The following is a 108,855-nucleotide window of genomic DNA, read 5'->3' on the forward strand; positions in this document are numbered from 1 at the left end:
TTGTTGTGTTCACAAAAACGGGGGGGGGGGGGGGGGGGGGGCGGCCGCCCCCCCCCGCCGCCCGCCGGCCCCCCCCCCCCCCCCCGGGGGGGGCCCCACGTCGTGCCTGGTCAGCGCGCCGGCGTCAGACGCGGCGGACGGTCAGGCGGGTCAGGCGGTCGGCGTGGTGCCGACCTCCTCGATCGGGTCCACGGCCGGCCGCGTGACGGCCGGGCCGTCGCTGCCGCCGGCGCCCGACCCGGTCGTGGTCTTGCCGTCGCCCGCGATCGCCGTGGCGACCGCGTCGGTGACGTCGGCGTGGAAGACGCTGGGGATGATGTAGCTGCGGTTGAGCTCCTCGTCGGTGACGACGCCGGCGATGGCGTCGGCCGCGCGGATGAGCATCTCGATCGTCACGTCCTCGGCGCCCGCGTCGAGCAGACCGCGGAAGACGCCCGGGAAGGCGAGGACGTTGTTGATCTGGTTCGGGTAGTCCGAGCGGCCCGAGGCGACGACCGCCGCGTACTGGGCGGCCTCGGCGGGGTCGATCTCCGGGTCGGGGTTGGCCAGCGCGAAGACGATCGGGTCGCTCGCCATGTGGTCGCGGATCCACTCGGCCTTGAGGATGCCGGGCGCGCTCACGCCGATGAAGACGTCGGCGCCCTCGAGGCCGGCGGTGAGGTCGCCGCGGACCCGACGCGGGTTCGTCCGCTGCGCGAGCTCGAGCTTGGCCGGCGGCAGCGAGTCGTCGTCGGCGGACAGGCAGCCCTCGCGGTCGTACATGACGACGTCCGTGGCGCCCGCGGCCATGAGCAGGGTGACGATGGCGCTGCCCGCGGCGCCCGCGCCGGAGACGACGAGACGAGCGGTGTCGAGCTCCTTGCCGAGGACGCGCAGCGCGTTGCGCAGCGCGGCGAGCACGACGATCGCGGTGCCGTGCTGGTCGTCGTGGAAGACGGGGATGTCGAGGCTCTCGCGCAGCCGACGCTCGATCTCGAAGCACTGCGGCGCGGCGATGTCCTCGAGGTTGATGCCGCCGAAGCCGGGGGCGATCATCTCGACGGCCCGCACGATCTCGTCGGGGTCCTGGCTGGCCAGGCAGATCGGCCAGGCGTCGATGTCGGCGAAGCGCTTGAAGAGCGCGGCCTTGCCCTCCATGACCGGCATCGCGGCCTCGGGCCCGATGTTGCCCAGGCCGAGCACGGCCGATCCGTCGGTGACGACGGCGACCGTGTTGCCCTTGATCGTCAGGCGGCGGGCGTCCTCGGGCTGCTTTGCGATCGCCATGCTCACGCGGCCGACACCGGGGGTGTAGGCCATCGAGAGGTCGTCACGGGTGCGAAGGGGGACCTTCGACTTGACCTCGATCTTGCCGCCGAGGTGGAGCAGGAAGGTGCGGTCGGAGACCTTGTGGACCTTGACCCCTTCGACCTCCTCGACGGCGGCGACGAGCTGGTCGGTGTGCGAGGCGTCGATGCCGGAGCACGTGACGTCGACGACCAGGCGGTCGTGCCGGGAGTCCGCGACGTCGATCGCGGTGACGATGCCGCCCTGCTGGGCGATGACGGTGGCGACCTGGCCGACGACGGCGTGGTCGGGCGCAGTGTGCAGGCGGACGGTGATCGAGTACGACGAGGGAGTAGCGGCGGCCATGTGAGTAGGGTCTCACCACCGGGGGCTCGGGGCGTAGTCGGTCTCATGTCTCACGCGGTCTCGCGGCCCTGTCGAGCCGCCGGCCGAGCCCCCACCTCGCTCACCGGTCGGGCGCCTCGCGCGCCTCGTGCATCGCCCCACCTCCCTGACACCGCGTCTGGGCGACGATGGGGCGGTGATCCCCCTCTCGGCCCAGCGCGTGCGGACGCGCCACTTCACGCCCGACGACGCCGACTTCGTCCTCGCGGTGCACCAGCACCCCGGGCTGCGCCGCTTCATCCCGCGCCAGGTCATCGAGGACGCCGACGCGGCCGAGGCCGTGCCCGCACGGATCGAGCGCTTCCGCAGGTACGACGCGGATCCTGTGCTCGGCGTGGTTCTCGTCGAGACGACGCCCGCCGACGACGCACCGGCCGTGCCGGTCGCCCTCATCATGCTGCAGCCCATCCCGGCCTCGACGGGCGTCGACCTGCAGGACGTCGAGATCGGCTGGCGCGCCCACCCCGAGCACACCGGTCACGGCTACGTCGCCGAGGCTGCCCGTGCCGTCCTCGACCACGTCCTCGCCTCCGGGCTCCCGCGCGTCGTGGCCGTCACCGACCCCGCGAACTCTGCCTCTCAGGCCGTCTGCGAGCGCATCGGCATGACCCGCGTCGGCCTCAGCCGCGACTACTACGACGAGGAGACGATGCTCTTCGTCGCCGACCGCCCGGGTGGCTGACCACCCGAGTCGATGACGCCGTCTCCACTCGTATGTCCTGACCGCTAGACGGCGTCATAAGGGCTCATCGACCGTCTCAGGTAGCCCGGCCCCCGCGGGTCAGCGTCGGACCGGGCTCATCGCGGCAACCCCTGGGTGAGGCGGGGGAGCGCTCGCTCCACCGGCCCGGGCAGACCGTCCTCGTCGAAGACGACAACATCGACCGTCGTGGCCTTGCCCTTGGGCCGGGTCCACGTGCCGAGCGCGCGCCCGGCCTGGACGACGGTGGGGCGGAAGACGCCGTTCTTGCCCGGGACGACGTGCACGCGCTCCTGCTCGTCGGTCATCACCGGCGAGCGGTCGCCGTAGCCGAGCACGACCTCGTCGAAGCCGGGCAGCAGCAGGGGCGCTGCGGTCGCACGCTTGCGCGAGCCGTACGTGTCGAGCACCTCGGGATCGACCCAGTGCCTCGTGCCCTCGACCTCGATCGACGTCAGCGGGGCCGGCGGATCCGCGACGACGGGGGAGAGGTCGCGGCGCAGCAGCTTGCTCCACCACATGAAGTCGGCCTCGCTCACCGGCCCGTGCCCGAGGACGTACCGCGTGAACCACCGGGCGACGGCCTCCTCGCGCGTCAGCCGGTCCGTCGCCGGCAGCCAGTCCTCGCTGAGCACGAAGAGCTGCTCGACCGCTCGCCCCTCGGTGCGACGGGTCGGTCCCAGGCAGATGACCTGGCTCAGGGCGAGGTGAGCGATCTGGTGGTACCCCCGGCCGCCGTCGACCGGCACCCCGGCCCGGGTCCATGCCTCGAGCAGCTCGGACCGGCTGAGCCCCTCGGCCGGGATCGACTCGCGGGCCACCTGCTCGGAGCGCTGGATGACCTCGTCCGGCAGCCCCAGCTCGAGACGACGGCGCTGCGTCGAGCGCAGCGTCGGCTCGCCCATGACGTCGAGCATCCAGCCGAGGTCCTCGGCCGCCACGGCGAAGAGGGTGCCGCGCATCGGCCACGACCGCACGACCTGACCCGCGTCGTACGCGTCGTAGACCTCGGTCAACGACCGCCCCGACGTCCGGAGCGCGATCGACATGGTCGACCCGGGGAAGTCCTGCGCCTGCGTGCACGTCAGGTGCCGCACCACCTCCGTCGGCGACCCCATCGGGTCGACGAGCCGCTGCGACAGCAGCCTCATCCGGGCGACGTCCTCGACCGTCCAGCGCGTCATGGCACGAACCTAGGCCTCTGCGGTCCCGCCGTCACGACCTCGGTCATGCGGACCCCTCCTGTCTCCTGGTCGAGCATCTGGTCCACCTCCTACGTCCGACGTCGCGCGAGCTCGACGACGACACGTCTGCCCTCGCGGACCAGGTGGTGCTCGAAGCCCCGGTCGAGCATGCGGTGGTGCCTGCCGCACAGGGGGATGCCGTTGCTCAGGTCGGTGCGGCCGCCCAGCTTCCACGGGTGCGCGTGATGGACCTCCGTCCAGGCGAAGGGGATGTCGCACCCTCGTGCCGCGCACGTGTCGTAGATCGTCGCGAGCGCCACGCGCTGCGTCGACGAGTAGAAGCGGGTCTGCCGGCCGAGGTCGATCGGGACGGAGTCTCCGTCGAGGACCGCGGGGACGATGCCGGCCTGGCACGCGACCCGGCGGACCTCGCCCGGGCTGAGCGTGTCGCCCGTGTCGGTGGACCCGACGCGCAGCGTCTCCCCGACGAGGTCGCTGAGGCGCGTGGTGACGACGACGGTGGCCGCGGTCTTCTCGTGGAGGTGGTCGGTCGGCAGGTGCCCGAGGAGGACGGAGAGGTCCTGCCCCTGCCGCTGCTGCCGCGCGAGCTGCCTCTCCCTCGGGCCGAGCTCGGGGTCGCACCACGCCGGCAGTGCCGACGCACCACTGCCCGACCCACCGGTGTCAGACGCACCAGCCGCGGCGTCGGCCCCGGCCCCACCGCCACCCGCGGCATCACGCCGTCGGGGCGAGGACATCGCGTCGAGGATCTTCTTGAGCGTCTGCCCGGCGAGGGTGGGCACGGTGAACTGGCCGTGCATCGTCCCGTCGCCGTTGTCGCGGATCCAGAAGGAGGCTCGCTCCCAGGCGAGGTCCTCGGCGCTGCGCACCTGCTGCTCCTCGTGCGCGTCGACGACCTCGACCGGCTGCTCCACCTGCTCGAGCACCCGCGCTGCGAGGCGGCGGAGGTCTCGCGGTCCGTGCCCCTGCGCGAGCGCGATGAGCTCGCGCTCGCACCCGAGGACCGTCTCCGGCGCCAGCCCGTCGGGCAGCGCGGACAGGCTGGTCTGGATGACCTCGACCTGCTCGCGCGACAGGTCTCCGGCGAGCTGGGCGCGCCCCGTGAGGCTCACCTCGGGCCCGCGCGGCTCAGCCCCGTCCACCCCTTCGCCCGCCACCCCTTCGCCCGCCGTGCCGACCCCTGGCGCCCCGACCCCCGGCGCCCCGACCCCCGGCGCCCCGACCCCCAGCTCCCCGGACCCCTTCGACACGCTCCCGCCCGACGTCACCGCCGCCAGACCGGCGCCCTCGGCGCGCTGGGCCTGCCGGTGACCGGCCCTGGGATCGCTGCTCGTCACCTGGGCCAGCCACTGCCCCGTCGACCGCGCCCCGGTCCGCCCGGCGACGTCGATCGACGCGGCGACGGCCGCGCCCTTGTCGGTGAGCGCCTGCATCCGGTTGAGCAGACGGGTCAGCTCGCGCATCACCTCGCCCATCTCGCGGGCGGTGACCCCCGGCGCCCGCCTGAGCGCGTCGAGGTCGGCCTCGAGCCGGTCCAGGCCGGCGTGCACCTCGCCACACACCCCACCAGGACGCGAACCGTCCGGAGAGGGGCGAAGGGCTGGTGCGAGAGCCATGGGTAGAACATACGTTCGACCACCGACAACGCTGCCGCCCTGGCGAGACCCGGCCGTCACCCCTTCGCTGCGACTCGCTACCGAGATATCGGGACATGCCTAGACATCGGGATACCGTCCGATCTCATGGACCCGATCACCAACCCGTACGCGCCCGGCGCCGGCCAGCGACCGCCCGAGCTCGCGGGTCGCGAGGAGCAGCTGCAGACCTTCGACGTCGTCCTCGCGCGAGTCGCCGCCGGCCGTCCCGACCGCAGCCTCGTCCTCACCGGGCTGCGCGGCGTGGGCAAGACGGTGCTCCTCAACCAGCTCCGCAGCGCCGCCGTCCGCGCACGGTGGGGGACCGGCAAGATCGAGGCCCGCCCGGACCAGCGGCTGCGCCGCCCCCTCGCCAGCGCCCTGCACCAGGCGGTCCGCGAGCTCGGCCACAGCCAGGCCGAGGAGGTCGAGCACGTGCTCGGCGTCATCAAGTCCTTCGGGCAGCGCGACTCCGCGCCCGGCACGAAGCTGCGCGAGATGTGGACCGGCGGCATCGACGCGCCCGCGATCAAGGGCCGCGCCGACTCCGGCGACATCGAGATCGACCTCGTCGAGCTGCTCACCGACGTCGGCGGGCTCGCGGCGGACCTCGGCCGCGGCGTCGCCGTCTTCATCGACGAGATGCAGGACCTCGGGCCCGACGACATCTCCGCCCTGTGCGCCGCGTGCCACGAGATCAGCCAGTCCGGTCTGCCCGTCATCGTCGTCGGCGCCGGGCTGCCGCACCTGCCGGCCGTGCTCTCGGCGAGCAAGTCCTACTCGGAGCGGCTCTTCCGCTACGTGCGCATCGACCGGCTGCCGCGCGAGGCCGCCGACCGGGCGCTCACCTCGCCCGCCGAGCTCGAGGGCGCAGCCTTCGAGCAGGAGGCCCTCGACCGTCTCTACGCGGCGACGGGCGGGTACCCCTACTTCATCCAGGCGTACGGGAAGTCGGTGTGGGACAAGGCTCCCCGCTCGCCGATCACCCCCGACGACGTCACCGTCGCGGCTCCCGACGCGGAGAGCGAGCTCGCCGTCGGCTTCTTCGGCTCGCGCTTCGAGCGTGCGACGCCGGGGGAGCGCGAGTACCTGCGCGCGATGGCCGACCTGGCCGCCGACACCGCGGCGAAGGGGGAGGAGCTCGACGACATCGAGTCCGTCGCCACCGCGGAGGTCGCCTCGCACCTCGGCAAGAAGCCGCAGTCGCTCTCGCCGGCCCGCGACGCCCTGCTGAAGAAGGGCCTCATCTACTCGGGGGAGCGGGGACGCATCGCCTTCACCGTGCCGCACTTCGGCCGGTACCTGCGCGAGCAGACCTGAGCGAAGGGGGACCGCCCAGTCCTCGCACCGTCACGAGGAGGTTGCCGGTCACGACGAGAGTGATCCCTACCCAGGCCTGCAGCCCGAGGCGCTCGTCGAGCAGCGCCAGGCCCGCCAGCGCCGCGACGACAGGGTTGGCGCTCGTCAGGGCGGCGAAGCTGCCGGCGCTCACCCGGCGCAGCGCGAGCAGGTCGACGACGTAGGGCACGAGCGAGGCGAGCACCCCGCACGCCGCGGCGAGCAGGATCGCCTGCGTCGTCGGCGGGTGCACGACGAACCACACGAGACCGACGGGCAGCCACAGCCCGGCCGACATGAGGCTGGCGAGCGCGGTGCCGGTGAGGCCGGGCAGCGCTCGCCCCACGGCGCGGTTGAGCACGATGTAGGCGGCCCACGCGGCCGCTGCGGTGAGGGCCATCGCGATCCCGAGCAGGTCCGACGTCGGACCTGGGTCGGTGAGGACGACGACCCCAACGCCCGCGAGGGCAGCGGCGAGCAGGCCTCCGGAGCGGCGCGAGTCGACGACCGCGACGGCGAGCGGTCCGACGAACTCCAGCGTCACGGCCAGACCGAGCCCGATCCGCTCGATCGCGCCGTACAGCCCGAGGTTCATGACTCCGAAGGCCACGGCGAGGCCGAGGACCGGCAGCCACTGGTCGCGCCGCAGGCCGCGCAGCGAGGGGCGGACCGCTGGAACGAGCACCGCCGCGACCACGAGCTGACGGACGGCGACGACCCCGACCGGGCCGATCGCCGGGAAGGCGGTCGCCCCGACCGCTGCCCCCGTCTGGTTCGAGACCGCGCCGAGGAGCGTCAGCGCGACGCCCCCGGCGTGCTGCCGCTGGGCGGTGTCAGGGGTCGACGGTGCGGATGTCGCCGTCGACGGCCCGCACTCCACTGGTGTCCTCGTCGTCATGCTCTCGACGCTAGGACCGCTCGTCCCATGACACCAGTGCATGTTGTGGCGCTGCCATACGCTGAGGTCATGGCATGGGATCTGCGCGCACTGGAGTTCTTCGTGACCGCGGCCGACGCGGGCTCCTTCACCGAGGCGGCCGCCCGGCTCTACGTCTCGCAGGCCGCCGTCTCGCGCACGATCGCCTCGCTCGAGCACGACGTGGGTGACCGGCTCCTGCGCCGGGTCCCCCGCGGCTGCGAGCTGACGAGCGTCGGCCAGCAGGTCCTCCCGCAGGCCCGGCGGGTCCTCGCCGAGGCGGAGCGCTTCACCGACTTCCTCGCGACCCGGCACGGCGTCCTGCGGCTCGGCTACGCGTGGGCCGCGCTCGGGGTCCACACGGCACCCCTGCAGCGCCAGTGGTCGACCGAGCGCACCGGGTCGACGCTGCAGCTCGTGCGCCACAACTCGCCCACCGGTGGTCTGGCCGAAGGGGTGTGCGACGTCGCGGTCGTCCGACGGGCGCCGGAGGACCCTCGGCTCGACTCGGTCGTCGTCGGGCTCGAGCGTCGTCTCGTCGCTTTCGCCTCCGACGACGACCGCTGGGCCCGGCGCCGCGTCATCACCATGGCCGAGATCGCCGAGCGCACCGTGCTCGTCGACCCCCGCTCGGGGACGACGAGCCGTGAGCTGTGGCCCGAGGGCGGTGCCCCGCGCGACTACCTCGAGTCGACGGACGTCGACAGCTGGCTCGACGCGATCGCCGCGGGCCGGGGCGTCGGCACGACCGCCGAGGCGACCGCCCACCACCACTCGCGGCACGGCGTCACCTTCCGCCCCGTCAAGGACGGCCCGCGCGTCCCGGTGCGCCTGACGTGGTGGCGCGACAGCGTCCCCTCCGGCCTGGGCGACCTCGTCGACGCGGTGACCCGGCTCTACTCCGGCGAGTAGCGGGCGGGGCAGACCGGCCCCGGTCACCCCTTCGCCAACCGCCTGCGCGCACTCCTCGGGCGCCCCCTTCGCCATGCCCTCGGACCACCCGATCCTCCCCAGGGTCTTGCGCTCGAGACCCCCTCCTGGCATCGTCTCGTCATAGTTTGAACACTGCGTTCACCATTTGAACATGTGCGAGAGGCCAACGATGTCCACTTCCACCGCCGCGAGCGACCAGACCGAGCTCGCGCGTCCCCCTCAGTCCACCGTCAAGGTCATCCGGGCCGCCGTGCTCGGCACCGTCGTCGAGTACTACGACTTCGGCATCTACGGCTACATGGCCGCGATCCTGGCGACCCACTTCTTCGTCGCGACCGACGACACGACCGCGCTGCTCAACACCTTCGCCGCGTTCGCCGTCGCCTTCTTCCTGCGCATCCCCGGCGGGATCTTCTTCGGCCACATCGGCGACAAGTACGGCCGCAAGAAGTCGCTCACCTACACGATCCTGCTCATGGCGGTCGCGACCGCCGGCATCGGCATGCTGCCCACCTACGCCACCCTCGGCGTGTGGGCGACCGCGGTCCTCGTCCTGTGCCGCTGCCTCCAGGGCTTCGCCGCCGGCGGCGAGCTCAGCGGGGCCAACGCCTTCGTCTCCGAGCACGCGCCGCCGCAGCACCGCGCCTTCCAGACGTCCTTCGTCAACACCGGCACCTACCTGGGCTCGCTCTTCGCATCGCTCGTCGCGCTCAGCCTCACGGCGACCTTCAGCATGGAGACAATCGACGCGTGGGCGTGGCGCGTGCCCTTCCTCATCAGCCTCGTCATCGGCCTCGTCGGCCTCTACATCCGCAGCCAGCTGCACGAGACCGAGCAGTTCGAGGCGGTCCAGGAGTCCGACGAGATCGAGCAGGCGAAGTACCCGGTGACCGACGTCGTGCGGCACGCGTGGCGCCAGATCGTCCTCGTCGTCGGGCTCGGCGCGATGATCGTCGGCGGCTACTACATCTGCTCCGTCTACGCCGCGAGCTACCTGCAGACCGAGGGCGGCCACTCGCCGACCGTCGCGCTCACCTCGACGTGCATCGCGATGGTCGCGGCGGTCATCAGCCTGCCGATCGGCGGGCGGATGGGTGACCGCTTCGGCCGCAAGCCGGTCTTCTTCCTCTCCAGCGGTGTCGTCGCCCTGCTCACCATCCCCGCCTTCATCCTCATGCGAGACGGCGCGATGGTCCCGGCGATGGCGGCCCAGTCGGTCCTCGCCTTCTTCATCGGCCTCAACAACGGCGTCTCCTTCTCCACCTACGCCGAGCTCTTCCGTGCCCGCTACCGCTACACGGGCATCGCGCTGGCCAACAACTTCACGAACATGGTCATGGGTGGCACCGCCCCCTTCATCGCGACGCTGCTCATCAAGCTCACGGGCAACAACCTCGCCCCGGCCGGCTTCCTCCTCTTCACCGCGCTGCTCTCGCTCGTCGCGACCTTCTTCCTCACGGAGACGCGGGGCAAGGAGCTCGAGCTGTGAGCCCCCACCGCGACCTCGAGGGTCGCTCGGTCGTCGTCACGGGGGCCGCGGGCGGTCTCGGGCGCGCCGACTGCCTCGCGGTCGCGGCCCGCGGTGCCCGCGTGTGGGTGGCCGACGTCGACGAGGACGGCGCCCACCGGGTGGCCGACGAGGTCACCGCGGCGGGCGGGGAGGCGACGGCGGTCGTCCTCGACGTCGCCGACCCGACGTCGTGGGCGGCCCTGGCGAAGGGGGTCGAGCGGGCCGGTCCGTTGCACGGCCTGGTCAACAACGCCGGAGTCAGCCTGCGCCTGGGCATCCTCGACACGACCGTCGAGCAGTGGGAGCAGGTGATGGCGGTCAACCTCTCGAGCGTCTTCTACGGCATGAAGACCCTCACGCCCGCCCTCGCCAGGGCGAAGGGGGCCTCCGTCGTCAACATCAGCTCGATCGCGGGCATGGTCGGGTACTTCTCCGCGACGTACGGCACGAGCAAGTGGGGCGTGCGCGGCCTGTCGAAGGTCGGCGCCCTCGAGCTCGCCCCGCACGGCATCCGGGTCAACTCCCTGCACCCCGGGCTCACGGGCACGCCGCTGCTCCACCAGGCGGCGGACACCTCCTTCGTCGACGCGAGCCTGGCGTCCGTGCCCAACGGGCGTCTCGCCGACCCCGACGAGATCGCCTCCGTCGTGTGCTTCCTGCTCTCCGACGCGTCGTCCTACGTCAACGGCGCCGAGATCGTCGCCGACGGCGGGCTCACCTCCGGCGGGCTCTACCACCGCATCCTCGCCGACCTCATGAGCACGTCATGACGCCCGAGACGCTCGCACTCCTCGAGGTGCAGCACCTCTACGCCCGGCAGAGCCTCGCGGTCGACGGCGGCGACGCCGCCGGCTGGGCGGCGACCTTCACCGACGACGGGGTCTTCGAGTCGCCGACCTACGAGCGGCCCGTGACCGGGGCTGTCGCGCTCGAGGACTTCGCGCGGCGGCTGCACGAGTCGGCCCCTCACCTGCACCACGTCGTGACGAACGTCTGCGTCGACGAGGTCGGCGACGACCACCTCGACGTGCGGGCCACCCTCCTCATTGTCACGACCCACGACCTCACGACCGGTGCCGCGCGCATCGAGCGCATCACGACCATCCACGACCGTCTCCGCCGTCACCCGTCGCTGCGTCTCGAGCGCCGCCGGGTGGTCCGCGACGGCGACGGCCCCACGAAGCAAGGAGCAGCACATGACTGACGCCACCACCTCCAACCCCGGCCGCGTCGACACCTCGCCGATCCCGGCTCTCTACCCCGAGCTCGCCGGCCGGACCGTCGTCGTCACCGGGGCCGGCCGGGGGATGGGCGCGCTCTTCGTCGAGGAGCTCGCCCGTCAGGGCGTGAACGCCGTCGGCGGTGACCTCGACGGCGACGCGATGGCCGCCGTCGCCGAGCAGATCACCGCCCGTCTGGCGGACGTCGAGGGCGCGGGCCGCGTCATCGGTGTCGGCGCCGACGTCACCGACCCGGCGGCCCATGACGCGCTCGCGGCGACGGCCCTCGAGGCCTTCGGCCGGCTCGACATGTGGGTCAACAACGCCGGGGTCTTCCCCCAGGCGGACTTCACCGACATCTCCCCGCAGCAGCTCGCGACGACCTACTCCGTCAACGTCAACGGCGTCGTCTACGGCGGGCAGACCGCCGCCCGCCACTTCCGCACCGTCGGCGGCGGGGTCATCGTCAACATGGCCTCGGTCGCGGCCGTCCGGGCGCGCGTCACCCGGGCCGCGTACAACTCCTCCAAGGCCGCGGTGAAGCACCTCACGACGTGCATGGCCGTCGAGCTCGGGCCGGACGACATCCGGGTGAACTCCATCGCCCCCGGCTTCATCGACACCGAGATGACCCGCTGGGTCCAGGAGGACGCCGCCGCCCTCGACCGGGCGCTGAGCACGGTCCCCCTTCGCCGCCTCGGTGCGCCGGTGGAGGTCTTCGGCGCCCTGGCCTTCCTCCTCTCCGACAGCGCGCGGTACGTCACCGGCGCGAGCATCCCGGTCGACGGGGGGTCCCAGCATGTCTGAGACCTACGACTACGACCTTGTCGTCGTCGGCGCCGGCGGGGCCGGGCTCGCGGCGGCCATCTCCGCCGGCCAGGAGGGCGCCCGCGTGCTCCTCGTCGAGTCCGAGGACGAGGTGGGCGGCTCCACCCAGCTCTCCGCCGGTCTGCTCACCGCCGCCGGCACCCACGTGCAGGCCGCGGTCGGCGTCGAGGACTCCCCAGCCCGGATGTTCCAGCACTACATGGACCTCAACCAGTGGCGCGTGCTGCCCGGGCCGGTCCGGATGTTCTGCGAGGAGTCGAGCTCGATCATCGAGTGGGTCACCGACCTCGGCGTCGAGATCCCCGCGCAGATCTCGCACAACGCGCACATGCCCGGTCTCTCCCGTGCCGGCGTCGAGGACGTGTGGCGCGGCCACGTGCCCAAGGACCAGGGCTACGGCCTCGTCCAGGCGCTCGACCGCGCACGGGCTCGGCTCGGCGTCGACCTCGCGCTCGGCAGCCGGGTCGAGGACGTCGTCGTCGAGGACGGTGAGATCGCCGGGGTCGTCATCGAGGGCACCCGGATCAGCGCGCCGTCGGTCGTCATCGCCTCCGGCGGGCTGGCCGCGAACCCGGAGCTCGTCGCGAGGTACTTCCCCGAGACGGAGGTCGCCGGGGACGCCCTCTTCGTCGTCGCGGCGCCGGGCTCGCGCGGTGACCACATCGGCATCGCGAAGCGTCATGGGCTCTCCCTCTTCGGGCAGGGCTGGGGGCTGCTCCTCGTCACGGCGGAGCACCAGCAGCAGCACCACTGGCAGAGCGGCTTCCCCCCGCCGTCGCGGATCCACGTGAGCACCGACGGCCGTCGTTGCATGGACGAGGACGCGCCGTACGCGGTGAGCCCCGGGATCCTCAAGGACCACGGCGGCTGGGTCTGGGCGGTCTTCGACGAGCGCGCCCGTCTCGCGCTGCCCGAGGGCTACGTGGACTGGACGGCCGACCGGGTGGCCGAGGAGGTGGCGAAGGGGGTGATCCGTCGCGCCGAGTCCCTCGAGGACCTCGCGGTCGCCATCGACGTGCCGGCCGGCACGCTCTGCGCGAGCGTCGAGCGCTTCAACGAGCTCTTCGCGACCGGGGTGGACGAGGACTTCCTGCGTCACGAGACGCTCGCGGCGAAGGGGGCGGACGCCCACCTCGACCCCATCGCGTCCGGTCCGTACTACGCGGTGCGCATGCTCCCCGCCGAGCTCGTGTGCACCCACACCGGGCTGCAGGTCGACTCACGCACGCGGGTCGTCGACACCGACGGCCGGGCGGTCCCCGGCCTGTACGCCGCCGGCGAGGCCGCGGGCGGAGTGCTCGGCGAGCGCTACGTCGGTGGTGGCAACTCCATCGCCCACGCGCTCGTCCTCGGCCGGGTCGCCGGCCGCGAGGCCGCCCACCGGGCCGCCGCTCTCACCCCCACCCCGACGGAGGTCACGCACGCATGAGCAGGGCAGACGACAGGTTCGAGATCCAGGACGTGCTGAGCCGGTACGCGCGAGCGGTCGACCGGCTCGACTACGACGCGATCGCGCAGTGCTACTTCGAGGACGCCGTCGACGTGCACGGGGCGTACACCGGCGACGCGGCCGGGCTCGTCGAGGACATCCGCCGGCGCCACCAGACCATCGACTCCTCGCAGCACTTCGTGACGAACGTGCTCGTCGACTTCGAGGGCGAGGACGCGGCGCGTGTCGAGTCGTACTGCCTGTGCTTCTTGCGCCAGCGGGCGGCCGACGGGGCGAGCGAGCAGGACTGCGCGATCATCCGCTGCCGCTACGTCGACCGCTTCGAGCGTCGGGACGGCCGCTGGGGCATCGCCGACCGGGTCGTCGTCTTCGACGAGTCGCGGACCGTCCCGGTCGTCGACCTGCTCGACCCGTCGTGGGTCGCGTCGAGGAGAGACGGGAGCGACCCCGTCTACGCGTGAGGGGTCGTCCTGGTGCGGGCCGGACACGTCGCTGCGACCATCTGACGCATGGTGCTCCCCATGCGGATCCCGGACTGGGTCATCGAGGATGGCGGCTGGCACGTGGCCAGGGGTGCGGTGCTGCAGATGTGGCTCACCCTCACCGAGGAGAGCAGGTATACCCAGCCCGGTCCAGAGGTGGTCGAGCTGCGTGCGACAGCCACCCCGCTGGGCCCCTGGCCTGGTGCGGAGCTCGGTCGGCACCCGACCCGGCTCGACGTCGACGGGGCGCGCATCTACTGGGACGCCCCGAGCCCGGTCAGCGGGGCCGTCCGCGTGAGGGGCGGCATCGAGGGCCACAGCATGGACGCGCCCGAGGGCTTCCCGATGGTCGCCGGTGTCGTCCGGCGGGTCAGGGACATCTGGGGCGGGTGGAGCGAGGGGGAGGCCCCGAGGGCCACGGTCGTCGGTGACGACGCCGACGTCTCCCGTCGGCCGACGGCGCCCGTCGTCACGCCGGGCGTGATGCCCCGACCGGACGCTCGGGGGTCCTGGTTGGGCGCGCTCGTGGACCTGGAGGTCCTGTGACGCCCTCCCGTACCACCGCACGCTGCCCACGGGAGCCGGTCCGCCTACCCTTCGTGCCGTGACCGACACCACCGACGAGCTCGTCCGCACGCCCCCGAGGCTCGAGGACTACCTGCACCTTCGAGCGGCGTCGGGCCTCACCCCGAAGACGGCTGCGCAGGGGGAGGGTGCGCTCGCCGGCAGCTGGTGCTGGAGCGTGGTCCGACACGAGGGGCGGGCCGTAGCCATGGGCCGTGTCATCGGTGACGGCGGCTGGTACTTCCACATCGCCGACATGGCGACCCTGCCCGATCACCAGGGCCGCGGTCTGGGGCGCCGTGTGCTCGCCGACCTCCTCGCGCAGATCGACGAGGTCGCGCATGACGAGCCGTACGTGACCCTCATGGCGGACGCGCCGGGCCGTCGCCTGTACGAGTCGATGGGTTTCGTCGAGACCGCCCCCACCTCCTTGGGCATGCGCCTCGAGCGCTGAGCAGGTTCTCCGCGGGTTGTCTCGGGATGCCTGGGTGATCTGGGATGCTCGCCCCCGTGAAGATCACAGGTGCTGTCGTCGTCGGCAGTGTGCTCGCGCTGGCTGGGTGCTCCACCCCGGTGATCGAGGGCACCGGGCGTGACGTCTCGTTGTCGACGGTGGGCGACGACGCGAGCCTGGGCGTCCTCTGCGAAGACGCCTTCGGTGACGCTGCGGACATCGCGACCGAGGTCCTGCTGCTCGACGACGGCGACTACCGGTGGGCCCCCGATCTCGACACGGACGAGATGATCCAGATCCGGGTGTTCTACGCCTACTGCAACATCACCAAGGACGGCGCCGCTTCTCCCGAGCTCGGACTGAGCATCTCCCCCTTCGGCGCGGGCGTCCTGCCGGGACCTTCTGCCGAGACGGTGGCGACCGGGCTGAACCTCGGGTACATGAGCTACGAGATGGGCGGCGAGCTCGACCTCGACGAGCAGCAGGAACGCAACCTCCAGCAGCTCCTCGACAACGTCGCTCCCCACGTCATGGACTGATCCGAGAGCTCTGGCTCGAGCGAGGACGATTTCTCGTGGGTCGGACGACCGGCCTGCTCGGGACTATTGCTACCGAACGGGTGCACGCCACCTGCAGCGGGTGGTGCTGAGGTTCTAGCCTCCTCACGTGTACCCCACGGTCGAGCATGCTGCAGCCGGCTATCGCAGCTTCGGGATGGACCCGGAGAGGGTCCGCGCGCTGTGCATCTGCGGATACGAGACGTCGCCCTACCCGACGACGGCTGAGGCTGACGAGGCGAGGGAGGCCGAGCACGGAGTGCGACGACCTCGTCCTGCTCCCAGCCCACCTATGAGCGAGGACGAGGTCTGGGCGGCCGAGCACCAGCTGGACGGATATCGGCGGGTGGCGACCATGCCTCAGACGATCCGAGCCGTGTGCAGGTGTGGGTACGAGACGCCGCCTCACCCGACGGCGCGAGGAGCGCGCCAAGCGCTGTGGGCGGACCATCGATCCCTCAACCCGGTCGCGGCGGGACCACCACCCGACACCGCCCATTGACGATGGCCACTGCTGTCCGTCCTCACCCCGCGGGTGGGGTGGTCGAGATCCATCGTCGTAGTGCCTTCACGGCGGTCTTGCTGGCTGTGTCTCCTGCGAGGTCGTCCGTCCAGGGGTGGTCTCGTTCGCCCTGGAGCCATTCGAGGACGTGGGCCGGGTCAGCGTGGCCGTCGAATCTGCGTGGAGCGTCGATCTCCTCCTCGAGCGGTAGATCGACGGGTCTGCGGCGCCAGCCGATCCCGTCGTCGGTGTCGTAGATGACCCAGTCCGGCGAGGTGCCCACGGTGCAGCACGCGCAGATGTGGATCACGTGGTGGGCGCGTCCTTGCCAAGGGCCAGCCGGATGCAGGGCGCTCGCGGACGCGAGCAGGCTCTCGATTGGTCCGACCGCCGGATCTTCGTGCGGTGACTGCTGATTGTTCGAGGGATGCATGCGCTTACTGGCCGACGTCGAAGTAGCCGATGACCGTCACGCCGTCGCTGCGATAGACCGGTAGCCAGTCAACGGTCGGGGTGGGGATGGGTTCATCGAGGCTGGTCGGTGCGGGGTCCGCTGCCACGAGCTCGGAGTTGCGGAGGTACCCGTTGGCGCCGTTCGTGGCGACCGCGGCGATGAGGTCGGGGGTGTCGGCCTCTGACGTCGAGTGGAGGTCGCTGCCGTACGACTCGCCCCGAGCGTTGACACCCGAGGCTGCTCGCGCCCCCTCGGCGTCCTCCTTGGGGAACGGGCGTCCATTCGCAGGGGTGGGCGCCGGTCGCGCGGTGATAGTGACCGACACCGTCTCCCCGCCGCCCGGCCCTGAGCCAGTGGTCGGTGTGGGCGTGGTCGGTGGCGTCGTAGATCTCGCCGGGTCGGCCACCGTCTTGTCGCCGCTGGCTACGGCCGCGCTCACACCTGCTAGTGCTAGGACCGCTGCTGCCCCAGCGACGAGTAAGCCCAGGTTCTTCTCGCTCATCTCAGCCCCTCGCCATCGGTCCGGCAATACTCCTCGCGCCATCGCCTAGCAACAAGGCCTCGAGACGGGGAGCATTGCCCGCCGCGTTGGCCGGAACCATTTGGTGGTTACTTACGCAGGTATCGAGCCTGCTCACTGACGATCCTTTTCGAGCAGCCATCACCCACCCTCCTGGGCCGGCCTCAGGAGCGTTCGAAATCCCTGCTCACTGAGGACCCTGCTCGAAAGTGCGACGCACGGTGGCTTTCGGACGCGCCCGTCACCAGGATCGGAGGGAGCAACCACGGCGTTCCTCAGCGGCGAGCCGTCCGCCCTGGCAGAGTTCGCGACGACCACAGCACCCGGCCCGCGAACCGCTCCGGCCAGGGCCCGAATCAGGAGGACCCCACGATGAGCCGCAACGGTCTGCGAGCGTCACGATCCGCGCAGTACATGCACGGGGTGGTGAAGGTCCTCCGGCGTGACCCGAGGTTCTGGGAGGTCGTCGCCGACGACGAGCGGGATCAAGTCACGCGCACGCTGGACCGGCTCGAGGGTGAGCTGCGCGGGTCCGGCCTCCTCGCGCTCACCACCCGTGAGCAGCGCGCCGCCTTCCGCAGCCTGCGCATCGGCCCGGGCGAGCGCTGACGGGGTCGGGTCGGACCGGGGTGAGGGCTGATGGACGACTTCCGCTGGACCGACTCGCCGGACAGCCGTCTCGCCCTGGATGCGCCGCGGTTCATGGTCCGCGTAGCGGTCGAGCATCCGGAGACCCTCGACACCTGCGTCGACTACTACGACTGGGCGGGTGCGCCCGACGTCACGAGCGTCCTCACCGCCGCGCGGGAGCGGTGGCCGAGTGCCGATCTGGCGGTCTTCGTCTCGGCTGACGACGAGGCCGATCTGCTCCTGGTGCACGGCACGCAGGACGTCGGCAGGTACACCTCGCACACCATCGCCTTCGAGCGATGAGCCGCCCCGCCTGACCCTCACCCGGGCGAGCCCGCGTGCTGGGCGAAGGGGGTCAGCGACCCCCTTCGTGCGCGTAGAGCAGCGAGCTGAGCTCGCGGGCCGCCTCGACGACGAGCGGGGCGGCGCGACCGGCGGCGTTGCGGTCCACGAGGGAGATGCCGATGCAGGCCTCGGGCATCGGCGTCGGGGTCGACAGCGGTACGGAGACCCCGGCGACGCCCGGGATGATCTGCTCGAAGGACAGCGCGTACCCGAGCCGACGCGCCTCGCGGACTTCCTGCGAGTCGTCGTCACGCGGCGGACGCGCAGCGAGGATCGCGACCCCTCCAGACCCCCGGTCGATCGGGTGACGGTGGCCGGTGCGGAAGGCGAGATGCACCGCGGCGTTGCGCGGCTCGACGACGCTGATCGCCTGCACCTCGACCTCGCTCGTCGGCACCATGATGTGCGCGGTGCCGCCGGTGGCGTCGGCTAGCTGCGCCATCACCGGGTAGGCCAGCCGGTGCAGGTCGTTGTCGACGTGCGACGCGAGCTGCACGAGCCCGTACGACAGGTGGAAGCGCTTGTTCTCGTCGCGCCGCACGATGTCGTGCGCGCGGAAGGTCTCCATGAGCCGGTGCAGCGCGGTGCGGTTCATGTCGAGGTCACGGCTCAGCGTGGCCAGGCTCGCCCCGCCCGGCTGCTCGGCGAGGTGCCACAGCACCCGCAGGCCACGGTCGATCGTCTGCGCACCGGTCGGCGCTGCCGGGTCGGCCATCTCGTCAGTCCTTCGTTCCAGGTGTGCGGAATGTGAACACGATAGTTCAGCGAAGGGGGGGCCGCCTGCAGCGGCGACCCGGCACTCGCAGGACCCCTGGATAGCCTCGCCCCATGTCGTCCAGGTCAGACCGGCATCGCCGGCGCCGCCACCACCTGGCCCTCGCCCTCACCGCCGCGGTCGCGCTCGCCGGCTGCGCCGACGCCGGGCGCACCACCCCTTCACTCTCCACCCCCTCGCCCTCCGACCGGTCGTCCGGCACGGCGCCCCCGGTCGCGCTGCCGCCGGCCGGGGGTCGCCTCGACTACCAGCTCGGCGGGGCCTACCCGCCGGCGGGACCGGTCCAGACCGTCGTCCGCGACCGGGCCGCCCGACCCGATCCCGACCGGTACTCGGTCTGCTACGTCAACGCCTTCCAGACCCAGCCGGGCGATCGCGAGCTGTGGCCGGAGGGCACGCTGCTGCGGCGCGACGGCCGTGTGGTCACCGACCCGGACTGGCCCGACGAGGTGCTGCTCGACACCTCGAGCGAGGCCCGGCGCGCGCGGATCGCGGCCGTCCTCGTCCCGTGGGTCGAGGGGTGCGCAGAGGACGGGTACGACGCGGTCGAGCTCGACAACCTCGACAGCTACACCCGTTCTGGCGGGGCCCTCGAGCGGCAGGACAACGTCGCGCTCGCGCGGCGGCTCGTCGACGCAGCTCATGCGAAGGGTCTGGCGGTGGGGCAGAAGAACGCGGCCGAGGACTCCGAGGTCCTGCGCGAGCGCGCAGGCTTCGACTTCGCGGTCGTCGAGGAGTGCGCGGCGTACCGCGAGTGCGGGACTTACGAGCAGGTCTACGGCGACCGCGTGCTCGACATCGAGTACACGGACAACCTGCCGCGCACCTTCGCCGCGATGTGCGCCGACGAGGCCTCGCCCCGCTCGATGGTTCTGCGAGACCGCGACCTCGAGCCCGCCGGGTCACCCGGCCACGTCGCGAGAGTCTGCCCGTAGGTCGGGCGAAGGGGGATCAGCTCGCCGGGTCGTAGCCGAACTCGCGCAGCTCCTGGCTGCACCGACACGAGGCGGCGACCTTCGCGGCCCACCCCTCGGCCTCGCGGCGGGACGCCACCTCGAGCACGAGGTATCCCCCTTCGATCTGGCTGGTCTGCGGGTAGGTGCCCGGGGTGACCACCCCGCCCGCGTCGACGATTACCGGGGGGACGCTTTCGTCGATGCCCCCGCCGAAGACGTACACGCCCGCCGCCTTGGCCTCCTCGATGACCGCGTGCGAGTCCTCCGACACCTGCGGCAGCTCCTCGGCGGTGACCCGCATCGCCGAGCTCGGGAAGGAGATGAGGTACTTCGTCATGGCCGGACCCCTTCGTCCGTAGTGGTTGCGATCTGCAACCACCAGGGTAGCGAAAGGGGAGCCAGTCGGGACAGGTCGAGGGGTGACGGCGATACCTGCACCTGGCACGGGGTATGTCGCGTGCCAGGCGCAGAAATCGCCGTCAGGCTGCGGACGGAGATGGCGAAGCGCCTCAGTCGGTGTCGTCGTCGTTCTTCGAACCCCGCCGTCTCAGGCTGACCCGCACGTCGACCGTCGGGATGCGAGCCGCAGCAGCACGAGCCGATCCGACGCGGTCCAAGCCGAACTGGCGTGCTGCGCCCACCTTCTCGCTGCCCGCGGTGAGGACGGTGTCACGCGTCTCCGCAGCGGCTTGTCGCCACCGTCGCTCCTCGAGGTCAGAGCGCTCGACGCTGACGCCCACCAGCTCTCTGAACTCCACGACCCTCGACGCGGAGCGGTTGCTGATCTGGACCACCTGCGGAGCCGACGAGGGATGGAGCAAGAGCTTGGTGTCGGCGGTTGTGCCCGCGGAGGTGATGCGATCTAGGAGGACCTGGGTGGTTGCCGCAATCTTCGACATCCGCTGCTCGCGCGCAGCCTGCAGCCCGGTCCTGTGGTCGTCCAGCTCGTCCGCCGATGCATCCAGCACCCGGTCGAGCTCGAGCACCGCGAGTGCGTCCTGCAGCTGGAAGCATCGGGCGAGGACTGCGAGCCACTCGTGGGCGTCGGTCTCGGCCGCTCGAGCGGCCTTCTCGATGTCGCCCATCTTCCGCTGCTTCGCAAGACGTTCGGCTGCCGCCTCAAGTCGTTTTAACGCGTAGGACTGCGTGACCGCGATGGTGGTCGAGGCACCCTGGACCTTCGACCAGGTCACCTCGGACACGCGGCCCACGCTGTGCCTGATGTGCATGGCCTCGTCGATCATCAGCTCGACGCCGATCATCTCGGCCAGGGCTGAGTCCTTCTGCGCGCGAAGGATGTCGTCGACCTTGGCGTCGATCACCGCGAGATAGTCGGTGATCTCGTCCATGGCCTGCTGCATGGCCATCTGGGTCATGATCCCCGCGGCGCCCGACAGCAGCGCGGGATTGGTAAGAGCCGAGCTGGGGGACGAGGCGAACTCGACGAACCCCTTGATCTGCCCCTTCGGTCCTCGGAGGACGCCGGTCTCCAGCCCGGTCTTCGCGCTCCTGCTCAGACCGATCTTCTGCACGCTCTCGGCGGACTCCTTGGTGAGCTTCACCCACCGCCCGTAGTCAGCGGAGATGGCGGCGCTGCTCTCTGCCACCACAGCGCCCGTCCCGAGCGCAGCACTCAGACGGCGCGTGTCGATCTCACGGGACTCGAGCTGCTGCGACTCGAGGAACCGTTCGACCGCAGCCTGCTGGCCGATCACGGCAAGGCCGTCGCCGTCGCTGATCAGCTCGATCTCGTCGCTCATCGGTTCCCTTGGCTCGTTTGGTAGGTGCCGTTCAGAGAGAACTATCCACTGTCGGGCCTGGTCGTACGGCCGGTTGGGACGATCGACCGTGAACCGCCCGGGACAGGTCGAGGGGTGACGGCGATACCTGCACCTGGCACGGGATATGTCGCGTGCCAGGCGCAGACATCGCCGTCAGGCTGCGGACGAAGGGGAGGGGATGCACCCGCTCACGGGGCGAAGTGGGACGCCTCCGCGGAGTCGATGTACTCGTCCAGACGGGTGACCCGGCCGTCCTCGACGGCGATGACGACGCACGCGTGCAGGGCCACCTCCTCGCCGGTGGAGCGGCGGGTGCCGCGCAGCACGTGCTGCTGGACGGCGCCGCCGGGGAAGGTCGAGATGCGGCGCTCGGTGTAGCGGCGGTCGGCGACCCAGCGGTCCATCGCCGCGAGCAGGCGGGCGTTCTGCTCGACGCTCGACTCCTTGAGGTCGTGGTTGTGCCAGATGACGGCGCCGGGCGCGTAGATCTCGTAGATGTCTGCCGGGTCGCCGGCCTCGGCGGCGGCGACGATGCGGTCGAGCAGGCTCACGGCCACGTCGTGGTCGGTCATGTCAGATCTCCTGGTGGGGTCGGGCGGGGCGCACGAGCGCCTCCTGGGTGATGCGGCACGTCTGCGTGCCGTCGGGGGCGAAGACCGCGGCGTCGACGAGCGCCCGGGAGCCGCCGGCGGCGCTCGTCGAGTGCTCGAAGAGCAGCCAGTCGCCGGCGTCGGCGTCACGGTGGAACCACACGGCGTGGTCGAGCGAGACCGCCCACCACCGCCGCGCGAGGCTCGTCTCGTGCCCGGTCGTGTGCCCGTGCGGCGTCACGGCGGTGGACATGAGCATGAGGTCGCTCGCGTACGCGATGGCCGCGCGGTGCGAGAGCGGGTCGTCGGGCAGGTCCTGGGTGCAGCGCATCCACACGTTCTGCGGTGCCGACGCCCAGTGGTCGGCCGGGACGAGCGGTGGCTCGACCCGGATCTCGAAGGCGCTGAAGTCGTCCCAGAACTCTCCGAGACCTCCGTCCGGCTCGGCGAGGACGTGCAGGTCGACGGCCGCCTCGAGCCCCTCGGTGGCCGGGGCCGGTCGCGAGTGCGCGAGCCCGCCCATGAGCGAGGTCGACGAGACGGTGGAGCGGCACACGAGCCGCTCGCCCTGCCACGCGCTCACCTCACGGGTCGCCGTCTGCCGGCCGTCGCGAAGCACCTCGACCCGGTAGTCGACGGGCTCGTCGGGCAGCCCGCCGCGCAAGAAGCTCGTGTGGATCGAGTGCGGCAGCACGTGCTCGTCCACGGAGCGCCCCGCGGCGACGAGCGACTGGGCGACGAGCTGCCCGCCGAAGAGCTGGGGCAGCGGGACCCCGTCGGTCATCCCGCGCCACGTGCGGTCGTCGACCTGCTCGAGCGCGAGGAGGTCGGCCAGGGTCGGCAGCGCGGCCCTCGCCGTCACGCCGACGTCCGGGCCGCGCGCCGCTTCGGCGGCATCGGGAAGAAGCCGCTCGTGCGCGCGATGTAGTCCTCGTAGGCGGCCCCGCGCTTGCGCCGCATGCCCTTCTCGAGCAGCTTCTTGCCCGAGTAGGAGACGAGCAGCTTCGTCATGACGAAGGGGGCGATGACGGTGAGCAGACCCGCCCAGTGACCGAGGGCGAGGACCCACAGACCCACCCAGACGCACGAGTCGCCGAAGTAGTTCGGGTGGCGCGTCCAGGCCCACAGCCCGCGGTCCATGATCCGGCCCTCGTTCGCCGGGTCGGCCTTGAAGCGCGAGAGCTGCCAGTCGCCGACGGCCTCGAAGGTGAAGCCGACCACCCAGATCGCGATGCCGACGGCCCCCACGACCCCGAGCGGGGCGCTCTCGTACATGGCGAGCTGCACGGGCAGCGAGACGAGGACGATGAGCAGGCCCTGCAGCCCGTAGACCTGGCGGACGAGGAAGACGACGAGGCTGCCGCCCTCGCGCGACGCGAGCAGCCGGGTGTACCGGGGGTCCTGCCCGTGCCCGAGGTTGCGGCGCCCGATGTGGAGGCCGAGCCGCAGCCCCCACACCGCGGTGAGCAGCAGCACGACGAGGCGCCGGGTGTCGTCACCGCCGCTGCCGGCCGACAGCAGGTAGGAGACGACGGCGACGACGACGAAGCCCGGCCCCCAGAAGATGTCGATGATCGAGTGGTTCTTGATGGCGACGGCGGTCGCCATGATCACGCCGATGAAGACGGCGGTGGCCAGGACGCTGACGCCCAGGTTGAGGGCCACGTCGCCCCAGGGGAGTGCGGAGGTCATGGGGGTCCTTCGAGTCGGAGGTGGTCAGGCGAGATCGGCGGCGAGGCTCTGGAAGGCGGCCTGCGCGTCGGAGTAGGTGTGGCGCTCGCCCGCCCGGCTGCGGTCGAGGAGGTCCGAGAGCACGAAGGGGTCGAGCCGGGCCGCGTCCTGGAGGCGCACCGTGCCCCCTTCGACCGACTCGGCCAGACGGATGCCCGAGCCGGCCGCGACGACGACCTGCCCGTTGAGGGTGCAGCGGGGGTCGGCGAGGGCGCCGACCACCGGTGCGACGAGCTCGGAGCGCATCCGGTCGGCGTGCCGGGGATCCATGCCCTGCTCGGTCATCTGGGTGGTGGCGTAGGGGAGCAGGACGTTGGTGAGCACGCCCTTGGGCGCGCCCTCCGCGGCGGCGGTGCGGCCGAGCGCGATGACCGCGCCCTTGCTCGCGGCGTAGGCGGAGACCGTCGGCTCGCCGTGCAGGCCGGCGGTCGACGCGACGAGCACCAGCCGGCCGTGGCCGGCGGCGCGCATGTGGGCCAGCGCCGGCGCGATGACGAGCGCCGTGCCGGTGACGTTGACCTCCATGACCGTGCGGAAGTGCTCGGCCGAGGTCTTGTGCAGCATCTGCGGCATGCTCACCGCGGCGCTCGTCACGCAGATGTCGAGCCGCCCGAAGTGCTCGAGCGCGAGCTGGACGAGCGACGTCCCCGTCTCGGGATCGGCGACGTCGCCGTGGTGGGCCACCGCCCTGCCGCCCGCGGCGAGGATCTCGCTCGTCACGTGGTCGGCGGGCCCCCGGCCCTGCGCGTCGACCTGCCGGTTGCGGTTGTTGACGACGACAGCCGCGCCGAGGTCGGCCAGGTGCCGGGCGAAGGCCCGGCCGAGGCCCTTGCCCCCGCCGGTGACCACGGCCACCTGCCCCTCGAGCGGGCGCTCCGCGGCGCTCATCCCGCGAGCCGTTCGACGAGGACCGCCACCCCGAGGCCGGCGGCGCCGCTCACGGCAGCGACGCCGTAGCGCCCGTCCCGCCGCTCGAGCTCCTCGACGCACGAGCCGACGAGGATCGCCCCGGTCGCCCCGAAGGCGTGACCCATCGCCATCGTCCCGCCGTTGGGGTTCATCCGCTCCGGTCCGACACCCAGGTCGCGCCGGAAGCGCAGGCACAGGGCGGCGAAGGCCTCGGCGAACTCGAAGACGTCGATGTCGTCCGGCGTGAGCCCGGCGCGGGCGATGACCTGCTCGACCGCGCTCTGCCCGGCGGTGAGCATGACGACCGGGTTGACCGACGTCGACGCGGCCGCGAGGACGCGGGCGCGAGGGCGCAGCCCGGTCCGGGCCGCAGCGGCCTCGTCGCCGAGGAGCAGCAGGGCCGCGGCGTCGGCCATCTGCGGAGACGTGCCGACCGTGTGCAGGTGGTCGATGTGGTCGACGCCGTCGTAGGCGCCGAGCGCGATCGCGTCCTGGCCGTCGGCCCCGAGCCGGGCGAAGGCGGGCGGCAGCGCGGCCAGGGCGTCGAGGGAGGTGCCTGGTCGCACGAGCTCGTCATGGGCGGCTCCCGGCGAGCCGTCCGCGTGCGGCACCGGCACGAGCGAGCGGGCGAAGGCCCCGTCCTGGGTCGCCCGGGCGGCCTTCGCGTGCGTCTCGACGGCGTACGCGTCGAGCTCCTCGCGGGTGAAGCCGTCGAGGGTGGCGTTGAGGTCGGCCGCGATCCCCATGTGCACCGAGCCGATCTGGCGGATCGTCGCCGGGTCGCTCCACAGCGGCCCGCGGTCGGTGAACATCGGCACGCGCGAGACGCTCTCGACGCCGCCCGCGACCGCGAGGCCGAGGTCGCCGCCGCGCACCCGCGCCGCGGTCTGGCCGACGGCGTCGACGCCGGAGGCGCAGAAGCGGTTGAGGGTGACACCGGGCACGTCGTCTCCCCAGCCGGCGAGGAGGGTCGCCGTCCGGGCGAGGTTCGCGCCCTGCTCGTCGACCTGGCCCGCGCAGCCGATCGCGACGTCGTCGACGAGGGCGGGGTCGAGGCCGGTGCGCTCGACGAGCGCGCGCTGCAGGTGCACGACGAGATCGACGGGTGTGTGCTCGTGCAGCGAGCCCCGTGGCGAGGCCTTGCCGCGCGGTGTCCTGACGTAGTCGAGCACGAGAGCGTCGCTCATGAGGTCCTCTTCAGCCGATGGAGTTACTCTGGTAGTTGTAGTACGGTGCGACGGAGATGACAAGTCCTGCGGCCGATGTCGGCTGCACGAAGGGAGTGCGATGAGCGCCACGACCATCTGGGTCCTCGGGGGGTATCAGAGCGACTTCTCGCGCAACCTCACCCGCGAGGGGCACGACTTCGCCGACCTCACCAAGGAGGTCGTCGACCACACGCTCGAGGCGGCGAAGGTCGACGGGGGCGACATCGGCGTCGTGCACGTCGGCAACGCCTTCGGGCAGCTCTTCGCCCACCAGGGCCAGCTCGGCGCGATGCCGGCGAGCGTGCGCCCCGACCTGTGGGGCCTGCCCTCCTCACGCCACGAGGCGGCATGCGCCTCGGGCAGCATCGCCGTCCTCGCCGCCGTCGCGGACCTGCGCACCGGCGACCACGACGCCGCCCTCGTCATCGGGGTCGAGCTCGAGAAGACCGTGCCCGGCGACACTGCGGCCGGGCACCTCGGCGCCGCGGCCTGGACCGGCCACGAGGGCCAGGACGCCCGCTTCATGTGGCCGCACATGTTCAGCCGGGTCGCCGACGAGTACGACGCGCGCTATGGCATCGACGAGGTGCACCTGCGGGCGATCGCCCAGACGAACTTCGCCAACGCCCGGCTCAACCCGCTCGCGCAGACGCGCGGCTGGGAGGTGCCCGACCTCGTCGAGGGTGCGGGGTCCGACGACGAGACGAACCCCGTCGTCGACGGCCGCATCCGCCGCTTCGACTGCAGCCAGGTCACCGACGGCGGGGCCGGCGTCGTCCTCGTCACCGACCGCTGGCTCGAGCGCCACCCGAGCGCCCGGCCGATCGCCCAGCTCACCGGCTGGGGTCACCGCACCGTCGGCCTGGGGCTGCAGGACAAGATCGACCGCGCCGCCGACAGCCCCTACCTCCTCCCGCACCTGCGCGAGACGGTCCACGCCGCCTTCGACCGCGCCCGCATCGGGCTCGACGACCTCGACGGCCTGGAGACCCACGACTGCTTCACCCCCAGCGAGTACGTCGCCATCGACCACATCGGGCTCACCGGTCCGGGCGAGTCGTGGAAGGCGATCGAGAACGGCGAGATCGAGATCGGCGGGCGCCTGCCGATCAACCCCTCGGGCGGTCTCATCGGCGGCGGTCACCCGGTCGGCGCGAGCGGCGTGCGGATGCTGCTCGACGCGGGCAAGCAGGTCTCCGGCACCGCCGGCGCCTACCAGGTCGAGGGCGCGCGCACCTTCGCCACGCTGAACTTCGGCGGCAGCACCGCCACCACCGTCAGCCTCGTCGTCGCCACCACCGAGCGCTGAGCACACCAGAGCAGGAAGAAGGGACCCCCATGGACGTCGACGTCGTCGGCCGCATCCTGTCGACCCTCCCCGAGGACGACGACCACCCCTACCGGACCGGCCCGTGGCGGCCGCAGACCTCCGAGTGGGTGGCCGACGACCTCGAGGTCGTCGAGGGCGAGATCCCCGCCGACCTCGACGGCGTCTACCTGCGCAACACCGAGAACCCCGTCCACCCGTCGATGAAGAACTACCACCCCTTCGACGGCGACGGCATGATCCACGTCGTCGGCTTCCGCGACGGCAAGGCCTTCTACCGCAACCGCTTCATCCGCACCGACGGCTTCGTCGCCGAGCAGGAGGCCGGTCAGGCCCTGTGGGCCGGTCTCGCCGAGCCCCCGCGGATCGCCCTGCGCGAGGACGGCTGGGGCGCGCGGACCCGGATGAAGGACGCGTCGAGCACCGACGTCGTCGTCCACCGCGGCACGGCCCTCACGAGCTTCTACCAGTGCGGCGACCTCTACCGGGTCGACCCCTTCTCCGCGCAGACCCGCGGCAAGGAGGACTTCAACGGTGACTTCCCCGTCCAGTGGGGCGTCTCCGCGCACCCGAAGATCGACGACCGCACCGGCGAGATGCTCTTCTTCAACTACAGCAAGGACGCGCCGTACATGCACTACGGCGTCGTCGACGAGAAGAACGACCTCGCCCACTACGTCGACATCCCGCTGCCGGGCCCGCGCCTGCCGCACGACATGGCCTTCACCGAGAACTACGCGATCCTCAACGACTTCCCGCTCTTCTGGGACCCCGAGGCGCTGAAGAAGGACGCGCACATCGCGAGGTGGCACCGCGACATGCCCTCGCGCTTCGCCGTCATCCCGCGCCGCGGCCAGACCTCGGACATCCGGTGGTTCGAGGCCGAGTCCACCTACGTCCTGCACTTCGTCAACGCCTACGAGGAGGGCGACGAGATCGTCCTCGACGGCTTCTTCCAGGGCGACCCCGAGCCGGCCGACAACGGCATGGGCGACAAGTGGCAGCGCGCCTTCCGCTTCCTCGCCCTCGACCGCATGCAGTCGCGCCTGCACCGGTGGCGGCTCAACCTCGTCACCGGGGCGGTGCGCGAGGAGCAGCTGAGCGACAGCATCACCGAGTTCGGGATGATGAACGGCAGCTACACGGGCGGGGCCTACCGGTACGCGTACGCGGCCACCGGCAAGCCCTCCTGGTTCCTCTTCGACGGCCTCGTCAAGCACGACCTGCACACCGGGGGCGAGGAGCGGATCTCCTTCGGCGACGGCGTCTACGGCAGCGAGACCGCCATGGCCCCGCGCGTCGGCGCGACCGCCGAGGACGACGGCTACCTCATCACCCTGCTCACCGACATGAACGCCGACGCCTCCTACGCGCTCGTCCTCGACGCCGCGCGCGTGGGAGACGGCCCGGTCTGCAAGCTCAAGCTCCCCGAGCGCATCTCCTCGGGCACCCACTCGACGTGGGCCGCGGGCTCGGAGCTGCGCCGCTGGCACACGGCCGACACCGCCGCGGACGCGGTGCACCTGTGAGCGCCCCGGTCGCGGAGAGGCCGTAGCGGCAGATGACGAAGACCCAGGAGCCGGCGGTCCTGCCGGACCAGCCGACGCGCCTCGAGACCGACGGCCCGAACGCCGTCGGGCGGATGCTCGGCCTGCTCGGCGACGAGTGGACCCTCCTCATCGTCCAGCAGTCGCTGCGCGGGATCCGGCGCTACGGCCAGCTCATGGACGCGCTGCCGATCTCGAACTCGACCCTCACCTCGCGCCTGGCGATGCTCACGCGCGAGGGGATGCTCGAGCGGCACGTCTACCAGGACAAGCCGGTCCGGGCGGAGTACCGGCCGACGCCGCGGACCCGGTCGTTGTGGCCCGTGCTCCTCGCGATCTGGGAGTGGGAGCGGCACTGGGTGCCCGACCACGCCGAGCGCCTGCCGAGCATGCACCACGACACGTGCGACGCGGACTTCGCGCCGGTGCTCGGCTGCCGCTCCTGCGGCCGGCCGGTCGCGGCCCGCGAGATCGAGGCCGAGTGGGGCCCGAGCGGCAGCTGGCCGCGATCGGTGCCCGAGGCCGCCACCCGTCGGCGCTCGGACGCCGAGGCCGTCGGCGGCCAGTCGGGTCTCTTCCCCGACACGATGACGATCTTCGGCAACCGCTGGTCCTCCGCGCTCCTCGGTGCCGCCTTCCGCGGGCTGTCGCGCTTCCACGAGTTCGAGAGCGCCCTCGGCGCCCCGCCGACCCTCGTCGCCGAGCGGCTCAAGGCCTTCGTCGCCATCGGCGTCCTCGAGCCGGTCGAGAGCCTCGGCCGCGCCGACTGGGTGCAGTACCGGCTCACCGAGAAGGGCCGCGCCTTCTTCCCCGTGGTCGCCACGAGCCTGCACTGGGCCGAGCAGTGGTTCCACGCCCCCGAGGGCCCGGCGCTGCTCCAGACCCACCGCACGTGCGGGCAGGACTACGTCCCCTTCTTCGCGTGCGACCGCTGCGGCGAGCCGCTCGCCGCGGCCGACATCTCGATCGTCCCCGCCGGCACCGCAGCCACCACGCCCGACGAGGAGAGCCGATGACCGAGCGTCCCTACCGCGTCGTGCAGTGGGCCACCGGCGCGATGGGCAAGGCCGCCCTGCGCACGATGCTCGACCACCCGAGCACCGAGGTCGTCGGCGCCTACGTCTACGGCTCCTCGAAGGTCGGCCGCGACGTGGGCGACATCGCGGGCCGCCCGGCCACGGGCGTCCTGGCCACCGACGACGTCGAGGAGGTCCTCGCCCTTCGCCCCGACGTCGTCGTGCACGCCGCCCGGATCGGCGCCTACGGCAGCCACGACGACGACGTCGTGCGCCTCCTCGAGTCCGGCGCGAACGTCCTGAGCATCAACGGCTACACCGACCCCCACGCCCGCCCCGGCGAGCGGCTCGAGCGCCTCCAGCGCGCCGGCGAGACCGGGGGAGCGAGCGTCATGGGCGTCGGGCTCAACCCGGGCTTCGTCGCCGAGCAGGTCGCCGTCATGGCGACCGGCGTGTGCGCCTCGCTCGAGCACGTCGAGGTCGTCGAGTCCGCGGACGCCCGCGAGCTGCGCGACCCGCGCTACCTCTTCGACACCCTCGGCTTCGGCGCCGAGATGGACGCCGTGGACCCGAACGATCCCTCGTGGGGCCCCGCCGGGGCGCTCAACGGGATGTACGAGGAGGTCCTCGCCGCGATGGCCCACCACCTCGGTCTCGAGCTCGAGCGGGTCGAGACCGACCACGCCTGCCACCCCGCGCTCACCGACCTCGACCTCCACGCCGGCACCGTGCGCGCCGGCACCGTCGGTCACACGAGGTGGCGGTGGCACGGGGTCGTCGGCGGCCGCCGTCGGCTGACGATGTCGATCCACTGGTTCGTCGAGACGGCGCACCTCGACGCCCCCGACCCGCCGCTGTGGCGGGTGCACGTCACGGGCCACCCCGGGCTGCGGATGTCGATCGACCTCGAGAAGCACCCCGACGACCGCAGCCGGATGGGTGCCGAGCAGTACGCCGTCGCGGGGCAGGTCATCAACGCAATCCCGCACGTCGTCGCCGCGGCCCCCGGCGTCACCGTCCGTCCCGCCCTCACCCCGGCGCGCGGCGCCGGCGCGATCGACCTGTCCGCCCGCTAGACCACCCGAAGGACTCGCCATGGCAGCACGCACCGTCGCGGACCTGCTCCGCCGCAGCAGCACGGCCCACCCCGACCGTCCCGCGATCGTCGGCGAAGGGCGACCGGTCACCTACGGCGAGCTCGCGGAGCGCACCGACCGCCTGGCCTCGGGCCTCGTCGCCCACGGCCTGGGCAGCGGCGACCGGGTCGCCTACCTCGCCCGCAACGCGACCGAGTTCTGGGAGCTCTTCTTCGGGGCCACGAAGGCCGGCGCCGCGATCGTCCCGATGAACTTCCGCCTCGCCGGCGAGGAGATCGCCGGGATCCTCGCCGACTCCGAGCCGGCGGCCCTCCTCGTCGAGACGCACCTGTGCGAGCTCGTGCCGGACGACTACGCCGGTCACCGGCTCGTCTTCGCCCAGGGCGACGCCGAGCTCGTCGTGCCCCCGGGCTGGACGGCCTACGAGGAGTGGCTCGCCGAGCAGCCCGCGCAGGACCCGTGCCGCGACGCACGCGGCGACGACCTGCTCTCGCTCATGTACTCCAGCGGCACGACGGGACGGCCGAAGGGGGTGACGACGACGGTCGACGGGATGCTCTGGGCGGTCGGCGCCTTCAGCGCGCAGTTCGACGTCTCGCAGGACAGCGTCTCGCTCGTGCCCACGCCGTACTACCACATCGCCGCCGGCGGCTGGTCGCTCATCGCGCTCGCCGCGGGCGGGCGGATCATCCAGCTCACCGAGGTCACCCCGCAGAACATGCTCGGCCTCATGGTCGGCCACCGCGCCACCCACGTCATCATGGTCCCGACCGTCATGCAGCTCTTCATCACGAGCCCCGAGGCGTCGCAGGCCGACTACTCCAGCGTCGAGCACCTCGTCTACGGAGGCTCGCCGATCTCGGAGACGGTGATGATCGGCGCGCAGGAGACCTTCGGCGCCCAGCTCTCGCAGAGCTACGGGCTCACGGAGACGATCGGCGTCACGACGATCCTGCGGCCCGACGACCACCGCGTGGGACCCCAGAGCAAGCTGCGCTCGGCGGGTCGGGCCGTCCCGGGCCTCGAGGTCGCGGTCGTCGACCCGGCGACCGGCGAGGACTGCCCCGTCGGCGAGGTCGGCGAGGTCGTCACCCGCGGCCCCGGCGTCACGAGGTCGTACTGGCGCAACCCGACCGCCACCGCTGACGCCTTCTGGCCCGGCGGCTGGTTCCGCACCGGTGACGCGGGCTACCTCGACGACGAGGGCTACCTCTTCCTCAAGGACCGGATCAAGGACCTGCTGATGTCCGGCGGCGAGAACATCTACCCGGCCGAGGTCGAGAACGCGATCATGGCGCACCCCGACGTGCAGGAGGTCGCCGTCATCGGCGTCCCCAGCAAGCGATGGGGCGAGACCCCCGTCGCGGTCGTCGTCGCCAAGCCGGGCACCACCGTCGACGAGGCCGGGCTCATCGGCTTCACGCGCGAGCGGCTCGCGCACTACAAGTGCCCGACCGCCGTGAGCGTCGTCGACGCCCTTCCCCGCAACCCCTCCGGGAAGGTGCTCAAGCGCGAGCTGCGCAAGCCCTACTGGGCCGGACACGACAGGAGCATCGGATGACCACGCAGGAGCAGGGCTGGGCCACGATCCGTCAGGTGGTGATCGGGGCGCGGGACCTCGAGAGCACCTCGACGCAGCTGCGGGAGGCGCTCGGTCTCCCCGTCGGCTTCGCCGACCCGCTGCTCGAGGACATCGGGCTGGCTGACGAGACCTTGCGGGTCGGCCCCGAGGCGCACCTCGAGGTCGTCGCCCCGCTGACCCCGACGGCGTCGATCAACGGCTGGATCACCAAGGGCGGGGGAGGCGGCGGGTACGCGCTGTCGATCCAGGTGCCCGACGCTGGCGTCCTCGTCGCGAACGCCGAGCGACTCGGCGTGCGCGTCGTCGCCGACCTCGTCGCCTACGAGCGGCGCATCGTCCAGCTGCACCCGGGCGACATGGGTCTGCTCGTCGAGCTCGACGAGATCCCGCAGCCGGAGCAGTGGTTCTGGGACGACATCGAGACCGCCGAGCCCGAGGCGCCCGTCGTCGACGACGTCCTCGCCGTCGAGGTGCAGTCCGGCGACCCCAAGGCCCAGGCGCGGCTGTGGGCCGGGGTGCTCGGGTGCGAGGTGGCCGACGGCGAGGTGCCGAGCATCGAGCTGGGCTCGCGCACGGTGCGCTTCGTGCGCGGCGAGCGCCGGATGCTCAGCGCGGTCGACCTGCGGTGCGTCGACGGCGTGACGCCGCCCGAGCGCACCCTCGTCGTCAGCGGGGTCGAGCTCCGCCTCGTCTGACCGCGCGCACGACGTGAGCGGGCCCCCCTTCGCCGAGACGAAGGGGGGCCCGCCGTCGCGTCGTCAGGCGAAGCGGGAGCGCAGCTCGGTCTTGAGCAGCTTGCCGCTCGCGTTGAGCGGGAGGGCGTCGACGAAGGCCACGGAGACCGGGCACTTGAAGTGCGCCATGCGCTCGCGGGCCCAGGTGACCAGACCGGTCTCGGTGAGCGCCTCGCCCTCGGCCCCCGCGGCGCGCACGACGACCGCCATCGGAGACTCGCCCCACCGCTGCGACGGCACGCCGATGACGGCGACCTGCGCCACCCCGGGGTGCCCGGTGAGGACGCTCTCGACCTCGGCCGGGTACACGTTCTCCCCGCCCGAGACGATCATGTCCTTGAGCCGGTCGTGCAGGTAGAGGTAGCCGTCGGCGTCCATGGACCCGCCGTCGCCGGTGCGCAGCCAGCCGTCGGGCATGACCGCGGCGGCGGTCGCCTCCGGTGCCTCCCAGTAGCCCTTCATGACGTGACCGCCACCGATGAGGACCTCGCCGCGCTCGCCGAAGGGGAGGTCCTCCAGGGTCACGGGGTCGACGACGCGGACCGGCACGCCCGGCATCGGGCGGCCGACGGAGCGCAGGCGGTGGGCCGTCTCCGGGGTCGGCCGGTGGTCTTCTGGCGACAGCATCGTCACGCCGCCCGTCGACTCGGTGAGCCCGTAGGACTGGAGGAACTTGCACCCGAAGACCTCGGTCGCGTCCCGCAGCACCGGCTCGGGCATCGGCGAGGCGCCGTAGACGAGGTAGCGCAACGTCGACCAGTCGGCCTCGCGCACCTCCGGCACCTGCAGGAGCATCTGGATGACGGTCGGCACCGCCACCGCGTGGGTGACGTCGTGCTCCTGGAGGATGCGGAAGAGGTCCATCGGCGAGGTCGGGTTGCGCAGCAGCAGGGCCGCGCCGTTGACGTTGGCGACGATGGCCAGCCCGAAGCCCGAGACGTGGAAGAAGGGCACCGGCGCCAGCGCGACGCAGTCGGTGTCGAGCTCCATGACGTAGTGCATCGCGGCGATCGCCTGGCCGAGGTTGGCCCCGGTGAGCTCGATCCCCTTCGGCCGGCCGGTCGTGCCGGAGGAGTAGAACATCAGCGCGGTGTCCTGCGGGTCCCGCGCGTACCCGGGGTCGTCGCTCGGCGCGTCCCACGTCCACTCGTCGTACCCCGTGGAGCACTCCGTCGCCTCGGGGGTGACGACACGGCGCACGGACGGCTGCGCGGCGGCGACCTGCGCGAGGCGCTCCTGGTCGCGACCGAGCACGACGACCGCCGGGCTGCTGTGCGCCAGCACGTACTCGACCTCTGGGACCGCGAGGCGGAAGTTGAGCGCCGTCGGGATCGCCCCCATCTTCGAGGCGCCGTAGAGCACCGCGAGGAAGGACGGCGCGTTCTCGCCGACGTAGGTGACCCGGTCGCCCGGGCGCACGCCGTCGGCGATGAGGCTCTGCGCGACCCGGCTCGCCATGGCGTCGAGCTCGGCGAAGGTCGTCGTGCGGCCCGGCTCGAGGACGGCGGGCAGGTCCGGGGTGGCGGCAGCGCGCCGCCGCAGGATGTCCTCGACCCGCTCGACCCGCGTGCCGTCGGCGTGGAGGGCGTAGTGGGGGTCGCGGTAGGAGTCCGGTGTCGGCGCCATGTACGGGGCGACGTGCTCGACGCTCATCGTCAGGCCTTCGTGCTCAGCGACTCGACGAAGAGCAGCTTGCCCAGGCCCCGCTCGTAGCGCACGGGGTCGAGCGCGAGACGTGCGCGCGACTCGACGGCCATGCGGTCGGTGTCGGCCGTCCACACCCCGCGCTGCATCGCGTCGAGACCGGCGGCCGCGATGTCGCGAGGGTCCTCCTTGTGACCGTCGACGTGCGCCGCCATCCGGGTGTCGACCGAGCCGACGACGAGGGAGGTCACGGTGATGCCGTCCGGCTCGAGCTCGGCGCGGGCGATGCCCCCCAGGTACAGGGCGGCAGCCTTCGAGGGGGAGTAGCCGCCCATGAAGGCGGTCGGCGCGATGGCCGCGACCGACAGGACGTTGACGATCGACCCGCCGCCGTTGGCGGCGATGACCGGCGCGAAGGCCCGGGTCGCGGCGAGCGGCGCGAAGTAGTTGACCTCCATCTCTCGGCGTGCGGCGTCGGGGTCGGCGCACTTGACGAGACGGTCCTGGGCGTGGAGCCCGGCGTTGTTGACGAGCACCGTGGCGTCGCCGCACCGGGCGGCGGCCGCGGCCACGTGCTCTGGGTCGGTGACCTCGAAGGGGATGACCTCGGCCGCCGTGGCGGCGAGCTCGGGCGTGACGTCCTGGGGGTCCCGCACGCCGGCGTAGACCTTCCGCGCACCGCGCTCCAGGGCCTCGGTGACGAAGGCCAGCCCGATGCCTCTGTTGGCGCCGGTCACGACGACCGTCGCGTCCTCGACGCGGGCTCCTCGCAAGGTGCTCATGCGTGTCCTCTCCACAGCTGTCCGGTCGGTCCGTGCCGCCATCGTGATGGTTGACGTCTCACTCTGGTTACTGTAGTAATCACTATCACACTGATAAATGAAGTGTCACGAGGAAGGCAGTCATGGCACTGAGCGAGAACCCCCCGGCAACGGCGCCGGGGACGATGCCCGACAGGGTGTCCGGGTCTGGTCTGTCGTTGCGCGGGGTCTCGATCCAGTTCGGCGGCATCCGTGCCCTGGACGACGTGAGCTTCGACGTCCAGCCCGGTCAGATCGTCGGACTCATCGGTCCGAACGGCGCCGGCAAGACCACGCTCTTCAACTGCATCACCCGCATCTACGAGCCGACCGACGGTGCCATCACCTGGAAGGGCGAGGACCTCCTCGCCCGCCGGGCGCACCGGCTGGCCCAGGGCGGGATCGCCCGGACCTTCCAGAACCTCGCGCTCTTCGACGCGATGACGGTCTTCGACAACGCGATGGTCGGCGGCACGAGCGTGCGCCGCAGCCGCAGCGAGCTGCGGGAGCGGGCCTGGCACCTCGTCGAGCGGCTCGAGCTCCTCGAGGTCGCCTCCCGACCGGCGCACGGGCTCCCCTTCGGCACCCTCAAGCGGGTCGAGCTGGCCCGGGCGCTCATGTCGGAGCCGGAGCTGCTGCTCCTCGACGAGCCCGCGGGCGGGCTGACCCACAGCGAGGTCAAGGAGCTCGGCGAGCTCGTCGTCGCGCTGCGCGACGAGCTCGGCTTCGCCGCCCTGCTCGTCGAGCACCACATGGGGCTCGTCCTCGGCATCAGCGACCACGTCGTCGCGCTCGACTTCGGCAAGACGATCTTCGAGGGCAGCCCGGCCGAGGTGCGGGACAACCCCGCGGTCGTCGAGGCCTACCTGGGACGGCCCGCCGCATGAGCCTGCTGACAGTCACAGACCTCTACGCCGGCTACGGGCCGAGCGAGGTGCTGCACGGGATCTCGCTCGAGGTCGACGCCGGAGAGGTCGTCGTCATGCTCGGCGCCAACGGCGCGGGCAAGACGACGACGATGCACGCGATCAGCGGGCTCATCGCCCGCCGGGGCACCGTCGAGCTCGACGGCCGGCCGCTCGGGCGACGCCCCGAGCAGGTCGTCGGCAGCGGCATCAGCCTCGTGCCCCAGGGTCGCGGCACCCTCGGCCAGCTCTCGGTCGTCGACAACCTGCGGGTCGGAGCGGCGCTGCGCAAGGACTCCGCCGAGGTCGCGAGCGACATCCGCCGGTGGTGCGAGGTCTTCCCGGTCCTCGGGCGGCGTTCCCACCAGCTCGCCGGCTCGCTGTCGGGCGGGGAGCAGCAGATGCTCGCCGTCGCCCGCGCGCTCATGAGCCGCCCGCGGCTGCTGCTGTGCGACGAGCCGAGCCTCGGGCTGGCGCCCATCGTCGTCCAGGAGCTCTTCGCGACCCTCGCCGAGATCAACCGCACCGACGGCACGGCGCTGCTCGTCGTCGAGCAGAACGCCGAGCTGGCGATGGACCTCGCCGACCGCGTCTACCTGCTCGACGTCGGCACCATCGCGGCGACCGGCACCCCCGAGACCTTCCGAGCCGACGACGCCGTGCGCAGCGTCTACCTCGGGTACTAGGAGCCCCGCATGGAACTCTTCCTCGAACGCCTCATCTCCGGGCTGACGAACGGCTCGATCTACGCGCTGCTCGCGCTGGCGCTGGTCGTCGTCTTCCGCGGCACCGGCACCCTGAACTTCGCCCAGGGCGAGCTGGCGCTCTTCACCACCTTCGTCGCCTGGTGGCTCACCACCGAGGGCGTCGGCATCTGGGTCGCCATCGCGGCCTCGCTCGCCCTCGGCTTCGTCATCGGCGCGGCGGTCGAGCGCTTCCTCATCCGGCCGGTCCAGCGGCGCAACGACATGGCCGTCCTCATCGTCGCGCTCGGGCTCTTCACCGGCTTCAACTCCCTCGCCGGCCTGCTGTGGGGCAGCGAGACGAAGGTCATGCCGAGCCCCTTCCCCAACGGTCTCGACGACTACGTCTCCGTCGGCGGGGCGCGGCTGTACTTCGACGCGCTCGGCGTGTGGGGCGCGCTGCTCCTCCTCATGCTCCTCATGACGCTGCTCTTCCGCTTCACCAAGCTCGGGCTGCACATGCGGGCGGTCGCCGACAACGCCACCTCGGCCACCCTCGCGGGCGTGCGGACCAGCCGCATCCTCGCCATCGGGTGGGGCCTGTCCGGGGCGATCGGCGCCCTGGCCGGTGTGCTCGTGACACCGCTGGCACCGCAGCAGCTGAGCCTGACGACGATGTTCACGATCTTCATCGCCGCCTCGGCCGCCGCCCTCTTCGGCGGGCTCGACAGCCTCGGCGGGGCGGTCGTCGGTGGGCTCGTCATCGGCGTCCTCGAGGCGATGCTCACCGGCTACGTCTCCTTCATCGGGGGCTCCCTGCAGCAGACCTCGGCGCTGCTCGTCATCGTCGCGATCCTTTTCGTCAAGCCGAACGGCCTGTTCGGGACCAAGAAGCTGGTGAGGGTATGACCGTCCTGCAGGAGTCCGCACCCACTCGTCAGGCACCCCCTGCGGCCCGACGCGGCATCGTCGTCGTCCACGGCTCGCGGCAGCACTGGCTCATGCGCGCGGTGCTCGTCGTGCTCGCCGTCCTCTTCCTCGTGTGGGCGGCCAACCTCGCGCCCTTCCGGGTCGGGCAGATGACGAACGTCTTCGTCATCGCCATCGCGATCGCCGGGCTCAACCTCGTCACCGGGTACACGGGCCTGCTCTCCATCGGGCACTCGGCCTTCTTCGGTCTCGGGGCCTACACGACGGGCATCCTCGTCACCCGCTACGAGCTGGCCCCGCTGGCCACCGTGCCGGTCGCGATCGTCCTCGGCTTCGCCGTCGGGCTCGCGGTCGGCCTGCCCTCCCTGCGGATCAAGGGGCTCTACCTGGCCCTCGTCACCCTCGCCGTCGGCGTGTCCTTCCCCGAGATCGTGCGCCGCGCCGAGGACCTCACCGGCGGCGCGGCCGGGCTCGTCATCCGCTCGCGCTTCCTCGCGCCGCCGGAGTGGACGGGCCTCGTTCGCGCCGAGCGCGGGCTGTGGATGTTCTGGCTCTCCGCCCTCGTCCTCGTCGTCGTCATGGTGCTCGCACGCTCGATCGTGCGCAGCCGCTTCGGGCTGGCCATGCAGGCCGTGCGCGACAACGAGATCGCGGCGGCGGCCAACGGCGTCGACGTCGCCCGCACGAAGATCCTCGTCTTCGGGGTCTCCGGGGCGATCACCGCGCTCGCCGGCGCGCTCTTCGCGCAGTACGTCGGCGCGCTGTCGCCGGACGGGTCCTTCACCCTGCTCAAGTCCATCGAGCTCATCACCGGTCTCGTCCTCGGCGGGGTCGCGACGACCGCCGGCCCGCTCGTCGGAGCCTTCGCCGTCGTCTTCCTGCCCCAGCTCACCGGGTCCTTCTCCACCGGCCCGCTGTCGGGCGTCGTCTTCGGCGTCGTGCTCATCGCGATCGTCTTCCTCATGCCCGAGGGCATCGTCGGCCGCGCCACGATCTGGCTGCGCCGGGTCCTCACGATCCTGCCCGCCGACCACCCCGACGTGACGAGGAGGTCCTCGCCACCCTCCTGACCTCGCCCGCCCCCTTCGCACCGATCACCTCGAGCAGCCCTGTGTCTGGACATCGACACCCTCTGAAGAAGGAACAACCCATGAAGCGACTCATCCCTGTCGTGTCGGCCATGGCGGTCCCCGTCCTGGCACTGGCTGCCTGCGGCGCCGACACCGAGACATCGGGCTCCGACGGCGGCAGCGCCTCCGGCGTCATCAGCGCCGACGACTGCGCCGACCCCGAGGCCGTGACGGCCGAGATCACCGGCGAGCTCAAGGTCGGCTGGACGGCGGCCACCTCGGGGCCGCTCGCCGATGCGGTCGGCAACGTCATCGAGGGTATGGAGGCCCGGTTCGCGGTCGAGAACGAGGCCGGCGGCATCGGCGGCGTCCAGCTCAAGGTCGTCGTCAAGGACGACGCCTTCAACCCCGAGCGGGCCAAGGCCAACGTCGGCGAGCTCATCCAGAAGGAGAAGGTGCACGTCATCGACACCTTCGGCTCCGGGCAGCTCGACGCGATCGCCGACGACCAGAACGACCAGTGCGTCCCGGTCCTCTTCGCCCAGGCGAGCGTCCCGGCCTACCGGGACATCGAGAACTTCCCGTGGACGACCGAGTACCTGCCGTCGGCCGACGTCGAGATGAAGACGGTCGTCGAGGGCCTGAAGAAGGAGTACCCGGACGGCGCCGAGGTGGCGCTCGCCGCCAACCAGACCGAGTCCGGCAAGGGCTACGCCGACGGCTTCAAGAACGCGATCGAGGGCACGGACTTCACGATCGCCGCCGAGGAGCCGCTCACGGACCCGCGCACGGCGGCCTCGGCGCTCAAGGCCACGGACGCGCCGATCCTCGTCGACGCCGGCGTGACGACCGACTGCCTCTCGCTGACCCAGGCGGTCGGGCGTGTCGGCTGGAAGCCCAAGACCTTCATCCAGCCCTCGAACTGCGCCGACGGCGCGACGCTCTACGCACCCGCCGGTGACGCCGCCGACGGCCAGCAGATCCTGCGCTGGCTCAAGGACCCGGCGAGCGACGAGTTCGCCGACGACGACGCCGTCACCGAGTACCGCGAGCAGGCGGAGGCCAACGGCGCGGACTCGCCCGACAACAGCTACACCGTCAACGGCTGGGCCATCGCCGACCTGATGATCGACAACTTCAAGCGCGCGGCCGAGTCCGACGAGGGTCTCTCGCGCCTGTCGATCATGCAGGCCGCCCGCACCCAGGACTACCAGCCGCCGATGTTCATCGACGGCATCACGTTCCAGATGTCCCCGACCCAGTCCTACGGGATCCTCGCCTTCAAGCCCTACACCTGGGACGCCAAGGCGAAGTCCTTCGAGCCCGCCGGCGAGGTCATCGACATCTCCGACGAGTACGACAAGTAAGAGGGGGACCCGATGGCGATCGCGCGAGGACTGCACCCGGCCGAGAAGGTCGCGGAGTACCAGGCGAAGGGGTGGTGGTCCGACGAGACCGTCGACCAGCTCTTCGCCCGTCAGGTCGCCGATCGGGGCCCCGAGCCCGCGGTCGTCGACCCGGCCAACCGAGAAGGACTGGTCGGGTCGGCGCCGCGGCGCCTCACCTGGGCCGAGCTGGAGGACGAGGTGGTCGCGCTCGCGGCGCGCCTCGACGAGCTCGGCCTGCAGCGCGGTGACGTCCTCGGCGTCCAGCTGCCGAACACCATCGAGCTCGTCGAGGTCTACCTCGCGGCGTGGTCCATCGGCGTCGTGATGTCGCCGCTGCCGATGCAGTACCGCGAGAACGAGATCGTCGGCATGGCCAACCAGGCGCGCTTCGCCGCGGTCGTCACGTGCGCCCGCTTCGGCGGACGGGCGCCCGCAGCGGAGATCCTCGACCTGCGCGACCAGGTGCCCGGGCTCGGCGCGGTCGTCGCCCTCGGCGACGCCTGCGAGCACGCGGACCTGCCGCCGCAGGCCCTCGCCTGGACCCCCGGTCCGGCGACTGCTGAGCAGCGGGCGCGGGTCGAGGCGCGCCGCGCTGCCGACCCCAACGACGCGAACGACTGCCTCACCGTGTGCTGGACCTCCGGCACCGAGAGCGAGCCGAAGGGGGTGCCCCGCGCCCACCTCGAGTGGCTGGCGATCAGCTGGGCCACCGTCGACGCGCCGCGGGTCGTCGCCGAGGACGTGCTCCTCAACCCCTTCCCGATGGTCAACATGGCCGGGATCAACGGCATGTTCCTGCCGTGGCTGCGCACGGGCTGCCTCCTCGTCCAGCACCACCCCTTCGACCTGCCGACCTTCCTGGCGCAGATCGCGACGGAGCGGGTGACCTACACCGTCGCCCCGCCGGCGCTGCTGTGGATGCTCCTGACGAACGAGGAGCTGCTCGCCCGCGCCGACCTCTCGAGCCTCACCCGGCTCGGCTCGGGCTCGGTGCCCCTCCAGCCGGCGATGGTGCGGGGCTGGCAGGAGCGCTTCGGCATCGGGGTCATCAACTTCTTCGGGTCGAACGAGGGGATCGGCCTGCTCTCGAGCGTCGAGGACTTCCCCGACCCCGACGAGCGGGCGCAGTACTTCCCGCGGTACGGCGCCCCGGGCGTCACGTGGTCCTCGCGCGTCTCGCAGTGGGTGCAGGTCCGGCTCGTCGACGCGGCGGGCGAGGAGATCACCGAGCCCGGCGTCCCCGGTGAGCTGCGGATCGGCGGCCCGACGGTCTTCGCCGGGTATCTCGACCCGGAGGGCCGGGCCGACCCCTTCGACGAGCACGGCTACCTGCGCACCGGTGACCTCTTCGAGATCGCGGGCGACCAGGGCCAGTTCCTGCACTACCTCGACCGGGCGAAGGACCTCGTCATCCGCGGTGGGATGAACATCGCGCCCGCCGAGCTCGAGGGCCTCATCGGCGATCACCCGGACGTCGTCGACGTCGCGGTCATAGGCGACCCCGACGAGCTGCTCGGCGAGCGGGTCGCCGCCGTCGTCACCCTGCGCCCCGGTGCGCAGATGACCCTCGACGACCTCGTCACCTATCTCAAGGGCCGCCGCATCGCGTCCTACAAGCTGCCGGAGCGTCTCGTCGTCATGGACGAGCTGCCCCGCAACCCCGTCGGCAAGATCCTCAAGCGCGAGCTGCGGAAGGTGCAGTCATGACCACGAAGACGATGACGGACGACGACAAGATCGCCCTGGCGAAGGAGATGTTCGCCGCCTGGGAGCAGATGGACTGGGCGCGGGTGGTCGACCTCTTCGCCGAGGACGGCGTGCTCCACAGCGTCATGCAGGAGCCGGTCGTCGGCCGGGAGGCGCTCACCGAGCGCATGGCGGTGCTCGGCAGCCGGTGCGAGCGCCTCGAGCTGCGGGTGCGCGCGCTCGGCGTCATCGACGGCCGGGTCTTCGCCGAGCGGGTCGACGACTTCGACTTCGGCGGGCACCACGGCGAGGTGCCGGTCGTCGGGGTCCTCGCGATGGAGGACGGCCGGGTCACGCAGTGGCTCGAGTACTACGACCGCCCGACCCTGCTCGCGGGCATGGGGATGGCGGCCGACTTTGCCCACTGAGCCGACGAAGGTACCCACCTGGGCGTCACCCGTCCTCGCGTCGATGGCGCGCTCCGCAGACCGCGCGGCCTTCCGCACCGCCGACGCGGTGCGCACGCACTCCGAGTCGGTGGCCCGGGTCTCGCGCCTCGCGCACGCGATGGCGGGCTCGGGGATCGGCGATGGGGACAGGGTCGCCCTCGTCGTGGACGCCGGCGCGGACGCCGTCGAGGCCTACCTCGCGGTGGGGCTCACGGGCGCCACCGCGGTGCAGGTCAACGACCGCCTCCAGGTCGCCGAGGTCGGCGAGGTCCTCGACCAGGCGCGACCTCGAGCCGTCGTGTGCACGCCGGAGCAGGCCGACCGCCTGCGTGACGTCGTCACCGGGGGCGGCGCGCAGCTCCTCGGCTGGGGCGGCGGTCACGACCTTGACCTCGAGGAGGCGGCGCGCGTGCCGTCGACCGCCCGGGCGCCGCAGGTCCTCGTCGACCCGTCGAGCGCGGGGGTCGTCGGCTTCACGAGCGGCACGACCGGCCGGCCGAAGGGGGTCGTCCACACCCACCAGGGGCTCGCCCGGATCATCCGGCACATGCCGGCGCACGACGGGCTGCGCTGGGGGAGCCGCTGCGGCTTCACCGGGACCCTCGCCTTCGCCGCCGGCATCTGGGGGGTCGTCCTGCCCCACCTCTACGTCGGCGGGCAGATCTCGTGGATGGCCGGTCTGGCCCCCGACGCGTGGGTCGAGCGGATGGTGCGCGAGCGCACCGGATTCACCTACGTGCCGACCCCGCTCATGGGCGCCTTCGCCGACGAGGTCCGGCGCCGGCCCGAGGTCCTCGAGCACCTCGACGGCGTCCTCCACTCGGGCTCGCTCGCGGCCCGTGAGGCGACGGCCGATCTCGTCGACGCCATCGGCCACCGGTACGTCGAGACGTACGGCATGACCGAGACCGGCGCACCCGTCACCGCGACGGTGCCCGACGACTGGCGCCCCGGGACGGCGGCCGACGACCCCTTCGCCTCTGCCGGTCGTCCCGTGCCGATCGCCGAGGTCTGCGTCCTCGGGCCCGACGGCACCGAGCTCGGGCCGGGCGAGGTGGGCGAGGTCGTCGTGAGCAGCGAGACGCTCTTCGCCGGGTACCTCGACGACCCCGAGCAGACGGCCGAGGCGATGCCCGACGGGCGGCTGCGCACCGGTGATCTCGGCAGCCTCGACGAGGCCGGCTACCTCTACGTCCGGGGCCGGGCGAAGGACATGATCGTCACGGGCGGGATGAACGTCTACCCCGCCGAGGTCGAGCGGGTGCTCGCCCAGGCCGACGGCGTCGTGGACGTCGCGGTGCTCGGGATGCCGGACGAGCGGTGGGGCGAGACCGTCGTCGCCGCGGTCGTCGCGGCGCCAGGGGCCGAGGTCGACCTGCAGGCTCTCGACGTCTTCGTCCGAGCCCGCCTGGCGGGCTACAAGAAGCCCACGCGGGTCGAGGTCGTCGACGCCCTGCCTCGAAACGCGAGCCTCAAGGTGCGCAAGGACGTCCTGCGCCAGCAGCTCGAGGGCGCCCGGTGACCGCCTGGATGGACCGGCTGCGCGTGCCCGTCGTGGCCGCGCCGATGTTCCTCGTGTCCGGGCCCGAGCTCGTCGTCGCGACGAGCCGGGCCGGCGCGCTCGGCGCCTTCCCCGCCCCGAACTGCCGCACCCTCGACGAGCTGGACCGCTGGATGGGCACGATCGGCGACGCTCTCGACGACCAGCCGTGGGCGCTCAACCTCGTCACCCATCGCACCAACGCCCGGCTGCCCGACGACCTGCGCCTCGTGGCGCAGCACCGGCCGCCCGTCGTCATCACCGCTCTCGGCTCGCCCGCCCCGGTCGTCGATACGGTGCACGCCTACGGCGGCACGGTCGTCGCCGACGTCGTCTCGATGGGCCTGGCGCGCAAGGCCGTCGCGGCCGGGGTCGACGGGCTGGCGTGTGTCTCGGCCGGTGCGGGCGGGCACACGGGCTCGCTGTCCCCCTTCGCCTTCGTCTCGGCGGTGCGCCAGTCCTTCGACGGCCTCGTCGTCGTCGGCGGGGGCATCGCCGACGGCGCGGGCGTGGCCGGGGCGGTCGCCGCGGGGGCCGATCTCGTCTCGATGGGCACCCGCTTCCTCGCGACCCGCGAGAGCATGGCCGTGCCCGACTACAAGCAGATGGTCGTCGACCACGGTCTCGACGACCTCGTCGTCAGCGACGGGGTGACCGGCACGCCGGCGTCGTGGCTGCGCCCGAGCCTCGTCGCGCACGGTCTCGACCCGGACCACCTCGTGCACGATGGCGGGCGACGCTACGACGCGACCCAGGCCCCGGCGTCGCGGTGGAAGGACATCTGGGCCGCGGGCCAGGGCATCGGCGCCGTCACCGACGTCGAGCCGGCCGCGCAGGTCGTCGCCCAGCTCGAGCGGGAGTACCGCCAGGCGGTCGCCCGGCTCGCCGCCCGGGTCTGAGCGGCCGCAGCGGCGGCCTGACGTCGATCCGTGCACCTGGCACGCGACATGCCCCGTGCCAGGTGCAGACATCGCCGTCAGGTCTGCCGACGGGGGGGGGAGAGCCCCCAGGTCCGCTGTCAGCCCGGTCGACGGCCCATGACGGCCAACATCGTCACGGCGACGAAGGCGTCGCCCCGCTGCGCGCTCGCCTCGACCCCGGAGACGAGGCGGGCGGCCTCGTCGGCGGTGATCACCCCGTCGTCCTGCGCGCTCTCGACGGTGCGACCGAGCGGACCGCCGCCGAGGAGCGCCTCCGGCGGCAGCACGAGGGCCGAGGAGCCGATGTCGTCGTCGACCTCGAGCCCTGCGGTGCGCAGCTGCGCACGGAGGTGACGACCGGCGAAGGGGTTCGGCCACTGCGTGCGCCACCCCCACTCCTGCACCCGGCGCATGATCTCGGGCTCGTCGGTGACCGTGACGAAGGTGCCCCAGTCGGAGTCGACGACCACGGCGCGGCCACCCGGCCGCAGGACACGCGCGATCTCGTCGGCCGCCGCCTGCGGGTCCTCCAGGTGCTGGAAGACCCGCTCGCAGCGCACGGCGTCGACGCTGCCGTCGGCGAAGGGGAGGTCGCTCGCCGACGCGAGCGACCACCGCGCGCTCGAGTGCGACGGCGTGCGGTCGGCGGCCACCTCGAGCAGGCGCGGGTTGGTGTCGACACCGGTCGCCCGTCCGCTGTCGCCGACCCGCAGCGCCATCCGGCGCACCTCGCTGCCGGTGCCGCAGCCGACGTCGACCGCGCTCTCGCCGTCGGCGAGCTCGAGCCGGTCGAGGGTCCAGTCGCGCAGCCGCTGGACGGCGGGGGAGAGCTCCTGCAGGTCGAGCACCCGCACGAGGGTGGCGACGTCGTCCTCGCTGAGCTCGCCCGCCCGGGACTCCTGGAAGGCCCTCCGGGTCGTGCGCGGGTAGCCCGCGTCGCTCGTCATGCGTCGACGATCCTCCGCGGGCCCGGCGTCGTCAACGGACGTGGCCAGCGGGACCAGAGGTCGTCAGTCGCCCCGCAGGGTGCGCAGCACGAGAGGTAGCTCGGAGGGGATCTCGCCGGCCAGGTAGCCCACCCGGCCCAGCCGCATGGCGAGGGTGTCGCCGGCCGCGGCGTGGACCGACTTCGCCCAGACCAGCGCCTGCACGAGGCCGGCGCCTCGGCTGAGCAGCCCGAGCGCGGCACCCGCGCAGACGTCACCGCTGCCGGAGGTCGCCAGACCGGTGTCGCCGGTCGTCATCCGCCACAAAGCGCCGTCGGCGGAGGCAACCCAGTCACCGCAGCCGACGACGGCGTCGTAGCGCCGCGCGGCCTCGACGGTCGCCTCGGCCACGTCGTCGTCCTCGACCTCGTCGCGGTCGAGGAGGTGGGCGAGCTCGCCGGGGTTGGGGGTCGCGACGAGACGCCCACGAAGGGAGCCCAGGACGTCGTCGTCAAGGTCGGGCAGGACCGTGAGCCCGAAGGCGTCCAGGAGCACGGGGGCGTCCGGGGCGAGGGTCGGCACGACCTCGGCGACGAGCCGGGCCGATCCCTCGGGGTCGTCGAGACCGGGCCCGACGAGCACGGCGTCGGCCCGGCCGGTCTCGCGCTCGAGAGCCGCCCCGGCGCCGGTGCCGGTCACCGCGCCCGACGCGGACTGCGCGAGCGCGGTGACGCCGGACTCCGGCACGGCTACGGCCAGGTGAGGGGCCACCCCTTCGGCCACCCCGAGGTGCAGCTTGCCGGCACCCATCCGCAGCGCCGAGACCCCGGCGAGGAGGACCGCCCCGGGGGTCGCGCAGGAGCCGCCGACGACCACCGCCTGGCCGCGGCCGTACTTCGAGCCGGCGGGCTCGGGCAGCGGCCACCGCCGCAGGACGTCGGGTGTCACGAGTCGGGGGTCGGCGAGGGTCCCGCCGCTGACCTCGTCGAGGATCTGCTCAGGCATCGACGTCCTCGCTCTCCTCGTCGCGGGAGCCGCCGCCGACCTCGTCGGACGCACCGGGCTGGTCGGTGACCTCGACCCCTTCGCGTCGGAGGTGGTCGTCGAGGTTGTAGTCGGTGACCGCCCACCCGGTGGGGGATGAGGGGTCGCGCACGAGTCGACAGATGGCGGCGTTGCGAAGGGGGTTCGAGCGTGACCGCTCGAGGACGGCCTCCTCGTCGAGCCCCTCGGCGACGTAGCAGAAGAGCAGCACGACGACGTCGTGCGCCGTCACGAGGGCGACCTCGTGACCCTCGACCGTGGCGAGCTCGGCGAGCACGGCGCGGACCCGCCCGGCGACGTCCGCCCAGGACTCGCCGCCCGGCGGCCGGTAGTAGAACTTGCCGATCCAGGCCCGGCGCTCGGCTTCCTCCGGGTACTTCTTGGTGATCCCGTCGGCGGTGAGCATGTCGGTGATGCCCATGTCGCGGTCGCGCAGCCGCTCGTCGACCCGCAGGGCGAGGTCGACGTCCGCCTCGCGAAGGGCGATCTCGCCGGTCTGGCGTGCCCGGCGGTAGGGGCTGGACCACACGACCCCCGGCTGGTCGGCCTCGGCGAGCTCGCCGAGCCACCGACCGACCGCAGCGGCCTGCTCACGGCCCGTCGCGGAGAGCTCGACGTCGGGGTCGCGGGCCGGGACGTCGATGCGCTCGAGGCCGTCGCGCTGGGCGAGCTCGGCGGCGACGTTGCCCTCGGACTGGCCGTGGCGGACGAGGATGACCTGCTGCAGTGGCATCCGTCCACCCTAGGGACCGGGGCAGGGGCGGGGACTCACCCCGATGAGGGGTGCGCGAGAGAGATCAGCGGCGGCGCAGCTCGGCGACGAGCTGACGCTCGCGGCGGCGCAGGGTGGCCCGACGGCGGTGATCTGCGGGATCGGTGGACCGCGGCTGCACCGTGCGCTCGGCCTCCTCGACCTGCCCCAGCTCGAAGAGCAGCTCGCGGACGGTGCGGTCCGCGTCCGGCTTCATCGGGATCTCGATCGTGCTCATGGCCGCTCCTCAGGTCGGGGTGCAGCCACAGTGTCGCTGCTGGCTGCGCGTCGGCTGTCGATAGGAGGTGGGCTGTCTGTGAGCGGTGGCAGCATGGCCGCATGGACGGTGCGAGAGAGCGGCTCGACGCCGAGCAGGCCGAGGCCCGGCGCCGGCTGGCGGCGCTGACCGGCGACTTCGACATGGTCGTCGACGCCTCGCGCGACTCGAACGCCGACGACGAGCACGACCCCGAGGGGGCGACCATCGCCTTCGAGCGGGCGCAGGTCTCCTCGCTCATCCGGCAGACGCAGGAGCACCTCGACGAGATCGACGCAGCCCTGCGTCGTCTCGACGGCGGTGGCTACGGCACGTGCGAGCGGTGCGGCGAGCCGATCGGCGAGGCTCGGCTCGAGGCCAAGCCGACCGCGCGGCTGTGCATCCGGTGCGCCTCGGCCCGCCGCTGACGGGAGCTCGGTCCCCCTTCGCCCTGCGGCCCGACAGCTCGCCGGGTCAGCGGGAGCGGGCCACCCGCCCCTCGTCCCACACCGGCTCGTCCGACTCGTAGACCCGGCCGTCCGCGCCGAAGACGAGGAAGCGGTCGAAGCGGCGCGCGAACCACCGGTCGTGGGTCACCGCGAGCACCGTCCCCTCGAAGCGGTCGAGCCCCTCCTCGAGCGCCTCGGCCGAGTGCAGGTCGAGGTTGTCGGTGGGCTCGTCGAGCAGGAGCATCGTCGCGCCGCTCAGCTCGAGCAGGAGGATCTGCATCCGCGCCTGCTGCCCGCCGGACAACGACGCGAAGGTCTGCTCGGACGCCCGCGCCAGCCCGTAGCGGTCGAGGGCACGCGCCGCCTGCTCTCGGCCCATGCCCGCCCGGTGCTCGTCGCCGCGGTGCAGGATCTCCAGCAGCGTGCGCCCGAGCAGCTCGGGGTGCTGGTGGGTCTGGGCGAACCACCCCGGCCGCACCCGCGACCCGAGCCGCACGACCCCGCTGTGCGCGACGGGCTCCGGGCGCACGTCACCGACCGGCTGGTGCTCGACGTCGGGGTCGGACCCGCCCGAGGCGAGCAGCCGCAAGAAGTGGCTCTTGCCCGAGCCGTTCGACCCGAGCACCGCGACCCGCTCGCCGTACCAGAGCTCGAGGTCGAAGGGCCGCATGAGACCGGTGAGCTCGAGCCCCTCGGCGACGACGGCACGCTTCGCGGTCCGGCCGCCCGTGAGCCGCATCTTCACGTCCTGGACGTACGGCGTCGCCTCGGGCGGACCCTCGTCCTCGAAGCGGCGCAGCCTCGTGCGCGCCGCCTGGTAGCGCGCAGCCATGTCGGAGTTGTAGGCGGCCTTCTGCTTGTACATCTGCACGAGGGCCTTGAGCTTCGCGTGCTCCTCGTCCCACCGCAGCCGCAGCTCCTCGAGCCGCGCCATCCGCTCGGCACGCGCCTGGTGGTACGTCGCGAAGCGGCCGGCGTGCACCCACGCGACGCTGCCCGACGCGGTCGGCTCGAGGGTGGCGACCCGCGTCGCGACCTGCCCGAGCAGCTCGCGGTCGTGGGTGACGATGAGCACCGTCTTCGGCGAGGTCTGCAGCTGCTCCTCGAGCCAGCGCTTCGCGGGCACGTCGAGGTAGTTGTCGGGCTCGTCGAGCAGGAGCACCTCGTCGGGCCCGCGGAGCAGCGCCTCGAGGACGAGCCTCTTCTGCTCGCCGCCGGACAGGGTCGACACGTCGCGCCACTGCGCCCGCTCGAAGGGCATCCCCAGGGCCTGCGTCGTGCAGACGTCCCAGATCACCTCCCACTCGTAGCCCTCGACGTCGGCCCAGTCGACGAGCGCCTGCGCGTAGGCCATCTGGGCGGGCTCGTCGTCGCGCTCCATCATCGCCAGCTCGGACTCGTCGATCGCCCGCGCGGCCTCACGAACGGCGGGCGGCGCGACGCTGACGAGCAGGTCGCGCACGCTCGTCTGCTCGTCGTCGCCGCGCCCGACGACGCCGACGTGCTGCGCCATGACGCCGAGCCCGCCGGTGCGGGTGATCGCCCCGTCGTGGGCGTCGAGCTCGCCGGAGATGATCCGCAGCAGGGTGGTCTTGCCGGTGCCGTTCGGTCCGACGAGCGCGACCTTCGCCCCTTCGCCCACCCGCAGGCTCACGTCGCCGAGGAGCGGCCTGCCGTCGGGCAGGGAGTACCGGATGCTGCTGACGTCGACGTGTCCCACGGGGCAGGAGTCTGGTCGAGCCGGCCGGCGGAGTCACCCGGGTTTCGGGCGACGATTGAGTCGCCCCCCTTCGGCGTCCCCCGTCGCGACCCCGATCTGACAAAACCCTGCTGGCAGCCCTTCGACGAGCCAGCAGGGTCTCGAAGGGGTCCTGGCACATCAAGACCCAGCCAGCAGGGTTTTGCACCAGGGGGGGCGAAGGGGGAGTCAGCGGCGCGAGAGCTCGGTCTCGGCCCGCTCGACGTCCTGCTGCGAGCGGTCGTCATCGACGTCGCGGGCACCGGGGTGAGGAGCAGGACGACGACGAGGGCGCCGAGCAGCCCGATGCCTTGCATCGCCCGCCCGGACGCGCGGGCCATCGGGGCGTGCTGGTCGTGGGCGACGAAGGTCGCCATGGGCCTCCGGCCGAGGGCTCCGGAGAGGTCACCGTCGCGATTCCCTTCCGCGAACGGCCCCCTGGTGCGAGGCTGCGGCCATGACGACGACGTCCTTGGTGGTCCGTGACGGTCTCGACTTCGGAGAGGGTCCGCGCTGGCGGGGTGGTCTGCTGTGGTTCAGCGACTTCTACCGGCACGCGGTGTACACCTTCGACCCGGAGACGGGTGACGAGACGAAGGTGGTCGACGTGCCCGGGCAGCCCTCCGGGCTGGGCTGGTTGCCCGACGGGCGGATGCTCGTCGTGTCGATGACCGACCACCGGGTGCTGCGTCTCGAGCCCGACGGCAGCCTCGTCGAGCACGCCGACATCTCGCAGCACTGCGGCTTCCACGCCAACGACATGGTCGTCGACGACCAGGGCCGCGCCTACGTGGGCAACTTCGGCTACGACCTGCACGCCGACATGGACGAGCGCGACGTCGAGACGATCCTCGCCGACGAGCAGGCCGGGCTGACGAACCTCGTCCGGGTTGACCCCGACGGCACGGTGAGCGTCGCCGCGCCGGATGTGCGCTTCCCCAACGGCATGGTGCTGCTCGACGGCGGCCGGACCCTCGTCCTCGCCGAGACCCTGCGCCTGCAGCTCACGGCCTTCACCGTCCAGCCCGACGGCTCGCTCACGAACCGCCGCGTCTGGGCCTCGACCGCCCCCCAGATGGTCGCCCCCGACGGCATCGCGGCCGACCCCGACGGCGGGATCTGGGTGGCGGCGGCGCTCGGCGCGGCCGTCGTGCGCTATGCCGAGGGCGGCGAGGTCACCGGCACCGTCCAGACCACGCAGAACGCCTTCGCCTGCGCCGTCGGCGGCCCCGACGGCCGCACCCTCTACGCGATGACCGCTCCCGGCAGCGAGCCCGTGCACGTCGACGGCCGCAGCGCCGGCACGATCGAGGCGGCGACGCTCTGAGCGAAGGGGGAGAGAGCCCGGCACCCGGCCCGGCGGACCTCGAGGTCCGCCGGGCGGGTCCCTCCGACGCGGGCACCGTCGGGCTGCTCCTCTTCGACTTCAACACCGAGTTTGTCACGCCGACGCCGGCCGCCGCGGTCCTCGCGGCACGCTTCGAGCGGCTGCTCGAGCGCGAGGACGTCGTCGTGCTGCTCGCGCGGGAGGGCGGCGAGGACATCGGCTTCGCCTACCTCACCTACCGGCCGACCCCGTACGGCGACGGCCCGCTCGTCCAGCTCGAGGAGCTCTACGTCCGGCCGGCGCTGCGCGACGAAGGGGTGGGTGCGGCCCTCCTGGGTCGCGCCCTCGACGACGCCGTCGCCGTCGGGGCCGTCGAGCTCGACATCAACGTCGACGCCGTCGACATCGACACCCGCCGCTTCTACGAGCGGTGGGGCTTCTCCTGCGTCGACCCCGGCACCGGCGACCTCATGCTCTGCTACATCCGCGAGCTGTAGAGGGGAAGTGGTCTCGAGGCTCGGGCGCCGAGCGCCAGCGAGCCCCGACAGGGAGCCGGCGGGGTCGAGTGAGCGCAACTCGCCGCTACGTCGCGGGCGTAGCGGCGTTTCGCGCTCACTCGGTCGCGAAGGCGGGAGCGGCGACCAGGTGACCGCGACCAACGACCTCGGTGTTGAGGTGCGACGAAGGAGCTTCGAAGCCACCCTCGGCACCTTGGTCATCGTCCCGGGTGGTCTCGCCCGGCACGATGCCCTCGCACCTCGACCAGCGACAGCGTCGAGACGTCAGGCGGTGGTGCCGGGCTCGAGGCGGGCGCCCGGCTCGAGGACGACCGCCTTCGCCACGTGTGACTCACGACCGACGAGCACGACGGCGGAGTCCGAGGGCGGCCAGCGCTTCGGCTGGGCCCCGACCTGCGCGTCCTCGCCGACCCGGCACGAGTCGTCGACGACCGCGGCGAAGACCTGCGCGCCGGACGCGACCCGGACCCGGTGCATGAGCACCGAGTCCTCGACGACCGCCCCCGCCTCGACGACGCAGCCCGGTCCGACGACGCTGCGCCGCACCGTGCCGTGCACGTGCGACCCGGGGCTGATCATCGAGTCCTCGACGACGCTGCCCGCGTGCATCATCGGCGGCGGCATCTCCGGCGACCGGGTGAGGATCGGCCACGCCGGGTCGTCGAAGACGTCGACCCGTCCGCGCAGCAGCTCGCGGTGCGCGGCGAGGTAGGCGGAGGGGCGGCCGAGGTCGCGCCAGTAGCCCGTGAGCGCGTACGCGTGGGTCTTGCCGCCGTCGACGAGCCGCGGGAGCAGGCGGTCGGGGAAGTCGCCGATCCCCTCCGTGAGCCCTGGGTCGGCCTGCGCCCGTTCGTGCCGGATCGCGTCGAGCGTGCGCAGCAGCACCGGCACGTCGTAGACGAAGACCTCGGCGGCGATCGTCCCGTGCGGCGGGGCGGTGGGCTTGTCGGTCAGCCCCTGCACGACGCCGTCCCGGTCGACGTCGACGACCGTCTTGTGCTTGGCCTGCACGAGCGGCACCTCGACGGTGACGATCGTGGCCTCGGACCCGCGCTCGAGGTGCTGGGCGACGACGGCCCGCATGTCGAGGCGGTAGACCTGGTCGGCGCTCGTCACGACGACGACCTCGGCGCCCGCCTCGCGCAGCTGCGCCCCCATCTTCAGCAGGTCGTCGGCGTTGCCGGCGCTGAAGCCGCCGGACCCGCTGGGCTGCCCCTCCTCCGGCACGAGCCGGCGGTAGCCGCCGCGGGTGCGGTCGAGGTCCCACGGGCGCCCGCCGGCGAGGTGACGGTCGAGCGAGGACGCCTCGTACTGGACCGACACCCACACGTCGGCGATCCCGCTGTTGCCGAAGTTGCTCAGCGCGAAGTCGACGAGCTGGTAGCTACCGGCGAAGGGGAGCGCGGGCTTGGCGCGCTCGCGCGTGAGGACGTCCATGCGGGAGCCCTGACCACCCGCCTGGACGACCCCGACGATCTTCGGGACGCGAGAGAGGGGGACGACGCTCGACATGCGGCTCAACCTAGTCGCGCGGACCGCCGTCACACGGCGGGTGGCTCCCCCTTCGCCAGCCACGCCATCGCCGCGGTGACGAGGGCGCTCACCCCGGTGTCGAGGGTGGGCTGGACGACGGGGGCGAAGGCCGGCGAGTGGTTGACCGGCAGCTCGCCGAGGCGGCCCTCCTCCTGCGCCCGGCGGTAGACCTCGGGGTCGGTGCCCCCGATGCCCCAGTACGTGTAGGGCACCCCGAGCGCGGTGGGGACGTCGCTGAAGTCCTCGCTCGCCGACTGCAGCGGCAGCTCGACGACCGCGTCGCCGAATACCGCCGCGAAGGCCTCGTGGACGCGCTGCGTCGTGCCGGCGTCGTTGTCGGTCAGGGGGTAGCTCTGGTAGCGCTCGACGTCCGCCGGGTGCGGGGTGCCGGCCGCTGCGCAGATGCCCTGGACGACCCGGTCGGTCCCGTCGAGGACGACCTGACGGGTGTCGTCGTCGTAGGTGCGGATGTTGATGAGCAGCTCGGCGGTGTCGGGGATGATGTTCGCCGTCGTGCCGGCCCGGATCGACCCGACGGTGAGCACCGCCGGCTCGGTCGGCGCGACGTCGCGCGAGACGACCTGCTGCAGGGCGACGACCGCGGTCGCGGCGACGACGACCGGGTCGACGGCGACGTGGGGCATCGACCCGTGGGCGCCGCGCCCGTGGATCGTCACCCGCAGGCTGTCGGCGGCGCTGAGCACCGGGCCGGACCGGGTGCCGACGTGGCCCGCCGGGGCGACGAGGACGTGCTGCCCGAGCGCGACGTCGGGCGAAGGGATGAGATCGTCCAGCCCGTCGTCGACCATCCGCTGCGCCCCGTCGCCGTGCTCCTCGCCCGGCTGGAAGAGCGCGACGAGCGTGCCCGACCAGTGCTGCGACCCCACGGCGAGCAGGTGCGCCGCACCGAGGAGCGCGGTGACGTGCACGTCGTGCCCGCACGCGTGCATCACCGGCTCGCCGTCGGCAGCCGTCGCCGTGCTCGCGTAGTCGAGACCGGTCGCCTCGCGCACCGGGAGCGCGTCCATGTCGGCCCGGAGCAGGACGACGGGGCCCTCGCCGTCCGCGAGGACCCCGACGACGCCGGTGCCGCCGACCCCTTCGTGCACCTCGAAGCCGTCGGCCCGCAGCCGCTGCGCGACGAGCCCGGCGGTGCGGTGCTCCTCGTGGGAGAGCTCGGGATGGGCGTGCAGGTCGCGGTAGAGCTCTTCGAGCTCGGTGCGGACGGTGGCGAGGGGCTCGAGGACGCTCTGCACGCTCATGCCCCCATCGTGCTCCTGCTCGGGCTCAGTCGGCGTACTGGACCCGGGCGTCGCCGACCGAGCTGCTCACCGTCACCGAGCGGTCTGCGGTGGGGTCGTCGTCGACCTCGACGACGGGGCTGCCGACATCGGCCTGCACGTCGACCCGGTAGCGCTCGCTGCCGCGGGGCAGGACGAGGACCGCCTCGCCGACGTCGGTGCTCACGTCGGCCGAGCGGACGGGAGACGCCGCAACGACCCGCACCGAGCCGACGTCCGCCCGGGCGGTCACCCGCTCAGCGGTCGTGCCGACGACGCGGATCTCCCCGACGTCGGTCTGCGCGTCGACGTCGCCGGAGGTGCCGGCGACGCGGATCTCGCCGACGTCGAGGTCGACGCCCACCTGCGTGCCCTCGGGCACGACGAGCACCCACCGCGTCTCGCAGGGGTTGCTGAAGGGCCCGCTGCGGCACTCGCTGCTGGCGACGACCTCGTCGCCGGCCGTGCTCACCGAGACCTCGGGTCGCACGAAGCTCCACCGCGTCGTGCGCACGAGCGAGGGTCGCTCGCCCGGGTCGGCGGCGCGGACCTGCACGGACCCGGTGCCCCCGGCGACGCGCAGGCTCGTCATCCCGGCCGGGAGGGCCTGCTCCTGGCGGTCCTCCTTGGTGATCATCGGCCCGACGAGTCCCGACATCACGCCGAGGACGAGCAGGGTGGCGAGGACCCCGGCGACGAGCCGGACGAGCCAGGCGAGCGACCGGGTCGTCGGGCCGCCGCGCGGGCGCTGGGACGGTCCCCCTTCGCCGGGGGCGCCGGGGGCGCCGGGTGCACCGGACGTGCCGGGCAGACCGGGCAGGGCCGCCGGGCCGCCCGCACCTGCGGGTCGTGCCGTCGGCAGGGTCGCGGTCGGGGTCGAGCCCGAGGGGGGCGGGGGGACCGGCTGGGTGCGGTCGTCGGCGGCCATCTCAGCGCTCCTCTCCGTGGTCGAGCCAGCGCAGGACGGCGAGCACGCGGCGGTGGTCGCCCTCGGCCGGCGGCAGGTCGAGCTTGGTGAAGATCGAGGAGACGTGCTTCTCGACGGCCCCGTCGGAGACGAAGAGGGCGGCACCGATCGCGGAGTTCGTCCGGCCCTGTGCCATGAGCCCGAGGACCTCGCGCTCGCGGGGGGTGAGGGCGGCGAGCGGGTCGCGGTTCGCGGCCCGCGAGAGCAGCTGGCCGACGACCTCGGGGTCGAGGACGGTGCCGCCGCCGTGCACCTCGTGCAGCGCGGCGACGAAGTCGCCGGTGTCGGCGACGCGGTCCTTGAGCAGGTACCCGACACCGCGCGGCCGCGAGGCGACGAGCTCGGTGGCGTACTGCTCCTCGACGTACTGGCTGAGCACCATGACGGCGGTGTCGGGGTGCTGCTCGCGCACGACGAGCGCGGCCTTGATCCCCTCGCTCGTGTACGTCGGGGGCATCCGCACGTCGACGACGACGAGGTCGGGCTCGTGCTCGGCGACCGCGCGCAAGAAGCTCTCGGCGTCGCCGCACGCGGCGGCCACGGTGATGCCAGACGCACCGAGCAGCCGCACCAGCCCGTCGCGCAGGAGGACCGAGTCCTCGGCGAGGACGACCGTGAGGTCGGTGGGGGTGGGAGTGGTCATGACTGGCTCCTGCCGGGACGAAGGGGGAGGACGGCGTGCAGGGTGGTGGGCCCGCCGGCGGGGGAGGTGACGTAGAGCTGGCCGTCGACCGCAGCCACGCGCTGCTGCAGGCCGGCGAGCCCGGTGCCGCGCGAGGGGTCGGCACCGCCGCGGCCGTCGTCGCTCACGGTGAGCGCGAGCACCTCGCCGTCGGCGGCGGTCGCGCGGCTGACGTCGACCGTGGCCGAGGTGGCCGCGGCGTGCTTGGCGACGTTGGTCAGGGCCTCGGAGACGACGAAGTAGGCGATCGCCTCGAGCGTCGGGTCGACCCGGCCCACCCCGCGGACGGTGACGGAGACGGGCAGCGGGCTGCGGTTGGCGAGCGCGGAGAGCGCGGCGTCGAGCCCGCGGTCGGCGAGGATCGGGGGGACGATGCCGCGCGCCACCTGACGCATCTCGACGATCGCCTCCTTCGCCGAGGCGTGCGCCTCGTCGACGAGCTCGCGGGCCGTGGCGGGGTCGCGCTCGAGGGCGTCGCGGGCCATGCCCAGGCTCATCGCGATCGAGACGAGCCGCTGCTGGGGACCGTCGTGCAGGTCGCGCTCGATCCGGCGGCGCTCGGCCTCGACGGAGTCGACCGTCTCGCGCCGGCTCTCGGTGAGGGTGTCCACCCGGGCGCTCAGCTGCTCGACCTCCCGGCGGCGGTCAGCCCCCAGCAGCCACCGGGCGAGGTTGACATCGACGGCGGCCAGGGCGCGGGCGGCCAGCGGCAGCAGGAGCAGGACGACGACGCCGATCGCGGTGCCGACCCACGGCCCGCTCCCGTCGCCGATGGGGATGCCCCAGAAGATCCGGACCGTCTCGACGTCGACGCCGAGCCGGATGAGGGGCAGCAGCGCGAGGAGCAGGGCCTGCGCGAGGACGGCGAGCGTCACGGCCCCGATGAAGGTGCCCCACAGCGCGTGGAGCGCCCAGTACGCGGCGGCCCGCCAGTCGGTCGGGTCGAGGACGAGCCGGCGCCACAGCGGCTGGTCGGTGCGCACCGTCGGCGGGTCGATCGTCGCCCCGGTGAGAGCGCCGACGCGGTGGCGCTCGGCCCGGCCGAGCCAGCCGCCGAGCAGCAGCGTGCCGACGGCGAGCGGCAGGGTGACGAAGGCACCGGGCAGGCTGACGATGCTCGCGAGGAGCACCGAGGACAGCACGATCGCGACGACACCGGTGAGCAGGTCGGTGAGGAGCAGGGCGAGCGAGCCCCAGCCGCGCACCCACGTGCGGGCCAGGCCGGGTGGGTGCGTCGGGGTGGCGACGGCGGTGCTGGTCATGACGACAAACCTAGGAGGACCGGCTCGCCACGTCTGCCCCGCGGGCACCCAGGTCGGGGGTGGGGCTGGCCCCACCCCCGAGGTGGGGTCGGCGGCGGTGAGGACGGGCGCCGGCACCAGTGCGGCGCACGGGTGCCCGGCGAGAGGTTGGAGGAGCACGACCACGCCACGTCTCACCCCTTCGCCACCCCATGGAGCCACCCATGTCCGTGCTCACGCCGTACCGCGACCCCGCACCGCCCACGCCCCCGCCGACCCCGGCGTCGACCCGCCCGGTCGGGTCCCCGCTCGCCCGGTGGTGCGCCCGCCACCGGTGGGTCGTCCTCGCGCTCGCCCTCGCCGCCCTCATCGGCGGCGGGGCCGCCGCGAGCCGGGGCATCGTCACGACCCCGCCCGAGGCCCAGCTCGTCGGCGACTCCCGCGCGGCGGTCGACATCCAGATGGCGTCCGACCTCGGCGGTGCCCCCGTCGAGCACGTCGTCGTCACCGCGCGGGACGGCTCGATGTCGGTGGCCGAGCGGACCGCTCTCGGACGCGAGCTCGCCGCCGCCTACGAAGGGGTCGACGGCGTCGCCTCGGTCGGCGACCCGGTCCCCGGGGCCGACGGCGCGAGCGTCGTGCTCCCCGTCGAGCTCGACGCGGTCTCGAGCTCCGGCGGCGGCGATGTCGACGGGCCGAGCGCCTCCGACGTCGTCGGGCCGGTCCTCGCCGTGACCGACGACGTGCGCGCGGCGCACCCCGACCTCGAGGTCGGGCAGGTCGGCGAGGGGTCGGCCTCCCTGGCGCTCGACGAGTCGATGGGCGAGGACTTCGCCCGGGCCGAGCTCTTCAGCATCCCGCTGACCCTCGTCATCCTCGCGATCGCCTTCGGCGCGGTCGTCGCCGCGGGCGTGCCGCTCGTGCTCGGTCTGCTGAGCGTCGTCACGGCGATGGGCATCACGGCCGCGCTGAGCCGTGGCGCCGTCGACGTCGACCCGAACGCCCAGAGCCTCGTCCTGCTCATCGGTCTGGCCGTCGGTGTCGACTACGCGCTCTTCGTCCTGCGCCGGGCCCACGAGGAGCGGGCCGCGGGGGCGAGCGTCGAGGACGCCATCGCCGTCGCCGGTGCCACCGCGGGCCGGGCCGTCGTCATCTCCGGCGTCACCGTTGTCGTCGCGATGGCGGGGATGCTCGTCGCGGGCGGGCTCTTCTCCTCGCTCGCGGTCGGCACGATCGTCGTCGTCGCGCTCGCCGTCGTCTTCTCCGCCACCGTGCTGCCCGCCCTGCTCGCCGTCCTCGGCGACCGGGTCGACGCGCTGCGGCTCCCCTTCGCCCGGCGCCGAGAGGCGCGCCGCGCCGCCGGTCGCTCCGTCTGGGGCCGCGTCGCCGGTGTCGCCACCCGCCGTCCGCTCGCGTGGGCGGCGGTCGTCACCGCGCTCCTCGTCGCGCTCGCCGCCCCCGCGCTCGGCATGAAGACCGCGCTTGGCGGGGTCGAGACCCTGCCCCAGGACCTGCCCGTCGTCGCCGCCACGCACCAGCTCGAGCGGGCGATCCCGAGCGACGGCACCGCCGTCCAGGTCGTCGTCAGGGCTCCGGCCGGCAGCGAGGCCGAGGTGGCCCGGGCGCTCGAGGCGTCCTCGGGCGACCTCGCCGCTCTGCCGCACGTCTCCGGGGTGGCGCCCCAGCCGCAGGTGTCCGGCGACGGCACGGTGAGCGTGCTCGACGTCGGTGTCGGCATGAGCGCGTCCGACGAGCGCCTGCCCGGCGTCGTCGCCCAGGTGCGCGACGAGGCCGACGACATCCGCGCGGAGCTCGCGGACGTGCCGGGCGCGCAGGTGCACGTCGGCGGTCAGGCCGCGTCGACCGACCTCACGCAGTGGATGGACTCGCGCCTGCCGTGGGTCGTCGGCTTCGTCCTCGCGCTGACCTTCGTCGTCATGGCGCTGTCCTTCGGGTCGCTGTGGCTGGCCGCCGCGACGATCGGGCTCAACCTGCTCTCCGTGGGCGCCGCGTACGGCGTGATGACCGCGATCTTCTCCGGCACATGGGCCGAGTCGGTGCTCGACTTCGACTCGACCGGCGCGATCGCGGCCTGGTTGCCGCTGCTGATGTTCGTCGTGCTCTTCGGGCTGTCGATGGACTACCACGTCTTCGTCACGAGCCGGGTGCGCGAGGCGCGGCTGGCCGGGTCGTCGCCGCGCGAGGCCGTGCGTCTCGGGGTGGCCCGCTCCGCCGGGGTCGTCACGAGCGCGGCGGCGGTGATGATCGGCGTCTTCTCGATCTTCGCCACCCTGTCGGTGCTCGACATGAAGCAGCTCGGCGTCGGGCTGGCCGTCGCGATCTTCCTCGACGCGACCGTCGTCCGCGCCCTGCTGCTCCCCGCGGTGCTCGCTCTGCTCGGTGACCGGGCCCACCGCGGGCCGCGGTGGCTGCCGGCCTTCCACCACTGAGGGGCTGCCGGCCTTCCACCACTGAGCCTCGTCAGTCCCTCTTCGCCCCACCCATCCACGCCGAACCCCGCTCGTGGTCCGTGAACCCCGCTCGTCGCCGCCCCGCGGAGAGCGGGCATGACGGACCACGAGCGGGTCTCGGCGGGCGAAGGGGGGTCGAGCCGGCGCGAAGGGGGACGTCGGCGGGCGAAGGGGGGACCGTCGTGGGTGACGATGGGTGCCCGCCCTCACCCACCACAGGAGCTGTCATGGCCGGTCCCACCTCGTCGCCCGTCGCGATCGTCACCGGTGCCTCCTCGGGCATCGGGGCGGCTACCGCCCGCCGTCTCGCGCGGGCGGGCTTCGTCGTCTACGGCGCCGCCCGCCGAGCGGACCGCCTCGCCGAGCTCGGCCACGGGGTGCGCCCCCTCTTCCTCGACGTCACCGACGACGCGAGCATGGTGGCCGGGGTGGAGCAGGTGCTCAAGGAGCACGGCCGGGTCGACGTGCTCGTCGGCAACGCCGGCTACGGCTCGTACGGGTCGGTCGAAGAGGTGCCGCTCGACGAGGCCCGGCGCCAGCTCGAGACCAACGTCATCGGCCTGGCCCGGATGATCCAGCTCGTCCTGCCGACGATGCGTGCGCAGGGATCGGGACGCATCATCAACGTCTCGTCGATGGGCGGGCGCTTCGCCGGGCCCTTCGGCGGGTGGTACCACGCGAGCAAGTTCGCGCTCGAAGGGCTCAGCGACTCGCTACGGGCCGAGGTCGCCCCCTTCGGCATCCGGGTGAGCGTCGTCGAGCCCGGCGCCATCAGGACCGAGTGGGGCGGGATCGCCACCGACTCGGCGGTCGAGGTGTCGGGCGACGGGCCGTACGCGGCGCCGGTGCGGCGGATGGCGAAGGGGCTCTCCAGCGGCATCGAGCGCATCGCGTCGTCGCCGGACGTCGTGGCCAAGGCCATCGAGCACGCCGCCACCGCCGATCGTCCCCGGATCCGCTACGCGATCGGCGCGGGCGCGAAGCCGGCGACCTTCGCCGCGAGGGTCCTGCCGGCCCGGGTGCTCGACGCGCTCGTCGCGCGCGGGATGGGCTGAGCCCGCCCGCCGCCCGCCGCCCGCGGCACGGGCTGAGCCCGCCCGCCGCGCCGAGACCCGCTCGTCGTCCGCGAGGCCCGGTGCCCGCCGGTCGGCGAGGAGCGGGTGTCACGGACCACGAGCGGGTCTCGGCGTCGCAGGCACTGTGAGTGCAGGGGGGGAGGGCTGGGGGTAAGAGGATGGTGGCGGGTTCGGGTGCCGCTCAGACCGTGTCGTCGAGGGGCTCGTCACCCTCGACGTGCATCGCGGCCTCCTCGGCCGGGTCGTCCTGCGAGACGTGCCGCTCGTCGGCCGCGGAGTCGGAGACGAAGTCGTCCTCGGCCGGGATCGACAGCGGGTCGTCGCCGCCGACGCGCGGCTCGCGGTCCAGGCCGCTCTCGTTGTCGGGGGCGCCGTAGGCGGTGCCCTCCTCGGGCACCTCCTGCGCGATCCGCTCGTCGATGGTCTCCTCGCCCTCGGCCCAGCCGGCCATCTCGCGCTCGGTGTTGCGCGGCTGCATGTCGGGGGGCGTGATGGGCAGGTCGTCGGTCTCGTCGGAGCCGATCCGCACGTCCTGCTGAGCCTCGTCGAGGTGCTCGTCGAGCCCGACGATCTCGCGGTCGGTGTTGTCGCTGGTGGGCTGGTCGCTCATGCCTCCACCCTGACACGCGGGGGGTGGGCCGACGGGGGTTCTTGTCCACCCCGGCTGCCCGCGAGCGGCTACCCCGGCAGGAGCGAGATCTTCTGCCAGATCTTCGCGGCGAGGCCCGAGCACAGGGTCTCGACGTCGGAGACGGTGTCGAGGACGACGTCGTCCTCGCTCGCCTCGGCGCACAGGGCGGCGACCTTGCCGGTGAGCGAGAGCAGCTCGGAGCAGTAGTCGAGGTACTGCGCCATCTGGGCGCGGGTCATCGCGTCGCCGACCGAGGCCTCGGTGGGGACGTACGCGGGGTTGAGGTGCTCGGGGTCCTTCGTCAGCTGATGCATGTCGATGACGTGCGCGAGCGAGCGCAGCCGGTGCAGCAGGGCGAGGATCCGGGCGCGCTCGAGCCGCGAGGGCAGCGCGAGGAGGAACCACACGGCGATCGCCGCGAAGACCACGTCGTTGATGCCCGACTCGACGAGCGGCACCCAGCGGCCGGCCTCGCCCTCGTAGGTGCCCATGACCTCGCGCAGAACCGCGGCCACGACGTAGAGCGTGACGCCGACGATGACCAGCCCGAGCGCGAAGGACATCCACCGCGTCATCCGCAGCCGCACCCGCGAGGCCCCGGAGACGTCCTCGACCTCGTCGGCGAGCATCGACAGCTCGCGGGCGACGCGAGGGAGGTTGCGGTCCGGGAAGCGCGTCGTCACGCGCTCCTCGAGGGTGGCGATGGTGGCCTGGACGCGGTCGGCGTCGAGGCGGTCGAGGCGAGGCACGCAGGAAGGGTAGGTCGTGGGTCGCCGCGTGGCAGCCGCGGTGCCATGCTCGACGCGACGCCGAGCGAAGGGGGCAGCCGTGGCCTTCGAGACCCATCCGCTGACCCCCGCACGCTTCGAGGACTTCGCCGACGTCATCAACCCGAACCGCCGTGCCACCCACTGCTGGTGCCTGTCGCACCGGTTGCGCGCGGGCGAGATCGAGGAGCTCGGTGGCGGCAGCCGCGAGGAGGCGATGCGCGCGCTCGCCGCCCGCCGCAGCCGCCCCGGCGTCATCACCTACGACGACGGCGTGCCCGTCGGGTGGTGCCACATCAGCCCACGCGCCGAGATCCCGCGGCTCGTGCGCTCCGAGCTCATCCGCCCGGTCGACGAGGTGCCCGTCTGGTCGATCATCTGCCTCGTCGTGCGCGGAGGTCACCGGCGAAGGGGTGTCACCGCCCACCTCGTCGAGGGCGCGGTCGCGTACGCCCGCAGCCGCGGCGCCCCGGCGGTCGAGGCGTACCCCGTCGACCCGGAGGGTCGGATGGACACGACGATGGCCTTCGTCGGGACACGGGCGATCTTCGAGCGGGCGGGCTTCGAGCAGGTCGGCGTGACCGACGCCGTCGCCTCGAAGATGCCCCGCATCGTCATGCGGCGCAGCCTGGTCTAGGGGCTCAGGCCGGCGTCGGACCTGGGGGACGACGGGACCCCGCCGCGCTCCTGACTCCCCCCTTCGCCGAGGTACCTGACTCCCCCCTTCGCCGAGGTACCTGACTCCCCCTTCGCCGAGGTATGGCAGATCGGCCCCGGATCCACGGATCCGGGGCCGATCGCCATACCTCGGCGGGGGTCGTGGGCCACGCGCGGGTCATGGACCCCGCACGCAGTCCTGCTCCCCGCGGGTATCGACCGGCCGCCATGCACGGGACGTGGCGAGGCGACGGGGCGGACTAGCCGGCGGCGGGGACCCGGTCGAGGTGCTTGATGTCGTCGGGCAGGCCGGAGCGGGAGAACTCGCCGTCCCGCTCGCCGCCGGGCAGGAAGTGCGGCTCGATGACGAAGTCGCTGCTCTCGTCGGTCCCGTAGCTCGGCTCGGTGACCTGCGTCCCGATGAGCATGGTCCGCCCGTCGCACTCGACGACCACGGCCATGCTGCGCATCTGCGGGGTGATCGCACCCGGGGCGACCTCGGCCGAGTCCTCGTCGACCGAGCACCGGGTGTGGAAGTCGTCGAGCACGGCCATCTGCGCGTCGCGCGGCGAGGGCTCGAAGAGCTCGGGGTGCTCCGAGACGGTGCCGTCTGCGATCGCCGAGGCGAAGTCGTCCGCCGTGTCGTGCGCGCTGCGGGCACCGCAGGACGCGAGCGTCATCACCCCGAGCACCGTCGCCGCCGCCGCACCTGTCCCGATCCCCCTGCTCATGCGCATGGACCAGATCGTAGGTGCCGTCGGGGGCGGTCATCACCAGCTGTTGACGACGACGGCCACGTCTGCACCGCAGGTCTGCTCGACCCGGTCGAGCACCGAGGCGTTCGTGGCATCCGTGACGCAGCCCTGGTCGTCGAGGCCGGTGACCGTGAAGGTCTTCAGCGCGTCGTTCATCGACCCCAGGCGCCCGGTCACCAGACGTGCGCCGTCGTCGCTCTCCTGGACGTCGCCCCCGCACGCACCCAGCACCACGAGGCCGATGCTCAGCGGGAGCGCGCGGAGGGTCCGGCCTCGGCGTGCGCGTGCCAGCACTGTCATGGCGTGACGCTAGCGGGGCTCGCGGCCGCGGGGACGGCACCCGGCGAGCCCGTCGTCTGATCGAGACCCGACCGGGTGCGGTTCTACTCTTCGTGGGTGGACGACCTGCCGGTAAGGCATGACACGGGTCGGCGCGCGGAGACGTGCGCCGAGAAGGGCAGGAAGTAGACCCCGGTCATGCTCCACGCACCTGGCCGCTACCCGGGCAGCGCGCGGGCGACGACCGTTGCCGTCCCGCCGCACTCGTCCGGTCCCGCGATCGCGGGACCGGCGCGAAGGGGGTGACCCCGGTGGTCGTCGTACCCGCGGGTCACGACCGAGGCGTGGTCTCGAGGCTCCGGCCCTGGCGGGCCTCCGCGCCTCGACCAGCAAGGGCCCGCCGCCTCAGGTCTCGCGACGGACCAGCACCGCGGCCTGGCCGTCCTGCTCGGCGCCCACCGGGCCCCGTCGCATCACCGCGACCTCGACGAGGCCGGCTCGGGCGAGCAGCGACAGCACCGCGTCGGGCTCGCGGTGCCACCGGGGCAGGTGGTCGACGGCGAGCCCGCGCTCGCGCATCCGCTCGCCGAGGTCGCGCATCCCCGACCCGGTCTGGAAGCCCACGAGCACGAGCCCGCCGGGCCGGACCACCCGCGCCATCTCGCGCACGGCGCGCGCCGCGTCGGCGTCGTCGAGGTGGATGAGCGAGTACCACGCGAGCACCCCGTCGTACCGCTCGTCGTCACCACCGAGGTCGGTGAGCGACCCGGTCTCGAAGCGGAGGTCCGGGTGCGCGGCTCTCGCCTGCTCGAGCATCCCCGGCGAGAGGTCGACGCCCTCGACGACCGCCCCTCGGTCGGCGAGGTAGCGGCTCATCCGGCCCGTGCCGCACCCGGCGTCGATCACCCGGGCCGCCGGGCCGAGGAGCTCGACGAGATGGTCGACCATCGCCAGCTCGGGCGCGCTCTCGGGCTCGGTCGTCGGGTACGCGGCCGCGTACGCCTGCGCCATCGCGTCGTAGGCCGCGCGCACGTCATCGGTGTCGCTCACGACAGCACCGACCCGATCGCGGCGGCGAGCCCGCCGAGCAGGAAGCCGACGATGCCGAAGACGAGCGGGCGGTTGTCCATCGCCGCGTGCCCGGTGGCCTCGTGGGTGATCGCATGACCCCGGCCTCGTCGCAGCAGGTAGCGGTTGACCGGCAGCGCGGCGAAGAACGCGACCGTCAGGGCGAGCCCCATCGAGACCCAGAAGAGCCAGTCGCCCAGCCCCGCCTCCATCGCGCCCGGCACGAGCCACATGACCGCGTTGTCGACGACCTCCATCGTCGCGATCGAGAGGGTGTCCGCGGCGAGCACGAGGGTGAGTGCCGAGCCCAGGGCGATCCCGGCCCGCACCAGGGGCAGGGCCGACAGCGAGTACCCGAAGACGAAGGCCAGCGCGATCGCCAGAGCCGTGGTGCCGAGCGTGTGCCACCCCAGCGCCGTGCCGATCATCAGACCGGCGATCTCACCGATGGCGCACCCGGTGAGGCAGTGCAAGGTCGCGCTGACCGCCATGCCGGACATGTCGTGCGCGTCCTCGTGGTGAGCGGTGGTGTCCATGATCATGACCATATACCCCATAGGGGTATATGCGCCAGGCATCATGACGACCATGCGCGCCGTCCTCGTCACCCGCACCGGAACCCGCCCCGAGGTCACCGAGGTGCCCGACCCCGCCTGCCCGCGCGACGGCGTCGTCGTCACCGTGACGGCGACGGGCGTGTGCCGCAGCGACTGGCACGCATGGATGGGTCACGACCCGGTCGAGCTGCCCCACGTGCCCGGGCACGAGCTCGTCGGCACGATCCGAGAGGTCGGCCCCGAGGTCACCCGCTGGCAGGTGGGGGAGAGGGTCACCGCTCCCTTCGTCTGCGGCTGCGGCCGGTGCCAGTGGTGCGCGCAGGGCGACGGCCAGGTCTGCCCCGACCAGACCCAGCCCGGCTTCACCGGGTGGGGCAGCTACGCCGAGCAGGTCGCCCTGCACGCCGCCGACCACAACCTCGTCGCCGTGCCCGAGGGCGTCGGCGACGTCGAGGCCGCGGCACTGGGGTGCCGCTTCGCGACCGCCTACCGCGCCGTCGCCCAGCACGGCGGGGTCGCTCCCGGCGACGAGGTCGCTGTCCACGGCGCCGGCGGGGTGGGCCTGTCCGCGCTGCTCGTCGCGCGCGCCCTGGGCGCCCGCGTCACGGTCGTCGACGTCGCGCCGAGCGCGCTCGAGCTGGCCCGCACCCTCGGGGCCGACGCGGTCGTCGACGGGTCGGGGCGCACCCCCGAGGAGGTCGCGGCCGAGGTCGTCGCGGCGACCGGCGGTGGTGCCCATCTCTCCCTCGACGCCTACGGGTCCGTCCCCACCGCGCGGGCGAGCGTCCTCTCCCTTCGCCGCCGGGGGCGTCACGTCCAGGCCGGTCTGCTCCTCGGCGACCAGGCCGATGCCGCCCTGCCGATGGACCGGGTCGTCGGGTGGGAGCTGTCGGTGCACGGGACCCACGGCCTCGCGGCCGCGGACTACCCCGCGATGCTCGACCTCGTCGCCGACGGGATCGACCTCACCGCGCTCGTCGGGCGGGTCGTCGGCCTCGACGAGGCCCCGGACGCGCTCGTCGCGCTGGGCGCGGGCGCGCCCGCCGGCATCACCGTCGTCCGGCCGTGACCGACGACGGGCTCACCTCGCGCACCGAGACCACCCAGGAGTGCACCGAGTCCTCGCGGTAGCGCGACCGGCGTGACGTCGTCGACCGGCCGTCGACCGACGCGCTCATCGCGACGAATCCGTCGGGCGAGACGGAGCTGCCCGGCGACAGCCCGCGGTCGGTGCTCACGACGAGCTCGCCGGTGCGGGTGTCGAGCACCTGGACCTTCGTGCGCAGGCGGTTGCCGGTGAACCACGAGCTCTCCTTCGTCTCGTAGAGGACGAGGGCCCGGCCGCGCGGCTCGTTCGTGGCGATGCGCATGCCCTCGGGCACCTCGACGGTGCCGAGGTCGCGCTCGGTGAGCGCGTCGCGGACGGCGAGGGTGTCGCCCGTGCGGGTCAGCACGAGCCGGTCGTGGCTGACCGACCCGCCGTCGGGCACCTGCTGGTCCTTGCCGACCGGGGGAGCGTCGACCGTGACGAAGGTGGACCCGTCGAGCAGGCGGACCGAGTCGCCGCACTCGACGGTGAGCACCCCGTCCTCGGAGAGACGACCCTGGGTGTCGCCCGGGTTGCCCAGCCGGGCGCCCGGGCAGGTCGTCGTCGCGACCGTGCGCCCGGTGCGCAGCGAGGTGACCTCGACGGTGTCGCCGTCGCGGCGCATCGCGCGCTCGCCCTGGACGACGACCCGGCCGGTCGTCCGGTCGGTGAGCTTCGCGACGGTCGTGCCGGTCGCGAGGTCGAGGACGTCGGTGCGGGTCTGCGAGGGGTGGATCGCGACGTAGCGCTGCTCGGGCTGGGCCATCGAGCGGTAGCCCGCGACGTCGGCCTCGCAGCCCACCTCGGTGTCGTGCGTCCAGGCGACCCGCCCGTCGTCGAGCCCCACCGCCGCGACGACGGTCCGCCCGCCCGGCGCCTCCTCGTCGAGCCGTGCCCCGTCGGTGGAGAGGCAGGTCGCGACGACGACGTGCTCGTCCGACAGCGCGACGAAGACGGCGTCCTCGCCGGCGACGAGGCGGCGGTCGCCGAAGGCGACGAGGAGATCTCGGGCGCTCGCCTCGATGCGCGTGCCGTCCTCGCTGATGATCGTGACGTCACCGCCGAGCAGCGAGATCGCCCGCCCGTCGGAGGTGATGGCGTCGGGGCTGTCGAAGGAGGGCATCGACCACTGCCGACCGGTCGGCCCGTGGACCATGAGGACGTCCGCGTCCCCCTTCGGGGAGGTGGAGAACCAGCCGCCGGGGCCCATCGTCACGAAGCGGCTCTCGCCGGACCACACGACGCCGACGGCGTCGTCGGGTCCGGTGAGGTCGTCGACCCCGGCGGCCCGCTCGGCGCGGCTCGGGCCGAGGACGCCGGCGCCGAGGAGCACGACGAGCAGGGCGACGACGGCCACCGCGACGCCGACGAGGACCCGGACCGGGCGCGCGCGGCTCATCGGGCCACCCCGACGACCCAGTGCGTCTCGTGGTCCGCGGACTCGACGAGCGCGTAGCCGTCGGGCGTGACGTCGGCGCTGAAGTCGAGGCGCCCCGTCGCGTCGGCGACGAGGTCGCCGGTCTGCAGGTCGACGAGACGCATCGACGAGGCGTGGTCGTCGCCGACCTCGGCGAGCACGAGCAGGCGGCCACCGGGCTGGTACGCGGCGACGACGGCGTCCTCGGACTGCATCGCCACCTCCTGGTCGGGCCGTTCGCCGAGCAGGTCGCGCACGTGCAGCGTCGTGCCCTCGCGGGTCAGCGCCAGCCGGCCGCGGGCGACCTCGCGACCCTCGGAGAGGGGCTCGTTGATCCCGCCCCCGTCGTCGGGGCCCTCGACGAGCTGCTCGCCGTCCCACACCCAGGAGCGCTCCATGCACCCGGCCGAGAGCGCGCCGAGCTCGCTCACCTGCCCGTCGATGCCGATGTCGTCGCCGAGCGAGGCGACCCGGCACTCCTGCTCGTCGAGCGTACGACCGGAGCGAAGGGAGATCGCCCGCACCCGGTCGCCGACGGTGACGAGCGCGTCGTCGCCGCGCACGGCGACGTCGTGGATCTCCAGGCCACGCCACCGCTGGGCGACGTCGCCGTCGGAGAGGTCGACGGCGAGGACCTCGTCCGGGGTCTCGACGAAGGTGTACCGCTGGGCGGGGACATGGCGCGCTTTGTAGGTGGCGACCTCGGGGTCGCAGGAGGCGGCGACCCGGGTGGCCCACGAGACGTCGCCGTCGTCGAGCGCGACGCCGGCGAGCACGGTGACGTCCTGGGCGGCGCCGTCGGACTCGTCGGTGAGGCAGCTGCGCACGACGGCGTGGGTCGCGCTCGCACCGACCAGCTCGAGCCGCTCGCCGGGCCACAGGTCCTCGCCGTAGGCCTGCGCGACGTCGCGCACGTCCGCGCGCTGAGTGCCGTCGGCGGTGCGGATCTCGACGGCGTCGCCGTCGAGCAGGAGCACCGTGCCGTCCTCGGTGAGCAGGTCAGGGGTCGCGCTGAGGCCCGACTCCATCTCGGGCACCTCCCACGACGCGTCGGTGCCCACCTGGCGCACGAGGTCCGGCGCCCCGCGCCGTCCCGACTCGTAGTACCACCCGCCGGGCCCGATCCGCACGAGGGCCTCGCTCGTCAGCGCGACCTGGCCGGTGACCTCGGTCGTGGGGTCGAGGGCGCGCCAGGCCAGGCCCGCGGTCGCCGCGACCGCGACCCCGGCGGCGAGCACGCCGGCGACGACGAAGGGGGTCTTGCTGCGCGGGGTCGTCGGGTCGGCGATCTCGTGCGGGCTCATGGCGACATCGTCTCCCGGCCGCCGCGGCCGTCGGTACCCCACGAAACGACGGCGATTGGGACCGGGGGAATGGATCGGCTATCGTGTTAGTTGAGATTTAAACCAATGCACGTAGCATCACCGAAGGAGAGCACCACATGAAGATCGGCATCATCGTCGGCTCCGTCCGCGAGGGCCGCGCGGCCCGCACCGTCGCCGAGTGGGTCCAGGCCACCGCCGACCAGCGCGAGGAGGCCACCTTCGAGATCGTCGACCTCGCCGACTTCGACCTGCCGATGCTCACCTCGCCGGTCATCCCCGGCATGGCGAACCGCCAGTACGACGACGAGCGCGTCGTGCGCTTCGGCCGGGCGATCGACCAGTACGACGGCTTCGTCTTCGTCACCCCCGAGTACAACCACTCGATCCCCGGCGCCTTCAAGAACGCCTTCGACTCCCTCGCCCCCGAGTGGATGGGCAAGACGGTCGCCTTCGTCTCCTACGGCGCCGACGGCGGCATCCGCGCGGTCGAGCACTGGCGCTCCGTCGTCGCGAACTTCTCGATGCACGCCGTGCGTCAGCAGGTCGCGCTCAGCCTCTTCACCGAGCTCGGCCAGGACGGCCTGCAGCTCCAGGAGCGTCGCGCCGACGAGCTCGACGTCCTCGTCGACCAGCTCGTCGCCGCGACCCGCGCGCTCGTCCTGCAGGACCAGCCCGTCGCCTGACCGGCCCCGCCAGACCTCGAGCTACGGCGCGGTACTGGTCGCGATCGCGACCAGTACTGCGCCGTAGCGCGCGGCAGAGCGTGCGCAGTGGTCGCACGGCCCGTCGGACGACGAAGGGGGACCCCAACCGATCCGGTCGGGGTCCCCCTTCGTCGTCTCGGCTCAGCGCACGAGGGCGGGACGCTTCGGGTCGAAGGTCCAGCCCGGCACGAGGGCCTGCATGGCGATCGCGTCGTCGCGGGCGCCGAGTGCGTGCTCCTCGTACAGGGCGTTGGCCTCGGCGAGTCGCTCGCGGTCGAGCGTCACCCCGAGCCCCGGGGCCGTCGGCACCTCGATCTGCCCGTCGCGGATCTGCAGCGGGTCGGTCGTCAGCCCCTGCCCGTCCTGCCAGATCCAGTGCGTGTCGAGCGCGGTGATCTCGCCCGGGGCGGCCGCGCCGACATGGGTGAACATCGCCAGCGACACGTCGAAGTGGTTGTTGCTGTGCGAGCCCCACGTCAGCCCGAACTCGTGGCACATCTGCGCGACGCGCACCGAGCCGGCCATCGTCCAGAAGTGCGGGTCCGCGAGGGGGATGTCCACGGCGTTCGTCCGGATGGCGTGCGCCATCTGGCGCCAGTCCGTCGCGATCATGTTCGTCGCCGTCCGCAGACCGGTGGCCCGCTTGAACTCCGCCATGATCTCGCGACCCGAGTAGCCCCCTTCGGCACCGCACGGGTCCTCGGCGTAGGCGAGGACGTCACCGGTGCCACCCAGCAGGCGGATCGCGTCGGCGAGCAGCCACCCGCCGTTGGGGTCGAGCGTGATCCGCGCGTCGGGGAAGCGCTCGTGCAGCGCGGTGACGGCCGCGACCTCCTCCTCGCCGGGCAGCGCGCCGCCCTTGAGCTTGAAGTCGGTGAAGCCGTACCGGGCCTGCGCGGCCTCGGCGAGACGCACGACGGCCTCGGGCGTCATCGCGACCTCGCGGCGCACCCGCTCCCAGTCGTCGGCGCCGTCCGGCTCGCGCAGGTAGGCCCCGCCCACCTCGTCGGGGTCGGCGACGTAGAAGAGGTAGCCGAGCATCGGCACGTGGGTGCGCTGCTGGCCGTCGCCGAGGAGCTCGGCGACGGGCACGCCCTGCTCCTGGCCGGAGAGGTCGAGCAGCGCGGACTCGAGCGCGGTCACCGCGTGGATCGTCGTGCGCAGGTCGAAGGTCTGCAGCCCGCGCCCACCGGAGTCCCGGTCGGCGAAGGCGGCGGCGACGTCGCGCAGCAGCGAGCGGAAACGGGCGACCGGCTGACCGACGAGCAGCTCGGAGGCGTCGAGGACGGTGCGCCGGATGGCCTCGCCACCGGGCACCTCGCCGACCCCTTCGCGACCCTGCGAGTCGGTGACGATCGCGATGTTGCGGGTGAAGTACGGGCCGTGGCACCCGCTGAGGTTGAGCAGCGCCGAGTCGTGCCCGGCGACGGGCACGACCTCGACGCGGGCGATCGTCGTGCTCACGCCTGCAGCTCCCCGTCGACGCGCCGCAGCAGACCCCACGGGTTGTCGTCGCGCAGCGCCTCGGGCAGCACGTCGGCCGGGACGTCCTGGTAGGCCACCGGACGCTGGAAGCGCTCGATCGCCAGCGAGCCGACCGAGGTCGTGCGGCTGTCGGAGGTCGCGGGGAAGGGTCCGCCGTGGACCATCGCGTGCCCGACCTCGACCCCGGTGGGCCAGCCGTTGAAGAGGATGCGTCCGACCTTGCGCTCGAGGGTCGGCAGCAGCGCGCGTGCCGCCTCGGCGTCGCCCGCGGCCGCGTGGACCGTCGCGGTGAGCTGGCCCTCGAGGTCGGCGAGCGAAGGGAGGAGGCCCTCGACCGAGTCGTAGCGGATGACGACGCCGGCGGGCCCGAAGACCTCGTCGGCGACGACGGGGGAGTCGGCGGAGGCGGCCTCGGTGAGCTGCGGCGCGGGGGCGTCGGAGCCCTCGCCGGCCGAGCCGGTCGCGAGCACGGTCATGCCGTCGCCGGAGGACTGGCGGGCCGTGCCCTCGGCGTACGCCTGGGCGATGCCGGACGTGAGCATCTGCGTGCCGGAGGCCTGGCCGACCGCCTCGGCGGCGGCGGCCACGAAGGCGTCGCCCGCCTCGCCGCGGGGCAGGAAGAGCAGGCCGGGGTTGGTGCAGAACTGGCCCGACCCAAGGGTGAGCGAGCCGACGTAGGCCTGCGCCAGCCCGGCGACGTCGCCCTCGAGCGCCCCGGGGAGCACGACGACGGGGTTGATCGAGGACATCTCGGCGTAGACCGGGATCGGCACCTCGCGTTCGGCCGCGGCGCGCACGAGGGCGAGACCGCCGCCGCGCGAGCCGGTGAAGCCGACGGCGGTGATCCGCGGGTCGCGGACGAGCTCCTGGCCGAGCTCGATCCCGTCGCCGAGGAGGAAGGAGAAGGTGCCGGCCGGCAGACCGGCGCTCGCGACGGCACGGGAGACGGCCTTCGCGACGAGGTAGCCCGTGCGCGGGTGCGCGGGGTGGCCCTTGACGACGACCGGGCAGCCGGCGGCGAGCGCGGACGCGGTGTCGCCGCCCGCGGTCGAGAAGGCGAGCGGGAAGTTGCTCGCCCCGAAGACGGCGACCGGGCCGAGCGGGATCATCCGCTGGCGGATGTCGGCGCGCGGCAGCGGCGTGCGGTCCGGCTGAGCCGGGTCGACCCGCACGCCGAGGTGGTCACCGCGGCGCACGACGCCGGCGAACATCCGCAGCTGGCCGGTCGTGCGACCGACCTCACCGGTGATGCGGCCCTGGGGCAGGTGCGACTCCGCGACGGCGGCCTCGACGAGGGCGTCGGTGTCGGCCTCGATCTCGGCGGCCACCGCCTCGAGGAAGTCGGCGCGCTGCTGCGGGGTCGTCGCGCGGTACTGCGCGAAGGCGTCCTCGGCGGCCTGGGTGGCGGCGGCGACGTCGGCGGTGGCGCTCTCGGCGCCGGCGACGATCGAGGTGGGCTGGTCGGTCATGTGATGTCCTCTCAGCGGGCGGTCTCGACGAGGCGGGTGCGCTCGACGAGGGTGGCGAGCTCGGCGCGCTCGTCCGGGCGGAGGTCGGTCAGCGGCGGGCGGACCGGGCCGGCGGGACGGCCGATGGCCTCGAGCCCGGCCTTGACGATCGAGACGGCGTACCCGGGGGTGCGGTCACGGATGTCGAGGTAGGGCAGGACGAACTCGCGCAGCCGACGGTAGACCTCGTCGGTGTCCTGGCGGCGCACGGCGTCGTAGAAGGCCACGGCCCACTCCGGCACGAAGTTGAAGAGGGCGGAGGAGTAGGTGCTCACGCCGAGCTGGAGCAGCGGCAGGGCGAAGGTCTCCGCGGTCGGCAGGCCGCCGATGTACATGAGGCGGTCGCCGACGGTGGCGTAGGTGCGCGTCATCTGCTCGACGTTGCCGATGCCGTCCTTGAAGCCGATGAGGGTCGGGTTGGCCTCGGCGAGACGGGCGACGGTCGGGGCGTGGAGCACGGCGTTGGCACGCGAGTACACGACGACGCCCAGGCCGGTGGCCTCGCACACGCGGCTCACGTGCTCGTAGAGGCCGTCCTGGCCGGCCTCGGTGAGGTAGGGCGGCATGAGCAGGATGCCGTCGGCACCGGCGTCGGCGGCCGCGCGGGCCTGGGCGACGGCGTTGACGGTCGCGCCGGTGGCGGGCGCGAGGACCGGGGTGCGCCCGGCGACCTCGGAGACGGCGGCGCGCACGACGGCGTCGGTCTCGGCGAGGCTGAGGCTGAAGCCCTCGCCGGTGCCGCCGGCGGCGAAGAGACCGGCGACGGGGTGCTCGGCGAGCCAGGCGAGGTGCTGGCGGTACGCGTCGAGGTCGAGCTCGAGGTCGGGGGTGAAGTGCGTGACCGGGAAGGAGAGCAGTCCGCTCTTGAGCTGCTCGGCCAGGTCTGCGGGGCTGTAGGCGGTCACGCTGTCGTCCTTGTCGTCGTACCGGTGGGGGGTTCGTCGGTCACGCTAGGAGGGGTGGACGATGCCTGTCCAAGCCCAAAGATGTATCCCGCAATACCCCCCGGGCATCGCTGTCGCGCGACGACGACGCCCGGGGAGCGCGCGGACGTCAGCGCCGCGGTGCGACCTCGGGCTTGACGGCGACGACCGGGCAGCCCGCCTCCAGCAGGAGGCGCTGGGCCGTGCTGCCGAGGAAGAGCTTGCCCACGGGGGACCGGCGGCGCAGGCCGATGACGAGCATCTGGGTGTCGTCCTCGTAGGAGCGGTCGAGCAGCTCGGTCTCGGCCTGCCGGTCGTCACCGACCTCGACGACCTCGGCCTCGGCCCCGGCGGCGGCGAGGGCGTCGTCGGCCTCGGCCCGCTCGGCTGCGGGGACGACGAGGACGAGCTCGCTGCCGTGGGCCCGCCCGTGCGAGACGGCCTCGGCGAGGGCGGCGCGGCCCGCCTCGGTGGCGCGGTAGCCGACGACGACCTTCATCGGGTCACCTCCGGCACCGGGGTGAGCACGGACCCGCGCTCGAGGAAGGCGTCGAGGTTGTCGAGCACCATCTGCTCCATCGCGGCCCTCGTCTCGTGGGTACCGCTGCCGAGGTGCGGCAGGAGGACGACGGAGTCGAGGTCGAGCAGGGCCTGCGGCACCTGCGGCTCGTGGGCGAAGACGTCGAGCCCGGCGCCCCGGAGCCGGCCGGCGAGCAGCAGCTCGACGAGCGCCTCCTCGTCGACGACCGACCCCCGCGCGACGTTGACGAGGAACCCGTCGGGGCCGAGCGCCTCGAGCACCTCGCGGTCGGCGAGGTGGGTGCTCGACGGTCCGCCGGCCGCGGTGACGACGAGGACGTCGACGCCGGCGGCGAGCTCGCGCGGGGTCGCCGCGTAGGTGTAGCCGACCCCGGGCACCTCGCGCCGGCTGTGGTAGCTGATCGGGCAGCCGAAGGCGGACAGCCGGGTGGCCACGGCCTGGCCGATCCGGCCGAGCCCGAGGATGCCGATGCGACGGCCGCTGAGCCGGTGCATGAGCGGGTAGGGGCCCTGCGCCCAGTCGCCGCGGCGCACGAAGCGGTCGGCGGCGCTCAGCCCGCGGGTGACGTCGAGCGCCAGGCCCACGGCCGTGTCGGCGACGCAGTCGGTGAGCACGTCGGGGGTGTTGCTCACCGTGATGCCGCGCTCGACGGCGCGGGCGACGTCGGTCGTGTCGTAGCCGACCCCGAAGTTGATGACGGCGCGCAGGTCGGGCAGTCGCTCCATGAGCGCGGCGTCGACGCCCGTGCGACCGGAGGTCACCGCGGCGGTGACCCCCGCCCCGTGCTCGGCGAGGAAGTCCGCCGACGCCTCCCCCGGCGGCAGCTCGAGGGCGCGGTACCGCGTGCGCAACGTCTCGGACAACGATGGCTTGAGAGGGCCGACCTGGAGGACCCGGGGAGCGTCTGTCATGCGATCGACGATAGCGGTGTCGTACATATCTGGACAAAGTTCATGGATGTGAACTCTTGACGGCGGAGTGATCGACCCCTAGCGTTCCACCACCGGAACGTCATCCACATCCGTGAACGACCGGCGCCAGCGATGTCGCCGAGCCAGGAGGCCCCATGGCGCAGCGTCGTCCCTCGTCCCGAGGCCGGGTGCGCCTGACCGCGCTCGCCGCCGCCACGCTCCCGCTGCTCGCCGCCTGCTCGGTCGGCTCGGGCGAGTCCTTCTCCACCGACGCCCTGCGCGTCGTCCTCTCGCAGGAGCCCCCGTCGCTCGAGCCGTGCGACTCCTCCCTCACCGGCACCGGTGTCGTCGTCCGCTCGAACATCACCGAGCCGCTCGCGGAGCGCAACCCCTCGACGGGCGAGCTCGAGCCGCTGCTGTCCACGGGGTGGACCTCCTCGGCCGGCGAGCGCACGTGGACCTTCGAGCTGCGCGACGACGTCCGCTTCTCCGACGGGTCGACCTTCGACGCGAAGGACGCGGTCCACTCCATCGACCGGGCCGTCAACGGCGACCTCGCGTGCAACGTCGAGGGCTACGTCTTCGGCGACACCGACCTCGAGGCCGAGGCGGTCGACGCGACGACGCTGCGGGTGACCGCGCCCGAGGCCGACCCGATCCTCCCCCTTCGCCTCTCCTTCGTCGAGATGGTGCCCGAGGAGACCGACGGCGAGGCCAAGGTCCGGCAGTCGATCGGCACCGGGCCCTACCAGGTCGACTCCTGGCGGGCCGGCACGAAGCTCAGCCTCTCCGCGAACCCCGAGTACTGGGGCGACGCCCCCGACTTCGACCGCGTCGAGTACCAGTGGCGCGGCGAGGGCAGCGTGCGCGCCGCGATGGTCGAGCGCGGCGAGGCCGACGTCGCGACCAACCTCGGCCCGGAGGACGGCTCCGAGGAGCTGACGACGACCTACCCGAACAACGAGACCGCCGCGCTGCGCATGCAGATGGAGCAGCCCCCGCTCGACGACCGCCGGGTGCGCGAGGCGATCGCCTACGCGGTCCCGCGCCAGGCCCTCGTCGACGAGCTCTACCAGGGCGAAGGGGAGGTGGCCGCCCAGCTCATCCCGCCCGGCGTCGTGGGCCACGACGACGACCTCGAGCCCTGGCCGACCGATCTCACCAAGGCCAAGCAGCTGCTCGCCGAGGCCGAGGCCGACGGCGTCGACCTCAGCCCGCAGATCCGGCTCGTGGGTCGCTCCGGGCAGTTCCCGCTCATCGACGAGACCATCCAGGTCATCCAGCAGCAGCTGAGCGGCCTGGGCCTCGACGTGAAGATCGAGATGACCGACACCCTGGGCACCGTGGCGCTGCAGGAGCGGCCCTTCCCGCAGGACTCCGGGCCGTACCTGCTGATGATCCAGCACGGCAACCAGGCCGGTGACGGCATCTTCACGATGGAGCAGTACTACCTCAGCGAGGGCAACCAGAGCGCCGGTGGGACGACGGAGCTGGACGAGATGATCGAGAGCGCCTCGCAGGACACGGGGGAGGGCCGGCAGACGAAGCTCGAGGAGGTCTTCCAGACCGAGCCGAAGACCTCGACCCAGTTCGCCTTCATCGCCCACCAGCGCGCCACGATGGCGCTCGCGCCGCGGGTGTCCTACGAGCCGAACTCCGCGACGGGCGACGAGATGCGCCTCGCCGAGTTCACCCGAGACCAGTGACGGGCGCCGCCATGACCGCCACCGCCACGACGACCCGGACGAAGGCCCACCCATGCTGAGATTCCTGCGCCGTCGCTCGCTGACGAGCGTCCTGCCCCTCGTCGTCGTCCTGCTCGGCGTCTTCGTGCTCGCCCGGCTCACCGGCGACCCGTCCGCGCTGTACCTGCCGGAGTCGGCGACGCCCGCCCAGCGGGCCGAGTTCGCGGCGGCCAACGGCTTCGACGACCCGATCCACGTGCAGATGCTCGACTACCTCAAGGGCGTCGTGCAGCTCGACCTCGGGCAGTCGCTGCGCACCGGCGAGGACGCCGGGACGATGGCGCTGCGCGCCTTCCCCGCGACCCTGCAGCTGGCCGGGGCGACGATGCTCATCGCGATCGTCCTCGCGATCGTCATCGGCAGCTGGGCGGCCTACCGGCCCAACTCGATCGGCGACCGGATCGCCTCGACCCTGTCGATGATCGCCGCGAGCGTCCCCGACTTCTGGCTGGCGATCATGGGCGTGTGGATCTTCGCCGTCGTGCTCGGCATCCTGCCGACGTCGGGCGTCGACTACGGGATGGCGTCCTGGGTGCTGCCGGTCGCCGTCCTCGTCGTCCGGCCCCTCGGCGTGCTCACCCAGGTGGTGCGCGGCGCGATGGTCTCCGCCCTGTCCGCCCCGTACGTGCGGCTCGCCCGCAGCAAGGGCGCCTCGGACACCCGCGTCGTCACCCACCACGCGCTGCGCAACGCGGCCGCCCCGGCCCTCACCGTCGCCGGCGACCTCACCGTCGGCCTCGTCAACGGCGCCGTCGTCGTCGAGACGATCTTCGGCTGGCCGGGCATCGGCAAGCTGATGATCGACTCGATCGTCGGCCGTGACTTCGCCGCCCTGCAGGCCGCGGTGCTGCTGACCGCGGTCGCCATCTTCGTGCTCAACATCGTCATCGACATCGGTTACGCGCTCCTGGACTCCCGGGTCCGCGAGACGGCCACGGCCTGAGGAGGACCAGATGAGCGCCACCCTCGAGTCCCGCACCGAGACGCCCGTGGAGGGCGAGCCGGCCCGGACGTCCTCGCTGCCCCTGTGGCGGCTGCTGCTGCGCGACCGCGTCGCCACGGCCGCGGCCGTCGTCCTCGCCCTCGTCCTGCTCACCGCGGCGATCGGGCCGATGCTCGTCGGCGACGCCGCCAACCGCATCGACCTCGCGCGCGGACGCCAGGCCCCCTTCTCGCTCGAGTCGGGCTGGCTCGACGTGCTCGGCACCGACCTGCTCGGCCGCAGCCTGCTGGCCCGTCTCGTCGTCGCCGCCCGCACGACGATCCTCGTCGCAGTGCCGGCCGTGCTCGTCGCGGCGGTCATTGGCTCGGCGATCGGCATGTGGGCCGGCTACCACCGCGGCCGCCGCGAGACGATCGCCATGCGCGTCGCCGACGTCATCCTCAGCTTTCCCTCGCTGCTGCTCGCCGTCGTCGTGCTCTACGTCTTCTCGCCGAGCGCCGCGAACATCGTCCTCGTCCTCGCGATCACCCGGATCCCGATCTACCTGCGCACCGCGCGCGCCGAGGCCGCCGAGCTGCAGAGCCGCACCTTCGTCGACGCCGCCCGCACCTTCGGCACCCCGAGCGGGGCGATCATCCGGCGGCACGTCCTGCCGGTGATCCTGCCGACGCTGCTCACCGTCGCGACCCTGGAGTTCTGCTTCGTCATCCTCGCCGAGTCCTCGCTGAGCTTCCTCGGCATCGGCATCCAGCCCCCGGACGTCAGCTGGGGCCTCATGGTCAGTCAGGGCCGCGCCTACCTGCAGACCGCGTGGTGGCTCTCCTTCTTCCCCGGCCTGGCCATCGTCCTCACCACCGTCTCGGCGAGCATCCTCGCCGCCTGGGTCCGGCTGGCGACCGACCCGGCGCAGCGCTGGCGCCTCGCGCTCCCGCGCTCGGCCCGCCGCCGCTCCGTGCCCCAGATCAAGGAGTCCACGACGTGAGCACCGCAGCCACCCAGACCCGTCCGACCCCGTCCGACGACCGCGAGGTCGCCCTGCGCGTCGAGGGCCTCAGCGTCGACATCAGCACCCCCGGCGGCGTCGTGCGCGCCGTCGACGACGTGAGCTTCGTGGCGCGAAGGGGGCAGACCGTCGCCCTCCTCGGTGAGTCCGGCTGCGGCAAGTCGCTCACCGCGACCGCCGTCGTGGGCCTGCTCGACCCCGTCGCGAGCATCGGCAGCGGGTCGGTGCACGTCGGCGACACCGATCTCGTCACCGCGAGCCGCTCGCGGCGCCGGCAGATGGCCGGCCCCGAGATCGCCATCGTCTTCCAGGACGCGCTCACCGCGCTCAACCCGGTCAACACCGTCGGCAGCCAGCTCGCCGAGCCCTTCCGGCTGCACCGGGGGATGTCGCGCAAGCAGGCGAAGGTCGAGGCGGTCGACCTCATGCGCCGGGTCGGGATCCCCGAGCCCGAGGAGCGCTACCACGCCTACCCGCACCAGTTCTCCGGCGGCATGCGCCAGCGCCTGCTCATCGCGATCGCCGTGGCCCTCTCGCCCGACGTGCTCCTCGCCGACGAGCCGACGACCGCCCTCGACGTCACGGTGCAGGCGCAGATCATGCAGCTGCTCGCCGACCTGCGCACCGAGCACGACATGGGCGTCGTGCTCATCACCCACGACCTCGCGCTCGTCTCCGAGCGCTGCGACCGCGTCGTCGTCATGTACGCCGGGCGGGTCGTCGAGGAGGGCCCGGTCGAGGAGGTCTTCGGCTCGCCGCGCCACCCCTACACGCGGGGGCTGCTCGAGTCCGTGCCGAGCGAGGACCACCGCGGGGCGGACCTGCCCTCGATCGGCGGCTCGCCGCCCGAGCTGCACGCCATCCCCGCGGCCTGCGTCTACCAGGACCGCTGCCCGCTCGTGCAGGACGTCTGCCGCGCGGAGCGCCCCGCGGTCCGCGAGGTCGAGCCGGGCCGGCTCGCCGCGTGCCACTTCGCCGAGGAGGTCGCCCGATGACCGACACCACCGCTGCCCCCACCTCCACCGAGGGTGCCGAGCCGCTGCTCCAGGTCCGTGACCTCACGAAGACCTTCAGCGTGCGCGGTGGCTCCCTCACCGCTCTCGACGGCGTGAGCCTCGACCTCGCCCGCGGCGAGACCCTCGGCCTCGTCGGCGAGTCCGGCTGCGGCAAGTCCACGCTCGCCCGCTCCCTGCTCATGCTCGAGCGCCCCGAGAGCGGCACGGTGCGCTTCGACGGGGTCGACCCCTTCGCCCTGTCCGGCAAGGAGCTCCTCGACTTCCGCCGCCGCGTGCAGATGGTCTTTCAGGACCCCTTCGCCTCGCTCAACGCGCGGATGAGCGCGGGCGACATCATCGCCGAGCCGTGGGCCACCCACTCGGGGATGTATCGCACCCGGCGCGACCGGGCGGCCCGCGTGCGCGAGCTGCTCCACCTCGTCGGGCTGCGCCCGAGCGACGCCTCGAAGTACCCCCAGGAGTTCTCCGGCGGCCAGCGCCAGCGGATCGGCATCGCGCGGGCCCTCGCGCTCGGGCCGTCGGTCATCGTCTGCGACGAGCCGGTCTCCGCCCTCGACCTCTCCGTCCAGGCCCAGGTGCTCAACCTCCTCGAGGAGCTCCAGCGCGAGCTCGGCGTGGCCTACCTCTTCATCTCCCACGACCTGTCCGTCGTGCGCCACGTCGCCGACCGCGTCGTCGTCATGTACCTCGGCCGGGTCGTCGAGTCCGGGGAGGCGCAGCAGGTCTTCGACCAGCCCCAGCACCCCTACACCGCGGCGCTGCTGTCGGCGGCGCCCTCGCTCGACCACAGCCGGCGTCGCGAGCAGATCATCCTGCGCGGCGAGATCCCCTCGCCGATCGACCCGCCGTCGGGCTGCCGCTTCCGCACCCGGTGCTGGCGGGCCACCGACGAGTGCGCGACCGCACGGCCGCCGCTCGTGGAGCAGGTCGACGCGCCCACGCACGTCGCCGAGTGCTTCCACCCGCTCACCGACGGGGCGGCGAGGGTCGACGAGCGGGTCGCCAGCACGACGTGAGCCCCGGCGAGCTCCTCGTCGTCGGGGTCGCCGTCGCCCTGGCGGCGATGCTCCAGGGGTCCATCGGCTTCGGCATGGGCATGATCGCGGCGCCCGTCGTCGCGCTCGTGCAGCCGACCCTGCTGCCCGCGACCCTCGTCCTGCTCGCCGCCGTCGTCACGACCCTCACGCTCGTCACCGACCGGCAGCACGTCGACCTGCGCGGCACCGGGTGGGCGCTCACCGGACGTGTCCCGGGGTCGGTCGCGGGGGCCGCGGTCGTCGCGCTCGCGCCGGACCGCGTGCTCGCCCTGCTCGTCGCCGCCGTGGTCCTCGCGGGCACGGTCATCACCGGTCTGGGCTGGCGGCCCGAGCCGACGAAGGGGGCCCTGCTCACCGCGGGCGCGGCGTCAGGCCTCTTCGGCACCGCGACCTCGATCGGCGGGCCGCCGATGGCGCTCGTGTGGCAGGGCCACCACGGCGCCCGGCTGCGGGGCACGATGAGCGCGTTCTTCCTCGTCGGCTCCGCGGTGTCGGTCGCGACCCTCGCCGTCGCGGGAGCCGTCGACGCCGAGATCATGCGGGCCGTCCTGCTCCTGCTGCCGATGCCCGTGCTCGGCTTCGTCCTCTCGCGCGGGCTCAACCGGGTCCTCGACCCGGTGCGTCAGCGACGGGTGGCGATCGCCGTCTCCGTCGTCGGCGCGGTGCTCCTCATCGGCCAGCAGGTGCTCTGACGACACCGCGCAGCTCGCGGCCGTCGGCGAGGGCGTCGACGTTGTCGGTGATGTCCTGCGCCCGACCGGCGAAGGTCTCCCACGTGTGCCCGGACTGGTGCGGGGTGAGCACGACGTTGTCGAGGCCGGTGAAGTCGAGGTGCGACGGCGGCGGGGCGTCGGGGTCGCGCGGGTTGCGCCACCACACGTCGATGCCGGCGCCGCCGATCCTGCCCTCGCTCAGCGCGTCGTGGAGGGCCTGCTCGTCGACGACCGGGCCGCGGGCGACGTTGACGAGGACGGCGTCGGGGCGCATCGCCGCGAGCGCGGCCGCGTCGATGCTGCCGCGGGTGGCCTCCGTGAGCGGCACGGTGACGACGACGACGTCGCTCGCCCCGAGCAGCTCGTGCAGCGCCTCGGTGGGTCCGCTCCAGTCGAGCTCGACCCCCTCGGGCGGCGGGGCGTCGGGGCTGCGGCGCACCGCGCGCACGCGCATGCCCATCGCCTGCGCGAGGCGGGCGACGGACCCGCCGATCTCGCCGAGACCGACGAGACCGAGGGTGCGTCCGGACAGCAGGGTGCCGAAGGGGTAGGTCTGATCGACGATCGCGTTGTGCCAGCGCCCCTCACGCATTCGCCCGTCGGAGCCGCGCACCCCGCGCAGCAGCATCATCGACACCATCATCACGTGCTCGGCGATGGAGGGCCCGTGGTGCGAGGTGGTGGCGACGGCGACGTCGGGGCCGAGGGTGTCCATCGCGATCTTGTCCGTGCCGGCCCCGGTGACGTGGAGCAGGCGCAGCCGGGGCATCGTCGCGAGCAGCTCGGGCGTGGCCGAGGAGCACACGAGGACCTCGGCCTCGGCGGCGTGCCGCGCGGCATCGGCGCCGCTCGCGAGGTGCCAGGCGTGGGGGCTCGCGCCGTCGCGGGTCAGCACGTCGGCGAAGCGGGTCATGATCGGCTCGGTGACGAGGACCTCGAGCGGGCGCGGGGTGCTCATCGGGGTCACCACGCGAGCGTCCGGGCGGCGGGCAGGACGGTCGCGGTGATGCGCTGCGCGGCCTGCTGCAGCGCCCCGATGACCTCGCGCTCGCGGGCCTCGTCGAGACGGGCGAGCGGCACGGAGGCGCTGATCGCGTCCGACGTCGGCTGGAGGTAGCGCAGCGGCACGGCGAAGCAGCGCACGCCGAGGGTGTTCTCCTCGTTGTCGATGGCGTACCCGCGCTGCCGGGTCAGGGCGAGGTCGTCCTCGAGGCTGGGCCGAGTGGTGATGGTGCGCGGGGTGAGCGGCGTGAGCTCGGGGGGCAGGTGCGCCGCGAGGTCGTCGGGCGGCAGGTCGGCGAGGATCGCCTTGCCCAGCGAGGTGCTGAAGGCGGGCAGCCGTCGGCCGACCCGGCTGAAGGGGCGCAGGTACTGGCTGGACTCACGGGTCGCGAGGTAGACGACGTCCTGACCGTCGAGGCGACCGAAGTGCAGGGTCTCGTCGAGCTGCTCGCGCAGGTCCTCGAGGACCGGGGTGATGAGCGGGACGAAGGGGTCGGAGTCGAGATACGTCGTGCCGGCGAGGAGCGCGCGGATGCCGATGCCGTAGAGGGTGCCGGTGCTGTCGGCGCGGACCCAGCCGCGCTGGGTGAGCGTGCGCAGCAGGGCGTGGAGGCTGCTGCGGGGGACGCCGAGGCCCTCGCTCAGCTCGCGCAGCCGCACCGGTCGGTTGTCGCGGGCGGCGAGGAACTCGAGCACCTCGACGGTGCGCGCGGCCGACTTGACCTCGCGGACCTCAGGACGCTCCGCCGGCACCTCGGGCTGCGGCTCGGTCGCGCTCGTCACCAGGTCCTCCTGCTCCCCGCGTCGTCGCGGGCTCGGCTGTCATCGACGGGGCACGCGTCCACATCCGTGGACGTCGTGCTCCCTGGCTGACACCTTAGCCGGGTTGCTCCACGCGCCGGGCGCGATCCGTCGCCGCGGCGGCGCGCGCCTCGGGCGCCGCCCGCACGACGTCGAGCACCCGGCGCACGACCGGGCTGACCGACGAGCGGTCCCAGATCGCGTGGAGCTCGACCGGCCGCTCGGGGTCGGCGTCGAGACCGGTGCGCCCGCCGCCGTGCGCGAGCTCGGCGAAGACGACCCCGGCGACGCCGAGGGAGCGGGCCGACTTCGGCGCGAGGGTCGTGCCGCGGCCGGCGGAGACGAGGAGCAGGGCGGTGAGCACCTGGTGCACCCGCTGGTCGACGCGCGGGTGGGCGTTGGCGAAGAAGCGCACGAGGAGCTCGTGGAAGTAGCGGGACTGCCGGGGGTCGTAGGCGATGACCGGCTCGCCGTCGAAGTCCTCCGGCGTCAGCGGGCGGTCGAGCCCGGCAAGCGGGTGGCCCGTGGGGAGCACGGCCATGAGCGGCTCGCGCAGGACGACGCGCGAGCTGAGCAGCCCGGTGTCGAAGGGGGGTCGCGCGAGCCCGAGGTCGAGCTCGCCGCGGCGGATGCCATCGGCCTGGGCCCCGGTGACGCGCTCGGACAGGAGCACCTCGACGTCGGGCAGCTCGGTGCTCAGACGGCGCAGGAGCGGGCCGAGGATGGAGATGGCAGAGACGGCGGTGAAGCCCAGGCGCAGCACGCCTGCGGCGCCGGCGTCGACCCGGCGGGCGACGTCGCCGGCGCTCTCGACGACGGAGAGCAGACGGTAGGCCTCGTCGAGGAAGGCCAGACCGGCCCCGGTCAGCTCGACGTGCCGGTTGTCGCGCTCGAGCAGGTGGGCGCCGACGGCGCGCTCGAGCTTCTGGATCTGGCGGGAGAGCGGGGGCTGGGTCATCTGCAGCCGCTGCGCCGCGCGCCCGAAGTGCAGCTCCTCGGCGACCGCGACGAAGCAGCGGACCTGGTCGAGGGTGATCACGAGCCCGAGCGTACGCGGGCGGTGGGTCGAAGACGGGGTGTCACCTCGAGGTGACACCCCCTCGTCGAACCGGTGCCACGCGACGGCGGCTCAGTCGTCCTGCCGGCCGCTGCGGGTCGCGGCGAGCGCGCTGCCGACGACGCCGATGATGATGACCGCGACGGCGACGCTGGACCAGCCCTCGCTCGTCCAGTACACGTCCTCGAGGGTGACGAGCAGCGCGATCTCGTCGACGATGAGCGCCACGCCGACACCCAGGGCGGCACCCATGACGGACCGGGTCCGTGCGCTGCGGTCGACGAGCCCGTAGATCGCGACGGCGACGACGATGGCGATGCCCCACAGGTAGTGGTGCAGGTGCACGCCGCCGACGACGACGTCACCCGTGTCCTGGTCGCCGATCTTGATGACCCCGGTGACGAGGCGCGCGAGGGCGAAGGTGAGGGTGAAGCCCACCCACGCCAGCACGAGGCCTCGTCGGGCCGGGTCGACGTGCGCCCACCGGCGGGCTCGGGCACGGGCTGCTGCAGCAGGGATGGGAGGCGTCCAGACGTCGAAGGGGTGGTGAGCCCTCACCCTCGCACTGTCTCCTGCGAGCAGCCCGGTCGCTGTCCAGCGCTGAGAAATTCTCTAGGGGTAGTAAAGCGAAAGTAAAGACGCAGTAAAGAGACGCGAGTACCGTCGTCGCATCGGCGCACCACGGCCGCTGGGGGGATGGGAGCGACGAGGGCGACGAGGGAGGGCCCAGCTCGGCGAGGTCACGCACTCGTCACGCTGTGCTCGACCCTCGCCGCTCCCACCAGCCGACCGCGGCCCGCACCTGAGCGGGACCGCCCGAAAGGGGGCCTGCGTCGACCAGGCCACCGCCGTAGCGTGGAGAGCGGCCCGCCGTGGGTGCTCCTGGCCGACCCGCGGTGGGTCCCCCGTCGTCAGGGGTGGTGGTGGCGGAAGCCGTGGTCGACGCCCCACAGCACCGCCTGGCTGCGCGAGCTGACGCCCATCGTGCGGTACGCGGCGCGGATGCAGGACTTCACCGAGTTCATGCTGAGGTAGCACGCGTGAGCGATCTGCTGGTTGCTCAGACCGACGACGACGAGGCGCACGACGTCGGACTGCCGCCGGGTGAGGCCCTCGGCCCGGCCCGGCCACCCGTCGCCCTCTGCCCACTCCTCGGTGACCTCGTGCTCTGGCCCCATGACGACGAGGTCGCCCGCGTCGACGCGCTCGAGGGCGTCGACGAGCCGGCCGGCGCTCGCCGACTTCGACAGCACCCCGGACAGGTGACGCTCCTGGGCGAGCCGCACGCTCCGGCTCGAGACGTCCCACGTGTAGAGCACCGTGCGGCGCACGAGGGAGTCGTCGACGGCTCCGGGGCGGTCCTTCGCGCTCGCCCCGGGCGCGAAGGCGTCCCACAGGGCGATGTCGACGGGCTGCGCGACGACCAGCCGGTGGTCGGCCTCGACGAGGTCGACCCGGCCGGGGTGGTCGGCAAGCATCGCGGCCACCCCTCTGGCGACCATCTCGCAGTCGTCGAGCAGGGCGACCCTGATGGGGGCTACTCCGTCCGCTGGAGACATCTCTCGACGGTAGCCCGCACGAAGGGGGCCTTGGCGAGGATGCCGCTGCGGCCGGTCGGCCCGTCCTCCCTTCGTGATGCTCTGCGTGGATCACTCCATGCTCACTTGGGCTTGGACGTGCATCGACACCCCCTCCTAGTGTCATCCCTCGTCACGCGGAACCCCTTAGGAGCAACGATGCCCACGAAGACCCCCGCCCTCGCCGCCCTTGCCGGCGCGAGCGTCCTCGCCCTCACCGCCTGCGGCGGTGTCCAGACCTCGACGGGTGGAGGCGGCGGCGACGACGCGTCCTACCCCTCCGGCACCGTCGAGATGTACGTCGGCGCCTCGGCCGGCGGGTCCTCGGACCTCATCAGCCGCGCGGTCTCGAAGGGGCTGTCCGACTCGCTCGGCGGCACCTTCGCCGTCATCAACCGCGAGGGCGCCAACGGCGCGCTCGCCGCGGCCGAGATCAAGGACGCCAAGAACGACGGCTCCGTCATCGGCATCCAGAACGCCTCGCTCTTCGCGATCACCCCGCTCGCCGTGAAGGAGTCCGAGGTGACGAGCATCGACGACGTCGAGGTCGTCGGCGGCGTCAGCCGCGACGACTACGTCCTCGTGACGAGCCCGAAGAGCGGTCTGAAGGACCTCGACGACATCAAGGGCGCGTCGAAGACGCTCACCTACGCGACGACCGGTGTCGGCACCGGCGCGCAGCTCTCCTGCGCCCTCACCTTCGAGACGGCGGGCGCGACCTCCAAGCCCGTCCCCTTCGACGGCGGCGCCCCCGCGCTCACCGCGGTCCTCGGCGGCCAGGTCGACACGGCCTGCCTGCAGATCGGCGAGGCGGTCGAGAACATCGAGTCCGGCAAGCTCACGCCGGTCACGGTCTTCGCCCCCGAGCGGATCGAGTACCTCAAGGACGTGCCCACCGCCAAGGAGCAGGGCCTCGACGTCGAGGTCTTCCAGTACCGCTTCATGACCGTGCCCAAGGGCACCCCCCAGGACGTCAAGGACACCATCGCGAAGGGGATGAAGGACACCTTCGCCACCGATGCGTACAAGAAGTTCAACGAGCAGAACAGCCTCACGCCGATGGAGGTCTCCGGCGAGGAGGTCACCACCCAGCTCGAGGCCGACAAGAAGCGCTACGCGGAGCTCGTCGAGAAGTACGACCTCGACCTGGCCAAGCAGTGATCTGACGCCTCACGGCACCCGCACCACCTGCACCATCACGCACAGCACCCGCACCACCTCGCAGGACCGAAGGAGAAGAGCATGAGCGACGAGCGCGCACCGGGCAGCCCCCGGACGGCACCGGAGGGCGACGTCCTCGCCGAGCTCGAGGCCGAGGTCGCCGAGGAGCTGGCCGAGGAGCGTCCGCCCGCAGGCGGGCCCGGCTACCAGATCGCCGGCGCGCTCGTCGCGCTCGTCATCGGCATCGCCGGTGCGGTGCTCGCCTCGGGCTACGGGCTGGGGTCGCCCCGCGACCCCGGCCCGGGCCTGTGGCCCTTCATCATCTCGGTCGGCATCGCCGCGCTCGGTGTCCTGCTGCTCGTCTTCGGGCGCGGCCTGACCGACACCGAGGTCTTCAGCCGCTCCAGCCTGCTGCCGCTCGTCGGCCTGGCCACCTTCTTCGGCGTGGCGGTCCTGCTGCCGGTCATCGGCTTCGAGATCCCCTCGCTGCTCCTGTGCCTCGTGTGGCTGCGCTGGCTCGGCGGCGAGAGCTGGCGGACCTCGATCGCCGTCTCCGTGGGGACCGTCGCGGTCTTCTACGTCCTCTTCCTCTACGGCCTGCGCATCCCGCTGCCGCACCTCATCGCCCTCTGACCAGGAGTCGTCATGGATGTCAGCGCCTTCCTCGAGGGCTTCAGCGTCGTCGCCGAGCCCCGCAACCTCCTCTACTGCCTCATCGGCGTGCTCATCGGCATGCTCATCGGCGTCCTGCCCGGCCTCGGCCCGGCGGCGACCATCGCGATCCTCCTGCCGATCGTCTACGGCACCGACCCGGTCTCGGCGATCATCATGCTCGCCGGCATCTTCTACGGCGCCCAGTACGGCGGCACGATCACCTCGGTCCTGCTCCGTCTGCCAGGAGAGGCGTCATCGGTCGTCACCGTCTTCGACGGCTTCGCCCTGGCCAAGCAGGGCAAGGCGGGCACCGCGCTCGGCATCGCGGCGATCGGCTCCTTCATCGGCGCCACCGTGTCGATCATCGGCCTGAGCCTGCTCGCCCCGGTCATCGCCGGCTACGCCCTCGACTTCGGCCCGCCCGAGATGGCCGCCCTCGCCCTGCTCGGCGTGCTCCTCGTCTCGACCATCGGCAGCGGCCACATGCTCAAGGCGCTCATCGCCGCCGGCATCGGCATGCTCCTCGCGACCGTCGGCCGCGACAGCTTCAGCGGCGCCGAGCGCTTCACCTTCGGCAGCCTCCAGCTCTCCGACGGCATCGACTTCGTCGTCGTCGCCATGGGCCTCTTCGGCGTCGGCGAGATCCTCTACAACCTCGAGGAGCGCCACGGCAAGGTCCACGCCCCGGCGAAGGTGGGCAACGTCTGGCCCTCGCGAGCCGACCTCAAGGAGTCCTCGGGCGCCATCGCCCGCGGGTCCGGCATCGGCTTCCTCCTCGGCGTGCTGCCCGGCGGCGGCGCGGTGATGTCCTCGCTCGCGGCCTACGCGACGGAGAAGCGGATCAGCAAGACGCCCGAGCGCTTCGGCCGCGGTGCCATCCAGGGCGTCGCCGCCCCCGAGACGGCCAACAACGCCGCCGCGACCTCGTCCTTCATCCCGCTGCTCACCCTCGGCATCCCGGCCAACGCCTCGATGGCCATCCTCTTCGGCGCCCTGCTCATCCTCGGTGTCACGCCCGGCCCGCAGCTCGTCGACGAGCGCCCCGACCTCTTCTGGGGCGTCATCAACTCGATGTACGTCGGCAACCTCATCCTGCTGCTCCTCAGCATCCCGCTCGTCGGCATCTTCGTGCGGATCCTGCGGGTGCGCCCGGCGATCCTCGCCCCGATCACCGTGCTCATCACGGTCCTCGGCGTCTACACGATCAACAACAGCGTCTTCGACATCTACGTGATGATCATCTTCGGCGTCATCGGCTACCTCATGAAGAAGCTCGGCTTCGAGCCCGGGCCGCTCGTCCTCGCCTTCGTCCTCGGCGGTCTCGTCGAGGCGAACATCCGACGCTCGCTCATCATCTTCGAGGGCGACCCGACCGGCTTCGTCACGCGCCCGATCTCCGGCACGATCCTGCTCGTGCTCGTGCTCGTCGCCGCCTGGCCGATCGTCAGCGGCATCCGCAAGCGCCGCCGCGCCGCGGCGGTCGCCGACCAGCCGGACCGCGAGGACCTGCGGGTCTGACCCCGTGCCCATCTGACCCCGTGCCCATCCAGCCCCGCACCCCCGCACGAACCCCAAGGAGAGACCCGTGAGCATCCTCGTCGGTTACGTCCCCACCCCCGAGGGCGAGGCCGCGCTGGCCCGCGGTCTCGAGATGGCGGCGGCCCTCCAGCAGGACGTCGTCGTCGTCAACAGCCCGCGCCGCGGCAGCACCGTCGACGCCGAGATGGTCGACGACGAGGCCCGCGAGCGGATCCTCGGCGCCGCCCGCGCGGCGGGCGTCGAGGCCACCGTCGAGCAGCCGCTGCACGGCTCCGACATCGTCGACACCTTCGAGGGGCTCGTCGCGAGCACCGGCGCGAGCATGGTCGTCATCGGTCTGCGTCGCCGCAGCCCCGTCGGCAAGCTCGTCCTCGGCAGCGACGCCCAGCGCCTGCTCCTCGGTCTCGACGTCCCCGTCCTCGCCGTGAAGCCGACCGCATGAGCAGCGCCAAGATCTCCCGCGTCGTCGTCACCCCGCTCGCCTTCGCCGACCCGCCCCTGCTCAACGTCGTCGGCGTCCACCAGCCGTGGGCGCTGCGTGCGGTCGTCGAGGTGCACACCGACGACGGGGTGCTCGGGCTCGGCGAGACCTACGGCGACGAGACCCACCTCGCCCGGCTCGAGGCGGTCGCCGCCCGGATGCCCGGCACCGACCCCTACGACCTCAACGGCCTGCGCCGGCTCGTCGCCGAGGTGCTCGCGACGGGCGACGGCGGCGCGGGCGCGAGCTTCGGCGGGATGCTCGACGTCGACTCCGCGTCGGACACCGTCTTCTCCCCCTTCGAGGTCGCCTGCCTCGACATCCAGGGCCACCGCGCCGGGGTGCCCGTGAGCGACCTGCTCGGCGGCGCCGTGCGCGACGAGGTGCCCTTCTCGGGCTACCTCTTCTACAAGTGGGCCGGTCACCCCGGCGCGCCCGACGACGAGTGGGGCGAGGCGCTCACCCCCGACCAGGTCGTCGCCCAGGCCCGCCGGCTCGTCGACGGCTGGGGCTTCGGCTCGCTCAAGCTCAAGGGCGGCGTCTTCCCGCCCGACGAGGAGTGCGCGGCGATCGAGGCGCTGCGTGAGGCCTTCCCCGACATGCCGCTGCGGCTCGACCCCAACGGCGCGTGGACCGTCCCCACCTCGATCGAGGTCGCCCGCCGGCTCGACGGGGTCCTCGAGTACCTCGAGGACCCGACGCCCGGGATCGAGGGGATGGCCGCCGTCGCGGCGCAGAGCCCGCTGCCCCTCGCGACGAACATGTGCGTCATCGCCATGGAGCACCTGCCGCCGGCGATCGCGCAGGACGCAGTCCAGGTCGTCCTGTCCGACCACCACCTGTGGGGCGGTCTGCGCCGCTCGGCCCTGCTCGGCGGCATCGCCGACACATGGGGTCTCGGCCTGTCGATGCACTCGAACAGCCACCTCGGGGTCAGCCTGGCCGCGATGGTCCACCTCGCCGCCGCGACGCCGAACCTCACGTACGCGTGCGACACCCACTACCCGTGGAAGACGCAGGATGTCGTCGAGCCCGGCGTGCTCGACTTCGTCGACGGGTCGGTGAAGGTCCCGACGACCCCCGGCCTCGGCGTGACGCTCGACCGCGACGCGCTCGGCCTGCTCCACGAGCAGTATCTCGAGTGCGGGGTGCGGCGTCGCGAGGACACCGTCTACATGCGCTCGATCGAGCCGGGCTTCAGCCCCCGGACGGCGAGCTGGTAGACCCCACCCGACGCCGGCTGCTGCCGAGGTGCACGCGCATCGCGGCCCGGGCGGTTTCGGCGTCACCCGCGAGCACGGCGTCAGCGATGGCGTCGTGCTCGCGCTGCACCCGCTCGACGTGCGTCGCGTCGGTCATCGAGTACGGCTCGCCGAGCTGGGTGCGCGGCAGCATGATCATCATCGGCCCGAGCGACTCGACGAGCTCGAGGTAGAAGCGGTTGCCGGTCGCGGCCGCGACCGCCCGGTGGAAGTCGAAGTCGGCGCTCACCGCCCCTTCGTGCCCCTGCCGCCCGAAGTCCTCCGTCGCCGCGCGGATGGCCCGCTCGTCGGCGGGGGTGCGGTGGTGCGCCGCGAGCGCGGCGGCCTCGCTCTCGACGCCGATGCGGAAGTCGAGCATCGCCAGGACGTCGTCGTGGGTGCGGATCCGGGTCGACTCGGCGGCGAAGGGGGAGGGCTCGGGCAGTGCGAGGACGAAGGACCCGCGCCCGTGGAAGGTCTCGACGAGCCCCTCGCTGCGCAGCCGGGTCACCGCCTCGCGCACGACGGTGCGCGAGACGCCGTACTCCTCGACGAGCTGGGGCTCCGAGGGCAGCTTCGCCCCGGGCGGCAGGTCGCCGCGCAGGATCGCCTCCTTGAGCCCGGTGACCACGGCATGCGCGAGGGTCGTCGTCATGCGGGCATCATGCCCGCACGACGACGACAGGGCTGGTCGAGGTGCGACGGGCCCTCAGGGCCCGAGCCTCGAGACCACCCGACCGCACCTCGACCGTTCACGCCATCGCTCACGCGGCGCCGATGGTGACGGTGTCCTTCGTCAGCTGGCGCATCCGCTCGCTGAGGGTGAAGCCCAGGCCCGGGCGGTCCGGCACCCACATCTGGCCGTCGCGGATCTCGATGCGCTCCTCGAAGAGCGGGTTGAGCCACTCGAAGTGCTCGACCCACGGCTCGGTCGGGTAGGCCGCGGCGAGGTGGAGGTGGATCTCCATCGCGTAGTGCGGCGCGAGGGCGAGCCCGGCGTGCGAGGCGAGGGTCGCGAAGCGCAGGAAGGGCGTGATGCCGCCGATGCGCGGGGCGTCGGGCTGGACGATGCCGCGGTAGCCGGCGTCGATCAGCGCCATGTGCTCGGGCACGGAGGTGAGCATCTCGCCGGTGGCGATCGGGGTGTCGAAGGTGCGCGAGAGGTCGGCGTGGCCGACGGCGTCCCACGCGTCGAGCGGCTCCTCGATCCACACGAGGTCGAAGGCCTCGAGCTCGCGGCACATGCGGCGGGCGCGGTCGCGGTCCCACTGCTGGTTGGCGTCGACCATGAAGGGGGTGTCGCCGAGGTGCTCGCGCAGGGCGGCGACGCGACGCAGGTCCTCGCGCCAGTCGGGCTGGCCGACCTTGATCTTGATGCCGCCGATGCCGGCCTCGAGCGAGGCGCTCGCCTTCTCCTTGATCTCCTCGACGGAGGCCTGGAGGAAGCCTCCGGAGGTGTTGTAGACGCGGCACGAGTCGCGGTACGCGCCGAGGAGCTTGGCCAGGGGCAGGTCGGCGCGCCGGGCCTTGAGGTCCCACAGCGCGACGTCGAGGGCGGCGACGGCCTGGGTCGCGACGCCGGAGCGGCCGACGGAGGCCCCGGCCCACATGAGGGACTGGTAGATGCGGTCGATGTCGGCCGGGTCCTGCCCGATGGCGACCTCGGCGACCTCGCGGAGGTGGGCGTACTGCGCCGGACCGCCGGCGCGCTTGGAGTAGCTGAAGCCCATGCCGCGGTGGCCCTGCTCGGTCGTCACCTCGACGAAGAGCAGGACGGTCTCGGTGAGCGGCTTCTGCCGGCCGGTGAGGACCTTCGCGTCGCTCACGGGCGTCTCGAGCGGGAGCACGACGTGCGACAGGGTCAGAGAGCGGATCGCGTCGGCCATGGGGGTCCTCCGGGTGGTTGTGTGGGGCGGGTGCGGACGGCGGGTCAGGGGACGCCCGCCAACTCATGCGATGAGTATGGAGGTTGTATGATGAGTTGTCCAGACCGTCGAAGGGAGGTCTACCCGTGATCGTGGGATTCGCGACGATCCTCTTCGTCATCGCCGTGGGCGCCGGGCTGGCGCATGTCGGGGTCGTCGACGACCGGATGATCGTCACCCTCGGCGAGGTCGCGTTCTTCGCGGCGATGCCGGCGCTGCTCGTCGTCACCGTCTCGCGGATCGACCTCGTCGGGGCGGGGGTCAACGTCGTCGCGTCGGCGAGCGCCCTCGCCGTCAACCTCGTGCTCTACGCGCTCGTCGCACGGCTGGTCTGGCGCCGGCCGGCGGGCGAGGTCGTCATCGGCTCGCTCGTCTCCGGCTACGTCAACGCCGGCAACCTCGGCATCGCCATCGCCGCCTTCGTCGTCGGCGACGTCGGCGTCGTCGTGCCCACCCTGCTCCTCCAGCTGCTCGTCGTGCAGCCGGTCGCCCTCGTCGTGCTCGACCGGCTCCGCGGCGGGGCCGCGGGCGCCGCCGCCGCGCTGCGCCGGGTCGCGACGAACCCGCTGACCGTCGCCGCCGTCATCGGCTCGGTCATCGCGATCGCCGGCTGGCCGCTGCCCGAGGTCGTCGAGGCCCCGCTGTCGCTGCTCGGCGGCGCGGCGATCCCGCTCATGCTCCTCAGCTACGGCGCCGCGCTGCGGCTCTCGCCCCCGGTCGGCCGCTCCGGTCACACGGCCGAGGTCGCCCTCGCCTCCGGTCTCAAGCTCGCCGTCATGCCCGTCGTCGCGTGGGCGGTCGCCTCCGCGCTGGGTCTCGAGGGCCCGGCGCTGCTCGGCGTCGTCCTCACCGCCGCGCTGCCGAGCGCGCAGAACATCTTCCTGCACGCGACGCGCTACCGCGTCGGGCAGGACGTCGCCCGCGAGACCATCCTCGTGACCACCGTCGCGGCCCTGCCGGTGGCGCTCGTCGTCGCCGCGGTCCTCGGATGACGCACCCCCGCCCCCGCACCTGACGAGAGGTCGACCATGTCCGCTGCCCTCACCCCGCGCCCGGCCCGACGCGTGCCCCGATGGGCCGACGTCGAGCCCTTCCTCCACCTGCGCCGGCCCGCCGCCGACGCGGTGTCGCGGCGTCTCGCCCGGGCGGTGAGCATCGACGACGTCGAGGCGATGGCCCGGCGGCGGGTGCCGGGCGCGGTGTGGGACTACGTGCACTCCGGCTCCGACGCCGAGATCGCGATGGCGCGCAACAGGGCGGCCTTCGAGCGCGTCGAGCTGCGGCCCACGGTCTTCGGCGCGGTCGCGACCCCCGACCTCACGACGACGATGCTCGGGCGGCCCGCGGCCTCCCCCTTCGTCCTCGCGCCGACCGGGTACACCCGGCTGAGCCACCACACGGGGGAGTGCGCGGTCGCCGCGGCGGCCGCCGACGCGGGGGTGCCCTACACGCTGTCGACGTACGCGACGACCTCGATCCCCGACCTGGCGGCCGCGGCGCCCGGCGGGCGCAACTGGTACCAGCTCTACCTCATGCGCGACCGCGGGGTGAGCCTGGAGCACCTCGAGCAGGCGCGCGAGCACGGGTACGAGGCCGTCATGCTCACCGTCGACACGGTCGTCACGGGGATGAAGCGCAAGGACAGGCGCAACGGCTTCGCCATCCCGCCCGAGCTGACCCCGCGCACGCTCGCCGGGCTGGCCCGTCACCCGGGGTGGGTCGGCGGCATCCTCACGAGCGAGCCGCTGCGCTTCGCGACCTTCCCAGAGGGGTCCGAGCACGCGCGGTGGGGGGTGTCGAACGCGCTGCGCGAGCAGGCGATCCGCCCCGAGGACATCGCCTGGGTCAAGGAGCGCTCCGGCCTGCCGGTCGTCGTCAAGGGCGTGCTCACGACGCAGGACGCGCGCGTCGCCGTCGACGCGGGGGCCGACGCGGTCGTGCTCTCCAACCACGGCGGGCGTCAGCTCGACCGCGCGCCCGTGCCGCTCGAGCTGCTGCCGGAGGTCGTCGACGCGCTCGGCGACCGCACCGAGGTCTACGTCGACTCCGGGGTGCGCTCCGGCGGTGACGCCGCGGCGGCGCTGGCGATGGGCGCCCGCGGCGTGCTCGTCGGCCGGCCGTACCTCTACGGCCTCATGCTCGGCGGCCGACGCGGGGTCGACGCGGTGCTCGAGATCCTGCGCTCCGAGCTCGAGCGCACGATGTGCCTGCTCGGGGTGCCCGACGTGGGCTCGCTCGGCCCGCAGCACGTCCGGCTCCGGGGGGACTCGTGAGCGCGGGGCTCGTCGCGGCGCTGCGCGGGGTGCTGGGCGACCGGGGGCTGCTCGCCGACGGCGACGACCTCGAGCCCTACCTGCGCGACTGGACCGGCACGGTCGTCGGCTCGGCGCTCGCGGTCGCGCGCCCGGCGAGCACCGCCGAGGTGGCCGAGGTCGTGCGGCGGTGCGCGGCCGAGGGTGTCGCCGTCGTGCCCCAGGGCGGGCACACCGGGCTCAACGGCGGGGCGACACCGCGGCACGACGGCCCGTCGGTCGTCCTCTCGCTCACCCGGATGCGCCGCATCCGCGACGTCGACCCCGTCTCGGACACGGTGACCGTCGAGGCCGGCGTGGTCCTCGCCGACCTGCAGGAGGCGGCGAAGGGGGTCGGCCGGCTCTTCCCCGTGTCGCTCGGCTCGGAGGGCTCGGCGACCGTCGGCGGCATCGTCTCGACCAACGCCGGCGGCACCGCGGTGCTGCGCTACGGCATGACCCGTGAGCTCGTCCTCGGCCTCGAGGTCGTCCTGCCCGACGGGCGGGTGTGGCAGGGGCTGCGTGCGCTGCGCAAGGACAACACCGGCTACGACCTCACCCAGCTCTTCGTCGGGGCCGAGGGCACGCTCGGCGTCGTCACGGCGGCCGTGCTGCGTCTGCTGCCGGCCACCCCACGGCGGGCGACGGCACTCGTCGCGCTGCCCGACGTCGGGTCGGCCGTCGCCCTGCTCGGTCGGCTGCGCGAGCACGCCGCGGAGAGCCTCACGACGTGGGAGCTCGTCGGGCGCCAGGCCCTCGACCTCGTCCTCGCCCACGTGCCCGGCGCGCGGGACCCCTTCGCCCAGGCGCACCCCTGGTACGGGCTCGTCGAGCTCGCGGGGGTCGACCAGGGCGCGCTCGACGCGCAGCTCGAGGGCGCGCTCGGCGCGGCCGTCGAGGAGGGTCTCGTCGCGGACGCAGTCGTCGCGACAGGGTCCGCGCAGCGCGCCGCGCTGTGGGTCCTGCGCGAAGGGGTGTCCGAGGCCCAGCGGGTCGAGGGGCCGTCGGTCAAGCACGACGTCACCCTCCCGATCGCCGGTCTCGCCGATGCCGTGGCCGCCCTCGCGCCGAGGCTCGACGCCGTCCTGCCCGGGGTCCGTCTCGTCACCTACGGGCACGTCGGCGACGGCAACCTCCACCACAACCTCACGGCGCCCGTCGGGCAGGAGGCCGCGCTGCGGGCCGCCGCCCCCGAGCTGACGGCGGCGGTCTACGACGAGGTGACCGCGCGCGGCGGGTCGATCAGCGCCGAGCACGGTCTGGGTCGCACGAAGGTCGACGCGCACCAGCAGCGCACGTCCGACGTCGAGCTCGACCTCATGCGCGCGGTGAAGTCCGCGATCGACCCCGCCGGCCTGATGAACCCCGGCGCCGTCCTCCCGGGGTAGGGCCGAGACCCGGTGACGTGACCCCTCAGCGCAGGTGCGACCAGCGGGTGGGGTCGTCCTCGAGGGCGGCGCGGTCCCAGTCGCCGTGCTCGGCGGCGGCCTCGTACGTCGTCTGCAGGAAGTCGAGCAGCGCGCGGTCAGGGTCTCGTGCGGTGCGCACCGCCTCGTAGGGCAGGAGGAACTGGCCGTTCTCGACGCTGTACCGGGCCTGCGCGGGGGTCACCGGGTGGGCGGAGAAGCCCTCCGGCTCGGGGTAGGCGTACGCGTAGAAGGCCCCCTCCTCGCCCCCGCCGGGCCAGAAGCCGCAGCTGCTCAGCTCGCGCGAGTAGCCCTCGACCATGACCCAGTCGCCGCAGTTCGGGGCGCCCCCGGGGTGCTCCGGCGCCGGCCGCCCGGAGAAGCGCGTGCACGCGAGGTCGAAAGACCCCCAGAAGAAGTGCACCGGGCTGACCTTGCCGACGAAGTGCGAGCGGAACTCGCTCATCACCCGGTGCGACGCGACGAGCTGTCTCCAGAAGAGCCGCGCCGCCTCGCGGTCGTAGGAGGCGTGCACGGTGTCCTGCGCGAAGGGGATGGACGGCTCGACCTCGTTGGGCCGGGTCTGGAAGTCCGCCTCGATGCCCAGCTCGTCGAGCGCGCCCATCATCTGCGCGTAGAAGTCGGCCACCGTCATCGGCGCGAGCGCGATCGTGCGCCCGGTGCCGTCGCTCGTGCGGATGCGCATCTCGTGCTCGACGACGTCGAGCTCGACGTCGAAGATCCGGTGCCTGTCGGGGATGCTCCCGGTGCTCAGCCCGCGCGGCGTGACGTAGAGGGTGACCTGCCACCAGTGGTTGACCAGCGGCGACCTCGCCAGGCGCACCTTGCCGACGACCTGGGTCCACAGGTGCAGGGTGTCGCGGGTGTCGACCCAGTCCTCCACCCGCAGGCCGGGCCAGGCGGACGTGGCATCGGGGCTCGTCATCGCTCGCCCACCTAGTCCGTGGCCGTGCTCTTCGGTGCCCCGTAGAGCAGGTCGGCGTACTCGCGGTGGTGCCCGATCCAGCCGGTGATGAAGGGGCAGATGACGAGGGCCTTGAGGCCTCGGGCGCGCACGTCGTCGAGCGCAGCCCGGGCGAGAGCGCTGCCGACCCCCTGCCCCTCGTAGGCCGGGTCGACCTCCGTGTGCGTGAGCACCGATAGCTCGGACGTCAGCTGGTAGTCGACGAAGCCGGCGAGCGCGCCGTCGACGCGGGCCTCGTAACGGGTCTGCTCGGGGTGGTCGGTGACCTCGACGTCAGCCATGGCCTGCCTCTCCTGCGTGGGGCTCGGGAGCGTCACGATATCCGCGCCCGCGGCCGGCCGCACGGCGCCCGACGAGCGCACGGAATGGCGAAGGGGGAGCCGACGTTGTATGGTTGAAACGTCAATCAAAGGGAGCGCACCATGCAGTTCGGCATCTTCTCCGTCGGCGACGTCACGACCGACCCCACGACCGGCAAGGCCCCGAGCGAGGCCGAGCGCATCGACGCGATGCTCCAGATCGCGCTCAAGGCGGAGGAGGTCGGTCTCGACGTCTTCGCGACCGGTGAGCACCACAACCCTCCCTTCGTGCCCTCCTCGCCGACGACGATGCTCGGCTGGATCGCCGCGAGGACCGAGCGTCTGAAGCTCTCGACCGCGACGACGCTCATCACGACGAACGACCCGGTGAAGATCGCCGAGGACTACGCGATGCTGCAGCACCTCAGCGGGGGCCGCGTCGACCTCATGATGGGTCGCGGAAACACCGGCCCGGTCTACCCGTGGTTCGGCAAGGACATCCGCGACGGCATCCCGCTGGCGATCGAGAACTACCACCTCCTGCGTCTGCTGTGGCGCGAGCGCGACGTCAGCTGGCAGGGCCGCTACCGCACGCCGTTGCAGGGCTACACCTCGACGCCCTTCCCGCTCGACGAGGTCGCCCCCTTCGTCTGGCACGGGTCGATCCGCTCGACCGAGATCGCCGAGCAGGCCGCCTTCTACGGCGACGGCTTCTTCCACAACAACATCTTCTGGGACCTCGGGCACACCGCCCAGATGGTCGACCTCTACCGCCGCCGCTTCGAGCACTACGGGCACGGCGCCGCCGACCAGGCGGTCGTCGGGCTCGGCGGGCAGGCCTTCATGGCCGCGACGGAGGCCGAGGCCAAGCGCACCTTCCGGCCCTACTTCGACAACGCCCCCGTCTACGGGCACGGCCCGAGCCTCGAGGACTTCACCCGGCAGACCCCGCTCACCGTCGGCACCCCGGAGATGGTCGTCGAGCGCACCCTCGGCTTCGCCGACCACGTCGGTGACTACCAGCGCCAGCTCTTCCTCATGGACCACGCGGGGCTGCCGCTGCCGATGGTCCTCGAGCAGATCGAGATGCTCGGCACCGAGGTCGTGCCGACGCTGCGCGCCGAGTTCGAGCGCCGTCGTCCCGCGCACGTGCCGAGCGACCCGCCGGCCCACGCCTCGCTCGTCGCGGCCGGTCCCGACAGCCCGCACCGCCAGGTCATCAGCAGCCCCGTCGCCCGGGCCGAGCAAGAGCGCGCGCGCGAGCAGGCGCAGGCCGAGGCGGTCGCCCGATGAGCCGCCGCGTCGTCGTCCTCACCGCCGGTCTCTCGCAGCCCTCGAGCACCCGGCTGCTCGCCGACCGGGTCGCCGACGCCGTGCGAGCGGCCGTCGGCGGGCGGGGCGAGAGCGTCGAGGTCGAGACGATCGAGCTGCGTGAGCTCGCCGTCGAGATGGCGCAGACGATGGTGTCGGGCAACCGCCCGACGCCCGGTGTCGTCGCCGCCCAGGCGCGGGTCGCCGCGGCCGACGGGCTCGTCGCGGTCACCCCGGTCTTCGCCGCGAGCTACTCCGGCCTCTTCAAGACCTTCGTCGACCTGCTCGACCCCAAGGCCCTCGACGGGATGCCGGTCCTGCTCGCCGCGACCGCGGGCACCCCCCGGCACTCGCTCGTCCTCGAGCACGCGATGCGCCCGCTCTTCGCCTACCTGCACGCGGTCGTCGTGCCGACCGGCGTCTTCGCCGCGACCGACGACTTCGGCGGGGGCGAGGGCGGGTCGGACCTGCAGCGACGCATCCAGCGCGCCGCCGGAGAGCTCGCGGCGCTCGTCGTCGCGGAGCCGACGGCGGTCGAGGGCTTCGCCCCGACGACCCGCGACGCCCGTCCGCAGGCCTTCGGGCTCACCCCCTCGGCGAGCTTCGCCGATCTGCTCCGCGGGCACGACGGATCCGCCTGACCGGTCGGTGCCGCGGCGACCGGGGGGTCAGCCCTCGAGCTGGCTGAGCCGCACCGTGCGCACGGCGTTGTCGACGTTGAGGTCGACGAGGCAGATCGACTGCCACGTGCCGAGCGCGAGCCGCCCGTCGAGCACGGGCACGCTCGCGTACGGCGGGATGATTGCCGGCATGACGTGCGAGCGACCGTGACCACGGCTGCCGTGCGCGTGCTGCCACCGCTCGTCGGCGGGCAGCAGGTCGCGCAGCGCGGCGAGCAGGTCGTCGTCGCTGCCGGCGCCGGTCTCGATGATCGCGATGCCGGCCGTCGCGTGCGGGACGAAGACGTGGAGCAGCCCGTCGCCTTCGACGAAGCGCTCGCAGTCGGCCGTGATGTCGAGGACGACCTCGTCGCCGCCGGTGCGGTACTCGCGGGTCTGCGACCTCATCGCCGCGCCTCAGCGCCGCCGGTCGAGCAGGCCTGCCGGACCGCGCTGCTGCTCGCCGAGGTAGGCGTCGAGCACGAGGAGCGCGCCGGTCGCCGCGGGCGTCGCCCACTGGAGCCAGGCGAGCTGCCGCTCGGCGGTGCGCGCCTGCTCCTCCCGACCGCTCGGGGTGGCGGCGATCTCCCCCTTCGCGTCGGTGTCGCTGCCGCGCAGCTGGCCGAGCCGCTCGCCGAAGACGTAGGCGCCCGCGGTGCTCGCCAGCGCGGCCCCGGTGAGGACGGTCTTGACGACGACGGCCTCGCGGGTGGGGCGGTGGCGCATCGTGCGGTTCTTGTTGTCGGCGAGGATGCCCAGACCGCTCAGCAGGTGCAGCCCGATCGCCGCGCCCTGCACGGGACCCCAGCGCTCCCACCCCTCGCCGGACACGTCGACCTGCTCACGGGTGCTGCCGGCGCGACGGGCGGCGGGGTTGAGCCCGACCGCGCCGAAGAGAGAGCCGCCGAACCACGCGGCGTTGGTGACGAGGTGGGTCGCGCGGATCGCGGTGCTCAGGGAGCTCATCGCCCGACCGTACCGAGCGCGACCGGTGCGAAGGGGGCGCAGCCGGGTGGTCGGATCAGGTCGGGTCGTCGTCCGTGCGCAGGGTCTGCAGGGCCTGCTCGTAGCGCTGCCGACGCGCGTCGTCGTCCTGCTCCCACCACGGGGTGCCGCGCTCGCCGAGCCCGTGCTTCGCGGCGCTCACCCGGGCGCGGTACGGCGCGGGGTCGGTGCCCTCGCGGCCGGCCCGCCCGATGGCGGAGCGGGCGCGCCCGAGGTGCGAGCGCAGCTCCTCGGCGACCTCGCTCGGCAGGTGGGGGTCCTCGCGGCGCCAGCGGCGGCCGTCGACGACGAAGAAGTGCTCGTCGGGCTCGCTCATCGCGCGGCTCGTGAGGTGCGTACGCGGATCGGCCCGCGGGCGGTGCGCGCGTCGACGACCTCGCCGCCCTGGGTCGCCTCGACCTCACCGGCGTCGGCGAGCCGGGCGACGACGTCGCGGGCCGGCTGCATGAGGTCGCGCCAGTCGTCGCCGCCGACCTGCCGGGCGGCCTCGCTCGGGCAGATGGTCGCCTCCACCGAGCGCGCCCCGAGGAGCTCACGGATCGCGGCCTCGAGCTGCTCCGGCGTGGCCTGGCTCATCTGACCAGCCTAGACACGCACGCCGTCGCGTGCGTGGTCCGTGAGCTCGTCGTCGACGCTCGCCTCGCGCACGGCCCGCAGACCGGCCCACACGAAGGGGACGGCGGTGGCGGCGAGGACCCACAGCACGACGGTCCAGCCGCCGGTCGCGTCGTGGAGGACCCCGACGAGCAGCGGACCCGCGCCGGCGAGCAGGTAGCCGACCGGCTGGACGAAGCCGGAGACCCGGGCCGTGACGAGCGGCGAGCGCGTGCGCGCCGTGATGAGGGCGATGACGAGCGGGAAGGCGAAGCCGGACAGCCCGAGCGCGACCGCCCACACCCACGGCGTGGTCGCCGGGGCGCCGATGAGGCCGCCGTAGCCGAGGACGAGGAGCAGCCCGAGCCCGACGATCATCGGGCGCAGCCCGCGGCCGCGGGCGATGACGCCGGGCATCGTCAGCCCGCCGATGATCGTCACCGCGGCGAGCAGGGCCTGCATCGAGCCAGCAGTCGCGGCGCTGAGACCGGCGTCGCGGTAGATCTGGGGCAGCCAGCCCATCTGGATGTAGGCGTGCATCGACTGCAGCCCGAAGAGCACGGTCATCGCCAGGGCGGTGGGGGAGCGCACGACGTGCGCGCTCGGCGGGGCGTCGACGTCCGTGCCGACGACGACCCGTCGGCGCTCGGTGCGCGAGAGCCACCACCACAGGGGGACCGCGACGGCGGCGCCGACGCCCCACACCCCGAGCCCGGTGCGCCAGCCGCCGGCGGCCGCGGCGGGGGCCGCGAGGAGCGAGCCGACCGCCCCGCCGACGATGAGACCGGTGCCGTAGAGGGTCATGAGACGGACCTCGTGGCCACGATGCGACTTCACCCACGCGGGGACGAGGACGTTGCCGACGGCCATGCCGAGCAGGGCGACCGCGGAGAGCACGAGGAAGGCTGCGGGCGCGTCGACGAGCGGGCGCAGGAGGAGCCCGACGGCGGCGAGCAGGAGGCCGATCGCGATGCCCCCGGCGGCGCCGACCCGGCGGCCCAGCCCGACGGCGAGCGCACCACCGACGCCGAAGCACAGACCCGGCAGCCCGGTGAGGGCCCCGGCCGCACCCCCGCTCATGCCCAGGCCGTCACGGATCTCGTCGAGCACCGGGCCGACGGTCGACGCGCCAGGGCGCAGGTTGAGCGCGACGAGCGCGGTCGCGACGAGCAGCACCAGGCTCGTCCCGGCCGGCCCCGGCCTGCCTCTCGTCATCACCAGCCGACCTTACGTCCGTGCACGCACGACCACCCGACGGGCTCACCCTTCGTCGCGGGGGTCCCAGATCCTGCGGGTCACCGGAGCTCTTGGTGACCGGAGCTCCTGGTCCCGGGGCTACGAAACCCTGCTGGCAGCCTTTCGACGTGCGAGGACCCTGTCGAGAGGCACCTGGCACATCAAGACCCAGCCAGCAGGGTTTTGTAGGAGGAGGGACGAAGGGGGAGGGGCGAAGGGGGACCCAGCAGCACCTCGTCGGGCGAGGGAGAGGGATGCTGGGGGTGTGGCACGGCACTCCCTCGACCTGACCCTCGACCCGGTGGGCGACGCGGTCGTGCGGGGGTGCTGGGAGCGGCTGCACGCCGCGGGGCTGGCGTCGCCGCACGGCCACGCGAGCACGAGCAACCGGCCGCACGTCACCCTCGCGGCCGCGGCCGAGATGAGCGCGGACCTCGCCGCGCAGGCAGGCGCCGCGGTCGAGCCGCTGCTGCCGGTGCCCGTCGAGCTCGGGGAGCCGGCGACCTTCACCGGCCGCGCGCTCGTGCTCCACCTGCCCGTCGTCGTGCCCGAGGAGCTGCGCACCGTCGTCGCCGGGGTGCGCCGCGCAGCCCAGGACCCGCGGGTCGACGAGCCGTGGGCGCCGCACGTCACCCTCGTCGCGAGACTGGCGCTCGAGGACCTGCCCCGCGCCCTCGCCGTCGTCGAGGAGGAGCCGCCCGGGGCGGTCGTCCTCGCCGGGCTCACGTGGTGGGACCCGCAGGCCCGTACCGTCACCCGTCTCGTCGGCCCGGACGCCGGCCGCGTCGAGCACCACCCCTGAGCGCCGGGGGCTCAGCCGCCCGCCGGGCCCCCGCCGGGGGCGCCCCCCATGCCACCACCCATGCCGCCGCCCGTCGGCTCGGTCGTCGTGTCGACGCCGACGGTCAGGGTGACCTCGTACCCCTTCGTCACGTCGCCGGTGACGTCCGCGAGCTGGCTCGCGCCGCCGTCGTCGCCGAAGACGTTGTCCGAGGTCAGGCTCAGCCGGCCGAGGTTGCCCACCGAGTCCTCGTACCCCGAGGTCGCGTAGACGGCGTCGCACGTGTCCTTGGGCAGGGCCACCTGCGAGGTCGCGATGGCGTTGCCCGCGTCGGTGATGCTCGCCTCGTCGGGGTAGACCTCGAAGTGGATGTGCGGCCACCGCCCCGAGTAGCACGCCGGGAAGATGCTCGTGAAGCTCACGCGCCCGCTGTCGTCGGCCACCTGCACCCCGCGCAGGTAGTTCTCGTCCTCGGCGCCCTCGGTGTACATCGAGTAGCGGCCCTCGCGGTCGCAGTGCCAGACGTAGACGGCCACCCCGGCGAAGGGGGTGCCGCCCCCGGCGAGGTCCTTGAGGGAGAGGGTGAGGGTCATCGGGATCCCCTCGGCCGTCGTCGTCGAGGAGCCGAAGCTCGAGCGGATGTCCTGGCGCACGACGCCGGACTCGGCGAGGACGTCGGGGCCGTTGCTCCCGTCACCGGGGTAGGGGCCCGCGGTCTCGTCGGGGATCTCGGCGAGGTCGCCCGAGCTCGCGCTCGACGCGCTGCCGCCCGAGGTCGTGCTGCTCGCCGCCCCGCTCGTGCTGCTCGAGCTCGTGCTGCTCGAGCTCGTGCTGTCGGTGCCGGCCGCGCAGGCCGTCAGCCCGAGCACCCCGCTCGCGCCGAGGAAGGTCAGCACCCGGCGGCGCCCCAGCAGCGTGCCGATGTCGAACTGCAGCCCCTGGTCGACGAGCTCCTCGTCCTGCCTGGGCAGCTCGCGGCCCTCGTACGTGCGCCTGTCGCTCATGTCGTCCTCCGTCGTCGCGTGCGGGCCCTGGACCGGGCTGCGCTGTCGGATGACAGTCCAGGCCGCGGCCCTGTGCGCCTGCTGTGGGGCGGGTGTGGGGGCCTGCTGAGTGAGGCCAGGCGTCCTTGCAGAGCAGGACGGGTGGGAGTAGATCAGGGTCATGAGCGATGCCCAGCCCAGGACCCCTGAGTCCCTGCCCCCGATCCCCGCCGACGAGCAGGCCGGCGCCCTGTCGGCGAAGCTCAACTGGCTGCGGGCGGGCGTCCTCGGCGCGAACGACGGCATCATCTCCACGGCCGGTCTCGTCATGGGTGTCGCCGGGGCGACGACCGACACGAGCGCGCTCCTCGTCGCCGGCACCGCGGGCCTCGTCGCGGGGGCGCTGTCGATGGCCGGGGGCGAGTACGTGTCGGTGAGCAGCCAGCGCGACACCGAGATCGCCGAGCTGCGGCACGAGGCGCAGGAGATCGCCGAGGACCCCGAGGGCGAGCTGCGCCAGCTCGCCGGGATCTACGAGCGCAAGGGGATCCCCGCCGACGTCGCCCGCGAGGTGGCGGTCGCGCTCACCGAGCGCGACGCGCTCGCCGCTCACGCCGAGTCCGAGCTCGGCATCAGCCCCGACGTGCGGGCCGACCCGTGGCAGGCCGCCGGGGCGTCCGCGGTCGCCTTCAGCCTCGGCGCCCTCGTGCCGCTGCTCGTCATGGTGCTCTCGCCGGCGGCGCACCGGGTGCTGCTCACGCTCGGCGCGGTCGTCCTCGCACTCGTCCTCACCGGCCTGACCAGCGCGACGCTCGGCGGCAGCGGGCGTGCCCGCCCGATCGCCCGCAACGTCGTCGTCGGTCTGCTCGGGATGGGTCTGACCTATCTCGTCGGCACCGTCGTCGGCGGCTGAGGCGGCGGGCTCGGCCACGGGGCCCGCCCCTGCTGCAGCACCTGCGCGATCTCGCTGATCGCGCGCCCGCTGCGTGCCCAGTCGCCGGCCTCGGTGTCCCACACGGGGGTCCAGCCCTCGCGCACCTCGACGCGCCACTGCCGCCCGAGCAGCACGCGCCCGAGGACGACGAAGGGGACGAGGAGCAGCAGGAGGAGCAGCTCGACCGCGACGAGCAGCGCGGTGATCAGCACGGGGACGAAGAGCACGAGCAGGACCAGACCGATGATCATGCTGATGGGGTCGTCACCGAGGCCGGTGCTCGACGGGACCTCGGGACCCATGACGCGGGTCCGACGGCGCCACGGCACCCACCGCCGGGAGACCCGCCACGTGCGTCCCTGAGGGTCGACGACCTTCACCCGCGGCCCGACCCGCCCCGGCCCACCTTCGCCCGCAGCCGTGACGGCAGCCCGGCCGCCGCGGCCACCCCGAGGGCCGAGCGTGGCTCGTAGCCCACGCGCCACAGCCCGCCGTGGGCGGCGCCGTCGGAGAAGAGCTCCTCGGGGTGGGCCCGCACCACCTGCGGCGCCATGAGGTCGTGGACGAGGAGCGCTGCCATGAGCGGCCGGACGGTCTCGGGCTCGAAGACCTCGATCCCGAAGCGGTGCGCGCCCGCGTACGCCGCGCCGAGCACGGGGTTCTTCACCACCGAGCGGGTCCACGTCGCGGGCGCGACGTTGAAGGACACCCGGTGCCCGCCCGCCTCGGCCGCGACCCCGCGCCAGCGCTGCAGCCTCTTCGCGACGGCGTAGTTCGGGCCCTGCTGGGGCACGAGGACGTCGGCGATGCCCGGCTCGCCGTCGGACGAGCCCGCGTACGCCGGCGCGAAGAGAGCCCCGCGGGCGAGCGCCCGGGCCGGGGCCTGCACCCCGCGCAGCGCGAGACCGCGGGCGTCCCACCGGCGCCGCGCGTCGGCGACCACCTCGGGCGGGACGACGAAGGTGTCGGTCGGTGTCGCGAGCCAGGCGAGCGCGGTCTGCGGCTCCTGCTCGAGCAGCGCGGTCATGAGCAGGTCGCTCGCCGCGCTCACGCGCACGTGGACCCCGCTGTCGGCGTAGGCGTGCATCCCGACGACGAAGGGGTCGTCGCCGCGCGCCCGGCGCACCCAGTCGAGCACCTCGAGGGGCTGGTGCACGACGTCGGCACCCGCGTCGCCGTGCTCGTCGACGGGGAAGCGCAGGGTGCCGGCCAGACCCGCCGCGAGCCCGCGCTTGTAGCGCCACGCGCGGGAGCGCGGCAGGTCGATCGCGTGCACCTCGACCCCCCACGACAGCAGCGGCTCGAGCGGGCCCATCTCGGCACCTGCGCCGACGAGGAGCACCCGCCGACCCGGCAGCGTGAGCCACTCGGGGTGCGCGACGACCTCGCGCACGGCGTCACCGACGCTCGGCTCGACGACCCCCTCCTCGACCCAGCGCTCCACCTGCGCGAGGAGCGCGGTGCCGCTCAGGTCGCGTCCGCGCAGCGGCACCCGCAGCTCGCGGACCGCCTCTCCGGTGCCGGTGACCGACTCGGTGGCGAAGGGGGTCAGGCTCACCCCTTCGTGCCCGGTCCCGTCGGTCGATGTGCCGAGGTCGACGTCCTCGAGCGGGGTCTCGCACCCGTCCTCGCCGACGAGGACGAGACGGCGGCGCATCGAGGCCAGGCCGTCACGCGCGATCTGGCGGGCCGCGAGCGACGAGGCGGCCGAGGCCGCGGTGATGTCGTGCACGTGCGTGAGGTATCCCTTGCGCCAGTCCGGCGTCGCCTCGATGCGCCGGGCGAGCGCGGCGTCGACCCCGGCGACGGAGTCGGCGAGGATCCCCCGGGTCGTCGCCGTCGTCGGCCGCTCGTCGCCGACGGCGGGGAAGTGGATGCCGGCACTCGTGCTCGCGCTCATGGGCGTCATCCTCACCTCCGCGTCGTGGGGCGGCAAGGGCGGGGAGCGCTTCGTAGACTCACCGGCATGCGCGCCCCCCTCGCCCTGCTCGCCGTGCCCGCCCTCGCCCTCGCGCTCGCCTCGTGCGGCTCCGACGAGCCCGAGAACCCCACCGGGGTGAGCCAGAGCGGCGAGGCGGTCGAGTGCCCGCCCGCCGAGGGGGTCGAGACGCCGGTGCAGACCTTCGAGCAGGCGCCGCCGATGTGCATCGACGAGGCGAAGACCTACACCGCGGTGGTGACGACCGACGTCGGTGACGTCACCTTCGCGCTCGACGCGAAGAAGGCGCCGAAGACCGTCAACAACTTCGTCGTGCTCTCGCGGTACGGCTACTACGACGGCGTGCCCTTCCACCGCGTCATCCCCGGCTTCATGATCCAGGGCGGCGACCCGACCGGGCAGGGCAACGGCGGCCCGGGCTACGAGTTCGAGGACGAGCTGCCGGCAGCCGGCGAGTACGAGATCGGCTCGCTCGCGATGGC

General features: G+C 73.1%; 113 protein-coding genes (1 of these 113 only partly in view). 57 read left to right on the top strand and 56 right to left on the bottom strand.

The features are described 5' to 3' along the window. Positions 1-150: 150 nt before the first annotated feature. A complete protein-coding gene (locus LIV55_RS09875) occupies positions 151-1,632 on the bottom strand; it encodes an NAD-dependent malic enzyme (protein WP_229300067.1) in 1,482 nt (493 codons plus the stop codon). A 175-nt stretch (positions 1,633-1,807) separates the two neighbouring features. Here LIV55_RS09875 and LIV55_RS09880 point away from each other — a divergent pair, with 175 nt between their 5' ends. After that, positions 1,808-2,353 (top strand): GNAT family N-acetyltransferase, encoded by a 546-nt coding sequence (locus LIV55_RS09880; protein ID WP_229300068.1) that lies wholly within the window; start codon positions 1,808-1,810, stop codon positions 2,351-2,353. A gap of 116 nt (positions 2,354-2,469) precedes the next feature. Here LIV55_RS09880 and LIV55_RS09885 read toward each other — a convergent pair whose 3' ends face one another. After that, a complete protein-coding gene (locus LIV55_RS09885; RefSeq protein WP_229300069.1) occupies positions 2,470-3,555 on the bottom strand; it encodes a winged helix DNA-binding domain-containing protein in 1,086 nt (361 codons plus the stop codon). Positions 3,556-3,644: 89 nt separating this feature from the next. Beyond that, positions 3,645-5,126 carry an HNH endonuclease signature motif containing protein gene (locus LIV55_RS09890; RefSeq protein ID WP_229300070.1) on the bottom strand — a complete coding sequence of 494 codons (1,482 nt, stop codon included), beginning with the start codon at positions 5,124-5,126 and terminating at the stop codon, positions 3,645-3,647. A 192-nt stretch (positions 5,127-5,318) separates the two neighbouring features. Here LIV55_RS09890 and LIV55_RS09895 point away from each other — a divergent pair, with 192 nt between their 5' ends. Continuing rightward, positions 5,319-6,530 carry an ATP-binding protein gene (locus tag LIV55_RS09895; protein ID WP_123093145.1) on the top strand — a complete coding sequence of 404 codons (1,212 nt, stop codon included), beginning with the start codon at positions 5,319-5,321 and terminating at the stop codon, positions 6,528-6,530. On the opposite strand, the gene LIV55_RS09900 is transcribed toward LIV55_RS09895, so the two are convergent. After that, positions 6,487-7,446: an EamA family transporter gene (locus LIV55_RS09900; protein WP_229300071.1), complete on the bottom strand. Its 960-nt coding sequence runs from the start codon at positions 7,444-7,446 to the stop codon at positions 6,487-6,489. The genes LIV55_RS09895 and LIV55_RS09900 overlap by 44 nt on opposite strands. Positions 7,447-7,515: 69 nt before the next feature. Here LIV55_RS09900 and LIV55_RS09905 point away from each other — a divergent pair, with 69 nt between their 5' ends. From LIV55_RS09905 to LIV55_RS09950, 10 genes are all read left to right on the top strand, one after another. Then, entirely contained in the window at positions 7,516-8,376 is an 861-nt protein-coding gene (locus LIV55_RS09905; RefSeq protein ID WP_229300072.1) for a LysR family transcriptional regulator, read from the top strand. 190 nt (positions 8,377-8,566) lie between these two features. Continuing rightward, entirely contained in the window at positions 8,567-9,886 is a 1,320-nt protein-coding gene (locus LIV55_RS09910; protein WP_201464620.1) for an MFS transporter, read from the top strand. Further along, a complete protein-coding gene (locus tag LIV55_RS09915; RefSeq protein ID WP_229300073.1) occupies positions 9,883-10,677 on the top strand; it encodes an SDR family NAD(P)-dependent oxidoreductase in 795 nt (264 codons plus the stop codon). The genes LIV55_RS09910 and LIV55_RS09915 overlap by 4 nt, the downstream gene beginning before the upstream one ends. Next, positions 10,674-11,111, top strand: a complete 438-nt coding sequence (locus tag LIV55_RS09920; protein ID WP_229300074.1) for a nuclear transport factor 2 family protein — start codon at positions 10,674-10,676, stop codon at positions 11,109-11,111. The genes LIV55_RS09915 and LIV55_RS09920 overlap by 4 nt, the downstream gene beginning before the upstream one ends. Next, a complete protein-coding gene (locus tag LIV55_RS09925; protein WP_229300075.1) occupies positions 11,104-11,934 on the top strand; it encodes an SDR family NAD(P)-dependent oxidoreductase in 831 nt (276 codons plus the stop codon). The genes LIV55_RS09920 and LIV55_RS09925 overlap by 8 nt, the downstream gene beginning before the upstream one ends. Further along, positions 11,927-13,384: an FAD-dependent oxidoreductase gene (locus tag LIV55_RS09930; RefSeq protein ID WP_229300076.1), complete on the top strand. Its 1,458-nt coding sequence runs from the start codon at positions 11,927-11,929 to the stop codon at positions 13,382-13,384. Before LIV55_RS09925 ends, LIV55_RS09930 begins: the two co-directional genes overlap by 8 nt. Then, on the top strand, positions 13,381-13,866 hold the full coding sequence (locus LIV55_RS09935; RefSeq protein ID WP_229300077.1) for a nuclear transport factor 2 family protein: 486 nt from the start codon (positions 13,381-13,383) through the stop codon (positions 13,864-13,866). The genes LIV55_RS09930 and LIV55_RS09935 overlap by 4 nt, the downstream gene beginning before the upstream one ends. A gap of 48 nt (positions 13,867-13,914) precedes the next feature. Then, entirely contained in the window at positions 13,915-14,433 is a 519-nt protein-coding gene (locus LIV55_RS09940) for a hypothetical protein (RefSeq protein WP_229300078.1), read from the top strand. A gap of 58 nt (positions 14,434-14,491) precedes the next feature. Beyond that, positions 14,492-14,905, top strand: a complete 414-nt coding sequence (locus LIV55_RS09945; protein ID WP_229300079.1) for a GNAT family N-acetyltransferase — start codon at positions 14,492-14,494, stop codon at positions 14,903-14,905. 56 nt (positions 14,906-14,961) lie between these two features. After that, complete coding sequence (locus LIV55_RS09950) at positions 14,962-15,444, top strand: hypothetical protein (RefSeq protein WP_229300080.1); 483 nt, start codon at positions 14,962-14,964, stop codon at positions 15,442-15,444. Between the two features lie 542 nt (positions 15,445-15,986). Here LIV55_RS09950 and LIV55_RS09955 read toward each other — a convergent pair. Beyond that, the gene (locus LIV55_RS09955) at positions 15,987-16,274 is read right to left on the bottom strand and encodes a hypothetical protein (protein ID WP_229300081.1); all 288 of its coding nucleotides are present in this window, start codon (positions 16,272-16,274) and stop codon (positions 15,987-15,989) included. A 127-nt stretch (positions 16,275-16,401) separates the two neighbouring features. Next, positions 16,402-16,920, bottom strand: coding sequence for a hypothetical protein (locus LIV55_RS09960; protein ID WP_229300082.1), 519 nt, complete (start codon positions 16,918-16,920; stop codon positions 16,402-16,404). Positions 16,921-17,310: 390 nt separating this feature from the next. Here LIV55_RS09960 and LIV55_RS09965 point away from each other — a divergent pair, with 390 nt between their 5' ends. Together LIV55_RS09965 and LIV55_RS09970 are read left to right on the top strand one after the other, a co-directional pair. Continuing rightward, positions 17,311-17,547: a hypothetical protein gene (locus tag LIV55_RS09965; RefSeq protein WP_229300083.1), complete on the top strand. Its 237-nt coding sequence runs from the start codon at positions 17,311-17,313 to the stop codon at positions 17,545-17,547. Between the two features lie 30 nt (positions 17,548-17,577). Then, entirely contained in the window at positions 17,578-17,871 is a 294-nt protein-coding gene (locus tag LIV55_RS09970) for a hypothetical protein (RefSeq protein WP_229300084.1), read from the top strand. 52 nt (positions 17,872-17,923) lie between these two features. On the opposite strand, the gene LIV55_RS09975 is transcribed toward LIV55_RS09970, so the two are convergent. Next, on the bottom strand, positions 17,924-18,628 hold the full coding sequence (locus tag LIV55_RS09975; RefSeq protein ID WP_229300085.1) for an IclR family transcriptional regulator: 705 nt from the start codon (positions 18,626-18,628) through the stop codon (positions 17,924-17,926). 113 nt (positions 18,629-18,741) lie between these two features. On the opposite strand from LIV55_RS09975, the gene LIV55_RS09980 reads away from it, so the two are divergent. Continuing rightward, positions 18,742-19,623, top strand: a complete 882-nt coding sequence (locus LIV55_RS09980; protein WP_229300086.1) for an endo alpha-1,4 polygalactosaminidase — start codon at positions 18,742-18,744, stop codon at positions 19,621-19,623. Positions 19,624-19,639: 16 nt separating this feature from the next. Here LIV55_RS09980 and LIV55_RS09985 read toward each other — a convergent pair whose 3' ends face one another. The 7 genes from LIV55_RS09985 to LIV55_RS10015 form a co-directional block, all read right to left on the bottom strand. Beyond that, positions 19,640-19,981 (bottom strand): YciI family protein, encoded by a 342-nt coding sequence (locus LIV55_RS09985; RefSeq protein ID WP_229300087.1) that lies wholly within the window; start codon positions 19,979-19,981, stop codon positions 19,640-19,642. A 172-nt stretch (positions 19,982-20,153) separates the two neighbouring features. After that, entirely contained in the window at positions 20,154-21,404 is a 1,251-nt protein-coding gene (locus LIV55_RS09990) for a hypothetical protein (protein ID WP_229300088.1), read from the bottom strand. A 209-nt stretch (positions 21,405-21,613) separates the two neighbouring features. Continuing rightward, complete coding sequence (locus LIV55_RS09995; protein WP_229300089.1) at positions 21,614-21,997, bottom strand: nuclear transport factor 2 family protein; 384 nt, start codon at positions 21,995-21,997, stop codon at positions 21,614-21,616. A gap of 1 nt (position 21,998) precedes the next feature. After that, positions 21,999-22,877, bottom strand: a complete 879-nt coding sequence (locus tag LIV55_RS10000; RefSeq protein WP_205473724.1) for an acyl-CoA thioesterase — start codon at positions 22,875-22,877, stop codon at positions 21,999-22,001. Beyond that, complete coding sequence (locus tag LIV55_RS10005) at positions 22,874-23,707, bottom strand: DUF1295 domain-containing protein (protein WP_123092730.1); 834 nt, start codon at positions 23,705-23,707, stop codon at positions 22,874-22,876. The genes LIV55_RS10000 and LIV55_RS10005 overlap by 4 nt, the downstream gene beginning before the upstream one ends. A gap of 24 nt (positions 23,708-23,731) precedes the next feature. Beyond that, positions 23,732-24,634: an SDR family NAD(P)-dependent oxidoreductase gene (locus LIV55_RS10010; protein ID WP_229300090.1), complete on the bottom strand. Its 903-nt coding sequence runs from the start codon at positions 24,632-24,634 to the stop codon at positions 23,732-23,734. Beyond that, complete coding sequence (locus tag LIV55_RS10015) at positions 24,631-25,842, bottom strand: acetyl-CoA C-acyltransferase (RefSeq protein WP_191563581.1); 1,212 nt, start codon at positions 25,840-25,842, stop codon at positions 24,631-24,633. The genes LIV55_RS10010 and LIV55_RS10015 overlap by 4 nt, the downstream gene beginning before the upstream one ends. A gap of 100 nt (positions 25,843-25,942) precedes the next feature. Here LIV55_RS10015 and LIV55_RS10020 point away from each other — a divergent pair, with 100 nt between their 5' ends. From LIV55_RS10020 to LIV55_RS10045, 6 genes are read left to right on the top strand one after another with little or no spacing between them, the layout of a single operon-like run. Beyond that, complete coding sequence (locus LIV55_RS10020) at positions 25,943-27,172, top strand: acetyl-CoA acetyltransferase (RefSeq protein ID WP_229300091.1); 1,230 nt, start codon at positions 25,943-25,945, stop codon at positions 27,170-27,172. A gap of 29 nt (positions 27,173-27,201) precedes the next feature. Next, on the top strand, positions 27,202-28,719 hold the full coding sequence (locus LIV55_RS10025; protein ID WP_229300092.1) for a carotenoid oxygenase family protein: 1,518 nt from the start codon (positions 27,202-27,204) through the stop codon (positions 28,717-28,719). 32 nt (positions 28,720-28,751) lie between these two features. Further along, positions 28,752-29,753, top strand: coding sequence for a winged helix-turn-helix transcriptional regulator (locus LIV55_RS10030; protein WP_123092725.1), 1,002 nt, complete (start codon positions 28,752-28,754; stop codon positions 29,751-29,753). Then, positions 29,750-30,829: an NAD(P)H-dependent amine dehydrogenase family protein gene (locus LIV55_RS10035; protein WP_229300093.1), complete on the top strand. Its 1,080-nt coding sequence runs from the start codon at positions 29,750-29,752 to the stop codon at positions 30,827-30,829. Before LIV55_RS10030 ends, LIV55_RS10035 begins: the two co-directional genes overlap by 4 nt. 19 nt (positions 30,830-30,848) lie before the next feature. Continuing rightward, a complete protein-coding gene (locus LIV55_RS10040; protein ID WP_229300094.1) occupies positions 30,849-32,411 on the top strand; it encodes a long-chain-fatty-acid--CoA ligase in 1,563 nt (520 codons plus the stop codon). Continuing rightward, positions 32,408-33,127, top strand: coding sequence for a VOC family protein (locus tag LIV55_RS10045; RefSeq protein WP_229300095.1), 720 nt, complete (start codon positions 32,408-32,410; stop codon positions 33,125-33,127). The genes LIV55_RS10040 and LIV55_RS10045 overlap by 4 nt, the downstream gene beginning before the upstream one ends. A 63-nt stretch (positions 33,128-33,190) precedes the next feature. Here LIV55_RS10045 and LIV55_RS10050 read toward each other — a convergent pair whose 3' ends face one another. Then, on the bottom strand, positions 33,191-34,819 hold the full coding sequence (locus LIV55_RS10050) for a long-chain-fatty-acid--CoA ligase (protein ID WP_224766829.1): 1,629 nt from the start codon (positions 34,817-34,819) through the stop codon (positions 33,191-33,193). Between the two features lie 2 nt (positions 34,820-34,821). Then, positions 34,822-35,592, bottom strand: coding sequence for an SDR family oxidoreductase (locus tag LIV55_RS10055; RefSeq protein ID WP_123092721.1), 771 nt, complete (start codon positions 35,590-35,592; stop codon positions 34,822-34,824). A 122-nt stretch (positions 35,593-35,714) separates the two neighbouring features. Between LIV55_RS10055 and LIV55_RS10060 the strand changes: the two genes are divergently transcribed. From LIV55_RS10060 to LIV55_RS10100, 9 genes are all read left to right on the top strand, one after another. Further along, a complete protein-coding gene (locus LIV55_RS10060; RefSeq protein WP_205473838.1) occupies positions 35,715-36,497 on the top strand; it encodes an ABC transporter ATP-binding protein in 783 nt (260 codons plus the stop codon). Continuing rightward, positions 36,494-37,201, top strand: a complete 708-nt coding sequence (locus LIV55_RS10065; RefSeq protein ID WP_123092719.1) for an ABC transporter ATP-binding protein — start codon at positions 36,494-36,496, stop codon at positions 37,199-37,201. Before LIV55_RS10060 ends, LIV55_RS10065 begins: the two co-directional genes overlap by 4 nt. A gap of 9 nt (positions 37,202-37,210) precedes the next feature. Further along, positions 37,211-38,107, top strand: a complete 897-nt coding sequence (locus LIV55_RS10070) for a branched-chain amino acid ABC transporter permease (protein ID WP_123092718.1) — start codon at positions 37,211-37,213, stop codon at positions 38,105-38,107. Continuing rightward, positions 38,104-39,198, top strand: a complete 1,095-nt coding sequence (locus tag LIV55_RS10075) for a branched-chain amino acid ABC transporter permease (RefSeq protein ID WP_123092717.1) — start codon at positions 38,104-38,106, stop codon at positions 39,196-39,198. The genes LIV55_RS10070 and LIV55_RS10075 overlap by 4 nt, the downstream gene beginning before the upstream one ends. An 80-nt stretch (positions 39,199-39,278) precedes the next feature. After that, positions 39,279-40,565 (top strand): ABC transporter substrate-binding protein, encoded by a 1,287-nt coding sequence (locus LIV55_RS10080; protein WP_229300096.1) that lies wholly within the window; start codon positions 39,279-39,281, stop codon positions 40,563-40,565. 12 nt (positions 40,566-40,577) lie between these two features. After that, complete coding sequence (locus tag LIV55_RS10085; protein ID WP_123092715.1) at positions 40,578-42,293, top strand: class I adenylate-forming enzyme family protein; 1,716 nt, start codon at positions 40,578-40,580, stop codon at positions 42,291-42,293. Continuing rightward, positions 42,290-42,700 carry a nuclear transport factor 2 family protein gene (locus LIV55_RS10090; protein ID WP_201464652.1) on the top strand — a complete coding sequence of 137 codons (411 nt, stop codon included), beginning with the start codon at positions 42,290-42,292 and terminating at the stop codon, positions 42,698-42,700. The genes LIV55_RS10085 and LIV55_RS10090 overlap by 4 nt, the downstream gene beginning before the upstream one ends. Before the next feature lie 43 nt (positions 42,701-42,743). Next, a complete protein-coding gene (locus LIV55_RS10095; protein ID WP_123092714.1) occupies positions 42,744-44,243 on the top strand; it encodes a class I adenylate-forming enzyme family protein in 1,500 nt (499 codons plus the stop codon). Next, a complete protein-coding gene (locus LIV55_RS10100) occupies positions 44,240-45,160 on the top strand; it encodes an NAD(P)H-dependent flavin oxidoreductase (protein WP_229300097.1) in 921 nt (306 codons plus the stop codon). Before LIV55_RS10095 ends, LIV55_RS10100 begins: the two co-directional genes overlap by 4 nt. 119 nt (positions 45,161-45,279) lie before the next feature. Here the strand turns inward: LIV55_RS10100 and LIV55_RS10105 are convergent, their stop codons facing one another. The 4 genes from LIV55_RS10105 to LIV55_RS10120 form a co-directional block, all read right to left on the bottom strand. Further along, positions 45,280-46,128: a methyltransferase domain-containing protein gene (locus LIV55_RS10105; protein WP_229300098.1), complete on the bottom strand. Its 849-nt coding sequence runs from the start codon at positions 46,126-46,128 to the stop codon at positions 45,280-45,282. Positions 46,129-46,191: 63 nt separating this feature from the next. Then, positions 46,192-47,112 carry an NAD(P)H-hydrate dehydratase gene (locus LIV55_RS10110; protein ID WP_229300099.1) on the bottom strand — a complete coding sequence of 307 codons (921 nt, stop codon included), beginning with the start codon at positions 47,110-47,112 and terminating at the stop codon, positions 46,192-46,194. Beyond that, positions 47,105-47,884, bottom strand: coding sequence for a histidine phosphatase family protein (locus LIV55_RS10115; protein WP_229300100.1), 780 nt, complete (start codon positions 47,882-47,884; stop codon positions 47,105-47,107). The genes LIV55_RS10110 and LIV55_RS10115 overlap by 8 nt, the downstream gene beginning before the upstream one ends. Before the next feature lie 64 nt (positions 47,885-47,948). Further along, entirely contained in the window at positions 47,949-48,140 is a 192-nt protein-coding gene (locus LIV55_RS10120; RefSeq protein WP_123092710.1) for a hypothetical protein, read from the bottom strand. Between the two features lie 101 nt (positions 48,141-48,241). Between LIV55_RS10120 and LIV55_RS10125 the strand changes: the two genes are divergently transcribed. Beyond that, positions 48,242-48,586 (top strand): TraR/DksA family transcriptional regulator, encoded by a 345-nt coding sequence (locus LIV55_RS10125; protein ID WP_123092709.1) that lies wholly within the window; start codon positions 48,242-48,244, stop codon positions 48,584-48,586. Between the two features lie 46 nt (positions 48,587-48,632). Here the strand turns inward: LIV55_RS10125 and LIV55_RS10130 are convergent, their stop codons facing one another. Beyond that, positions 48,633-50,327: an ABC-F family ATP-binding cassette domain-containing protein gene (locus tag LIV55_RS10130; RefSeq protein WP_229300101.1), complete on the bottom strand. Its 1,695-nt coding sequence runs from the start codon at positions 50,325-50,327 to the stop codon at positions 48,633-48,635. A gap of 475 nt (positions 50,328-50,802) precedes the next feature. On the opposite strand from LIV55_RS10130, the gene LIV55_RS10135 reads away from it, so the two are divergent. Further along, positions 50,803-51,672: an SMP-30/gluconolactonase/LRE family protein gene (locus tag LIV55_RS10135; RefSeq protein WP_229300102.1), complete on the top strand. Its 870-nt coding sequence runs from the start codon at positions 50,803-50,805 to the stop codon at positions 51,670-51,672. 83 nt (positions 51,673-51,755) lie between these two features. Then, on the top strand, positions 51,756-52,169 hold the full coding sequence (locus LIV55_RS10140; RefSeq protein WP_372456519.1) for a GNAT family N-acetyltransferase: 414 nt from the start codon (positions 51,756-51,758) through the stop codon (positions 52,167-52,169). A 285-nt stretch (positions 52,170-52,454) separates the two neighbouring features. On the opposite strand, the gene LIV55_RS10145 is transcribed toward LIV55_RS10140, so the two are convergent. From LIV55_RS10145 to LIV55_RS10165, 5 genes are read right to left on the bottom strand one after another with little or no spacing between them, the layout of a single operon-like run. Beyond that, positions 52,455-53,702 (bottom strand): glucose-1-phosphate adenylyltransferase family protein, encoded by a 1,248-nt coding sequence (locus LIV55_RS10145; protein ID WP_229300103.1) that lies wholly within the window; start codon positions 53,700-53,702, stop codon positions 52,455-52,457. A 29-nt stretch (positions 53,703-53,731) separates the two neighbouring features. Next, positions 53,732-54,985, bottom strand: a complete 1,254-nt coding sequence (locus LIV55_RS10150; RefSeq protein WP_229300104.1) for an amidohydrolase — start codon at positions 54,983-54,985, stop codon at positions 53,732-53,734. Positions 54,986-55,010: 25 nt separating this feature from the next. Beyond that, the gene (locus LIV55_RS10155; RefSeq protein ID WP_229300105.1) at positions 55,011-55,931 is read right to left on the bottom strand and encodes a DUF4097 family beta strand repeat-containing protein; all 921 of its coding nucleotides are present in this window, start codon (positions 55,929-55,931) and stop codon (positions 55,011-55,013) included. A 1-nt stretch (position 55,932) separates the two neighbouring features. Continuing rightward, on the bottom strand, positions 55,933-56,613 hold the full coding sequence (locus LIV55_RS10160) for a response regulator (protein ID WP_123092701.1): 681 nt from the start codon (positions 56,611-56,613) through the stop codon (positions 55,933-55,935). Next, positions 56,610-57,914: a sensor histidine kinase gene (locus LIV55_RS10165; RefSeq protein ID WP_229300106.1), complete on the bottom strand. Its 1,305-nt coding sequence runs from the start codon at positions 57,912-57,914 to the stop codon at positions 56,610-56,612. The genes LIV55_RS10160 and LIV55_RS10165 overlap by 4 nt, the downstream gene beginning before the upstream one ends. A gap of 203 nt (positions 57,915-58,117) precedes the next feature. Here LIV55_RS10165 and LIV55_RS10170 point away from each other — a divergent pair, with 203 nt between their 5' ends. Next, the gene (locus LIV55_RS10170; protein ID WP_229300107.1) at positions 58,118-60,343 is read left to right on the top strand and encodes an MMPL family transporter; all 2,226 of its coding nucleotides are present in this window, start codon (positions 58,118-58,120) and stop codon (positions 60,341-60,343) included. A 248-nt stretch (positions 60,344-60,591) separates the two neighbouring features. Next, positions 60,592-61,419 carry an oxidoreductase gene (locus LIV55_RS10175; RefSeq protein WP_229300108.1) on the top strand — a complete coding sequence of 276 codons (828 nt, stop codon included), beginning with the start codon at positions 60,592-60,594 and terminating at the stop codon, positions 61,417-61,419. A gap of 202 nt (positions 61,420-61,621) precedes the next feature. On the opposite strand, the gene LIV55_RS10180 is transcribed toward LIV55_RS10175, so the two are convergent. Together LIV55_RS10180 and LIV55_RS10185 are read right to left on the bottom strand one after the other, a co-directional pair. Beyond that, positions 61,622-62,050 (bottom strand): adenosine deaminase, encoded by a 429-nt coding sequence (locus LIV55_RS10180; RefSeq protein ID WP_123092697.1) that lies wholly within the window; start codon positions 62,048-62,050, stop codon positions 61,622-61,624. Positions 62,051-62,118: 68 nt separating this feature from the next. Next, the gene (locus LIV55_RS10185) at positions 62,119-62,820 is read right to left on the bottom strand and encodes a hypothetical protein (protein WP_123092696.1); all 702 of its coding nucleotides are present in this window, start codon (positions 62,818-62,820) and stop codon (positions 62,119-62,121) included. Between the two features lie 79 nt (positions 62,821-62,899). Between LIV55_RS10185 and LIV55_RS10190 the strand changes: the two genes are divergently transcribed. Continuing rightward, positions 62,900-63,475 carry a GNAT family N-acetyltransferase gene (locus LIV55_RS10190; protein ID WP_229300109.1) on the top strand — a complete coding sequence of 192 codons (576 nt, stop codon included), beginning with the start codon at positions 62,900-62,902 and terminating at the stop codon, positions 63,473-63,475. Between the two features lie 280 nt (positions 63,476-63,755). On the opposite strand, the gene LIV55_RS10195 is transcribed toward LIV55_RS10190, so the two are convergent. The 4 genes from LIV55_RS10195 to LIV55_RS10210 all read right to left on the bottom strand — a co-directional run bounded on the left by LIV55_RS10195 (position 63,756) and on the right by LIV55_RS10210 (position 66,133). Next, positions 63,756-64,226 carry a hypothetical protein gene (locus tag LIV55_RS10195; protein ID WP_229300110.1) on the bottom strand — a complete coding sequence of 157 codons (471 nt, stop codon included), beginning with the start codon at positions 64,224-64,226 and terminating at the stop codon, positions 63,756-63,758. A 39-nt stretch (positions 64,227-64,265) separates the two neighbouring features. Then, positions 64,266-64,550, bottom strand: a complete 285-nt coding sequence (locus LIV55_RS10200; protein ID WP_229300111.1) for a hypothetical protein — start codon at positions 64,548-64,550, stop codon at positions 64,266-64,268. Between the two features lie 384 nt (positions 64,551-64,934). Next, positions 64,935-65,579, bottom strand: a complete 645-nt coding sequence (locus LIV55_RS10205) for a class I SAM-dependent methyltransferase (RefSeq protein ID WP_229300112.1) — start codon at positions 65,577-65,579, stop codon at positions 64,935-64,937. Beyond that, positions 65,576-66,133 (bottom strand): DUF4396 domain-containing protein, encoded by a 558-nt coding sequence (locus LIV55_RS10210; protein ID WP_229300113.1) that lies wholly within the window; start codon positions 66,131-66,133, stop codon positions 65,576-65,578. Before LIV55_RS10210 ends, LIV55_RS10205 begins: the two co-directional genes overlap by 4 nt. 52 nt (positions 66,134-66,185) lie before the next feature. On the opposite strand from LIV55_RS10210, the gene LIV55_RS10215 reads away from it, so the two are divergent. Continuing rightward, positions 66,186-67,223 (top strand): alcohol dehydrogenase catalytic domain-containing protein, encoded by a 1,038-nt coding sequence (locus LIV55_RS10215; RefSeq protein ID WP_191564155.1) that lies wholly within the window; start codon positions 66,186-66,188, stop codon positions 67,221-67,223. Here the strand turns inward: LIV55_RS10215 and LIV55_RS10220 are convergent. Next, complete coding sequence (locus tag LIV55_RS10220; RefSeq protein ID WP_229300114.1) at positions 67,204-68,640, bottom strand: hypothetical protein; 1,437 nt, start codon at positions 68,638-68,640, stop codon at positions 67,204-67,206. The two genes, LIV55_RS10215 and LIV55_RS10220, sit on opposite strands and share 20 nt — an antisense overlap. Further along, positions 68,637-69,962: a hypothetical protein gene (locus tag LIV55_RS10225; RefSeq protein WP_191564147.1), complete on the bottom strand. Its 1,326-nt coding sequence runs from the start codon at positions 69,960-69,962 to the stop codon at positions 68,637-68,639. Before LIV55_RS10225 ends, LIV55_RS10220 begins: the two co-directional genes overlap by 4 nt. 137 nt (positions 69,963-70,099) lie before the next feature. Here LIV55_RS10225 and LIV55_RS10230 point away from each other — a divergent pair, with 137 nt between their 5' ends. Further along, on the top strand, positions 70,100-70,666 hold the full coding sequence (locus LIV55_RS10230; protein ID WP_229300115.1) for an NADPH-dependent FMN reductase: 567 nt from the start codon (positions 70,100-70,102) through the stop codon (positions 70,664-70,666). Between the two features lie 162 nt (positions 70,667-70,828). Here LIV55_RS10230 and LIV55_RS10235 read toward each other — a convergent pair whose 3' ends face one another. From LIV55_RS10235 to LIV55_RS10255, 5 genes are all read right to left on the bottom strand, one after another. Then, the gene (locus LIV55_RS10235; protein WP_229300116.1) at positions 70,829-72,151 is read right to left on the bottom strand and encodes an enolase C-terminal domain-like protein; all 1,323 of its coding nucleotides are present in this window, start codon (positions 72,149-72,151) and stop codon (positions 70,829-70,831) included. Next, positions 72,148-73,641, bottom strand: coding sequence for an aldehyde dehydrogenase (NADP(+)) (locus tag LIV55_RS10240; protein ID WP_229300117.1), 1,494 nt, complete (start codon positions 73,639-73,641; stop codon positions 72,148-72,150). Before LIV55_RS10240 ends, LIV55_RS10235 begins: the two co-directional genes overlap by 4 nt. A gap of 11 nt (positions 73,642-73,652) precedes the next feature. Beyond that, entirely contained in the window at positions 73,653-74,585 is a 933-nt protein-coding gene (kdgD, locus tag LIV55_RS10245; protein ID WP_068271292.1) for a 5-dehydro-4-deoxyglucarate dehydratase, read from the bottom strand. A 148-nt stretch (positions 74,586-74,733) separates the two neighbouring features. Next, positions 74,734-75,102, bottom strand: coding sequence for a universal stress protein (locus tag LIV55_RS10250; RefSeq protein WP_229300118.1), 369 nt, complete (start codon positions 75,100-75,102; stop codon positions 74,734-74,736). After that, positions 75,099-76,055 carry a 2-hydroxyacid dehydrogenase gene (locus tag LIV55_RS10255; protein WP_229300119.1) on the bottom strand — a complete coding sequence of 319 codons (957 nt, stop codon included), beginning with the start codon at positions 76,053-76,055 and terminating at the stop codon, positions 75,099-75,101. The genes LIV55_RS10250 and LIV55_RS10255 overlap by 4 nt, the downstream gene beginning before the upstream one ends. A gap of 155 nt (positions 76,056-76,210) precedes the next feature. On the opposite strand from LIV55_RS10255, the gene LIV55_RS10260 reads away from it, so the two are divergent. The 6 genes from LIV55_RS10260 to LIV55_RS10285 are packed head-to-tail and all read left to right on the top strand — an operon-like array spanning position 76,211 to position 82,491. Beyond that, complete coding sequence (locus LIV55_RS10260; protein ID WP_229300120.1) at positions 76,211-77,761, top strand: ABC transporter substrate-binding protein; 1,551 nt, start codon at positions 76,211-76,213, stop codon at positions 77,759-77,761. 52 nt (positions 77,762-77,813) lie between these two features. Beyond that, positions 77,814-78,743 carry an ABC transporter permease gene (locus LIV55_RS10265; RefSeq protein ID WP_123092682.1) on the top strand — a complete coding sequence of 310 codons (930 nt, stop codon included), beginning with the start codon at positions 77,814-77,816 and terminating at the stop codon, positions 78,741-78,743. A gap of 10 nt (positions 78,744-78,753) precedes the next feature. Continuing rightward, a complete protein-coding gene (locus LIV55_RS10270) occupies positions 78,754-79,725 on the top strand; it encodes an ABC transporter permease (RefSeq protein WP_123092681.1) in 972 nt (323 codons plus the stop codon). Continuing rightward, a complete protein-coding gene (locus LIV55_RS10275; protein ID WP_229300121.1) occupies positions 79,722-80,741 on the top strand; it encodes an ABC transporter ATP-binding protein in 1,020 nt (339 codons plus the stop codon). Before LIV55_RS10270 ends, LIV55_RS10275 begins: the two co-directional genes overlap by 4 nt. Beyond that, positions 80,738-81,778 (top strand): ABC transporter ATP-binding protein, encoded by a 1,041-nt coding sequence (locus LIV55_RS10280; protein WP_123092679.1) that lies wholly within the window; start codon positions 80,738-80,740, stop codon positions 81,776-81,778. The genes LIV55_RS10275 and LIV55_RS10280 overlap by 4 nt, the downstream gene beginning before the upstream one ends. After that, the gene (locus tag LIV55_RS10285; RefSeq protein ID WP_229300122.1) at positions 81,775-82,491 is read left to right on the top strand and encodes a sulfite exporter TauE/SafE family protein; all 717 of its coding nucleotides are present in this window, start codon (positions 81,775-81,777) and stop codon (positions 82,489-82,491) included. Before LIV55_RS10280 ends, LIV55_RS10285 begins: the two co-directional genes overlap by 4 nt. On the opposite strand, the gene LIV55_RS10290 is transcribed toward LIV55_RS10285, so the two are convergent. The 5 genes from LIV55_RS10290 to LIV55_RS10310 all read right to left on the bottom strand — a co-directional run bounded on the left by LIV55_RS10290 (position 82,469) and on the right by LIV55_RS10310 (position 86,931). Next, entirely contained in the window at positions 82,469-83,470 is a 1,002-nt protein-coding gene (locus LIV55_RS10290) for a 2-hydroxyacid dehydrogenase (protein ID WP_229300123.1), read from the bottom strand. The two genes, LIV55_RS10285 and LIV55_RS10290, sit on opposite strands and share 23 nt — an antisense overlap. A gap of 5 nt (positions 83,471-83,475) precedes the next feature. Then, entirely contained in the window at positions 83,476-84,297 is an 822-nt protein-coding gene (locus LIV55_RS10295; protein ID WP_229300124.1) for an IclR family transcriptional regulator, read from the bottom strand. Positions 84,298-84,391: 94 nt separating this feature from the next. Then, complete coding sequence (locus LIV55_RS10300; RefSeq protein WP_229300125.1) at positions 84,392-85,354, bottom strand: LysR family transcriptional regulator; 963 nt, start codon at positions 85,352-85,354, stop codon at positions 84,392-84,394. 90 nt (positions 85,355-85,444) lie between these two features. Next, positions 85,445-85,822 (bottom strand): hypothetical protein, encoded by a 378-nt coding sequence (locus tag LIV55_RS10305; RefSeq protein ID WP_205473727.1) that lies wholly within the window; start codon positions 85,820-85,822, stop codon positions 85,445-85,447. 461 nt (positions 85,823-86,283) lie between these two features. Further along, the gene (locus tag LIV55_RS10310; protein WP_191564141.1) at positions 86,284-86,931 is read right to left on the bottom strand and encodes a response regulator transcription factor; all 648 of its coding nucleotides are present in this window, start codon (positions 86,929-86,931) and stop codon (positions 86,284-86,286) included. Between the two features lie 177 nt (positions 86,932-87,108). Between LIV55_RS10310 and LIV55_RS10315 the strand changes: the two genes are divergently transcribed. The 5 genes from LIV55_RS10315 (at position 87,109) to LIV55_RS10335 (ending at position 92,007) form a co-directional block, all read left to right on the top strand. After that, entirely contained in the window at positions 87,109-88,110 is a 1,002-nt protein-coding gene (locus tag LIV55_RS10315) for a Bug family tripartite tricarboxylate transporter substrate binding protein (RefSeq protein ID WP_123092675.1), read from the top strand. 81 nt (positions 88,111-88,191) lie between these two features. Next, positions 88,192-88,743: a tripartite tricarboxylate transporter TctB family protein gene (locus tag LIV55_RS10320; protein WP_123092674.1), complete on the top strand. Its 552-nt coding sequence runs from the start codon at positions 88,192-88,194 to the stop codon at positions 88,741-88,743. 12 nt (positions 88,744-88,755) lie between these two features. Continuing rightward, positions 88,756-90,282, top strand: coding sequence for a tripartite tricarboxylate transporter permease (locus LIV55_RS10325; RefSeq protein ID WP_123092673.1), 1,527 nt, complete (start codon positions 88,756-88,758; stop codon positions 90,280-90,282). Positions 90,283-90,349: 67 nt separating this feature from the next. After that, complete coding sequence (locus LIV55_RS10330; RefSeq protein WP_068271335.1) at positions 90,350-90,745, top strand: universal stress protein; 396 nt, start codon at positions 90,350-90,352, stop codon at positions 90,743-90,745. Beyond that, the gene (locus LIV55_RS10335) at positions 90,742-92,007 is read left to right on the top strand and encodes a glucarate dehydratase family protein (RefSeq protein ID WP_068271339.1); all 1,266 of its coding nucleotides are present in this window, start codon (positions 90,742-90,744) and stop codon (positions 92,005-92,007) included. Before LIV55_RS10330 ends, LIV55_RS10335 begins: the two co-directional genes overlap by 4 nt. Here LIV55_RS10335 and LIV55_RS10340 read toward each other — a convergent pair. Together LIV55_RS10340 and LIV55_RS10345 are read right to left on the bottom strand one after the other, a co-directional pair. Next, on the bottom strand, positions 91,982-92,680 hold the full coding sequence (locus LIV55_RS10340; protein WP_123092672.1) for a FadR/GntR family transcriptional regulator: 699 nt from the start codon (positions 92,678-92,680) through the stop codon (positions 91,982-91,984). The two genes, LIV55_RS10335 and LIV55_RS10340, sit on opposite strands and share 26 nt — an antisense overlap. Before the next feature lie 109 nt (positions 92,681-92,789). Beyond that, a complete protein-coding gene (locus LIV55_RS10345) occupies positions 92,790-93,911 on the bottom strand; it encodes an L-talarate/galactarate dehydratase (RefSeq protein WP_229300126.1) in 1,122 nt (373 codons plus the stop codon). Between the two features lie 125 nt (positions 93,912-94,036). Between LIV55_RS10345 and LIV55_RS10350 the strand changes: the two genes are divergently transcribed. Genes LIV55_RS10350 through LIV55_RS10360 form a run of 3 tightly spaced genes read left to right on the top strand, consistent with a single transcriptional unit; the run spans position 94,037 to position 97,629 of the window. After that, positions 94,037-94,942, top strand: a complete 906-nt coding sequence (locus LIV55_RS10350; protein ID WP_224766939.1) for an AEC family transporter — start codon at positions 94,037-94,039, stop codon at positions 94,940-94,942. Positions 94,943-94,978: 36 nt separating this feature from the next. Further along, entirely contained in the window at positions 94,979-96,223 is a 1,245-nt protein-coding gene (locus LIV55_RS10355; protein ID WP_229300127.1) for an alpha-hydroxy acid oxidase, read from the top strand. Next, on the top strand, positions 96,220-97,629 hold the full coding sequence (locus LIV55_RS10360; RefSeq protein ID WP_229300128.1) for an FAD-binding oxidoreductase: 1,410 nt from the start codon (positions 96,220-96,222) through the stop codon (positions 97,627-97,629). Before LIV55_RS10355 ends, LIV55_RS10360 begins: the two co-directional genes overlap by 4 nt. A gap of 25 nt (positions 97,630-97,654) precedes the next feature. Here the strand turns inward: LIV55_RS10360 and LIV55_RS10365 are convergent, their stop codons facing one another. Then, positions 97,655-98,593, bottom strand: coding sequence for a DUF5996 family protein (locus LIV55_RS10365; RefSeq protein ID WP_229300129.1), 939 nt, complete (start codon positions 98,591-98,593; stop codon positions 97,655-97,657). 11 nt (positions 98,594-98,604) lie between these two features. Beyond that, positions 98,605-98,913, bottom strand: a complete 309-nt coding sequence (locus LIV55_RS10370) for a GNAT family N-acetyltransferase (protein WP_229300130.1) — start codon at positions 98,911-98,913, stop codon at positions 98,605-98,607. 141 nt (positions 98,914-99,054) lie between these two features. Between LIV55_RS10370 and LIV55_RS10375 the strand changes: the two genes are divergently transcribed. Next, complete coding sequence (locus LIV55_RS10375; RefSeq protein ID WP_229300131.1) at positions 99,055-100,224, top strand: LLM class flavin-dependent oxidoreductase; 1,170 nt, start codon at positions 99,055-99,057, stop codon at positions 100,222-100,224. Further along, a complete protein-coding gene (locus tag LIV55_RS10380; protein ID WP_229300132.1) occupies positions 100,221-100,883 on the top strand; it encodes an FMN reductase in 663 nt (220 codons plus the stop codon). The genes LIV55_RS10375 and LIV55_RS10380 overlap by 4 nt, the downstream gene beginning before the upstream one ends. Positions 100,884-100,910: 27 nt before the next feature. On the opposite strand, the gene LIV55_RS10385 is transcribed toward LIV55_RS10380, so the two are convergent. Genes LIV55_RS10385 through LIV55_RS10405 form a run of 5 tightly spaced genes read right to left on the bottom strand, consistent with a single transcriptional unit; the run spans position 100,911 to position 103,715 of the window. After that, on the bottom strand, positions 100,911-101,309 hold the full coding sequence (locus LIV55_RS10385; protein ID WP_229300133.1) for a YjbQ family protein: 399 nt from the start codon (positions 101,307-101,309) through the stop codon (positions 100,911-100,913). Positions 101,310-101,318: 9 nt separating this feature from the next. Beyond that, positions 101,319-101,867, bottom strand: coding sequence for a hypothetical protein (locus LIV55_RS10390; protein WP_229300134.1), 549 nt, complete (start codon positions 101,865-101,867; stop codon positions 101,319-101,321). Positions 101,868-101,922: 55 nt separating this feature from the next. Further along, on the bottom strand, positions 101,923-102,222 hold the full coding sequence (locus LIV55_RS10395; RefSeq protein ID WP_123092664.1) for a hypothetical protein: 300 nt from the start codon (positions 102,220-102,222) through the stop codon (positions 101,923-101,925). Then, entirely contained in the window at positions 102,219-102,482 is a 264-nt protein-coding gene (locus LIV55_RS10400) for a DUF3253 domain-containing protein (protein ID WP_123092663.1), read from the bottom strand. Before LIV55_RS10400 ends, LIV55_RS10395 begins: the two co-directional genes overlap by 4 nt. A gap of 9 nt (positions 102,483-102,491) precedes the next feature. Next, the gene (locus LIV55_RS10405) at positions 102,492-103,715 is read right to left on the bottom strand and encodes an MFS transporter (RefSeq protein WP_229300135.1); all 1,224 of its coding nucleotides are present in this window, start codon (positions 103,713-103,715) and stop codon (positions 102,492-102,494) included. 286 nt (positions 103,716-104,001) lie between these two features. Between LIV55_RS10405 and LIV55_RS17215 the strand changes: the two genes are divergently transcribed. Beyond that, entirely contained in the window at positions 104,002-104,538 is a 537-nt protein-coding gene (locus tag LIV55_RS17215) for a 2'-5' RNA ligase family protein (protein WP_229300136.1), read from the top strand. Between the two features lie 11 nt (positions 104,539-104,549). On the opposite strand, the gene LIV55_RS10415 is transcribed toward LIV55_RS17215, so the two are convergent. Further along, positions 104,550-105,521, bottom strand: a complete 972-nt coding sequence (locus LIV55_RS10415) for an intradiol ring-cleavage dioxygenase (RefSeq protein ID WP_229300137.1) — start codon at positions 105,519-105,521, stop codon at positions 104,550-104,552. 160 nt (positions 105,522-105,681) lie between these two features. Here LIV55_RS10415 and LIV55_RS10420 point away from each other — a divergent pair, with 160 nt between their 5' ends. Next, a complete protein-coding gene (locus LIV55_RS10420) occupies positions 105,682-106,413 on the top strand; it encodes a VIT1/CCC1 transporter family protein (protein WP_229300138.1) in 732 nt (243 codons plus the stop codon). Here LIV55_RS10420 and LIV55_RS10425 read toward each other — a convergent pair. Both LIV55_RS10425 and LIV55_RS10430 read right to left on the bottom strand, forming a co-directional pair. Further along, positions 106,383-106,736, bottom strand: a complete 354-nt coding sequence (locus LIV55_RS10425) for a hypothetical protein (RefSeq protein ID WP_229300139.1) — start codon at positions 106,734-106,736, stop codon at positions 106,383-106,385. The genes LIV55_RS10420 and LIV55_RS10425 overlap by 31 nt on opposite strands. Positions 106,737-106,810: 74 nt before the next feature. Beyond that, complete coding sequence (locus LIV55_RS10430) at positions 106,811-108,334, bottom strand: hypothetical protein (RefSeq protein WP_229300140.1); 1,524 nt, start codon at positions 108,332-108,334, stop codon at positions 106,811-106,813. A gap of 66 nt (positions 108,335-108,400) precedes the next feature. Here LIV55_RS10430 and LIV55_RS10435 point away from each other — a divergent pair, with 66 nt between their 5' ends. After that, positions 108,401-108,855: the 5' portion of a peptidylprolyl isomerase gene (locus tag LIV55_RS10435; RefSeq protein ID WP_123092657.1), read on the top strand. The gene runs 202 nt beyond the window's last position; 455 of the gene's 657 nt are visible here — the first part of the coding sequence; the start codon lies at positions 108,401-108,403; its stop codon lies beyond the right edge, outside the window.

The sequence above is a fragment of the Janibacter melonis genome, from assembly GCF_020567375.1.
Taxonomy (GTDB): Bacteria; Actinomycetota; Actinomycetes; order Actinomycetales; family Dermatophilaceae; genus Marihabitans; species Marihabitans melonis.

Coding starts and splice junctions, on each gene's coding strand:
- LIV55_RS09875 (WP_229300067.1), bottom strand. CDS start 1,632: ATGGCCGCCGCTACTCCCTCGTCGTACTCGATCACCGTCCGCCTGCAC.
- LIV55_RS09885 (WP_229300069.1), bottom strand. CDS start 3,555: ATGACGCGCTGGACGGTCGAGGACGTCGCCCGGATGAGGCTGCTGTCG.
- LIV55_RS09895 (WP_123093145.1), top strand. CDS start 5,319: ATGGACCCGATCACCAACCCGTACGCGCCCGGCGCCGGCCAGCGACCG.
- LIV55_RS09900 (WP_229300071.1), bottom strand. CDS start 7,446: ATGACGACGAGGACACCAGTGGAGTGCGGGCCGTCGACGGCGACATCC.
- LIV55_RS09905 (WP_229300072.1), top strand. CDS start 7,516: ATGGCATGGGATCTGCGCGCACTGGAGTTCTTCGTGACCGCGGCCGAC.
- LIV55_RS09910 (WP_201464620.1), top strand. CDS start 8,567: ATGTCCACTTCCACCGCCGCGAGCGACCAGACCGAGCTCGCGCGTCCC.
- LIV55_RS09920 (WP_229300074.1), top strand. CDS start 10,674: ATGACGCCCGAGACGCTCGCACTCCTCGAGGTGCAGCACCTCTACGCC.
- LIV55_RS09925 (WP_229300075.1), top strand. CDS start 11,104: ATGACTGACGCCACCACCTCCAACCCCGGCCGCGTCGACACCTCGCCG.
- LIV55_RS09930 (WP_229300076.1), top strand. CDS start 11,927: ATGTCTGAGACCTACGACTACGACCTTGTCGTCGTCGGCGCCGGCGGG.
- LIV55_RS09935 (WP_229300077.1), top strand. CDS start 13,381: ATGAGCAGGGCAGACGACAGGTTCGAGATCCAGGACGTGCTGAGCCGG.
- LIV55_RS09940 (WP_229300078.1), top strand. CDS start 13,915: ATGGTGCTCCCCATGCGGATCCCGGACTGGGTCATCGAGGATGGCGGC.
- LIV55_RS09960 (WP_229300082.1), bottom strand. CDS start 16,920: ATGAGCGAGAAGAACCTGGGCTTACTCGTCGCTGGGGCAGCAGCGGTC.
- LIV55_RS09965 (WP_229300083.1), top strand. CDS start 17,311: ATGAGCCGCAACGGTCTGCGAGCGTCACGATCCGCGCAGTACATGCAC.
- LIV55_RS09970 (WP_229300084.1), top strand. CDS start 17,578: ATGGACGACTTCCGCTGGACCGACTCGCCGGACAGCCGTCTCGCCCTG.
- LIV55_RS09975 (WP_229300085.1), bottom strand. CDS start 18,628: ATGGCCGACCCGGCAGCGCCGACCGGTGCGCAGACGATCGACCGTGGC.
- LIV55_RS09980 (WP_229300086.1), top strand. CDS start 18,742: ATGTCGTCCAGGTCAGACCGGCATCGCCGGCGCCGCCACCACCTGGCC.
- LIV55_RS09985 (WP_229300087.1), bottom strand. CDS start 19,981: ATGACGAAGTACCTCATCTCCTTCCCGAGCTCGGCGATGCGGGTCACC.
- LIV55_RS09990 (WP_229300088.1), bottom strand. CDS start 21,404: ATGAGCGACGAGATCGAGCTGATCAGCGACGGCGACGGCCTTGCCGTG.
- LIV55_RS09995 (WP_229300089.1), bottom strand. CDS start 21,997: ATGACCGACCACGACGTGGCCGTGAGCCTGCTCGACCGCATCGTCGCC.
- LIV55_RS10005 (WP_123092730.1), bottom strand. CDS start 23,707: ATGACCTCCGCACTCCCCTGGGGCGACGTGGCCCTCAACCTGGGCGTC.
- LIV55_RS10010 (WP_229300090.1), bottom strand. CDS start 24,634: ATGAGCGCCGCGGAGCGCCCGCTCGAGGGGCAGGTGGCCGTGGTCACC.
- LIV55_RS10015 (WP_191563581.1), bottom strand. CDS start 25,842: ATGAGCGACGCTCTCGTGCTCGACTACGTCAGGACACCGCGCGGCAAG.
- LIV55_RS10020 (WP_229300091.1), top strand. CDS start 25,943: ATGAGCGCCACGACCATCTGGGTCCTCGGGGGGTATCAGAGCGACTTC.
- LIV55_RS10025 (WP_229300092.1), top strand. CDS start 27,202: ATGGACGTCGACGTCGTCGGCCGCATCCTGTCGACCCTCCCCGAGGAC.
- LIV55_RS10030 (WP_123092725.1), top strand. CDS start 28,752: ATGACGAAGACCCAGGAGCCGGCGGTCCTGCCGGACCAGCCGACGCGC.
- LIV55_RS10035 (WP_229300093.1), top strand. CDS start 29,750: ATGACCGAGCGTCCCTACCGCGTCGTGCAGTGGGCCACCGGCGCGATG.
- LIV55_RS10040 (WP_229300094.1), top strand. CDS start 30,849: ATGGCAGCACGCACCGTCGCGGACCTGCTCCGCCGCAGCAGCACGGCC.
- LIV55_RS10045 (WP_229300095.1), top strand. CDS start 32,408: ATGACCACGCAGGAGCAGGGCTGGGCCACGATCCGTCAGGTGGTGATC.
- LIV55_RS10050 (WP_224766829.1), bottom strand. CDS start 34,819: ATGAGCGTCGAGCACGTCGCCCCGTACATGGCGCCGACACCGGACTCC.
- LIV55_RS10055 (WP_123092721.1), bottom strand. CDS start 35,592: ATGAGCACCTTGCGAGGAGCCCGCGTCGAGGACGCGACGGTCGTCGTG.
- LIV55_RS10060 (WP_205473838.1), top strand. CDS start 35,715: ATGGCACTGAGCGAGAACCCCCCGGCAACGGCGCCGGGGACGATGCCC.
- LIV55_RS10065 (WP_123092719.1), top strand. CDS start 36,494: ATGAGCCTGCTGACAGTCACAGACCTCTACGCCGGCTACGGGCCGAGC.
- LIV55_RS10070 (WP_123092718.1), top strand. CDS start 37,211: ATGGAACTCTTCCTCGAACGCCTCATCTCCGGGCTGACGAACGGCTCG.
- LIV55_RS10075 (WP_123092717.1), top strand. CDS start 38,104: ATGACCGTCCTGCAGGAGTCCGCACCCACTCGTCAGGCACCCCCTGCG.
- LIV55_RS10080 (WP_229300096.1), top strand. CDS start 39,279: ATGAAGCGACTCATCCCTGTCGTGTCGGCCATGGCGGTCCCCGTCCTG.
- LIV55_RS10085 (WP_123092715.1), top strand. CDS start 40,578: ATGGCGATCGCGCGAGGACTGCACCCGGCCGAGAAGGTCGCGGAGTAC.
- LIV55_RS10090 (WP_201464652.1), top strand. CDS start 42,290: ATGACCACGAAGACGATGACGGACGACGACAAGATCGCCCTGGCGAAG.
- LIV55_RS10095 (WP_123092714.1), top strand. CDS start 42,744: ATGGCGCGCTCCGCAGACCGCGCGGCCTTCCGCACCGCCGACGCGGTG.
- LIV55_RS10105 (WP_229300098.1), bottom strand. CDS start 46,128: ATGACGAGCGACGCGGGCTACCCGCGCACGACCCGGAGGGCCTTCCAG.
- LIV55_RS10110 (WP_229300099.1), bottom strand. CDS start 47,112: ATGCCTGAGCAGATCCTCGACGAGGTCAGCGGCGGGACCCTCGCCGAC.
- LIV55_RS10115 (WP_229300100.1), bottom strand. CDS start 47,884: ATGCCACTGCAGCAGGTCATCCTCGTCCGCCACGGCCAGTCCGAGGGC.
- LIV55_RS10120 (WP_123092710.1), bottom strand. CDS start 48,140: ATGAGCACGATCGAGATCCCGATGAAGCCGGACGCGGACCGCACCGTC.
- LIV55_RS10125 (WP_123092709.1), top strand. CDS start 48,242: ATGGACGGTGCGAGAGAGCGGCTCGACGCCGAGCAGGCCGAGGCCCGG.
- LIV55_RS10135 (WP_229300102.1), top strand. CDS start 50,803: ATGACGACGACGTCCTTGGTGGTCCGTGACGGTCTCGACTTCGGAGAG.
- LIV55_RS10145 (WP_229300103.1), bottom strand. CDS start 53,702: ATGTCGAGCGTCGTCCCCCTCTCTCGCGTCCCGAAGATCGTCGGGGTC.
- LIV55_RS10150 (WP_229300104.1), bottom strand. CDS start 54,985: ATGAGCGTGCAGAGCGTCCTCGAGCCCCTCGCCACCGTCCGCACCGAG.
- LIV55_RS10155 (WP_229300105.1), bottom strand. CDS start 55,931: ATGGCCGCCGACGACCGCACCCAGCCGGTCCCCCCGCCCCCCTCGGGC.
- LIV55_RS10160 (WP_123092701.1), bottom strand. CDS start 56,613: ATGACCACTCCCACCCCCACCGACCTCACGGTCGTCCTCGCCGAGGAC.
- LIV55_RS10165 (WP_229300106.1), bottom strand. CDS start 57,914: ATGACCAGCACCGCCGTCGCCACCCCGACGCACCCACCCGGCCTGGCC.
- LIV55_RS10170 (WP_229300107.1), top strand. CDS start 58,118: ATGTCCGTGCTCACGCCGTACCGCGACCCCGCACCGCCCACGCCCCCG.
- LIV55_RS10175 (WP_229300108.1), top strand. CDS start 60,592: ATGGCCGGTCCCACCTCGTCGCCCGTCGCGATCGTCACCGGTGCCTCC.
- LIV55_RS10180 (WP_123092697.1), bottom strand. CDS start 62,050: ATGAGCGACCAGCCCACCAGCGACAACACCGACCGCGAGATCGTCGGG.
- LIV55_RS10195 (WP_229300110.1), bottom strand. CDS start 64,226: ATGAGCAGGGGGATCGGGACAGGTGCGGCGGCGGCGACGGTGCTCGGG.
- LIV55_RS10200 (WP_229300111.1), bottom strand. CDS start 64,550: ATGACAGTGCTGGCACGCGCACGCCGAGGCCGGACCCTCCGCGCGCTC.
- LIV55_RS10210 (WP_229300113.1), bottom strand. CDS start 66,133: ATGGACACCACCGCTCACCACGAGGACGCGCACGACATGTCCGGCATG.
- LIV55_RS10215 (WP_191564155.1), top strand. CDS start 66,186: ATGCGCGCCGTCCTCGTCACCCGCACCGGAACCCGCCCCGAGGTCACC.
- LIV55_RS10220 (WP_229300114.1), bottom strand. CDS start 68,640: ATGAGCCGCGCGCGCCCGGTCCGGGTCCTCGTCGGCGTCGCGGTGGCC.
- LIV55_RS10225 (WP_191564147.1), bottom strand. CDS start 69,962: ATGAGCCCGCACGAGATCGCCGACCCGACGACCCCGCGCAGCAAGACC.
- LIV55_RS10230 (WP_229300115.1), top strand. CDS start 70,100: ATGAAGATCGGCATCATCGTCGGCTCCGTCCGCGAGGGCCGCGCGGCC.
- LIV55_RS10240 (WP_229300117.1), bottom strand. CDS start 73,641: ATGACCGACCAGCCCACCTCGATCGTCGCCGGCGCCGAGAGCGCCACC.
- LIV55_RS10250 (WP_229300118.1), bottom strand. CDS start 75,102: ATGAAGGTCGTCGTCGGCTACCGCGCCACCGAGGCGGGCCGCGCCGCC.
- LIV55_RS10255 (WP_229300119.1), bottom strand. CDS start 76,055: ATGACAGACGCTCCCCGGGTCCTCCAGGTCGGCCCTCTCAAGCCATCG.
- LIV55_RS10260 (WP_229300120.1), top strand. CDS start 76,211: ATGGCGCAGCGTCGTCCCTCGTCCCGAGGCCGGGTGCGCCTGACCGCG.
- LIV55_RS10265 (WP_123092682.1), top strand. CDS start 77,814: ATGCTGAGATTCCTGCGCCGTCGCTCGCTGACGAGCGTCCTGCCCCTC.
- LIV55_RS10270 (WP_123092681.1), top strand. CDS start 78,754: ATGAGCGCCACCCTCGAGTCCCGCACCGAGACGCCCGTGGAGGGCGAG.
- LIV55_RS10280 (WP_123092679.1), top strand. CDS start 80,738: ATGACCGACACCACCGCTGCCCCCACCTCCACCGAGGGTGCCGAGCCG.
- LIV55_RS10290 (WP_229300123.1), bottom strand. CDS start 83,470: ATGAGCACCCCGCGCCCGCTCGAGGTCCTCGTCACCGAGCCGATCATG.
- LIV55_RS10310 (WP_191564141.1), bottom strand. CDS start 86,931: ATGTCTCCAGCGGACGGAGTAGCCCCCATCAGGGTCGCCCTGCTCGAC.
- LIV55_RS10315 (WP_123092675.1), top strand. CDS start 87,109: ATGCCCACGAAGACCCCCGCCCTCGCCGCCCTTGCCGGCGCGAGCGTC.
- LIV55_RS10320 (WP_123092674.1), top strand. CDS start 88,192: ATGAGCGACGAGCGCGCACCGGGCAGCCCCCGGACGGCACCGGAGGGC.
- LIV55_RS10325 (WP_123092673.1), top strand. CDS start 88,756: ATGGATGTCAGCGCCTTCCTCGAGGGCTTCAGCGTCGTCGCCGAGCCC.
- LIV55_RS10335 (WP_068271339.1), top strand. CDS start 90,742: ATGAGCAGCGCCAAGATCTCCCGCGTCGTCGTCACCCCGCTCGCCTTC.
- LIV55_RS10340 (WP_123092672.1), bottom strand. CDS start 92,680: ATGACGACGACCCTCGCGCATGCCGTGGTCACCGGGCTCAAGGAGGCG.
- LIV55_RS10345 (WP_229300126.1), bottom strand. CDS start 93,911: ATGGCCGACGCGATCCGCTCTCTGACCCTGTCGCACGTCGTGCTCCCG.
- LIV55_RS10355 (WP_229300127.1), top strand. CDS start 94,979: ATGTCCGCTGCCCTCACCCCGCGCCCGGCCCGACGCGTGCCCCGATGG.
- LIV55_RS10365 (WP_229300129.1), bottom strand. CDS start 98,593: ATGACGAGCCCCGATGCCACGTCCGCCTGGCCCGGCCTGCGGGTGGAG.
- LIV55_RS10370 (WP_229300130.1), bottom strand. CDS start 98,913: ATGGCTGACGTCGAGGTCACCGACCACCCCGAGCAGACCCGTTACGAG.
- LIV55_RS10375 (WP_229300131.1), top strand. CDS start 99,055: ATGCAGTTCGGCATCTTCTCCGTCGGCGACGTCACGACCGACCCCACG.
- LIV55_RS10380 (WP_229300132.1), top strand. CDS start 100,221: ATGAGCCGCCGCGTCGTCGTCCTCACCGCCGGTCTCTCGCAGCCCTCG.
- LIV55_RS10385 (WP_229300133.1), bottom strand. CDS start 101,309: ATGAGGTCGCAGACCCGCGAGTACCGCACCGGCGGCGACGAGGTCGTC.
- LIV55_RS10390 (WP_229300134.1), bottom strand. CDS start 101,867: ATGAGCTCCCTGAGCACCGCGATCCGCGCGACCCACCTCGTCACCAAC.
- LIV55_RS10395 (WP_123092664.1), bottom strand. CDS start 102,222: ATGAGCGAGCCCGACGAGCACTTCTTCGTCGTCGACGGCCGCCGCTGG.
- LIV55_RS10400 (WP_123092663.1), bottom strand. CDS start 102,482: ATGAGCCAGGCCACGCCGGAGCAGCTCGAGGCCGCGATCCGTGAGCTC.
- LIV55_RS10405 (WP_229300135.1), bottom strand. CDS start 103,715: ATGACGAGAGGCAGGCCGGGGCCGGCCGGGACGAGCCTGGTGCTGCTC.
- LIV55_RS10415 (WP_229300137.1), bottom strand. CDS start 105,521: ATGAGCGACAGGCGCACGTACGAGGGCCGCGAGCTGCCCAGGCAGGAC.
- LIV55_RS10420 (WP_229300138.1), top strand. CDS start 105,682: ATGAGCGATGCCCAGCCCAGGACCCCTGAGTCCCTGCCCCCGATCCCC.
- LIV55_RS10425 (WP_229300139.1), bottom strand. CDS start 106,736: ATGGGTCCCGAGGTCCCGTCGAGCACCGGCCTCGGTGACGACCCCATC.
- LIV55_RS10430 (WP_229300140.1), bottom strand. CDS start 108,334: ATGAGCGCGAGCACGAGTGCCGGCATCCACTTCCCCGCCGTCGGCGAC.